Raw genomic sequence first — 95,790 nt, 5'->3', positions numbered from 1 at the left:
GTTGTGGGGCTGGGGTTTTGCGGTGTGGGTGGGCGGGTTTGGGGTTGGCGGTGTGCCCTTCCTCTCGGCCGGGGCGGGGGGCGGGCGGCCGGCGGCCGACCGGGCACGACCACGGACCGGAACACCGTGGACGGCGCGTGCCCCGCCGAGCACAGTGGGGGCATGCAGCGACATGAGCCACTCGGCGGGGCCGAATTCGCGCCCGGGACGACCTATCTGAACTCCGCCTCCAGCGGACTGCTCCCCCGGCGCAGCGCCGACGCCCTGCGCGCGGCCGTCGAGGAGGCCACCTCCTACGGCACGATGGGCCGCGACTACTTCGCCGCGCCCGCCGCCGCCCGGGCCGCCTTCGCCCGACTGCTGGACATCCCCGCCGAGCGGGTCGCCATCGGCAGCTCGGTCGCGGTGCAGTCCGCGGTCGTCGCCGCCTCGCTCCCGCCCGGCAGCGAAGTCCTCGCCCCCGAGGGCGACTTCAGTTCCCTGGTCAACCCGCTCGGCACCCACCCCAACCTCACCCTGCGCACCGTGCCGCTGGAGGCCCTGGCCGACGAGGTGCGCCCCGGCACCGCCCTGGTCGCCTTCAGCGCCGTGCAGTCGCTCGACGGCCGGATCGCCGACCTCGCGGCGGTCCGCGAGGCCGCGGCGGCGCACGGCGCGCTCACCTACCTCGACGCCACCCAGGCCGCCGGCTGGCTGCCGCTGCGCGCCACCGACTACGACTTCCTGGTCTGCGGCGCGTTCAAATGGCTGCTCTGCCCGCGCGGTACGACGTTCATGGCCTTCGGCGGCGACCGCGGCGGACCCGGCACCGGCCCCGGCTGGCCGGCGCCGCACGCCGGCTGGGTGGCCGGGGAGGACATCGGCGAGTCCAACTACGGCCTGATCCGGCCGGCCGCCACCGCCCGCCGCTACGACGAACCGCACGCCCACTTCGCGTACGTCGGCGCCGCGGCGTCCCTCGGCCTCATCGAGGAGCTGGGCGTGGCCGCCGTCCACGCGCACAACACCGCGCTCGCCGACCAGTACCGCGCCGGACTGGCCGACCGCGGCCTGACTCCGCGCGGCGCGCCCGGCTCGGCGATCGTCTCCGCCCCCGGGCCGGCCGACGCCCAGGAGCGGCTGGCCGAGGCCGGCGTACGGATCTCGGTGCGCGGCGGCCTGCTGCGCGCGGCCTTCCACCTCTACAACGGAACGGCCGACGTGGAACGGCTGCTGGAACTGCTGAAGTAGCCGGCCGGTGACGGGAATGCCGGGCGGGCCCGGGACGTTGGAAGGTGTCGAACCGTCATGGGCAATGCCCCTGCTTTCGCACCGTAGTTGAGAGGCCCTCAGTGACCACCGCATTCGAGCCCTTCGAGCTCGCCGGCATCCCGCTCGCCAACCGCATCGTGATGGCGCCCATGACGCGGAACCGCGCCACCGAGGAGGGCGTCCCCACCCCGTCGATGGTCCGCTACTACACCCAGCGGGCCTCGGCCGGCCTCATCATCACCGAGGCCGCCCAGACCGAACCGGTCGGCCGCGGCTACCCGTTGACCCCGGGCCTGCACACCCCCGAGCAGGTCGCCGGATGGCGTGCGGTCACCGACTCCGTGCACGCCGCCGGCGGCAGGATCTTCGCCCAGCTGTGGCACGGCGGCCGCGTCGGCCACCCGGTGCTGCTGCCGGACGGCCTGGTGCCGGTGGGGCCCTCCGCGGTCGCCGCGGCCGGCCAGGGCTTCACCCAGGAGGGCCCGACGGACTTCGTCACCCCGCGCGAGCTGACCGGCGAGGAGATCGAGGCGACGATCGCCGGTTTCGCCGCGGCGGCCCGCAACGCCGTCGAGGCCGGCTTCGACGGCGTGGAGATCCACGGCGCCAACGGCTATCTGATCCACCAGTTCCTGGCGCCCAACGCCAACCTCCGCACCGACGGGTGGGGCGGCTCCGACGAGGCCCGGGCCCGCTTCGCCATCGAGGTCGTCCGGGCCGTCGCAGGCGCCATAGGCGCACACCGCACCGGACTGCGGATCTCGCCCGGCAACCCCTTCAACGACATCGCCGAGCCCGCCCCCGAGACCACCTACACCACGCTGATCGAGGCGATCGCCCCGCTGGGCCTGGCCTATCTGCACACCTGCGACGTCCGTGACCTGGACCTGCTGGCCCGGCTGCGCAAGCGCTTCGGCGGCACGTTCCTGCTCAACCCGGCCACCGACGGCCGGCCCACCGGCCCCGAGGAGCTCGGCCTGATCGAGGAGGGCGGGGCCGATCTGCTCGCCTACGGCGCGCTGTTCCTCGCCAACCCCGACCTGCCCCGCCGGCTCGCCCTCGGAGGCCCCTTCAACACCCCCGACCGGGCGAGCTTCTACGGCGGCGACGACACCGGCTACCTCGACTACCCGGCCCTTGCGGACTGAGGGAGGACCGGACACAGCGCGGCCGCCGCACAGACCCTGCTGTGCGGCGGCCGCGCCACCGGGACTTCCGCCCGTCTGCCTCGTACGGCTACTTCACCGGGGTGAAGTCCCGCGCCCCGATGTAGTCCGGGCGCCGGACCGGGGCCGCGAAGGGCTCCACGGCCGTGTTCTCCACGCTGTTGAAGACGATGAAGACGTTGCTGCGCGGGTACGGCGTGATGTTGTCGCCGGAGCCGTGCATGGCATTGCAGTCGAACCACGTCGCCGAGCCGGCCTTGCCGGTGAAGAGGCGGATGCTGTGCTGGTCCGCCATCTTGGTCAGGACCTCGTCCGAAGGGATACCCGCGTCCTGCATCTGCAGGGACCGCTTGTAGTTGTCCTTCGGCGTCTCGCCCTCGCACCCCACGAAGTACTGGTGCGAACCGGGCATGATCATCAGGCCGCCGTTGGTGTCGTAGTTCTCCGTCAGCGCGATCGAGACCGACACGGTGCGCATGTTCGGCAGCCCGTCCTCGGCGTGCCAGGTCTCGAAGTCCGAGTGCCAGTAGAAGCCGGAGGCACCGAAGCCGGGCTTCACGTTGATCCGCGACTGGTGGACGTAGACGTCCGAGCCGAGGATCTGACGGGCACGGCCGACCACACGCGGGTCGGCGACCAGCTTGGCGAACACCTCGCTGATCTTGTGCACCTCGAACACCGACCGGACGCTCTGCGACTTCGGCTCGACGATGGAGCGCGGGTCGGCGCGCATCGCCGGGTCGAGCACCAGCCGGTCCAGTTCGGCGCGGTACACCGCGACTTCCTCCGCGGTGAGCAGTTCCCCGATGGCGAAGAAGCCGTCGCGTTCGAAGTCGCTCAGCTCGGACGGCGCGAACGGGCCGGCCGCTCCGGGCTGCGACCACACCACCGGGTCCTTCCGCGGAGTGATCACCTCAAAGGTGCCGCGGGTCGGGTACAGGTCGGCGGTGCGCTCGGGTGCGGTGGTCATGGTGTTGCCTTCCTCTCCTCTCGTACGGAATCTGGCATACGGGCGCGCGTTGCGTACCTTCCTGGCTCTGCCGGACGGGGCAGGCGTCAGGTCGCCTCAGACCGTCTCGGGCTCCGGGTCCGGTTCGGTGAGAAGCGGGTAGACCCCGTTCTCGTCGTGGTCCTCGCGGCCGGTGACCGGCGGGTTGAAGACGCACAGGCAGCGGAAGTCCTGCTTGATCCGCATGGTGTGCTTCTCATGCCCGTCGAGCAGGTACATCACGCCGGGCGTGATGAGGTGCTTCTCGCCGGTCTCGTCGTTGGTCAGCTCGGCCTCGCCCTCGACGCAGACGACGGCCTCGATGTGGTTGGCGTACCACATCGACGTCTCGGTGCCGGCGTACAGGACGGTCTCGTGCAGCGAGAACCCGACCCGCTCCTTGGCGAGCACGATGCGCTTGCTCTCCCAGGTGCCGGACTTGGATTTGACGTGGCGGTCGGTGCCTTCGATGTCCTTGAAGGAGCGGACGATCACGGTGCGGGCTGCCTTTCTGTCGTGACGGTGGTGCGGTGCGGTCCGGTACGGCGCGGTCAGGCGCAGTCGCGGACCGCGCGGCCGAGGATGCGCAGACCCTCGTCCAGTTCCTCGGGGGTGGTGGTCAGGGCCGGCAGCAGCTTGACGACCTCGCTCTCCGGGCCGGAGGTCTCGATCAGCAGGCCCAGCTCGAAGGCGCGCTTGGCGATCTTTCCGGCGAGCGGCTTGTCGGTGCACTCCAGGCCCCACACCAGACCGCGGCCGCGGTACTCGGCGAAGGCGCCCGGGTTCTCCTCGACGATCGCCTTCAGGTGCGCTTCGACGATCTCACCGCGGGCCAGGGTCTGCTTCTCCATCTGACCGTCGGCCCAGTAGGTGTCGAGCGCCGCGGCGGCCGTGACGAAGGCCGGGTTGTTGCCGCGGAAGGTGCCGTTGTGCTCGCCCGGCTCCCAGATGTCCAGCTCCGGCTTGAACAGGGTGAGCGCGAGCGGCAGGCCGTAGCCGCTGATGGACTTCGAGACGGTGACGATGTCCGGCACGATGCCCGCCTCCTCGAAGGAGAAGAAGGCACCCGTGCGGCCGCAGCCCATCTGGATGTCGTCGACGATCAGCAGCATGTCCTGGCGCTCGCACAGGGCGGCCAGGGCGCGCAGCCACTCGGTGCGGGCGACGTTGATGCCGCCCTCGCCCTGCACGGTCTCCACGATCACGGCGGCGGGCTTGTTCAGGCCGGAGCCCTGGTCCTCCAGCAGCCGCTCGAACCACAGGAAGTCCGGGGTCTGGCCGTCGAGGTAGTTGTCGAACGGCATCGGGGTGCCGTGCACCAGCGGGATGCCGGCGCCGGCCCGCTTCATGGAGTTGCCGGTCACCGCGAGGGCGCCCAGCGACATGCCGTGGAAGGCGTTGGTGAAGGACACGATCGACTCGCGGCCCTTGACCTTACGGGCCAGCTTCAGCGCGGCCTCGACCGAGTTGGCGCCCGTCGGGCCCGGGAACATGACCTTGTAGGGCAGGTCGCGCGGCCGCAGGATGATGTTCTGGAACGACTCCAGGAACGCCCGCTTGGCCGTGGTGGACATGTCCAGGCCGTGGGTGATGCCGTCCCGGTCGATGTAGTCGATCAGGGCGCGTTTGAGGACCGGGTTGTTGTGCCCGTAGTTGAGCGAACCGGCGCCGGCGAAGAAGTCGAGGTAGGTGTGGCCGTCCTCGTCGGTGATGCGGCTGCCCTGCGCGCGGTCGAAGACGGTGGGCCAGCCACGGCAGTAGCTGCGCACCTCCGACTCCACGGTCTCGAAGACGCTCAGATCGGGCTGGGTGATGGTCACAGCATGCTCCTGGGAGATGAGTGCGAGAGGCGGAAGAAGTCTTTGGGGGGCGGGGCGGCGCCGGCGGGTCGAGGGGGTGCCGGTGCCGCACGGCCGTCGCGGCGACGGTGCCGCGCGGCCCTGGGACTAGGGCGCGGGCCTGGCCGGGGGCCCGAACGGGCCGATGAGGTGCAGCACCTCCGGCTCGTGGCCCTGCTCGGGGAACAGCCCTGCGTCGAAGAGCACCTCGCGCTGGACCGGCACGGAGTGCCGCTCGCCGAAGGACGCGAACAGCCGGTTGGAGGCCGCGTTGTCGGGGGTGATGGTGGTCTCGACGAAACGGATGCCCAGCTCTTCCCGGGCACGGGTGGTCACCCCGTCCAGGAGGGCGGCCGCCAGCCCCCGGCCCCGGTGCGCCGCGTCGACGGCGACCTGCCAGACGACGAGGGTCTCGGGACGCTCGGGACGGATGTAGCCGGTCAGGAAGGCGGCCGGCTCGCCCTCCGCGTCGCGGGCGACGACGGAGGTGGCGGCGAAGTCCCGACACCACAGGAGGTAGCTGTACGAGGAGTTCAGGTCCAGCGCCTTGGAGTCGCGGGCGATGCGCCAGATCGCGGCTCCGTCCTCCACTCGGGGGGTGTCGAGCTTGAAGCCCTCCGGAAATTCTCCGATATCGCTACGGGCACCTGCATGGTCTGCTTGTGCGGCGGTCATGGAAATTAAATTTACCCAGGGAAAAAGGAAATTGCATCGCGGGGAGGGGTTACGTCGGGCCGCCTGATGTGTTATCGCGCGGGGGCGCCCGGGCGCGCGACCTCGCGTCGGGTTGCCCCGATTTGACCGGGAAGTACGGGACGAAACGGGCGAGCTGTGTGGTCGGTCACAGGTCCGTAACGCCCGCGAGATCCGTCCGAATTACGGGCTTCGAGGCTAGCGGAATCTTGGCGTTTGAGCTGCGGAAAAGCGGGCAGAAGAAGACGGGAAGCTGTACTCGGAGGAATTGGGAATTCGCCACCGGAGACCCTGGCGCAAGGCCCGGAAAAAGCTGTGGGACACATCCATGAGAAGCACCGCAAGAACATACGGCGAGAACGCCCGCGGGGCTTTTCCGGAAACATTGTGGCAATAAGCGCCTACGCAGCGTCGGTGCCCCGCGGGCAGCCGTTCCGCCGAGCCCTCCCCACCGCCGTCACCCGCCCGTCGGCCTTCCGTCCCCGGCCGCCCGGCAGCCGCTGTGACCGCCGTCTCCGGCAGGCCCGTCGGCGCCGCCTAGAGTGCGGGTATGACGTCCATGAGTGAAGGTGCGGTGCTGCACCTCAAGGGGAGGGTCCTCGTCGGACCGGACGACGTGCGCGACGAGCTGTGGGTGGTCGGCGGGCGGGTGACCTACGACCGGCCGGCCCTGGCACGCGATGCCACCACCGTGCAGGGCTGGGCGCTGCCCGGCCTGGTCGACGCGCACTGCCACGTGGGCCTGGACGCGCACGGCCCGGTGGACGCCCCCACCAGCGAGAAGCAGGCGCTCACCGACCGTGACGCCGGCACCCTGCTGATCCGGGACGCCGGATCACCCTCCGACACCCGCTGGGTCGACGATCGTGCGGACCTGCCGAAGATCATCCGGGCCGGCCGGCACATCGCCCGCACCAAGCGGTACATCCGCAACTACGCCCATGAGATCGAACCCGAGGACCTGGTCGCCTACGTCGCCCAGGAGGCCCGCCGCGGCGACGGCTGGGTCAAGCTCGTCGGCGACTGGATCGACCGCTCCACGGGCGACCTGGGGGCCTGCTGGCCCAAGGGTGCGGTCGAGGCGGCCATCGCGGAGGCGCACCGCCTGGGCGCCCGGGTGACCGCGCACTGCTTCGCCGAGGAGACCCTCGCCCCGCTCGTCGAGGCCGGCATCGACTGCATCGAGCACGCCACCGGGCTCACCGAGGAGACCATCCCGCTGTTCGCCGAGCGCGGGGTCGCCATCGTGCCCACCCTCGTCAACATCGCCACCTTCCCGCGCCTGGCGGACGCCGGCGCCGGGAAGTTCCCGCGCTGGGCGGACCACATGCGCCGGCTGCACGACCGCCGCTACGACACCGTCCGGGCCGCCTACGACGCCGGGGTGCCCGTCTTCGCCGGCACCGACGCGGGCGGCTCGCTGGCGCACGGCCTGGTCGCCGACGAGGTCGTCGAGCTGACCCGGGCCGGGCTGCCCGCCCGGGCCGCGCTCTCGGCCACCACCTGGGGCGCCCGCGAGTGGCTCGGCCGCCCGGGCCTCACCGAGGGCGCCCCGGCGGACCTGGTGGTCTACGAGAGCGATCCGCGCGAGGACGTCCGGGTGCTGGCGGCGCCGCGCCGGGTCGTGCTGCGCGGCGAGATCGTGGGCTGAGACACCCCTCGGGGCGGGACTACCTCCGGCGGGCCATCCAGGCCGCCACCACCGCGCCCGAGACGTTGTGCCACACCGAGAAGACCGCGGCGGGCAGCGCCGCGGCCGGGCTGAAGTGGGCGGTGGCCAGCGAGGCGGCCAGTCCGGAGTTCTGCATGCCGACCTCGAAGGCCATCGCCCGGCTCGCCGGCCCGCCCAGCCGGGCCAGGCGGCCCGCGGCGTGCCCCAGCGCCAGCCCGAGGCCGTTGTGCAGCACCACGGCCAGCAGCACCGGCACCGCCGCCTGCTTGATCGCCGGCGCGCTGCCGGAGACCACGACCAGGACGATCACCGCCACGGTCGCCGCGGACAGCCAGGGCAGGGCCCGCAGCAGCCGGTCCACGAACCGGCCGGCGACCAGCCGGACCAGCAGGCCCGCCACGACCGGCAGCAGCACCGTCTTCAGGATGTCGGTCACCATGCCCCCGGCGTCCACGGCCAGGAACTGCCCGGCGAGCAGCAGCGTCAGCGCCGGCGTGATCAGCGGCGCGAGCACCGTCGAGACCGTCGCCACCGACACGGACAGCGCGACATCGCCGCGCGCCAGGAACGTCACGACGTTGGATGCGGTCCCGCTGGGCGCGCAGCCGACCAGGACCACCCCGGCCGCGAGCTGCGGCGGCAGGTCCAGTACGGTCGCGATCAGCCAGCCGAGCCCCGGCATGATCACGTAGTGGGCGACCAGGCCCAGCCCCACCGCCCAGGGCCGCCGGGCGACCGCCGTGAAGTCCGGTGGGGTCAGCGTCAGCCCCATCGTGAACATCACCACCCCGAGCAGCCACGGCACCGCGGGCGCCCAGCCGGTGAAGTGCGCCGGCCACAGCAGCCCGACCGCGCCCGCGGCGACCACCAGCAGCGGGAAGATCGTGACCGCACGGCGGGCCGCCCGGTCGGAGGCGGGCAGCTCGCCCGGAGGGGAGGCGGCCGGCTGTTCCCGCTGTGCGTGCGGCTGTTGGCTGTTCTGCTCGATCGACACGGCGGCACCCTATCCAGGGTCTTCGTGTACAGGACAACGAATTCCGGATCCTGGACGCCGGCCCGGATCCGGGCCCGGGACCGGACCGGTCGGTCAACGGGGATCGCCCGCGAGGTGGGGCGGCTGTGACGGGGGAGATGCGGGATGCCGCAGGAATCGAACCCGCGCACGGAAACCACCCTTTGGGATGAACTGACCTCACGTGGCTGCCCGTTCACCCTCGGTGCGGACACGATGTGCGGGTCGATGTCGCCGGCCCGCGTGATGTCCCCCATTGGCGCGGCCGGCGACTCCATTCCTCTCGTGGGGGTTCCACACACGTGTCCACCAGTCCCACCCACTCTTCCGGTGCGCCCCGGCGCCTCGCCGCGGCCGTCGTCGCCACCGCGCTCACGGCCGGTCCCGCCGTGCTGCTCGGCGCCGCACCGGCGCACGCCACCGGAGGGCACGGCCCGGCCCGGGGCAAGGCCGACGCGGTCGTCCTGCGCACCGGCCTGAACGTCGGCCTGCTCGACAAGACGGTCGACGTCCCGCTGAACGCCGTGCTGAACGAGGTGCACGCACCCGCCTCGGCCGGCAGGACCGCGCTCACCGTGCGGCTCGACGGCATCGACCGGGGCCGCCCGTTCACCGTGCTGCGCGCCGAGGCCGCCACCGCCCGCGCCACCACCGCCCACCGGAAGGCCGAGGGTTACGCCAACCTGCTGCACGCCAAGGTGCAGCTGCCCGGTCTGCCGCTGCTGTCCCTGATCGAGGTCCAGCAGGTCACCGCCAAGGCGGTGTGCGAGGCGGGCCACCGGCCCCGGGCCGAGGCCAATGTCCTCGGCCCCGTCCGCGTCCTCGGCAAGAAGGTCACGCTCACCGCGGGCGGCACCACGGACGTCAAGGTGCCGGGCGTGGGCGACGTACGGCTCGACCTGTCGCGGAAGAGCGTCGCCGGGAAGACCGCCGCGGCCACCGCCCTCCAGCTGAACGTCTCGGTCAACCCGCTCAAGCTCAACGTCGCCGAGGTGCACGGCCGGGTCACCCTCGTCCACGCCGGCTGCACCGCCCCGGACGCCACCACCCCGCCCGCACACGGCGGTTCCGGCGGCACGACCGGAGGCAGCACGACCGGAGGCAGCACGAGCGGCGGCGGCACCAACGGCGGCGGGGGCGACAAGCCGGCCGGCGGCGGCACCGAGGTCAGCCGGTCCGGTGCCGGGAAGACCGGCCCCGACCTCGCCGAGACCGGCGGGAGTTCGGCCACGCCGTACCTCGCCGGCGGTGCCGGGCTGCTGGTCGCGGCCGGCGCCGGGGCCCTGGTCCTCACCCGCCGGCGCCGCACCGCCGCCCCGCAGGGCGGCTGACGGCTCCGTACCCCGTGCCGGTGCTGTGGGGGCATCGGCCGCGGGGTACGGCCCGGGGTGTGCCGGACGGACCGGAGGCGGCCCGTACGGCACACCCCACCCCCGCCGGGGCCCGCCGGAAGCGAAGCGTGGTGCGACGGGACCCGGCGGGCCCGCACCCCGGCCCGCCGGCCCGGCTAGCCCAGCACCCCGGCCAGCGCCGTCACGAACCGGTCGGTGGTGGCCCGGTCCCGTACCGCCAGCCGCAGCCAGTCGGGCCCCAGGCCCGGGAAGGTGTCCCCGCGGCGCACCGCGAAACCCCGCGCCCGCAGGCCCTCCCGCACCACGGCCGCGCCCGGCAGCCGCAGCAGGACGAACGGACCCGCCGCCGGCCCGGCCACCCGGATCTCCCCGAACTCGCCCAGCCGGGCCAGCAGATGGGCCCGGTCCCGGGCGATCTCCTCGGCCGCCGCGGCCGCCTCCGCCAGCGCCGCCGGCGCACTGCACGCCTCCGCGGCCGCCAGCGCCGGACTCGACACCGGCCACAGCGGCTGGGCCCGCGCCAGGTCCGCCACCGTTCCGGGACCGGCCAGGACGTAGCCGATCCGCAGCCCCGCCAGCCCCCACGTCTTGGTCAGCGAGCGCAGCACCACCAGCCCCGGCAGATCCGTGCGCCCGGCCAGCGACTCCCGTTCACCGGGCACCGCGTCCATGAACGCCTCGTCCACCACCAGCGTCCGCCCGGGCCGTGCCAGGTGGGCCAGCGCGGCCGCCGGGTGCAGCACCGACGTGGGATTGGTGGGGTTGCCGACCACCACCAGATCGGCGTCCTGCGGCACCGCGTCCGGATCCAGCCGGAACCCGTCCCGTTCGGAGAGGACCACCCTCTCCACGGTGTGCCCGGCGTCCCGCAGCGCCGCCTCCGGTTCGGTGAACTGCGGGTGCACCACCACCGGTCGGCGGGCCCGCACGGTCCGCGCCAGCAGCACGAACGCCTCCGCCGCGCCGGACGTCAGCAGCACCCGCTCCACGGGCAGCCCGTGCCGCCCGGCCACCGCCCGGCGCGCCGCCCGGCCGTCCGGATAGGCGGCCAGCGAGTCCAGTGACGCGGCGAGGTGTGCCTTGAGCCACGCCGGGGGAGTGCCGGCCCGGACGTTGACCGCCAGATCCGTCAACGCGCCGGCGTCACCCCGCACTTCGGCATCGCCGTGGTGCCGCAGATCGGGTTCGTCCGCCACGGCGGGGGAGGGGCCGTCCGGGGCGGGAGCGGGCGCGGCGGGGCCGGAGCCGCGCAGCCGGACCGCGTCGGTGGGCGCCGGCATGCTCACCGCTCCCCGGCGCCCGCCGCCACCCGCTGCGGGCCGTACGGGTCCCCGTCGTCCGCCGCCCGGTCGCCGGCCACCGCCGCGCGGTAGCGCTCCATGACCACCTCGGCCACCTCGGGCCCGGTGCCGAGCACCTGGGCACCGAACACCTCGATGTCCGGGTGCGCCGCGGCCCAGCCCTCGGTCTGCATCCACAGCCGCTCCACCGGACCGTCGGCGAAGAAGGCGTACGGCAGGACCACGACCCGGGCCGGCCCGGCCGCGCCCGGGACCGGCCCGGCCAGCGCCCGGCAGCGGTCCAGCCCGGCCGGTACGTCCGGCGCGGTCTGCCCGACGAACGCGGTCTCCACGCCCGCGAATCCGCGGCCCTCCCAGAGCAGCCGGGCAGCCCGCGCCACCTCGGCGTTGGCATGCGGATCGCTCGCCCCGCGCCCCACCAGCAGCACCGTGGTCCGGGCCCGGTCCTGCGGGGTACGGGCGCCGGCGCCCAGCGCCTCCTCCAGCCGCCGCTCCAGCACGTCCAGCAGCCGCGGGTGCGGGCCGGGTGCGGCGGCGCAGACAGGGCGCAGGCCCGGGTGTCCGGCGGCCGCGCGCTCCAGCGCCGCGGGCAGGGTCTCGGGCCCCGCACCGGTCGGCGCCAGCAGCAGCGGTACCGCGACGAGTTCGGTCACCCCCCGCCCGGCCAGCGCGTCCACGGCATCGGCCAGCGGCACCGGCGAACCCGGGGCGCCGAAGAACCCGCCGGCGACCGGGACCTCGGGGTGCCGCTCGCCGACCGCGCGCACCAGCGCGCGCAGGGCCTCGGCCGCGCCGTCGTCACGGGCGCCGTGACCGGCGATGAGCAGTGCGGGAGGGGTGGTCACGGGGTCTCCTTGCTACCGGTGTCTTCGCCGTCGGGCGCCTTGTCGTCGATGACCGGCCGCCGCCGCTCGGTGCCACGGTGGGGTGGGTCGGGGGAGGTCATGACGATATCGGCACCGGGCGAGGGGGCGGCGGCCGCTCCCTCCCTACCAGCGGTAAGGGCACCGTGCGGCGTTACTGCCGCCCGCGCGAGCGCACAGGTCGCCCGGCCCGCCGGCGACTTCCGCTTGCCGGCGAGCAGTTCGGCACCCGGCCCGGCGGCCAGCAGCGCGGCCGCCTCGGCCACGCTCGCCGTCTCCGCGGCGGCCGCCACCACCGCGGACGGATCCGGCACCGGCACGGCCGCCAGCGCCGCCGCCGGGAACGACCGCAACGGCACCCCCAGCCGCCGCGCCGCCTCCGTCAGCCCGGGCTCGTCCGCCCTCGCCGCCACCGTCGCCAGCGCCAGCACCCGATCCCCGGCACACCCCGCCGCGGTGCGGGCCGCCCCGATCAGCTCCAGGACCTCGGACGCCGGCACCCCGCGGCGCGCCCCCACGCCCACCACCAGAGCCGCCGGCCCGCCCCGGACACCGGCCGTCCGGCGGCTCATACCGCGCCGACTCCCGGCCCGAACTCCACCCGGCCGTACCGCCCTTCCACGACCGCGGTCAGCCGCACGTCCGGCCCGGCGGAGAGTTCCCCCGGCCAACGGACGCCGAGCGCCGCCCACTCGGCCCGGGCCGCCGCCGGGTCGGGATGCACCGCCCGCAGCGCGACCAGCGGCACCACCGGGAGCCCGGCGGACGGATGCGGGGTGCTGCCCCGGTCCAGCAGGAACGGGGCCGGGCCGTCGCCGGCCCCCGGCGGCGTCAACTGCCAGGCGAGCCGGCCGCCGTCCGGTGTCCGCCGGGACATCGCCACCGCCTCGCCCGGGTCGTGGCCGCGTGCCCGTGCCGCGGCCACCCGGGCCGCGATCCCGGTGACCCGGATCGCCCAGGTGACCAGCCGCGGCCCGGTCAGCGCGTCGATGCCGAACCACCGCGGCCCGTCGGGCGCGGGCTGCTCCGGATCGGGCCCGATGATCTCCAGGTACGCCCCGCCGCCCAGCCCCAGCAGATGGTTCCGGGCCCCGCGGCCCGGATGGCTGCCGCCCGGCACCGGCCGTACGCCGGTCAGCGCGGCCACCTCGGCGACGGTCGCCGCCAGATCGGGGGTGGCGAGCACGAGGTGGTCGAGGACGGCCGGCGGCCCGTCCGTACCCGACCCGCCGGTCACGGTGCGGCCACCGGTGCCCACCGCGCCGCGCCCGCCACCAGCCGGGCCGCCAGCGACGGTTCCGCCGCCCAGTGCACATGCAGGTACGAGGCGTGCACCCCGCCCGTCACGAAGCCCTCCACCCGCCGCTCCGGATGCGTCAGCCCCCAGGCCGGCCGGGTGCCCGCACCCGGCTCCAGCACCGTGCGGTGGAACTCGTGACCGCGCACCCGGGTCCCGGCCGCGGCCAGCGCGTTGTCCGCCAGCGCCACCGCCTCCCGGTAGCCCAGCGTGAGGCGTTCGGTCATCCGGGCCTCGGCGGGCAGCACCCCGCACATCGGCTTCCCGTCGATCGCCCGGGACAGGTACAGCAGCCCGGCGCACTCGGCGGACACCGGCGCCCCCGAGGCGGCCAGGTGGGCCACCGCGGCGCGCAGCGGTGCGTTCGCCGACAGGTCCGGCGCGTACACCTCCGGGAAGCCGCCGCCGATCACCAACCCGCGCGTACCGGGCGGCAGTTGCTCGTCCCGCAGCGGATCGAACGGCACCACCTCGGCGCCCGCCGCGGTCAGCAGCTCGGCGTGCTCGGCGTACGAGAACGTGAACGCGGCGCCGCCCGCGACGGCGATCACCGGCCGCTCCCCGGACGCATCCGCCCGGACCTCCGCCGCCGGGTCCCAGGGCGCGTCCGGCAGCTCCGGCACCGTCCGCGCCAGCGCCAGCAGCGCCGTCAGGTCGCAGCCCTCGCGCACCCGCGCGGCCAGCTCCCGCACCGACGCAAGGGCCTCGGCCCGGCGTTCGGCCACCGGCACCAGCCCCAGGTGCCGGGACGGCGTACCGGCCCGGCCGTCCCGCCGCAGCGCACCCAGCACCGGCACGCCGGAGGACTCCATCGCCTCCCGCAGCAGCGCCTCGTGCCGGTCCGAACCGACCTTGTTCAGGATCACCCCGGCCAGCCGCACCTCCGGGTCCCACGACGCGAAGCCGTGCACCAGCGCGGCCACCGACCGGGACTGCGAGGAGGCGTCCACCACCAGCACCACCGGCGCCCGCAGCAGCTTCGCCACCTGGGCCGTCGACGACAGCTCGCCCATGCCGGACGCCCCGTCGAACAGCCCCATCACGCCCTCGACGACCGCCAGGTCCGCGCCCGCCGCACCGTGCAGGAACAGCGACGCGACCCGGTCCGGATCGCACAGGTACGCGTCCAGGTTGCGGCCCGGGCGGCCGGTCGCCAGGGAGTGGTAGCCCGGATCGATGTAGTCCGGGCCCACCTTGTGCGGCGAGACCGCGAGTCCCGCCTCGGCGAACGCCGCCATCAGACCGGTGGCCACGGTGGTCTTCCCGGCCCCGGACGACGGTGCGGCGATCACCAGCCGGGGAACGGCGCCCGCGCCGCTCATGCTGCACCCACCTTGCTCACCACTCGATGCCCCGCTGGCCCTTCTGGCCCGCGTCCATCGGGTGCTTGACCTTCGTCATGTCGGTGACCAGGTCGGCCACGTCGCACAGCGCCTGCGGGGCGTTCCGGCCGGTGATCACCACGTGCTGGGTGCCGGGCCGGTCGCGCAGCACCGAGACCACCTCGTCGGTGTCCACCCAGCCCCAGTGCAGCGGGTAGGCGAACTCGTCGAGGACGTAGAGCTTGTAGGTCTCCGCGGCGAGGTCCCGCTTGACCTGCTCCCAGCCCTCGCGGGCCGCCTCCTCGTTGCTGAACTGCGAGTCGCGCTGCACCCACGACCAGCCCTCGCCCATCTTGTGCCAGGCGACCGTGCCGCCCTCACCGGAGTCGCCGAGCACCCGCAGTGCCCGCTCCTCGCCGACCTTCCACTTCGCCGACTTCACGAACTGGAACACCCCGACCGGCCAGCCCTGGTTCCAGGCCCGCATCGCCAGCCCGAAGGCGGCGGTCGACTTGCCCTTGCCCAGACCCGTGTGGACCAGCACCAGCGGCCGGTTGCGGCGCTGGCGGGTGGTGAGTCCGTCGTTCGGTACGACGGACGGTTGTCCCTGCGGCATTACGCGGCCTTCCTGTTGCCGTGAACGGTCCTTGTGCCCTGAACGGTCCGTACGAGCGCGGAGACGCTGTCCGCGCGCAGTGCGTCGAGGGTGACGGCGGTGCCGGTGAGGTCCCGGGCCAGCTCACCGGCCAGGCCCAGCCGTACCGGCCCGGCCTCGCAGTCCACGACGACGGAGGCGGTGCCGTCGGCGGCCAGCAGCCGCGCCGCGCGGGCGGCCCGGATGCGCGGCTCGGGGCCGGCGGTGGCCCGCCCGTCGGTGACGACGACCAGCAGCGGGCGGCGCGCGGGGTCCCGCATCCGCTCCACCCGCAGCACGTCGTGCGCCGCGAGCAGCCCCTCGGCCAGCGGGGTTCGGCCCCCGGTGGGCAGCGACGCGAGCCGCGCCGCACCGGCCTCGACCGACGACGTCGGGGGCAGCGCGACCTCCGCGCCGGCGCCCCGGAACGTGATCATGCCGATCTTGTCGCGCCGCTGGTAGGCGTCGAGCAGCAGTGAGAGCACGGCGCCCTTGACCGCGCTCATCCGCTTGCGCGCCGCCATCGATCCCGAGGCGTCCACGACGAACAGGACCAGATTGCCCTCCCGCCCCTCGCGCACCGCCTCGCGCAGATCGTCCCGGCGCACCAGCAGCCCGGTGCCGTGCCGCCCGCGCGCCTTCTGGTGGGGCGCCGCGGCCTGCACCGTGGCCGCCAGATGCAGCTTGCCCAGAGTGCCCTGGGGGCGGCGGGCCCCGGTCGTCCGGCCGTGTGCGGTACGGGCCCGGGAGCGGCGGCCGTCGGCGCCCTCGCCCAGCCCCGGCACGTCCAGCCGCCGGGCCTTGAACGGCTCGTCGGCCGCCACCGCCGGCTTCTCCGCGGCCGCACCGCCCTGTGGCTGCGGCCGGGCCCCGGCCTCGTCCCCGGACGCCTCGGGCACGGGTTCGGGCGCCTGCGGGGCCTCCTGCTCACGCTGCTGCGGCAGTCCGTCCCCCGGCGGCACCGACGCCTCCTGGGGGCCGCCGTCCTGGGGGCCGCCCTCCTGCGGCGGCACCCCGCCGCCCGGACCGCCCCCCTCGGGCCCGCCGTCCGGACCGTCCGGCTCCGGATCGTCCCCGCCGTCCGCCGGGTCGTCCTGCCCGGCGAACTCCTCCAGCGTCCGGTCGAGCTTGTCCTCGTCGAGGCCGGGGGCGTCGAAGGGCGCCCGACGCCGGCGGTGCGGCAGCGCGAGCAACGCGGCCTGCCGCACGTCCTCCTCCCGGACCTCCGTCCGCCCGGCCCACGCGGCCAGCGCGGTGGCGGTCCGCGCCATCACGATGTCCGCGCGCATCCCGTCCACCTCGAACGCCGCACAGGTCGCCGCGATCTGCCGCAGCGCCGCGTCCCCCAGCACCACCTCGGGCAGCAACTCCCGGGCCGCGGCGATCCGTTGCCGCAGCGCGTCCTCCTCGGCCGCCCAGCGCGCCACGAACCCGGCCGGATCGGCGTCGTACGCCAGCCGCCGCCGGACCACCTCCACCCGCTGCGCCGGCTCCCGGGAGGCCGCGACCTCGACGGTCAGCCCGAACCGGTCCAGCAACTGCGGCCGCAGCTCGCCCTCTTCGGGGTTCATGGTCCCGACCAGCAGGAAACGGGAGGCGTGCCGCACGGAGACGCCCTCGCGCTCCACGTAGGAGGCGCCCATGGCGGCGGCGTCCAACAGCAGATCGACCAAGTGGTCATGGAGCAAATTGACTTCGTCCACGTACAGGATTCCGCGGTGGGCGTCCGCCAGCAGGCCCGGCTCGAAGGCCTTCACGCCCTCCGACAGGGCCCGTTCGATGTCCAGGGCGCCCACGAGGCGGTCCTCGGAGGCGCCGACCGGCAGCTCCACCATCCGCGTCGGACGGCTCTCGGCGGCACCGGAGCCGTGCGGCCCGTCGGGACAGCCGGGGTCGGGCGCGGCGGGGTCGCAGGCGAAGCGGCAGCCGGCCACCACGTCCACGGCCGGCATCAGCGCCGACAGGGCGCGCACCGCGGTGGACTTCGCGGTGCCCTTCTCGCCGCGGACCAGCACCCCGCCGACCGCCGGGCTCACCGCGTTCAGCAGCAGCGCCAGCCGCAGGTCGTCCATGCCGACGACCGCGGTGAAGGGGTACTGCCAGGTGGTGTTGTGCGCGCTCGTCATGCTGTGTCGTCCTCCACGTCGCCGGCCGGCCCGGATCCCGTCCCTTGCGTACCCCTCATGGCGCCCCCGGAGGCACGAACGGCAGCCCCTCCGGCACCCCCTTCTCGATCAGCCGCAGCAGTGCCCCGGTGTCCGCGTGCTCCTCGATCAGATCGCCCAGCCGGTCGAGCTGCTCCTCGCGCAGCGCGCCGAAGCGGGTGTCCGGGGCCGGGACGAACGCCCGGCCGGCGTCCGCCGCCACCCGCCGCAGGAAGGCCCGGCGGAAGGCGTCGCTCTCCAGCGAACCGTGCCAGTGCGTGCCCCATACGGAGCCGACCCGGCAGCCGTCGAGAGCGTTCCCCCCGCCATCGGTCATGAACGCCTCGTCCCCGCCCGTCACTTCGGCGACGCCGTGGTGGATCTCGTAGCCCTCCACCGGCTCGCCGAGCGCCTCGCCCACCGGCCGGGCGAGCGTCTTCTCCACCGCGAAGCGGACCCGTACGGGCAGCAGCCCCAGGCCCTCGACGGCGCCCGCCTTCGACTCGACCTCGTCGTCGATGTGCTCGCCGAGCATCTGGTAGCCGCCACAGATGCCCAGCACCGGGCGGCCCTCGGCGGCCCGCCGGGCGACCGCGTCCGCCAGCCCGCGCTCGCGCAGCCAGGCCAGCGCGCGGACCGTGCCGCGGGTACCCGGCAGCACCACCAGGTCCGCGTCGGCCAGTTCCTCCGGCCGGTCCACGAACCGCACCACCACGCCCGGTTCGGCGGCCAGCGCGTCCACGTCGGTGAAGTTCGACATCAGCGGAACGGCGCAGACCGCCACCCGCAGCACGTCCGCGCCGTGCGGCGGGGCCACCACGCTCTCCCGCACCGCGCCGCGCAGCGACACCCGGAGGCCGTCCTCCTCGTCGATGCCGAGCCCGTGCGCGTACGGCAGCACGCCCAGCGTCGGCCGCCCGGTCAGCTGCCGCAACATGTCCAGACCGGGCTCCAGCAGTGTCACATCGCCCCGGAACTTGTTGACCAAATACCCCGCGACCAGCGCCTGGTCCTCCTTCGACAGCAGCGCCGTGGTGCCGAAGAAGGACGCGAAGACGCCGCCGCGGTCGATGTCGCCGACCACCACGACCGGTATCCGGGCGGCCCGGGCGATGCCCATGTTCACGATGTCGGTGCGCCGCAGATTGATCTCGGCGGGGCTGCCCGCGCCCTCGCAGATGACCGCGTCGTGCGTACGGCGCAGTTCGGCGAGGCAGTCGGTGACCGTCCCCAGCAACTGCTCCCGCCCGCCCGCGTACGGCGTCTCCCCGGGGGACGACCCCCCGGGCCCCCCGAAGTACCCGCGCGCGCTCAGCTCACCCACCGGCTTGCCCAGCAGCACCACCTGGCTGCTGCGGTCGCCGCCCGGCTTGAGCAGGACCGGGTTCATCAGCGCGGTCGGTTCGACCCGGGCCGCGGCGGCCTGCATCGCCTGCGCCCGGCCGATCTCCGCGCCCTCCCGGGTGACGAACGAATTGAGCGACATGTTCTGCGCCTTGAAGGGCGCCACCTTCACGCCCTGCCGGACCAGCCAGCGGCAGATCCCCGCCGTCACCACGCTCTTGCCCGCGTCCGAGGTCGTACCGGCCACCAGCAGCCCGCCGCCGAGCCCCCCGGCCGTCCCGCCTTGCCCGTTCACCGGCGCTTCCTCCCGCTCGTGCTGCCCCTGCCCCTGCCGCCTGCGATCCCGTGCCGCACCGCGCCCGCCGTCAGCCGTCCCGCCACCGTCGCCACCAGCGCCAGCGCGCTCACCCGCCGCGACAGCCGCACCGCCCGCTCGATGTCCGCCACCGCGGGCGGCCGCGCCGCGCCGTTGAGCACCGGACGGTGCTCCACCCGTCCGCCGTACGCCAGCGTGCCGCCCAGCCGCACGCCCAGCGCACCCGCGAACGACGCCTCCACCGGGCCCGCGTTGGGGCTCGGGTGCGCCCCGCCGTCCGCCCGCCAGGCCGCGAGCGCACCACGCCGGTCGGGGCCCGCGAGCACGGTCAGCGCGGCGGTCAGCCGGGAGCCGGGCCAGCCGGCGACGTCGTCGAGCCGGGCCGCGGCCCAGCCGAACCGCCGGTAGCGCGCGGACTTGTGACCCACCATCGCGTCCAGGGTGTTCACCGCCCGGAACGCCACCAGACCGGGCACCCCGCCGAACGCGCCCCACACCAGGGCGCCCACCACCGCGTCCGAGGTGTTCTCGGCCACCGACTCCACCACCGCGCGGGCCATCTGCGGCCCGTCCAGCGCCTGGGGATCGCGGCCGCACAGATGCGGCAGCCGCTCCCGCGCCACGTCCAGATCGCCCGCTTCCAGCGCACCGCCGACGGCCCGCGCCTCCCGGCCCAGCGAAGTGCCGCCCAGCACCGCCCAGACGGTGGCCGCGGTCAGCGCCACCCGGGCGCCGCGGCGGTGCCGTACGGCCCGCTCCAGCAGCGCCGCGCCGGCCGCCGCACCGCCCGCGCACAGCACGGCGTGGGCCGCGCCGCGGCCCCGGTGGTCGCGCCACAGCCGGCGCTCGACGGCGGCGGCGGCCCGGCCGAACGCGGCCACCGGATGGCCGCGCCGCGGGTCCGCCGCGATCAGGTCGCCGAGGAAGCCGAGAGCCGCGCCGCACGCATATCCCGCGTGTTCGCCGCGCATCGGATCAGGCCGCCGTCGTTCCTCGAAGGGGCCCTGCGGCAGCGGGCAGTGGGGGGCGGGGCGGGCGGCCGGGCATGGCGGTATGTCCTCACTCAGGGTCCTCGCCCTGGCTCGACGTGACGGCGACCAGAGTCTCCTGGCTCCCGGATCGGCGTGTCCCCCGGCCTTCCCGCCCGTACGTCGGTACGGACCGTGGCCCTCGTCGGAGGAACGCTCCCCGGTGACAGTGGCGGGACCGCGCCGGATTCTCACCGGACTTCCTCATCTGTCGCCGATTGGCCCCGGCAGTCCACCACGGTCCGCGAGGCCCGTCAACTCGCCCTTGACCTGCGACGCTGTCCCGCGGCAGGCCCTGTGGCGCACGCCACAGGGTGGCGGTGGCGTCACGGACGGTTGCCCCCGTCCCTGATTCCACGTCACTATCTGGTGCACGGTGGCGAAGGGGCCGCCGGAAGGGGGCTGGGGGATGCCGGAGCACGTCGACCACCACGAGGACCGTCAGGAGATCCGCCTCAGGGTCACCGGGACGGACAATCCGCAGCAGGACCTCGACGACCTCCGGGCCTGGCTGGAGCGCGAACCCTGGCTGGGCCGGCGGGAGCACACCTGGGAACACCGGCCGCAGCCCCCGCACCTCACGGCCGACGGGGACGAACCGGGCCCCGCCGACATGGCCGTGGGCGTGGACGACCTGATCCTGGTCATCGTCGGCGCGATCGCCACCGAGGTCACCAAGGGAATGAGCATCGCCGTGCGGGAATGGCTGCGGCGCCGCAAGGAGGAGCGGGCCGCCGGCGAGGAACCCGCCGTCGAGGTCGTCGGCGACGGCGGTCCCGCGCGCCCCGATCCCGGCAGCCCGGCACACGAGAGTGGCAGCACCGGCGAGGACTGAGCCGGATGTCCGAATACGACGCGCGGGGAAAGATCAACCGGGCGCTGCTGATCGGTGTCCACGACTACGCGACGCTGACGCGCCTGCCCGCGGTGGCGGACAACATCGGCGAGCTGAGCCGCGCGCTGACCGCCACGGACCTGTTCACCGACGACGAGATCACGCCCTGCCGGCCGACCGCACCCGAGGAGCTGAGCCAGGCGCTCAAGACCGCCGCCGACGAGGCCCGCGGCCTGCTGCTGGTGTATTTCTCCGGCCACGGCTGGGTCGGCAGCGACGGCGGCGACCTGCAGCTGATGGTCGGCGGCTCGGTGCCCCGGCAGAGCCACACCACCGTCTCCTGGCAGGACGCGGTGCTCTCCTGCCTCGACAGCGCCCGCGCCGAACGCATCGTCATCGTCCTGGAGTGCTGCTACGCGGGCAACGCGGGCGGCGCCTTCCACTCCCACCGCAAGCCCATGTCGCTGCTGATGGCCGCCCAGCCCAACCGCCGGATCTTCAGCGGCGAGGAACCGGCCGGCGGCACCGTCTTCACCGGGGCCCTGGTGCAGATCCTCGAAAACGGCATCCCCGGCCGCCGGTTCGTCACCTTCGAGGACCTCGTACGGGAGCTGCGGGTCCGGCTCGCCGGGGAGCGGACGCCGATGGGCGACGTGTGGGAGCCCCGGTCGGCGAAGCAGAACACCGTCGACGACGTCGTGCTGTCCTTCGCCACCCCCGAGGCGCGGGTGCCGACGCCACCGCGGGTCCGCTTACGCCGCCGGTTCAACCAGCACGTCCGGCCCCGCCTGAAGCTGCTGCTCGCGCTCGTCACCGCCCTCGTGCTGATCGCCGCCGGACTCGTCGTACGGCAGCTGCTGCAGCCGCTGCCCGACTGCCCGCCCGCCCTCGAACTGCGGCTGCTGACCGCGCCGGAGGCCGAACCGACCCTGCGCCAGGCCGCGTTCGACTACGAGATGTCCGAGGCCAACACCCGCCCGCTGCAGGGCGAGGGCGACCTCCCGGCGGGGTGCCGGCGCGCTCAGATCACCGTCTACTCCGCCGCCAAGGACCAGATCGACCAGGGCTTCGCCGCCGCCGTCCGCTGGCAGGGCGAGGCCCTGGGCACCGGCCCGGGCGAGCCGGACGACAAGGGCACCGATCCGCTCTACCGGCCCGGCCCGCAACCCGACCTGTGGATCCCCGAATCCACCGCCGACTACGAGGAGGCCCGCCGCGGCATGCCCGCCACCGGCTCCCCGGCGACCCTGCACGACACCGGCCCGGTCGCCTACAGCCCGCTGGTCGTCGGCATCCCCGCCGGCAAGCGGCCGGCCGACGTCAAGCGGGTGGGCGCCTCCTGGCAGGACCTGCTCACCGGCACCGACAGCGGCCACCAGGACCTCAAACTGCTGCGCCCCAGCCCGGTGCTGTCCGGCACCGGCCTGCTGCACACCATCGGCCTCTACCTCGCCAACGACGGCTCGCACATCGGCTCCGCCGGCTCCCCGGACCCGGCCCTCGCCGAGGGCGCCGAGCAGCGGCTCTCCGCCCCGGGCAGCCAGTACGCGGACAGCACCGAGCTGCTGTGCTCACTGCGCCCGGCCACCGGCCCCGACACCGTCGCCACCGCCACCGGCCAGGCCCCCGCCGGCGCCGGCCGCGGCGACCGCTCGGCACCGCTGGTCTCCGAGAAGTCCCTGACCGACTACAACCTCGGCCGGGCGGTCGGCAGTTGCCCCGCCCTGGCCGGCCCGCTCGCCCCGGACGACCGCTACGTCGCGTACTACCCCAAGAACGTCCCGGCGCTCGACCACCCGCTGATCCGCGTCGACTGGCGCGGCACCACGGACGCCACCGCGCGGCAGGCCGCGGTCGACCGCTTCGCCGACTGGCTGCGCGCCCCGGACGGCGGCCGGCCGGTGCTCACCGCGCAGGGCTACCGCCCGGTCCCCGGCAAGGACGGCACGGCGCCCGCGCCGACGCCGGACTCCCCGCTGCGCAGCAGCCGCGCCAACGCCGACCTGGACGCCCCCGTCGTCCCCTTCGCGGCCGGCACCGACCAGGTCGCCCGGGTGCTCGACGGCTACGACAAGGCGCAGCGGCCCAGCCGGCTGCTCCTCCTCATGGACACCTCCACCTCGATGGCCGACGACGGCAAGCTCCCGGTCGCCCTCGGCGCCGCGGGCCGCGCCCTGGAGATGGTCGGCGCCCGTCACACCTACGGCCTGTGGACCTTCCCCGACCGCGCCCACCCCGGCGATCCGGACGCGGTGCGCCGGGTCGTCCGTCTGGGCACGGCCGAAGCGGCGCCCGGCAAGGCCGCCCTGGACAAGATCGCCAAGGGCGACCTCGTCGACCACGGCGCCGCGATGGAGGAGGCGCTGACCGCCGCCGTACGGGAGATGAAGAAGTCGTCCGGCGGCAACCAGGCCATCGTGCTGATCATGGACGAGGACGACGGCAGCCTGCGGCGCGCGGCGGGTGTCGAGCAGCGGCTGACCGCGCTGCTGAAGGAGAAGCCCGCGGTGCCGGTGCTGACGCTGGTGCTGGGCAAGGCCGGCTGCGACACCTTCGTCCTCCAGGGACTGGCCGGTGCTTCCCGGGGACAGTGCGTGCCCGGCGGCCCCCAGGCGCCCGATCTGCTCGCCGGCCTGATCGCGTCCATCGGCACCGCGGGCAAGGAGGACCGGTGAGGAACCCCCGTAGGGCCTGGCCGGCCGCCGCGCTCGCCCTGACGCTGACCGCGGCGGTCTCCGGCTGCACCGCCGGCCCCGGACCGGGCCCCGAGAAGGGCCCGATCGTCCTGGCCACCGGCAGCGACCTCAGCAGCACCGGCGTCCGCCAGGCCCTCATCCGGGCCTTCGAGCGGCGCACCGGCCGTTCGGTGCGGATCGTCAAGCTGCCGGACACCGCCGACGGCCAGCGCAGCCAGCTGCTGGCCGCCGGCCAGTCCGGCAGCGGCGCCTACGACGTGCTCAACCTCGACGTGGCCTGGACCGCGGAGTTCGCCGAGGCGGGCGTCATCCGCCCCTGGGGCACGAGCCTGGACGGCGACTTCCTCGACAGCGTGGTCAAGACCGTCGAGTACGACGACAAGATCTGGGCCGTCCCCTTCAACACCGACGCCGGCCTGCTCTACTACCGCAAGGACATCCTCACCAAGTACGGCCATCACCCTCAACCGCCCGACAACTGGGGCGCGTTGAAGGGGCTGGCCACCGCGGTCACCGCCGCGTACAACCGCGAGCTCGCCCGCACGGCCGAGGACGGCAAGGTCCCCGAGGACAAGAAGATGTACGGCATGGTCGCCCAGCTGCGGCCCTACGAGGGCCTGACCGTCAACACCCTGGAGTCCGCGTGGGCCACCGGCGGCGACCCGGACGCCACCAGCTTCACCAAGGGCGAGCAGGTCGGCGCCCTCCAGCTGGGCGTCGCGGACCTCAAGGACCGGCTGGACACGATCATGCCGCACGCGGCCACGACGATGGACGAGACGGAGAGCCGCCGCTGGTTCGCCGACGGCCGGGCGCTGTTCATGCGCAACTGGCCGGTGGAGTACGGCTCGGTCGCCGAGAAGCTCACCCCCGGCGTGAAGTTCGACGTCGCCGAGCTGCCGGCCCGGGCCGCCGACGGCAAGCGGATGTCCGTCCTGGGCGGGCAGAACCTGGCGGTGTCCGCCGGCAGCAAGCGGCCGGAGGGGGCCCGCGCGCTGATCGAGGCGCTCACCGGCCCGGCGAGTGAACGCTGTCTGCTGGAACGGGGGTTCGCGGCCACCCGCGACTCGGCGTACCGGGAGGCGGGCAAGGCGCCGGTCTGCCCGCTGCCGCCCGAGCACGGCGAGCACGGCGCCACCGGGCAGCCCTGGCCCGGCCAGGAGCCGCCGTACACCAAGACGCTGTACGCGGCGCTGCTGGCGGCCGAACCGCGCCCGCGCAGCGCCCACTACCAGACCTTCAGCAAGGTCGTGCAGATCCGGGTCTCGGAGTACCTGGGCAGCCCCGGCGGTACGGCCATCGCCGACGAGCTGGCCCGCGAGGCCGACGAGGCGCTCAGCGGGCGGGGCGCACAACGGACGAGGCGCCCGGCCGAGGACGGCTGATGCCGCCTTCCGCCGGGCGCCTCGCGCCGTCGGTCCGGTCGTCGGGTGCCGGTCAGGCGGCGACGATCAGGTAGATGCCGTAGGCCACGGCCGCCGCGCACAGGGCGAAGGCGACCAGCGCACCGGTCCGCGTGCCCGCCCCGGGTGCGGTCGCGGCAGCTGCCTCGCCCTCCCGGCCCGGCTTGCGGGAGGTGCCGACGATGCCGACGGTGAAGAGGCCCACCAGTCCGACCGTCACCACGAGGGTGACGCCGAAGACCTGGCCGAGAGCTGCCCAGTCGATGGTCATGAGGTTCCTTGGGTGAGAGCCGTCAGCGGGCGGCCGTCGCGGCCTGGGCGCGCGGGGCGGGGGTGGTCGGGGTGTCGGTGGCGGCGGCCAGGTCCGGCACCGCGGCGTCGGCCGGGGCGTCGACCGGCTGGACCGGGTGGCCGGCCGGGGGAGGGGAGACGGCGCGCAGCGCGGCGGTCACCACGCCCACCGGTTCGGCGGCCGGGCCCTCGTTGACGTTGGTGTGGTCGATCGGCTTGCGCCGGGAGGCGGCCCAGATGGCACCGCAGACGCCCAGTGCGAGGACCGCCACCGCGCCCACGCCCCAGGTGCCCTGACCGGCCAGGAACGCGGCGCCCGCGGCGACCGCACCGGCGGCCGGCAGCGTCAGGCCCCAGGCGGCGACCATCCGGCCGGCCGTGGACCAGCGCACCACGCCGCCCTTGCGGCCCAGGCCGGAGCCCATCACGGAGCCGGAGCAGACCTGGGTGGTGGAGAGCGCGAAGCCGAGGTGGGAGGAGGCCAGGATGGTGGCCGCGGCGCCGGTCTGGGCGGCGAAGCCCTGCGGCGGCTGGATGTCGGTGATGCCCTTGCCCATCGTGCGGATGATCCGCCAGCCGCCCAGGTACGTGCCGAGCGCGATGGCCAGGCCGGCCGAGGCGATGACCCACAGCGGCGGGTCGGCGTGCGGGGCGACGACCCCGCCGGTGATCAGCGCGAGGGTGATCACGCCCATCGTCTTCTGGGCGTCGTTGGTGCCGTGGGCGAGGGAGACCAGGGCGGCCGAGGCGATCTGCCCGGCGCGGTAGCCCTTGGCGGTGTCGGCCTCGTCGCGGCCGCGGGTCAGGCGGTAGGTGAGCCGGGTCGCCGCCATCGAGGCCAGGCCCGCGACGAACGGGGCGGCCACCGCCGGGATCAGGACCTTCATCACCACGGCCTCGCCGTGCACGCCGTGGGTGCCGACGGACACCAGGGTGGCGCCGATGAGGCCGCCGAAGAGTGCGTGGGAGGAACTGGAGGGCAGGCCCGCGAGCCAGGTGACCAGGTTCCAGACGATCGCGCCGACCAGGCCGGCGAAGATCACCTCCGGTCTGATGCCGGAGGCTTCGTCGATGATGCCGCCGGAGATGGTCTTGGCCACCTCGACGGAGAGGAACGCGCCGACAAGATTGAGCACTGCCGACATCGCCACCGCGGTCTTGGGTCGCAATGCCCCGGTGGAAATGGTGGTGGCCATTGCGTTGGCCGTGTCGTGGAAGCCGTTCGTAAAGTCGAACACCAAGGCCGTGACGATCACGATCCCGATGAGAAGCGTGATGTGTTCCATTCACCCAGGCAATCAGTTCGAAGGTCAGTGTCGCTCGGAACGTACGGAGGGTGGGTGAACGGAAGGTGAACTGGGCCGGGCGCGATGATGACGCCCCCGCACTGTTCACGCGGAGGCGCCTCCGCTGTCACTTTCGTCTCACCCGTCGGTGAACTTGCTGGGCTACGCCGGTCCGCAGCCGGTCGTGACGTGCATGACAAAGCGAAGGTAACGGATCAGTCGCCCAAGACGGTCGATCCCGGGCCAATCTCCCTCGATCCCGCAGGTATCCCCATATGGCGGATACCGGTCCGGCGGGCCCCCGGCGTACCCTTCCCCGGCCTGCTCGTACGGTGGCGCGCACTGCATCCGCACTCGCCGCACCGCGCCGGAGGACCCCATGAAGGACCGTCCCGACCCGCTCGCCGCCGCCTGGAGCGACCTGGTCGACACCGCCCGCAGAACCGTCGCCGACGGCCTGGTCGTCGGCACCTCGGGCAACGTCTCGTGCCGCCTGAAGGACCTGATCCTGGTCACCCCCAGCGGCGTCCCCTACGACCGGCTCGGCCCCCGCGACACCACCGCCGTCGACCTCGAAGGACGGCAGATCATCGGCAGCCTCCGCCCGACCAGCGAGCTCCCGATGCACCTCGCGGTCTACCGCAGCACCCCGGCCGCCGCCGTCGTCCACACCCACGCCCCGCACGCCACCGCCGTCTCCACCCTCGTCCCCGAACTCCCGCCGGTCCACTACATGGCCGCGGCGCTCGGCGGCCCCGTCCGCGTCGCCCCCTACGCGCTCTACGGCAGTGACGAGCTCGCCGACCACATGCTGGAGGCGCTCCGCGACCGCACCGGCTGCCTGCTGCAGAACCACGGCACCCTCACCTACGGCGACAGCCTCGACCAGGCCCTGGACCGCACCGCCCAGTTGGAGTGGATGTCCCGGGTCTGGCTGCTCGCCCACTCCGTGCCCGGTCGCTCGCCGGCCGTGCTGTCCCCCGGCCAGCTCGACGCGGCCGGCACCCGCCTGCGCGGCTACGGCCAGCCCAACGGCGCCCGCGGCTGACCGCACCCGGAGCCCGGCCGGCGCCCGGCCGCACCCGGGACGGCGGCCCGCACCGCCGGGCGGCCGCCGTCCCGCCCGGTCACCCCGGCGACGTGGCCGAGTGGCCGCACCCGGCGCCGCCGCCCACACTGAGGGGGTGCGTCCGGTTACCGCGGCGGCCCTGGCCGTCCTCACCGTGGCCGGTGCCGGGGCGACCGCCGTGGCGGTCGGCCGGTACGCCGGCGACATTGCCCTGAAACCCTCGCCCGACCACCCCCTCCCGGGGGACTCCCGGCTCACCGTGCACTCCGCCGGCGCGGAGCGGATCGCCCTCACCCGCAGTTTCGCGTCCCTGCGGCCCGGCACCTACGGCCTGACCGGTGCCGGCTGCCACGCGGAGGTCGGCTCCGTCGTCCACGGCGCCCCGCACCCCGCCGACGCCGTCGTCCGCCGCCTGGAGAGGGTCACCCACGGCACCCTGCGGCCCGGCATGCGGATGCGGCTCACCCCGCAGGTGCACAGCGGCAACCCCCGCGACGCCCTCGGCCTGGACTGCGCCGACATCGACGTCCCCGGCGAACTCGGGCCGCTCCCGGCCTGGTTCGTCCCCGGCGTACGCGACACCTGGGTCATCACCGCGCACGGCCTGGGCACCACCCGCGAACACCCCATGGTGGTCATGCCGTTCCTGCACCGCCACCGGCTGCCCGTCCTCGACCTGGCCTACCGCAACGACCCGGGCGCCCCGCGCACCACCGACGGCATCAACCACCTCGGCGACAGCGAATGGCGCGACCTGGACGCGGCGATCCGCTACGCCGTCCGCTACGGCGCCCGCGACGTCGTCCTGCACGGCTGGTCCGTCGGCGCCACCATGGCGCTGCGCGCCGCCACCCACTCCGCGCTGCGCGACCGGATCAGCGGACTGATCCTGGACTCGCCGGTCCTGGACCGGCACACCACCGTCCGCGCGCTGGCCGCCGCCCGGGGGGTCCCGCGCGCCCTGCTGCCGCTCGTCGTCCGGGCCGCCGAGGGCGTCACCGGGATGCCCGTCCACCGGCCCGCCGACGCCGCGGACCCGGCCGCGCTCAACGCGCCCACGCTGATCTTCCACGGCCCCGACGACCGGATCGCCCCCTGGGCGGCCTCCCGCGCCTTCGCCGCCCGCCGCCCCGACCTGGTCACCCTGCACGCCGTCCCGCACGCCCCGCACGCCGCGATGTGGAACGCCGACCCGGCCGGCTACGAGGAGGCGCTGCGCCGCTTCCTCACCCCCCTCATGTGACGCCCCGGCATACGCAAGGACAACTCCCCCCATCCGGGATGGGTCGGCGCCATGACGGCGCCCCACCAGATCGCAAGCCGGGTTCCGATTGGGCTTTCGGGCCGTCAGCGGCAACACTGCTCCTGTGACGTCCCGTACTCCGCGCGACTCCCGGCTCCGACTCGTCCCCCGTCAACCGGTTGCGGCCGCCCGCCGGGCGGTGACAACCCGGGCCAAGCGCCCGGCGCCCCGCCCGCCCGAGGGCACCCCGCCGCCCGCGGAACTGGCCCGCCAGGCCCGCGCCGTGCTGGCCGGCGCGGCCCGGCTCGCCCGCTGGGCCGACGGTTGCGGCGCGGCCGGCGGCACCGGCGGCACTCTGCGGGCCGGCCCGGACGGCGCACTGCCGGCGGCGGCGGTGGAACGCGCCGCGGACGCGCTGGCCCTGACGCCGCGGCAGGTGCGCACCGACTGGGACCTGGCCCGGCTCGCCGGACTCATCGAGCTGCACGACGGCCTGGTCCGCCCCGGCTGGCGGCTGCGCGCCTGGGACCGCGACGACACCGCCGTGCTGCGCGGCTGGGTCGCGCTCTTCGACGCCTGGTCGCTGGCCCGCCCCGCTCCGGCCGGTGCCGCCCCCGCGATCGTCGCCGAGGTCGTCGAGGCACTGCCGCAACTGCTCTCCCTGCTGCACCTGTCCGCCGGCCCGGTACGCCTGCCGGTCCTGCTGGACATGCTCGAACAGCGGGTCACCGAACTCCGCACGGAACGCTGCGAGGTCCCCTACGGCCAGGACGCACCGGCCGCCCCGGGCACCCCACCCGCGACCGGCGCCCCGCACCCGGCACCCGACCCGGCCTACGACTCCGCGGGGGCGTCGCTGGCCGAACTCCTGGGCTGGGCGCTGGACGCCCTGCTGACCGTCGGCGCGCTGGTGCCGCGCCACGGTGCCCGGGACGGCGTCCACCGGGGCGCGCAGGACGCGGCCGAGGCGCAGCTCACCCCGCTGGGCAACTGGTCGGTGTGGGTCAAGCTGGAGCAGATCTGCGTCGCCGCGCAGAGCCCGGCCGGCAACATCGAGCAGTCCGCGGAGGCGATGCTGCGCGGCTGCGCCCGGCTGACCCCGGGACCGGCCCGCGCCGAGTACCGCGCCTGGCTCGCCGCCCGCTCCGTCGGCGCGGCCGTCGAGGAACTGCTGACCGTGGCCCGCGGCGAGGACGCGCTGCTGCGCGGCCTGGCCTTCGAGGCGCTGCGGGCCGTCGGCGCCCCCGCCGAGCAGGCCGTACGCACCGCCGCCGAGGAGCCCGTGCTGCGTCCGTACGCCCTGCTGTGGCTCGTCGAGCACGAGGGCGGCGACCCGGAGACCGCACCGGACGTGCTCACCCGCGAGGAGTCGACCTGGCTGTGGGTGGACACCGCGGCGGCGGTCGCCGACCACGGGGAGACCCAGCTGCTGGTGCGCCACCTCGACTCGGCGGTCCAGGGCTCGGTGCCCCGCCTCCTCGAAGAGGTCCGCGCCGTCGGTCACCCGCGCACCGTCCAGGTGCTGGTCGCGCTGGCCGCGGCCCACCCCGACCCGGCCCTCGCCAAGGCCGTGCGCCGGGCGGCGTTCCAGGTGCACACCGGCGGGGCCTGACCTCCCGGCCGCTGCCGGCCGGGCCGGGCGGTCAGGGCCCGGCACCGGCGGCGGCCACGGCCGGGGTGTAGGTGCCGAAGCTCCAGACGTTGCCCTCGGCGTCCCGGGCGAGGTACTCCCGCGAGCCGTACTCCATGTCGGTGGGCGGCAGCAGGATCTCCACGTCCGACCGCTGGGCCCGGCGGTAGTGGGCGTCGGTGTCCTCGACGCGGACGTAGACGCCGACCGGCCCGGCCTCCTCCATCGCCTCGGCGAAGACCCCGCCGCGCCCTTTCGAACCCAGCATCACCGTGCCGTTGCCGTAGGAGAGTTCGGCATGCAGCACCAGGCCGTCCTCGGTCTCGTACTTCGCGCCGACGGTGAAGCCGAACGCCTTTGTCAGCTGGGCGATGGCGGCCTGGGCGTCCTGGTAGAGCACCGTCGGGTACATCGTCGGGGTCCCTGACATCGTGATCACGGTCCTTTCCTCAGCGGCTTCATGTGTCCCGGATCACAGTCTTTCACCGGGGACCGACAACGCCCGCCCGCGCTCCGCGCACGGTGTCGCAGCGCACGGCGTGGCCTGCGTCCACGGGCCGGCCACCGGCCCCCGCACCCCGCCCGGCGGCCGGGAAAACTACTTGCACCGGCCCGTTAGACTGCCTCCCATGGCAGTTCTCCTCTGGGTTCATTAGACGGCGCAGCCCGCTCTCGGACCGTCCGTCCAATCCGCCGTCTTCCTGCCCTGGAGTTTTCCCGTGATCACCGCTTCCGGCATCGAGCTGCGCGCCGGCGCCCGCGTCCTCATCGAGTCCGCCTCCTTCCGTGTCGCCAAGGGCGACCGGATCGGTCTGGTCGGCCGTAACGGCGCCGGCAAGACCACCCTCACCAAGGTGCTGGCGGGGGAGGGCATCCCCGCCGCCGGCACGGTCACCCGTGCGGGACAGGTCGGCTATCTGCCGCAGGACCCGCGCACCGGCGACCTCGACGTGCTCGCCCGCGACCGCATCCTCTCCGCCCGCGATCTGGACACCGTGCTGCGCAAGATGCGCGAGAACGAGGACCGGATGGCCAACGGCAAGGGCGCCACCCGCGAGAAGGCGATGAAGAAGTACGAGCGCCTGGAGACCGAGTTCCTGACCAAGGGCGGGTACGCCGCCGAGGCGGAGGCCGCGACCATCGCCGCCAGCCTCGGCCTGCCCGACCGCATCCTCGCCCAGCCGCTGCACACCCTCTCCGGCGGCCAGCGGCGCCGCGTGGAGCTGGCCCGGATCCTCTTCTCGGACTCCGACACCCTGCTGCTCGACGAGCCGACCAACCACCTCGACGCCGACTCGATCGTCTGGCTGCGCGACTACCTCAAGACCTACCGCGGCGGCTTCATCGTCATCTCGCACGACGTCGACCTGGTCGAGACCGTCGTGAACAAGGTCTTCTACCTGGACGCCAACCGGTCCCACATCGACATCTACAACATGGGCTGGAAGCTCTACCAGCAGCAGCGCGAGGCCGACGAGAAGCGCCGCAAGCGCGAGCGGGCGAACGCCGAGAAGAAGGCCGCCGCGCTCAACTCCCAGGCCGACAAGATGCGGGCCAAGGCCACCAAGACCGTCGCCGCACAGAACATGGCCCGGCGCGCCGAGAAGCTGCTCTCGGGCCTGGACGAGGTGCGGGTCTCCGACAAGGTCGCCAAGCTGCGCTTCCCGGACCCGGCGCCGTGCGGCAAGACCCCGCTCACCGCCGAGGGCCTGTCGAAGTCCTACGGCTCCCTGGAGATCTTCACCGACGTCGACCTCGCCATCGACAAGGGCTCCCGGGTCGTCATCCTGGGCCTGAACGGCGCGGGCAAGACCACCCTGCTGCGGCTGCTGGCCGGCGTCGAGTCGCCCGACACCGGCGAGGTCCGCCCGGGCCACGGCCTCAAGCTCGGCTACTACGCCCAGGAGCACGAGACCCTGGACCCGGGCCGCACGGTCCTGGAGAACATGCGCTCGGCCGCCCCGGACATGGACCTGGTCGCCATCCGCAAGACGCTGGGCTCCTTCCTCTTCTCCGGCGACGACGTCGACAAGCCCGCCGGGGTGCTCTCCGGCGGTGAGAAGACCCGGCTGGCGCTGGCCACGCTGGTGGTCTCGTCCGCCAACGTGCTGCTGCTCGACGAGCCCACCAACAACCTCGACCCGGCCAGCCGCGAGGAGATCCTCGGCGCGTTGCACACCTACGCGGGCGCGGTGGTCCTGGTGACGCACGACGAGGGCGCGGTGGACGCGCTCCAGCCGGAGCGGATCATCCTGCTGCCCGACGGCGTCGAGGACCTGTGGGGCCAGGACTACGCGGATCTGGTCGCGCTGGCCTGATCCGGGCGCCCGGCCCGGGGGCTCCGGGCCGGGGCGTAGCGGCGTCCCGCGGTGCGCCCACGGGCGGGGGGATCATGCCGTATGGATCATTCGGCCGACGTGTGATCCATCATCTGAGTGAGAACGGCTCGTACACCGGCGTGCCTGCGCGCGGTGTCCCGTCCGCTCCGACCCGGAGCGCCCCTTTTCGGCCGTACGCCATCTGACCTGCCACTTCTCGCCCCGAGCGGCGGCCGCTCGGCCCGCGGGACGAGCGGAATGACGAATTCCGCCCGCTCGGAACGGGCCCGCGCCGGCAAAGGATGTCGGAGAGACCTTGCGGAATGGGTGGCCAGGAAGCCGGGGAGGGGTGATCATGAGAGTCCAGAGCGCACTTCCCACGAGGAGGCACGGGTGGCCGAGACTCTGAAGAAGGGCAGCCGGGTGACCGGCGCCGCGCGCGAGAAGCTCGCGGCAGACCTGAAGAAGAAGTACGACTCCGGTGCGAGCATCCGGGCGCTGGCCGAGGAAACCGGTCGCTCCTACGGATTCGTGCACCGGATGCTCACCGAATCCGGCGTGGTGCTGCGCGGTCGCGGCGGAGCCACAAGGGGCAAGAAGGCCGCCACGGTCTGACAGCCGCGTCTCCGGAACAGCGGTGTCCCCCCGGTCGGCCGAGCAGTCGGCCGGGAGGTTACCGTTCAGTCACTTACGCACGCACGTGCGGCTGGCTGACTCGGAGGCGCTCATGACTCTGCTCGACAAGGACGGTGTGCGGCTCACCGTGGACGGCGACATCGCCACGGTGACCCTCGCCAACGCGGCCAAGCGCAACGCACAGTCGCCGGCCATGTGGCGGGCGCTGGCCGAGGCGGGCTCGCTGCTGCCGGGCAACGTCCGGATCGCCGTGCTGCGCGGCGAAGGCCGGTCCTTCTCCGCGGGCCTGGACCGCCAGGCGTTCACGCCCGAAGGCTTCGACGGCGAGCCGTCGTTCATCGATCTGGCGCGCGGTTCGGACGACGCCCTGGACGACACGATCGCCGAGTACCAGGAAGCGTTCACCTGGTGGCGGCGGAACGACCTGGTGTCCATCGCCGCCGTCCAGGGGCACGCCATCGGCGCCGGCTTCCAGCTGGCGCTCGCCTGCGATCTGCGGGTGGCCGCGCAGGACGCCCAGTTCGCCATGCGGGAGACCAGCCTCGGGCTGGTCCCGGACCTGACCGGTACGCACCCCTTGGTCGGGCTGGTCGGTTACGCCCGGGCGCTGGAGATCTGCGCCACCGGACGGTTCGTGCAGGCCGACGAGGCCGCGCGGATCGGGCTGGCCAACCTCGTCGTGCCCAGCGACGAACTCGACGCCGCCGTGTCCGACCTGGCGGCCGCACTGCTCGCCGCACCGCGCGACGCCGTCGTCGAGACCAAGGCCCTGCTGGCCGGCGCCGCGGGCCGGACCTACGAGGAGCAGCGCCGCGCCGAACGCGCCGCCCAGGCCCGCCGGCTGCGCGACCTCGCCGGCGTCGGCGACTAGCGCACCGAGGCCGATGCGTACCTCCTGACGTGGCCCGGCCGGCCGCCGTACGGCAGCCGGCCGGGTTGCGTGCCTCCGGGCGGCGGGCGTCGCCCGGTCAGTCCCGCTCCACCGCGGTGACCAGCACCGCGACCGTCTCCGGCGGGTCCGGCCGGGCCGCCACCGCCTGCCGTACCGCAACGGCGACGTCCAGCGGGCGGTAGCCGGCGGCCACGGCCAGCTGGACCAGGACATGCCCGTCGGTGCGCCGTACCGCCCGGGTCCGGCCGCCGAGCACCGGTGCCAGCCGGGCCACCCCGGACACCGCCAGCGCCGCGGCGGCGAGGCCCTCCGGACCCTCCGGCACCGCCCCGGCCGGCTCGGCCGTCACGGGTGGCTTCTCCGGACGGACGGTGGTGAGCGCCGGCCCCGCCCGGCCCGCCCCGGCGTCCTCCAGCAGGCCGGTCACCCGCAGGTCCACCGCGGCCACCACCAGCCCCAGCCCCTGTACCGACGCCTCCAGCAGCGCCGCCCGCACCTCGTCGGCGACGGCGGGCAGCGGCCGGTCGGCGACCGCGGTGAACTCGGCGCCGATCCGCAGCGGGCCCGGCGGCAGCGCGCTCGGCGGCGCCGGCACCGCAGGGTCAGGGGCGTGCGCCGGGTCGGCGACGGACAGCCGCAGGGTGCCGAGCCGCACCCCGGCCCGCGTGCCGAGCGCCGTCCGCAGCGCCCCGGCGGCGGCCTGCTCGGTGATCCAGGACCCGTTCGCGGGCCCGCCCAGCGGCAGCACCCGGCCGATCCTCAGCTGCTGCCGTACCGTCTGCGCCACCTGCTCAGCGGTCACCGTGTCACCCCTTTCGTCCCCCGCCCCCAGCCTGCCGCAGACCGGCCCGTACGGCAGGGCGGTGTGCCGTACGGCGTGGGGAGGAGCACTCCGCTGCCGCATCCCCCAAGCGCCCGGGGGCGACCCCACCTACTGTGGGAACGAAAACCTCCGAAAGCGGAGTAAATGCGGACAGAATCCCCTTCTTCCCGGAAAGGGACGTACGGTGATGACCGAGAGCCAGCAAGAGGACGGACCCAGGACGCCGGTCAAGCGCGGCGGCGGTGACCCCGCGACCCGTGGGCGGACCACCATCGCCGACGGCGTGGTGGAGAAGATCGCCGGCCTCGCGGCCCGGGACGTCGTCGGGGTGCACGCCATGGGCAGCGGCCTGGCCCGCACGCTCGGCGCGGTACGCGAGCGGGTGCCCGGCGGCGGCCGGGCGGCGACCGCGAGCCGCGGGGTGAAGGCCGAGGTCGGCGAGGTGCAGACCGCGCTGGACCTGGAGATCGTGGTCGACTACGGCGTCGCCATCGCCGACGTCGCGCGCAGCGTCCGGGAGAACGTCATCGCCGCGGTGGAACGGATGACGGGCCTGGAGGTCGTCGAGGTCAACATCGCGGTCAGCGACGTCAAGCTCCCCGACGAATCGGACGAAGAAGAGGAAGCGGAGCCGCGGCTCCAGTGAGCGGGCCCGTCCGGAGTGGCAGCGAAGGAGCGCACGATGAGCATGGCCATGGCCGGTCTTCTGGCCGGAATGGCGCTGGGCTTCGCCGGATACTTCGGCGGCTTCGGCGCGTTCGTCCTGGTGGCGGCGCTGGGCGCGGTCGGGTTCGTGGCGGGCCGGATCCTCGACGGGGACGTGGAGGCCCGCGAGTTCTTCCGCGCACGCACCGGCGACCGCGACGAACGGCGGCGGTGAGCCGGGGTGGCGACGGCGTCCCCGCCCACCGCTGCCGCTGACGTACCGGCGGGCGAGCGGGGCGCGACACGGATCGCGGACCGGGTGGTGGCGAAGATCGCCGCCCGGGCCGCCCGCGAGGCACTGCGCGCGAAGTCCCCGCACGACCACACGGACGCGCACGCCACGGTGAGCGTCCACCGGCGCGAGGACCTCGCGCATTTCGGCGAGGCGCGGGTACGGATCGCGGTGGAGCTGGGCTACCCCTCGGACATCGGGGCGCAAGTCCGGGTGGTGCGCCGACGGGTGACCGAGCGCGTGGGGGAGTTGGCGAACATGACGGTTCCCGAGGTCGCGGTGGAGGTCGAGCGGCTGCACTCCCCGCTGCTGGAGGGCAGGGGCCGGGAGAGGGTGCGATGAGCGACGACGACGCGGAGCCGGCGGAGACCCGGCGGCTGCCCACCCTGGAGAAACGGTCCGGCGGATCGCCCCGTGCCGCCACCGGTGCCACCGCCACCGGCGCCGCCGGCGACGGCCGCACCGGCCGCTTCTGGTCGTCCCGCCGAGTGCCGGCCGCCCTGGTCGCGGCGGTGCTGCTGGCCGCCGCGGGACTGCTGCTCTACGACGTGGCCGCGGTGCGCGCGCACCGCCCCGCGATGGCCTGGCGCCGGCGGCTGGCCGGCGAACTGGCCACCCGTCACCTCGACAACACCTGGGTGCTGGCCGCCGCGGCGCTGGCCGCGGCGGTGGGCCTCTGGTTGATCGTGCTCGCCGTCACCCCCGGTCTGCGCCGGATGCTGCCGATGCGGCCGGTGGCCCCGGACGTCCGGGCCGGCCTCGACCGGCCGGCCGCCGCGCTGGTGCTGCGCGACCGCGCCATGGAGGTCGCCGGTGTGCAGTCCGTCCGGATGACCGTCGGCCGGCACCGGGCCAAGGCGCGGGCGGTCTCCCACTTCCGCGAGCTCGACGAGGTCCGCGCCGACCTCGACACCGCGCTCGGCGCCGGCCTCGACCAGCTGGGCCTGGCCCACCGGATGCGGCTGACCGTGCACGTCCGCCGTCCGAAGAAGGGGTGAGCGCGATGCGCCGGACCCGCAGAAAGGCCAACCGGGTGCTGCTCGGCCTGACCGGCGTGGTGCTGTTCGGCGCCGGCGCGCTGGTGCTGCTGGGCGGGCTGGACCTGCCCGCGACCTGGCACCTCGGGCTGCCGGCCGGCTGGCCCTGGTCCCGTCCCGGCGATGTCCTGCTGCCCGCGCGGCAGCGCACCCGCTGGACGGACCAGGGCTGGTGGTGGCCGGTGGTGATCGCCGCGCTGGCCGTGCTCGTGCTGCTCCTGCTGTGGTGGCTGCTGGCGCAGTTCCGGCGCCACCGGCTCGGCGAGATCCTCGTCGACAGCGGCGACGGCGAGGGCGCGGAACTGCGCGGGCGGGCGCTGGAGGCGGTGCTCACCGCCGAGACGGAGGCCCTGGACGGCGTCGACCGGGCCGCCGTACGGCTCACCGGCCGCCGCACCGAACCCCGTGTCCGGGCGGTCCTCGCGCTCGCCCCGCACGCCGACCCCGGCCATGTCCTCGGCCGGCTGTCCGGCGAGGCGATGACGCACGCCCGGCGCTCGGCGGGGCTCGACCGGCTGCCGGCCGAGGTCCGGCTGCGCGAGGTCAAGCACCGCCCCGAACGCGTCACTTGAGGGGCGGGGCGGGCCGTCGCCCGCCCCGCGGCCCCCTCAGAAGCCGTGCCGGGCCCCGCCGTCGACCGGCACCATCACTCCGGTCACGTACGACGCGGCCGGCGACAGCAGGAACGCCGCGACCCGGCCGAACTCCGCGGGCGTGCCGTACCGGCCCAGCGGGATCGCCGCGGAGTTACGGGCCCGGCTGCCCTCCGGGTCGCCGGAGAGCGCGTCGAGCTGGGTCATCCGGTCGGTGGCGATCCGGCCGGGCAGCACCCCGAGGACCCGGATGCCGCGCGGCCCCACCTCATTGGCGAGCGACTTCGCGAAACCGGCCAGCCCGGGCCGCAGTCCGTTGGAGACGGTCAGGCCGGTGATCGGCTCGTGCACCGAACCGGACAGCACGAAGCCGATCACGCCGCCCTCGTCCAGCTCGGCGGCGGCCGTCCGGGCCAGCCGCACCGCGCCGAGGAAGACCGATTCGAACGCCGCCTGCCACTGCTCGTCGGTGTTGTCCGCGGCCGTCCCCGGCGGCGGACCGCCCACGCTGATCAGCACGCCGTCCAGCCGGCCGAAGCGCTCGCGGGCGGCCGCCACCAGGCGGGCCGGGGTGCCCGCGGCGGCGTTGTCGGCCGCCACACCCACGGCGCGTTCGCCCAGCGAGGCGGCGGCCTTGGCGGCGCTCTCCTCGGTGCGGCCGCTGATCACGACGTTCGCGCCGTCGTCGACGAGGGCACGGGCGGTGGCGAAACCCAGGCCACGGGTCGCCCCGGTGACGAGGTACGTCCGGTCGGTGAGTCCAAGATCCATGGCCCTAGTCTGCCTCCGACCCGTCCAGCAGCCCGAAGGCGGTCCCCACCAGCCCGATGTGGCTGAACGCCTGCGGGCAGTTCCCCAGCTGGCGGCCGGCCGCCGGGTCGTACTCCTCCGCGAGCAGCCCCACGTCGTTGCGGAGCGACAGCAGCCGCTCGAAGAGCTGCGCCGCCTCGTCCCGCCGGCCGCTCATCCGCAGCGCGTCGGCGAGCCAGAACGAGCAGACCAGGAAGGTGCCCTCAACGCCCGGCAGCCCGTCGACCGAGCCCCCGTCGGTGGTGTACCGGCGCACCAGGCCCTCGTGCGTCAGCTCCCGGCGCACCGCCTCGATGGTGCCCCGGACCCGCGGGTCGTCACCGGGGAGGAAGCCCACCCGGGGGATCAGCAGGGTCGCCGCGTCCAGGTCCCGGGACTCGTAGGACTGGGTGAAGGTGCCGCGCTCGTCGTCGTAACCCCGCTCGCACACCTCCCGGTGGACCTCGTCCCGCATCGCCCGCCAGCGGTCGAGCTCGCCGCCCAGCTTCGGGTTCGCCTCCAGGGCCTTGACCGCCCGGTCGGCCGCCACCCACGCCATGACCTTGGAGTGCACGAAGTGCCGGCGCGGCCCGCGGATCTCCCACAGCCCCTCGTCGGGGTCGCGCCAGTTGGACTCCAGGTACTCCATCAGCGACCGCTGGATGCTCCAGGCGTGCGGTTCGGCCGGCAGTCCGGCGGTGCGGGCGAGGTGGAAGGAGTCCAGCACCTCCCCGTAGACGTCCAGCTGGCGCTGGTCGACGGCGCCGTTGCCGATCCGCACCGGCGCGGAGTCGCAGTATCCGGCCAGCCACGGCACCTCGTACTCCGGCAGCCGCCGCTCCCCGGCCAGCCCGTACATGATCTGCAGGTCGTCCGGGGCGCCGGCCACCGCCCGCAGCAGCCAGTCCCGCCAGGCGCTTGCCTCGTCCAGATACCCGGCGGACAGCAGGGAGTTCAGGGTGAGGCTGGCGTCGCGCAGCCAGCAGTAGCGGTAGTCCCAGTTGCGCACCCCGCCGAGCTCCTCGGGCAGCGAGGTGGTGGGCGCGGCGACGATGCCGCCGGTGGGTGCGTAGGTGAGGGCCTTGAGGGTGATCAGCGAGCGGACCACCGCCTCGCGGTACGGCCCGTCGTAGCGGCACCGCGCCGACCAGGCCTGCCAGTCCTCCAGCGTGTCGTCCAGCGCGCCGAACGGCTCGATCTGGTCCGGCCGCGGCTCGTGCGAGGGGTGCCAGGTCAGGACGAACGCGGTGCGCTCGCCCTCGGCGACGGTGAAGTCCGAGCGGGTGCTGAAGTCCTTGCCGTAGGTGTGGCCCTGCTCCGGGGTGCGCAGCCATACGGAGTCCGGGCCGGCGATCGCGACCCGGCAGCCCTCGGCGGCCCGCACCCAGGGCACCACCCGCCCGTAGTCGAACCGCAGCCGCAGCACCCCGCGCATCTCGACCCGGCCCTGGAGCCCCTCCACGACCCGTACGACATCGGGCTGGACGTCGCGCTGCGGCATGAAGTCGGTGACCTTCACGCGGCCGGTCGGGGTCTCCCAGACGGTGTCGAGGATCAGTGACTCGCCGCGGTACGAGCGGTGGGCGCGGGCCTCGGGTGATCGCGGGGCCAGCCGCCAGTGGCCGTTGTCCTTGCTGCCGAGGAGGGCCGCGAAGCAGGCGGGTGAGTCGAAGCGGGGCAGGCACAGCCAGTCGATCGAACCGTCGCGGCCGACGAGCGCGGCGGTCTGCAGGTCCCCGATGAGCGCGTAGTCCTCGATATGTGGGTGCACGCAGCTCGCCTTCCCGCGGTGCGGGCGCCCTACTCGGTGCTGACGGCCGACCGGGCTACGTCGTCCGAACCGCCGTTCTCCCGCCCCGTTTCAGGGATTTCGGGCGCATTGTCTGCTTCGTCCGCACCCGCTGCGGCCTCCTCGGCCGCCTTCGCGCGGTCGCGGCGCTCCCGGCGCACCAGCACCACCCAGCCGACCGGAACCGCCGCCGCGAACAGCCACCACTGGATGGCGTACGCCATGTGCGGGCCGATGGAGTCGTGGTCCGGCTCGGGGACCATCTCCGGTGTGCCGCCCGGCGCCTTGGGCCCGGTCTGCTCGATGTAGCCGCCGAGCATCGGCCGGCCGGTCCGCTTCGCCTGCTCCTTGCTGTTGATCAGCATGACCTGGCGGGGCGGCAGGCCCTTGGTGTCCTTGATGCCGCTGACCGCGGTGGTCTCGTCGGCCATCATCCGGCCGGTGACGGTGACCGTGCCCTTGGGGGCGGGCGGGACGTCGGGGAACTTGGTGAGGTCGTCGCCCGCCGAGATCCAGCCGCGGTTGACCAGTACGTCGTCGCCGTCGGCGAGGGTCAGCGGGGTGAGGACGTAGTAGCCGATGGACTGTTCGTCGGCGGCGGTGCGCTGCCGGACCACGACCTCGTGGGCGGTGTCGTAGTGGCCGGTGGCGGTCACCGGGCGCCACATGTCGCGGTGCGGCAGGTCCCGTCCGGGGGCGGCCAGGGCGGTCACCGGGACCGGCTTCGCGGCCAGGCTGGACGCGATGAGCTGGTTCTGCGCCACCTTGTGCTCATGGCGGTGCAGCTGCCAGAAGCCCAGCTTGATCATGACGGGGATCAGCACGAGACCCACGAGGGTGAGGATCACCCACTGCCGGGACAACAGGAAGCGGTACACGGCTTCGACGGTACCTGGGGCGGTCCGGCCGCCCGGCGCCGGGTCCGGGGCGCCGGCCGCCGCCCCGCCCTCACACCCGGTCGACGATGCCCACCCGCCCGTCCGACCGGGCGCAGTGTGCCCCGCAGTACCACTTGCCGTCGGCCTCGACGCCCTGGCCGATGATCTGGACCCGGCAGTGCTCACAGATCGGCGCCATGCGGTGGATGGCGCAGGAGAAACAGTCGAAGACATGCACCGCGCCCTGCGCGTGCACCTCGAACGTCATCCCGTAGTCGTTTCCGCAGACCTCACAACGTGCCATGCGCCACAGCGTGCGGGCGGGGCCGGTGCGGGGCGAGGCGCCGGGGGGCGTGTTGGGCGGGCTTCACCCGGACGCAGGCGCGGACCCGGCCGGCGCGACGTCTTGCAGCAGCTGCATGAACGCCGCCTCGTCGATCACGACCGTGCCGTACGCGGCGGCCTTGACGGTCTTGGAGGTGCGGGCGTCCGGGTCGTTGGTGACCAGCAGGCTGGTCACCCGGGACACGCTCGTGGCGACGTGCAGTCCGGCCTCGATCGCCCGGTCCTCCAGCAGCTCCCGGTCCACCGAGGTGTCGCCGGAGAAGGCGACCCGCATCCCCTGGACGAGCCGGCCGCCCTCGACGTAGCGCCCCGGATTGGGGTACGGGCAGGCCGGCCGCTTACGGGACGGCCGCCAGGTGGACGGGCGGTAGGCCGACGCGGCGGCGGTCCGGCGGGGCGCGGGGCTGTCCGACCACTCCGTGAGCGGCTGGCAGCTCAGCAGCGGCAGCCGGAGGTTCTCCCGGGCGGCCCGCCGCAAACTGGGACGAAACGCCTCGGCCAACACCCGGGCGTCATCGAGCGCGTGGTGGGCGCGCTCCTGGACGACGCCGTAATGGGCGGCCAGCGACTCCAGTTTGTGGTTGGGCAGCGGCAGTCCGAGCTCCTTCGACAGCGCGATCGTGCACAGCCGCTGGCTCACCGGGGCGACCGCGGCGGCCCGGGCGTACTCACGGGCGATCATCGACCAGTCGAACATGGCGTTGTGCGCCACCAGCACCCGGCCGTCGAGCCGCCTCGACAGCTCCGGGACGACGTCCGGGAAGAGCGGCGCGTCGGCCAGCACCGCGCTGGTGAGCCCGTGGATCCACACCGGGCCCGGGTCCCGCTGCGGGTTGACGAGGGTGTACCAGCGGTCCTGGACCTCGCCCGTCGCGTCGAGTTGGTACACGGCCGCGGAGATGATCCGGTCGTCCCGCGCCAGGCCGGTCGTCTCCACGTCGACCACCGCATACCCCTCGGGGTACCCGGACGGCCAGGGAGCCGGCGGTGTGGGCGGCGTCGGCGGCGCGGGCGGTCCCGGCTGCTGCCCGATCTTCGGCGCGATCGGGTCGGCTGCTGCCATGCGGTCTTCGAGCATGGTCCCTGAGGATACGGGCCCCCACCGACACCGGCCGAACCCGGACCGCCGCCGCAACCCGCCCGGACGGCCCGCATTCCGGCAAATCCGGCCCGCCGTCACGCGTTTGACACCCTTGCGCGCCGATGCCCCCTCAGTCCGGCAGCAGGGACGCCACCAGTGCCTCCAGCGCGACCGTGAACAGTCGCTCGGGGTCGGCCGGTGCGGCCAGGGCACGGGCCAGCGCCGGATCGTGTCCCGCCGTGGGGGAGTCCCACAGCTCGCCCTCGCTGGGGTGCTGCGCGGGCGACCGCTCGCGGGCCCGCTCGACCAGTACGAAGCCGACGACCTGGAACTGCACCGCGCGCACCGCCTCGGCGGCCGGCCGCCCGCGCAGCCCGGCGGCGTGCAGCTCATGGACCAGCGCCTGCTGGGCGGGCAGGAACATCCGCTCCGTCAGGCCGCGTTCGTGCACCATCGCGATCAGCTGCGGCCGTTCGCGCAGCGCCGCGTACAGCGCCCGGGCCACCGAGACGACACGGGCGCGCGGGGTGCGTCCGGTCGGCCGGATCTCGCCCATCTCCCGGACGGTGCGCTCGACCAGCGCGTCCAGCAGGGACTCGCGGTTGCCGACGTGCCAGTAGATGGAGGTGACGGCGGTGCCCAGCTCCGTGGCGAGCCGGCGCATGGTCAGGGCGGCCGGGCCGTGCTCCCGCACCAGGCGGGCGGCGGCCGCCAGCACCTCTTCCCCGGTCAGCGCGGTACGTGTCATGGCCCCCACCCGTCCCCTCAACTCCCATGCCCGAAAGGCCCTTTACCCTTCGCGGCGCACGGTGTAACAGTGTTACAGGCGCCGATGGAACCCCCGGAAGGTCACGACCTGTGAAGGGCGGTACGACATGGCACGCATACGCTACGGAGCCCGCACCGAGGCGGAGATCGCCGCGGCGCGCGCCACCGGCTCCCGGCTCCCCGACATCTGGTCCACCGGTGTGGTGGCGCTCTGGGAGAGCGATCCGGACGCGGTCGCGGCGGTGCTGCCGCCGCCGCTGAAACCCTCCGGACGGCCGCTGGTCCGGGCCACCGTCAGCACCGTTACGCTGCCCGGCTATCCGCTCGGCGCCGGCTCGGTCGCGGTCGCCGCCGAGCACGACGGCGTGGCGGGCTGGTATCCGCTCGTCATGCCGATGACCCACGAGCGGGCCCTGACCGGCGGCCGGGAGGTCTTCGGGGAGCCGAAGAAGCTCGGCGAGGTGACCGTCGAGCGCGACGGCCTGACCGTACGCGCCGCGCTGGCCCGGCACGGCATCGCCTTCGTGGAGGTGCGCGGCGCGGTGAGCGGCGGCCTGCCGGTCCCCGAGCCGTCGGAGCGGACGGACTTCTACTTCAAGTTCCTGCCCGCGGTGGACGGTTCGGGCTTCGACGGGGACCCGGTACTGGTCCACTGCGTGCGGCGGGAGAAACACCGCACCCTGGAGCGGGTCACCGGCGACGTCGTCCTGCGGGAGTCGATGTACGACCCGGTCGCCGACCTCCCCGTCCGCACACTCGTCGGGATCACCCTCGGCGAGAAGAGCAGCGACCAGCGGGGCAAGGTCGTCGCGCGGGTGGACCCCGAGGCCCTGCTGCCGTACGTCCACCAGCGGTACGACGACCCGCAGCAGATCCTCGACGGGCCGCCCGAGGGGAGCGTCTGATGGAGCTGCGGGCGGGACAGGTCGCGGTCGTCACCGGCGCCGCGAGCGGCATCGGCCTCGCGCTGGCGCGGCGCTTCGCCGCCGAGGGGCTCAAGGTGGTCCTCGCGGACGTCGAGGAGGCGCCGCTGCGCGCCGCCGCGGACGCGCTGACGGCCGACGGCGCGGAGGTCCTCGCCCGCACCGTCGACGTCGGGGTGCGCGACGAGGTGCGGGCCCTCGCCGACGCGGCGTACGACGCCTTCGGCGCGGTCCACGTACTGTGCAACAACGCCGGCGTCGGCTCCGGCGCCGAGGGTCGCATGTGGGAACACGAGGTCAACGACTGGAAGTGGGCCTTCGCGGTCAACGTGTGGGGCGTCTTCCACGGCATCCAGGCGTTCGTGCCCCGCATGCTCGCGGACGGCGCCCCGGGCCGCGTCGTCAACACCTCCTCCACCGACGGCGGTATCGCCCCGCTGCCCACCGCGTCCGTCTACGCCGTCACCAAGGCCGCCGTGGTGACGATGACCGAATCGCTCCACGCCCATCTGAGGGCGGAGGGCGCGCCCGTCGGGGCGTCGGTGCTGTTCCCCGGCCCGCACATGCTGCGCACCGGTCTGTGGGAGTCGCACCGCAACCGGCCCGCGCGGTACGCCAAGGAGAAGCCCCGCCGGACGCCCTACCGCAGCCTCGGCCAGTGGGAGGCCGCGATGAAGGAGGCCGGGCAGGAGATCGCGTTCACCCCGGTCGAGGAGGTCGCCGGGAGCGTGGTGGACGGGATCCGGGCGGACCGGTTCTGGATGCTGCCGCCCGGCGAGCACACCGACCGGCAGATCAGGGCCCGGGCGCGGTCGATGCTGGACCGGTCCGCCCCGTCGTACCTCGAACGCTTCATCCTGGACTGAGGGGTGTGTGATGACCGACCAGGACCCGTACCTGATCATCTCCTCCGACTGCCACGCCGGGCTGCCCACCGAGGAGTACCGGCCCTATCTGGAGCGCCGCTTCCACCGGGCCTTCGAGGAGTTCCTCGGGGAGCGCGGCGCCCGCCGGGAGGAGGCCACCCGGCTCGGCATCCGCAACGACGCGTTCGCCGCCCGGTGGTTCGCCGACAACGAGGAGGGCCTGCGCGGCGGCTGGGACCCCGGGCAGCGCCTCAAGGAGCTCGACGGCGACGGCGTCGCGGCGGAGGTCGTCTTCCCGGACGCGGACGCGGTGGACAGCCGGACCGCCGCGCCCTTCGGCGTGGGGCTCGGGCTCTCCGGCGACCAGGACCCCGAACTCGGCATGGCGGGGGCCCGGGCCCACAACCGCTGGCTCGCCGAGTTCGTCTCCGCGCACCCCGAACGGCACTGCGGCGTCGCCCTGTTGCCCGTGACGGCGGACCCCGGCGAGGTCGTCGCGGAGATCCACCGCGCCAAGGAGTCCGGACTCGGGGCCCTGATGATCCCGTCCATGTGGGCCGACAAGGCGCCCTACCACGACCGGCGTTACGACCCCGTATGGGCGGCCGCCGCCGAATGCGCGATGCCGGTGGTCACCCACTCCGGTGCCGCGCCCCGCCACGAATACGGCGACCACCTGGGCATCTACGTCTCCGAGGTGACCTGGTGGCCGGCCCGGCCGCTGTGGTTCCTGCTCTGGTCCGGCGTCTTCGAACGCCACCCCGGCCTGAAGTTCGGCGTCGCGGAGTCGGGCTGCTGGTGGCTGCCGAACCTGCTGTGGTTCATGGACCGCCTCTACCTGGGCGCGCACGGCGGCAAGAAGCTGTCCCCCTTCGCCGAGTTGAAGCGGGCACCGCACGAATACCTCGACCGCCAGGTGTTCGTCTGCGCCACCAACACCAAGCGCCGCGAACTCGCCCAGCGCTACGAGATCGGCGTCGACAACATCCTCTGGGGCAGCGACTTCCCGCACCCCGAGGGCACCTGGCCGGACACCCGGCGGTGGCTGCGCGACACCTTCCACGACATCCCGGTCGCCGAGACCCGCCGGATGCTCGGCCTGGCCGCGGCCGAGGTCTTCGGCTTCGCCCCGGAGGCGCTCGCCCCGCTGGCCCGCCGTATCGGCCCGACGCCCGCCGAACTCGGCCAGCCCGCCGACCAGTCGGCGGTCGAGGCGGCCTGGGCCCGCTCCCGCGCCGTGGGCCGCCACTGGCTCACCGGCCACGACTTCCCGCTCCTGGGAACGGAGTGCTGACGATGACCGCACCGATGAGGACCCCCATGACGCCGACCGGGACGCCGACCGAGGAGCGCTGCACCGTCATCTCCGCCGACTGCCACGCCGGCGCCGACCTCCTCGACTACAAGCCGTATCTGGAAGCCCGCCACCACGACGCCTTCGACGCCTGGGCGGCGACCTACGTCAATCCGCACGAGGACCTGCTCGCCGACACCGCCGACCGCAACTGGAACTCCGCCCGCCGGCTCGCCGAACTGGAGGCCGACGGCATCGTCGCCGAGGTCGTCTTCCCCAACACCATCCCGCCGTTCTTCCCCAGCGCCTCCCTCATGGCGCCGCCGCCCACCGGTACGGAGTTCGAGCTGCGCTGGGCCGGCCTGCGGGCCCACAACCGCTGGCTGGCCGACTTCTGCGCGGACGCCCCGGGCCGCCGGGCCGGCGTCGCCCAGATCCTCCTGAACGACGTCGAACTGGCCGTACGGGAGGTCCGCCGCACCAAGGAGGCGGGGCTCACCGGCGGCATCATGCTCCCCGGCACCCCGCCCGGCTCCGGCCTTCCCGAACTCCACTCCGCGGCCTACGACCCCCTCTGGGCGGTCTGCGACGAGCTGCAGGTCCCGGTCAACCACCACGGCGGCTCCGCCTCCCCGCCGCTCGGCGACGAACCGGCCGCCCGCGCGGTCTTCATGGTCGAGACGACCTGGTTCTCGCACCGCGCCCTGTGGCACCTGATCTTCGGCGGCGCCTTCCGCCGCCACCCCGGCCTCCGGCTGGTCCTGACGGAACAGGGCTCCGGCTGGATCCCCGGCGTCCTGGACATGCTGGACTACTACCACGGCCGGCTGGTCGCGGCCGCCTCCCGGACCGCCACCACCGCGGAGTCCCGGTTCGGCGCGGGGCTGGCCGCCACCATGGACGACACCCCGGCCGCCGTCTGGCGCGACCACTGCTTCGTCGGCGCCAGCTTCATGCGCCCGCACGAGGTCCCGCTGCGCCACCGCATCGGCCTCGACAAGATCATGTGGGGCAGCGACTACCCGCACGACGAGGGCACCCACCCCTACTCCCGAGAGGCCCTCCGCCTCGCTTTCGCGGACCTGCCCCCCGACGAGACCACCGCCCTGCTCGCCACCAACGCCGCCCACGTCTACGGCTTCGACCTCGCCCACCTGGCCCCCATAGCCGCCCGCGTAGGCCCCACCCGCACCGAACTCACCCACCCCCTGGACAAGATCCCCCCGAACGCCACCAGCCCGGCCTTCGCCCCGGGCGGCTCGGTACGGGTGTGGTGAGGGGCGGGGGCCGGGGGGTCGGGCGATTGCGGGAGGACGAGCTCCCATCCGGCGTCTATACCTGCTAGCATTTCGTATATACGACTCAAGGGAGGCAGTCATGACCAAGATGCTCATCGACATCGATGAGGAGGCCCTGGCTGCCGCCCAGGAGGCCTTCGGTACCCGCACGAAGAAGGACACCGTCAACACCGCGCTGGCCGAGGGAGCAGCTCGCATACGGCGTGCCCGAGCGCTCGCCGAGTCGCGCCGACTGGCGCAGGACGGTGCGATCGATCTCGACCTGCTGATGGACAAGCGCCACTACCGCCCCAGGCCGGAGCAGTGATCGCGGTCAAGTACCTCGCGGACACCTCGGCCATCGTTCGTTTTCTCACCAAGGGGGCGGACCGCTACGGGTGGAACGAGCAACTCGAGTCCGGTGTGGTGGGGTTGTGTGACCTGACCGAGCTGGAGATCGGCTTCAGTGCCCGGTCGGTTGCGGACCGCGAGGCTCTGCTGGAGGCGCTGTCCGGCTACTACGCCTGGTGCCCCGTCCCGGACGGCGCGCACAGCAGGGCCCGTGAGGTCCAGCGTGAGCTCACGCGTAACGGACAGCACCGCAGTGCCGGGCCTGTGGACCTGGTGGTTGCCGCCACTGCGGAGCTCCTCGGGCTGACTCTCGTGCACTGCGACCGGGACTTCGAGGTCATCGCTGCGGTGAGCGGCCAGCCGACCCACATGATCGGGCCCTGAGGCGCCCCGCGCTCGGCAGGCAGCTGACATCACGTCTCACATACTTCTGAGTAACAACCCCTAGCGGCACCCCCGTCCACGCCTTTATGGTGCGGGGCATGCCGCACCTGCCCGATGTCGTGTTGTGGTCCGTACCGGCCTTCGTCCTGCTCACCGTGGTGGAGATGGTGAGCTACCGCCTGCATCCCGACGAGGACGCGGCGGGCTATGAAGTCAAGGACGCGGCCACCAGCGTCGGCATGGGGCTGGGGAGCCTGGTCTTCGACGCGCTGTGGAAGATACCCATCGTGGCGATCTACGCCGCGATCTACGAACTCACCCCGCTCCGCATCCCCGTGCTGTGGTGGACGCTGCTGCTGATGCTGCTCGCCCAGGACTTCTTCTACTACTGGTCGCACCGCGGGCACCACGTCATCCGGGTCCTGTGGGCCTGCCACGTGGTGCACCACTCCAGCAAGAAGTTCAACCTCACCACCGCCCTGCGCCAGCCCTGGACGACCTGGACCGTCTGGCCGTTCTACGTGCCGATGGTCGCGCTCGGCGTGCATCCGGCCGTGGTCGCCTTCACCTCCGGCGCCAACCTCGTCTACCAGTTCTGGGTGCACACCGAACGCGTCGGCAAACTGCCCCGCCCCTTCGAGTTCGTCCTCAACACCCCCTCCCACCACCGCGTCCACCACGCCTCGCAGGGCGGCTATCTGGACCGCAACTACGGCGGGATCCTGATCATCTGGGACCGGATGTTCGGCTCGTTCGTCGCCGAGACCGACCGGCCCGTCTACGGCCTGACCAAGAACATCGAGACCTACAACCCGCTGCGGGTCGCCACCCATGAGTACGCCGCCATCGCACGCGACGTACGGGCCGCGGACAGCTGGTCCGAGCGGGCCGGGCGGATCTTCCGCGGCCCGGGCTGGCAGCCGGCCGCCAAGCGGCTCGGGGCGGATCCCGCCCCGGCCCCGTCGCCCACCTCTGCCGCCACCTCCGTCGAGGAGACCGTCGCGTGACGCCCCGTCGGCCGGGGGCCGTCCGGCCCCTGCTGGCCGCGTTCGCCGTGCTCGCCGTCGTCCACCTCGCAGCGCTGCTCACCGGCGCCACCCTCGTCGACCACCTCACCAAACCCGCCCTGATGCCGGTGCTCGCCGCGTACGTCCTCGCCCGCGGCGGTCCCGTACTGCTCGCCGGGGCGCTGCTGTTCGGCTGCGGCGGCGACACCTTCCTCCAGATCGGGGGGCACGGGGGAGTGGTCTTCCTGGTGGGAATGGGCTCGTTCGCCGCCGGGCACGTCTGCTACCTGCTGCTGTGCGGGCGACACGGCTCCCCGCCGGGCGGCCGGACCCGTACCGGGGCGCTCGCCGGCGGCTACGCCCTCGCGCTGGTCGCCACCGTCGCCCTGCTGTGGCCGGGCCTCCCGGCCGACCTGCGGATCCCGGTCGCCGGATACAGCCTGCTGCTCACCGCGATGGGCTTCGGCGCGCTGCGGGCGGGACCGTGGGCGGCGGCCGGCGGACTGCTCTTCCTGCTCTCCGACACCCTGATCGCGTCCGGTATCGCCCACTGGCCGCAGCTGCCGCTCCCGCAGTTCTGGATCATGCTCACCTATACGGCGGCGCAGTTCGCCCTGGCCGAGGGCGTGCTCCGGGCGGCCGGGGAACGGCAAGGGGCCGGGCGCCGAAGCACCCGGCCCCCGCAGACGGTCACCGCCTGAGCCGCTTCCCGGCCGCGTCTTCCCGGCGGCCGGTCAAGCCGTCCTGGTTACTTCTTCACCGCGTCGAGCGCGTCGACGATCCCGTAACCGAAGTGGCTGTTGATGTGCTGCGTGCCGGTGCAGGTGGTGTCACCCGTGGGGCAGCCGGGGTTGTCCGCCTGCTCCTTGAGGAGCCACTGGATCTCCTGCGGGCCGGACTTCGGGTGGGCGCTCTTCAGGAGCGCCGCGACGCCCGCCACGTGCGGGGTGGCCATGGACGTACCCGCCAGGTAGGCCCAGTCACCGCCCGGCATGGTGGAGAGGATGTTGCCGTTCTTGGCCGGCAGGTCGGGCACCTGCTTCGAGTCGCCGCCCGGCGCGGCCACGTCGATCTGGCCCAGGCCGTAGTTCGAGTAGCCGGACTTGAGCTTGTGCACACCGGTCGCCGCGACCGTCACCGTGCCCGGCAGCTGGGTGGGCACGTCCCAGCAGGTCTTCGGGTTGATGGTGCGCTCCACGGGCGTGGAGTCGTTCGGGCTGGAGGCGTCGGGCAGATTCGGGGCCGCCAGGTCGAGGTCGGAGTTGCCCGCCGCGGCGACGTTGAGCACGCCCTTGCGCTGTGCGTAGCTCGCCGCCCGGCCGACCGCGTCAACGATGGCCGCCTGGTCGGCGTCATCCTTGCAGTTGAACATCCACGGGTCGACGTAGTAGCTGTTGTTGGTGACCGCCACGCCGTGGTCGGCCGCGAAGACGAAGGCGCACACCACGCTCTCGGCGTAGAACAGGCTCGTCTCCGGCTCGCTGACCTTGATGGCGGAGACCTTCACGCCCGGGGCGACACCGGCCACCCCGACGCCGTTGCGGGCCGCGGCGATCGTGCCGGCCACGTGCGTGCCGTGGTAGTCGCTGGCCGGGTCCCAGGGCCGCCAGGCCCCCTTGGACGTATCGGCCACCCCGCCCACGCAGTTGGCGGACTGCTTGGCGGAGAAGTTGGGCTTCAGGTCCGGGTGGGTGTCGTCCACACCGGTGTCGATGACGGCGACGGTGACCTTCCGGCTGCCGGGGTTCACCTTCGCGGCCCGGTCGGCCTTGATGGCGGGGAGGTCCCACTGCAGCGGTTCGAGCGGCTCCTCGCCCTTCGCCTTCGCGGTCCGGCCGGCCGCCGCCAGCTGCGACGCGGGGAGCTTCACCTTCTGCGGCTTGCCGACGTCGGTGGTGCCCGACGCCTTCAGCGGCGCGGTACGCGTCGCACCCGCCGACGCCACGCCCGGCACGGCGCGCATGGAGGCGGCGAACTGCGGGTTCGCCGAGTGGACGACGATCACGCCTATCTTCTCGTGGGCGACGATCAGCTTCCCGCCGGCCCGGGCTATCGCCTTCTCGACCTTGCCGACCGTCGCACGGCCGGGCGTGGTGTTGACGACGTACGACAGCAGCGGGCCGTCGGCCGAAGCGGCGGCGGCCGGGGCGTCCTGCGGCGCGGCGGTGGCCGCGGGGGAGAGGAAGCCGAGGGACGCCGTCAGAGCCAGCCCGAGCGGTACGGCCAGCGCCCGCATGCGTCTGGATCGGGGATGAGCCATGGGTACTCCACATCATCCGTGAGACCGCCCGTGCGCGGGTTTGCGCACGGGCGGGTGCAATGAGACGTGAAGTTATCGGCGATCACTCGGGTGCAGCAATGGAATCGGGAGAAAAAACCGGGCGAATACCGTACGACGGCCGAAGCGGTACGGCCTTGAGGGCCACGGGGGTTGACGTACCGTCACGCCCGCCGGGGGATCAGTCCGTGCGGCGCAGGGTGGTGATGCTCAGCGGCGGCAGTGGAATCCGCCGGCCGTACCAGCGGCGCACGGCGGGGGCCGCACCCGGCCGGGGCTCCGAGGGGGCGGTGACGAGCGGCGCCGGCAGCCGGACGCTGCCGTAAGGGCGCCGACGGGGAGTGGAGGGCTGCGGGGTCTGCTGGGGCGGCGGCGGGTTCACACCGGGCTCAACGAAGCGCCCCGCGCGCGGTGGCGGGCGGTGCGGCCATCCGCCGCATTTTTCCCCGGGGTTTCCCGCAACGGCCCCCTGTCGGATCGGGTGCCACCGCTCTACGATGCGTGATCCACGTCACTTACGTGAGCTTTATCGTCGGCCTGGGCCGACCCCCGCGCCGCCGCCCGACCGGCCCGGAACACCCGCCCCCTCGCGTCAGGAGATTCCGTGAGCGCCGCACCCACCATCGACCCGGGGACGCACGAGCCGCCCGACTACCAACAGGTGCAGTCGAGCGCGGAATTCGACGAACTCCGCCGCGCCCACCGCTCGTTCGCCTTCCCGCTCACCGTCGCCTTCGTCCTCTGGTACCTGGTGTACGTCGTGCTGTCGAGCTACGCCGGCGGCTTCATGGCCACCAAGGTCGCCGGCCACCTCAACGTCGCCTTCGTCCTCGGCCTGGCCCAGTTCGTCACCACCTTCCTCATCGCCTGGTGGTATTCCCGGCACGCCGCCCGCAGGCTCGACCCCAGGGCCGAAGCCATCAAGTCCCGCCTGGAGGCCAGCGCATGAGCCTCCATCAGCACCTGTTCGCCGTACCCCTCGCGGCCGGCGGCGCGGGCGAGCACCGCCCCCTGATCATCGGCCTCTTCACCGTCTTCGTCGCCGCCACCCTCGGCCTCACCGTCTGGGCCGGCCGGCAGACCAAGGGCACGGAGGACTTCTACGCCGGCGGCCGCCAGTTCAGCGGCTTCCAGAACGGCCTGGCCATCTCCGGCGACTACATGTCCGCCGCGTCCTTCCTGGGCATCGCCGGCGCCATCGCCCTCTTCGGCTACGACGGCTTCCTCTACTCCATCGGCTTCCTCGTCGCCTGGCTCGTCGCGCTGCTCCTGGTGGCCGAACCGCTGCGCAACTCCGGCCGGTTCACCATGGGCGACGTCCTCGCCTACCGGATGCGCCAGCGCCCGGTCCGCACCGCCGCGGGCACCTCGACCATCGTCGTCTCGATCTTCTACCTGCTCGCCCAGATGGCGGGCGCCGGGGCGCTGGTCACCCTGCTGCTGGGCATCACCAGCGAGGCCGGCAAGGTCCTGGTCGTCGTCCTCGTCGGCATCGTGATGATCCTCTACGTCACCATCGGCGGCATGAAGGGCACCACCTGGGTCCAGATGATCAAGGCGGTGCTGCTGATCGCCGGCACCCTGCTGATCACGTTCCTGGTGGCGCTGAAGTTCCACTTCAACATCTCGTCGCTGCTCGGCGCCGCGGCGGAGAACAGCCACAAGGGCGCCGCCTTCCTGGAGCCCGGCCTCAAATACGGCGCCACCGCCACCTCGAAGATCGACTTCATCTCGCTGGGCCTGGCGCTCGTCCTGGGCACCGCCGGCCTGCCGCACATCCTCATCCGCTTCTACACCGTGCCCACCGCCAAGGCCGCCCGGAAATCCGTGAACTGGGCGATCGGCATCATCGGCGTCTTCTACCTGATGACCATCGCGCTCGGCTTCGGCGCCGCGGCCCTCATCAAGCCCGCGGACATCGAGAAGCCGGGCAACACCGCCGCCCCACAGCTCGCCGAGGTCATCGGCGGCGGCGCCGGCTCCACCGGCGGCGCCGTCCTGCTCGCCCTCATCTCCGCGGTCGCCTTCGCCACCATCCTCGCCGTGGTCGCCGGCCTCACCCTCGCCTCCTCCTCGTCCTTCGCCCACGACATCTACGTCAACGTCCTCCGCAAGGGCGAGGCCACCGAGAAGGAGGAGGTCGGCGCCGCCCGCTGGGCGACCGTCGGGATCGGCGCGGTCGCCATCGTCCTGGGCGTCTTCGCCCGGGGGCTGAATGTCGCCGGTCTGGTGGCACTGGCCTTCGCGGTCGCCGCCTCCGCCAACCTCCCGACGCTCCTGTACAGCCTGTTCTGGAAGCGCTTCACCACCCAGGGCGCGCTGTGGTCCATCTACGGCGGCCTGGCCTCCTCCGTCCTGCTGGTGCTCTTCTCGCCCGTCGTCTCCGGCAAGGAGACCTCGATGTTCCCCGGCGCGCACTTCGCCGTCTTCCCGCTGGAGAACCCCGGCCTGATCTCCATCCCGCTGGGCTTCCTGCTCGGCTGGCTGGGCTCGCTGCTCTCCAAGGAGGAGCCGGACGCCCGGAAGTACGCCGAACTGGAGGTCCGCGCCCTGACCGGCACCGGAGCGCACTGAGCGTCCCTGAGGCATCCGCACAGGACCCGGGCGGGGCGGCATCGTAGAGATCTACGACGCCGCCCCGTCCACCTCGTGCTTCTCATCTCTGCTCACTGTCGGACCCATCGCGTAGGCTCGAAGACGTACTGATCCACCAATGGACGGCGTGCCGGTCGACGTACCGGTCCGTGACTCTCGGGGAGGGGGCCCTGTGCTCATCGACACCTACGGCCGCGTGGCCACCGACCTGCGGGTCTCGCTCACCGACCGGTGCAATCTGCGATGTACGTACTGCATGCCGGAAGAGGGCCTGCAGTGGCTCGCCAAGCCGGACCTGCTCACCGACGACGAGATCGTCCGGCTGATCACGATCGCCGTGCGCGACCTGGGCATCGAAGAAGTCCGCTTCACCGGCGGTGAGCCCCTGCTCCGCCCCGGCCTGGTCGGCATCGTCGAGCGGGTCGCCGCCCTCACCCCGCGCCCCCAGATGTCGCTGACCACCAACGGCATCGGCCTGCAGCGCACCGCCCGGGCCCTGCGCGACGCCGGCCTCGACCGCGTCAACGTCTCCCTGGACACCCTCCGTCCCGACGTCTTCACGGCCCTCACCCGCCGCAAGCGGCACGACGACGTCCTCCGCGGCCTGGAAGCGGCCCGCGAGGCCGGCCTCACCCCGGTGAAGGTCAACACCGTCCTGATGCCCGGGCTCAACGACGACGAGGCCCCCGACCTGCTCGCCTGGGCCATCGCAAAGGACTACGAGCTCCGCTTCATCGAGCAGATGCCGCTCGACGCCCAGCACGGCTGGAAGCGTGACGGAATGATCACCGCCGGTGACATCCTCGCCTCGCTGCGCACCCGCTTCGAGCTCACCCCCGAGGGCCAGGAGGCCCGCGGCGCCGCACCCGCCGAGCGCTGGCTCGTCGACGGCGGACCGCACCGCGTCGGCGTCATCGCCTCCGTCACCCGCCCGTTCTGCCGCGCCTGCGACCGCACCCGGCTCACCGCCGACGGCCAGGTCCGGACCTGCCTGTTCGCCACCGAGGAGACCGACCTGCGCGGCGCGCTGCGCTCCGGAGCACCGGACGACGAGATCGCCCGCATATGGAAGCTGGCGATGTGGGGCAAGAAGGCGGGCTCCGGCCTGGACGACCCGTCCTTCCTCCAGCCCGACCGCCCGATGTCCGCGATCGGCGGCTGATCCGGCAGCAGCGCCCCGGCCGTCAGCGCCCGCCCGCCGACGCCTCCCACTCCTCAAGCGCCACCACGTCCTTGAGGAACCCGCGCACACCGAGGAACTGCGACAGATGCTCCCGGTGCTCCTCGCACGCCAGCCAGGTCTTGCGGCGGTCCGGAGTGTGCAGCTTCGGGTTGTTCCACGCCAGCACCCACACGGCGTCGGCCCGGCAGCCCTTGGCCGAGCAGATGGTGGGGTTCTCGGCGGAGTTCGGGGAGTTCACGCCTCAACCCTACGTCCGCCCACGGCGGCCGCCCGACCGGCCTGCGGACATGACGACGCCGGGCAGCCACGGGGGGAGCCGCCCGGCGTCGGTCCGTCGCTCCGACGGGGGATGCGGAGCGCGTACGCAGTATGTCACGGGGAATGGTGCGCGGTGCACCGGAACTCCATGATTGATCTGAGCTTTTCTTGAGCTTTGCAGACCGGTAGGCGATCAGCCGAGGTCGGAGTCGGGCGCCGACGCGCCCGCCGCGGGCCGGTCCGGAACGGAATCCGCCGTACCGTCCGTCGGCCCCGGCGTCAGCATCGGCCGGCTCGGCCCCGCCACGAACGTCTTCGGCAGTGAAGGGACGTTCTCCCGGCCCGCGTTGGCGATCACCACCGCGATGTACGGCAGCGCCATGCCCAGCACCAGCGTGGCAATGGCCACCGGCCGCTCGATGTTCCACAGCACGACGGTCAGCAGCACCGCCACGGTCCGCACGCCCATCGAGATCACATACCGGCGCTGCCGACCGCGCACGTCCTCGGTCAGCCCCTGCCGGGCCCCGGTGATCCGGAAGGTCTCGCCGCTGCTCTGCTTCCGCACCACGATGTCCACCACCTGCTCGGTTCCGCCGGAATTCACCCCGGTTTCCGGTCGGATTCCACGGTACGCCCAGGCTGCGCCGCATTCGAGACCGGGTCCCGCCCACCCGGCCGGGTTCCGGCGTGCGCGGTGGCCGGGGCGGGGCGACACTGGCGGGGCGACCCGCACGTGCGACCTCATGTGCACCGCGCCGTCAGAGGAGGCGACATGACGTGGTTGTGGGCCATCATCGTGGGCCTGGTGCTGGGCCTCATCGCCAAGGCCATCATCCCGGGCAAACAGCAGATCCCGCTGTGGCTGACCATCATCTTCGGCATGCTGGGCAGCGTCCTCGGCAACTGGGCGGCCACCGGCCTCGGAGTCAACGAGACCAAGGGCATCGACTGGGTCCGCCACCTGCTGCAACTGGTGGGCGCGGTCATCATCGTCGCCATCGGCGACCGGTTGTGGGTCTCCCTGCGCGGTCATCGCAAACACGCGACCTGAGAGCAACGGCAGAAACACCGGGGCGGCCGGCGCGCACCATGCGCGCACCGGCCGCCCCGTCGTACGGCTTCCTCAGCGACCCTGGAGGTGGGCCAGCTTCCGCCCCGCCTTCAGGTACGCGTCCCCGGCCGCATCCGCCAGCTTCTCGGCGAGCACCTCACCCAGCGGACGGATCGCATCGGCCTCCGCCAGCACCACCGTCTGCTGACCGCCCTCGCCCTCGACGACCAGCCGCAGCGCGTTCTGCTTGGCCAGCCGCCGGGCCGCCGAGGCGCTCGGCGTGAACTCCAGCACCTTGCTCAGCACCGTCGCCACCGTCTCCGCGCCGTGCTCGGCGACCTCGACGACCGGCAGCGACTCCACGTCGGAGAACGACTTCTTGGAGAACTGCGCGACGAATCCGGCCCGCGCCGCCATCGCCGCGTCCAGGCCGTACAGCGCCGCCACGACCTCACCCGCGAGGATCTTCTTCAGGTCCATCGGGTGCAGCGAGCGGTCCGTGACCCGGCCCAGGGCGAGCGTGATCTCCTCGTCCGTCCACTCCGTCCAGGCCTTCAGGTACGGCTCCATCAGCCGGTCCGGCACCGACATGATCTTGCCGAAGACATCGTCGGCGGGCGCGCTCAGCCCGACGTAATTGCCCTTGGACTTGGACATCTTGGCGCCGGTGCCGTCCGTGCCCTCGATCAGCGGCATGGTCACCACCAGCTGCGGCCGCTGCCCGCGCAGCTCCATCAGCTTCCGGCCCATCTGCAGATTGAGCAGCTGGTCCGAACCGCCCAGCTCCACATCGCACTCCAGCGCCACCGAGTCCAGGCCCTGCGCGATCGGGTACAGCAGCTCGGTCATGGTCAGCCCCGAGCCGGCCGCGAGCCGGTTGCGGAAGTCCTCGCGCTGCAGCAGCTGCGAGGCCGGCACCTGCGCGAGCAGCGACAGCAGCTCGGGGAAGGTGTACGGCGCCAGCCACTCGCTGTTCTGCCGGAAGCTGACCTTCTCGAAGTCGAAGAACGGGCGGACCTGTTCGCGGTACGTCGCGAGGTTGTGCGCGATGTCCTCGTCGGTCAGCGGCGGCCGCTCGGCCGTACGGCCCGACGGGTCACCGATCTTGGCGGTGAAGTCACCGATGATCAGCGTCACGTCATGGCCCAGCCGCTGGAACCGGCTCAGCACGATCAGCGGCACCGCATGCCCCAGGTGCACATCGGTCGCCGTCGGGTCGATGCCCAGCTTGATGTGCAGCCCCGTGCCGGCCGCCCGGCGCTCCTCGATCCGCTCGGCCAGCTGCTCCACACCCGGCAGCACCTCGACCGTACGGGACGCGATCAGCTCGGCCTGCTCCTTGGCGGGCAGGTCCGTCAGGTCGAGATAGCGCCGCGCGCCCGTCTCCTGGAGCAGCTCCCGGACCGTGGCGTCCGAGGAGAGGTCGGCGGAGAGCAGCGTACTGGCGCGGGCGACGGATTCGCCGAGGCGTGTCATGGCGTCCCTGATCGATCGTGGTTCCCGAAACGGGAGGACAGGGGCACAGTCTATTCGCCCCCTGTGACAGTCCCGCTGCTGTGCCCGTGCGCCCGCCCGGTCGCCCGCTCCCGCCCCCGGCTCACGGCCGGCGTTCCGGCCCGCCTCACACCCCCCGGCTCACCGAGCTCATGTTGAAGTCGGGGACGCGCAGCGCCGGCATCGCCGCCCGGGTGAAGTAGTCGCTCCACTCCCGCGGCAGCGTCCGCTCCGTACGGCCCGCCTCCACCGCCCGGGACAGCAGGTCCACCGGCGACTCGTTGAACCGGAAGTTGTTCACCTCGCCGGTCACCTCGCCGTTCTCCACCATATAGACACCGTCCCGGGTCAGCCCGGTCAGCAGCAGCGTCGCCGGGTCCACCTCGCGGATGTACCACAGGCAGGTCAGCAGCAGCGCCGGCCCGTCGTGCCCCGCGGACGCCACCATCTCCTCCAGCGAGCGCGAACTGCCGCCCTCCAGAAGGAGGTTGTCGATGCCCGGCGCCACCGGCAGACCGGTCAGCCCGGCGCTGTGCCGGGTGGCGACCAGCCGGTTCAGCACGCCCTCGCGCACCCACTCGGTGCCCGTCAGCGGCAGCCCGTTGTCAAAGACCGACGCGTCGTCCCCGGAGGAGTGCGCCAGCACGAACGGCGCGCACTCCAGACCGGGCGCCCGCGGGTCGCTGCGCAGGGTCAGCGGCAGCTCGCTCAGCCGCTCACCGATCCGGGTACGGTCCGCCGGCCGGTCCGCCGGCCCGCCCTCGCCCTCGGCCGGCCGGGAGAAGACCGTACGGCCCTCCGCGGCGTCCCGGGCCCCGGCGGACCACATCTGGTAGATCAGCAGATCGGCGACGGCGGTCGGCGGCAGCAGCGTCTCGTACCGCCCGGCGGGCAGCTCCACCCGCCGCTCCGCCCAGGCCAGCCGCCGGCCCAGCTCGGCGTCCAGCTCCCGCGGGTCGACGTCGGTGAAGTCGCGGGTCGCCCGCCCGGCCCAGGCCGAACGGGGCGCCGCCGCCGCGCCGGGGGCCGCCGCCTTGGCGTTCAGCTCCAGCGTTCCGGTCGGCTGGTCGTGCCGCAGCCGCAGCCCGGCCGAGGTGCCCAGGTACGACGAGACCACGCCGTGCTGCGCGAAGCCGTACAGCTCGCGCCCGGCCGCCCGGGCCTGCTTGAAGGCCTCGCCCAGCGCCGGCGCGAACGCCGCGAACACCTCCGAGGAGGTCTCGGCCGGCGCGTCGGTGAAGTCCGCGGACGCCTTCTCGCCGCCGACCAGCGGCTGGGCGTCCTCGGCCGGCCCGGCGTCCCGCGCCGCCGCCTCCGCCGCCCGCACCAGCGGCTCCAGCTCGTCCGCGGTCACCGCCGAGCGCGAGACGACCCCGGAGGCGGTGCCCTCCGCACCGTTCACGGTGGCCACGACCGTCAGGGTCCGCCCCCGGGTGACGCCGTTGGTGGTGAGCGCGTTGCGCGCCCAGCGCAGATTGGCGTCGGAGTGCTCGTCGGCGATGACGACGCAGCCGTCGGCGCGGGACAACTCCAGGGCCCGCTCGACGATCTCGTGCGGCGCAGTGGTACGACGGCTCATCGACACGCCTCCTGAATGGTGGTCACGACGCTGACGCCCTCCACGAGGGCCGACGGCCACCCGAGCTTATCGACCGGGCGGCGCGCTGCCAGGGGGCGTGACCGGGGGGAGTCGCGTCACGGACTTCAGCCTGGGGGAGGCACCCGGCTCAGTACGACGCGCCACTCTCAAGACGGCTCAGCATGAGCGAAAGGGCACTGCTCGCGTCATTGCGGTTCTGCTCCTGCGTCCCCGATTCTCCTCTGTCCACGTCGGTGTGCAGGAGGAATTTTCCCTTACGGCCGGTGAGGTACGTGTAGTAATCGTCGACCTTGTTGCCATTTTCATCCGAGACCTGATGGCCTTCCTCGGCCACCACTTCATCAAAACCGTTCAGCCCTGGAATCTTGATCTCGTGGACACCCTCGATCCGTGATTTTCCGGAGCTTTGCGTCGGGCATCGCTGCAGAGCCTCGCGCTGGTCGGAAACGCTGTACTGGGCCGACTCCGGCGTCTTGTACACGGTGGTCCAGGAGACGGCGCTGACCGTCTTGCCGGACGTTTTGGACCAGCGAGTCAGGGTGGCGAACGCGTTTTTGATCGGCTCGCTCGCCCAGTTGCAGTTCTGGTCGACGGTATTTTCGGTCAGATCGCTGTTCTCGTACGGGGTATCCGCCACATACCCATTGCCCCAGTCCGCCGGCTTCAGCGTCACGCGTTTGATCACATCGCTGGCTGCCGCAGGCGAGTCGACGCTCGGAATGCTGGACGGCTCTCCGGAATTCGTGTTGGGGGAGGCAGTGCCGCCCGAAGGATTTCCCTCGCCGTTGCCGGCGGTGGAAGCGAAGGCGATCGCGACTCCGATCGCGACGACGGCGACGCCGGTGCCGATGAGCACCGGCGGAGTGCGCCACCAGGGGCGTCGCGGGGGTGGAGGGCCGGGTTCCGGGGCGCGCCCGGGCAGCGGGCCGCTCGGAGGTCCGGCAGGCGGGCCGGTCGGTGGTGGGGAGCTCACGTGCGTCATCTACCACCGGTGGCGAAGGCGCCCCGGCGCCGGGCGCGAATTCACCTGACTGACCGGCGAAGGGCATGCGAGCAGAGCTGCGCCGGTGGGGTGGCCGCGCCCCCGTCCGGGTCCGGCGCAGGTCCCCGTCAGGCGCGGCCCGCCTCACTTGAGGTGTTGAGGATGTTCACGTTCCGGAACAGCGCGGACGGGCAGCCGTGCGACACCGCCGCCACCTGGCCGGGCTGCGCCTTCCCGCAGTTGAAGGCCCCTCCCAGGACGTAGGTGTCGGGCCCGCCGACGGCCTCCATCGATCCCCAGAACTCCGGAGTGATGCCCTGGTAGGCGACGTCCCGGAGCTGCCCGCCAAGGCGGCCGTCCCGGATCGCGTAGGCCCGCTGCTGGGTGAACTGGAAGTTCACGGGGGGAGCGGAGGGCATACCTCTCTAATGGGCATCTGTGCAGGTCAGGCGGCTTTTCATGGTCTCCCCTCATTCCCTGTTCATACCGGTTCAAACCGGACTGTACGGGGTCTGGTGATGACATGGTGTCGACCTGGGGCAGGGCTTAGAGGTGGCGTCGGCGCCTGTTTGGTGCGCGGCGGCCGTGAGGGCTGCGGCGTTGCTGTTCGGCGCCTCAACGCATAAGCGGGGCCCCGTCGTTCTTATGGAGCGGCGGGGCCTCACGCGAATTGAATGGCCTCTCCTGGGCGCGGTCGGGCTATCGCCGCGAAGGTGTCCCGATCAGCTTCCGCAGCCGCAGCCCGTTGCGGTGGTCGCCGTGGCCGGCTGGCTCTTGCAGCAGGCGTCACCGGTCACGGTGGGGTCGGCGCTCTTGCCCAGCGTGTCGGCGTCAGCCTTGACGACGTAGATCTCCCAAGGCTCCTGGCCGGGGCCGTGTACCCAGACCTTGTCCTGTAGGGCGTAGCAGCACGAGGTGTCGTTCTCCTCGAACGTGGCGAGACCTGCGTCCTTGAGTCGGGAGGTCGCTGCTGTCACCTGCTCCGTGGACTCGACCTCCACCCCAAGGTGGTCGAGACGGGTTTCCTGTCCGGGCTCACCCTCGATCAACACGAGCTTGAGCGGCGGCTCAGTGATGGCGAAGTTGGCGTAGCCCTCGCGACGCTTGGCCGGTTCGGCGCCGAACAGCTTCGAGTAAAAGGTGATCGACGCTTCTAGGTCGCTGACGCGCAGGGCGAGCTGTGCACGGGACATGGCGAGACTCCCATCGGCTTGCATTGATGTCTGTCGATGCAACATTGCGCCTTGGATCGAAGACTGTCAACATAGAGGCATGTCGAATCAAGAGCTTGTGGTGCTCGACCAGACCGGAGAGGCAGACGCATGCTGCCCGGGCCTACTGACAGCACCTCTCGATGAGGGCCAGGCCGTAGAACTCGCGAAGGTCTTCAAGGCACTGGGCGACCCGGTGCGACTCCGTCTGCTGTCCATGATCGCCTCGCGCGCTGGCGGCGAGGTGTGCGTGTGCGACCTGACCCCGGCGTTTGACCTGTCGCAGCCAACGATCTCGCATCACCTCAAGCTGCTTCGGCAGGCAGGACTCATCGACTGCGAGCGGCGCGGCACGTGGGTCTACTACTGGCTGCTTCCCGAGATGACCGATCGCCTTGCAGGCATCCTGACGCGCCCCGCCGGCGAGCCGCTGCCCGCCCCTGCTGAGGCCGCCGGGGCTGCCTCGTGAGCGCCGCGCCCGAGCAAGCCGTCGCCCGCCGTCTGTCGTTCCTCGACCGCTACCTTGCCGTCTGGATTCTCGCCGCGATGGCTGTCGGTCTCGGCCTCGGCCGCGTCGTACCTGGCCTCGGAGACGCTCTCGCCGAAGTCACGGTGACCGGGGTATCGCTGCCCATCGCCCTCGGCCTGCTGGTGATGATGTACCCGGTCCTCGCCAAGGTGCGTTATGACCGGCTCGACACCGTCACCCGTGACCGCCGTCTGCTGCTGCCCTCGCTGCTACTGAACTGGATCGTCGGACCGGCGGTCATGTTCGCGTTGGCGTGGCTGTTCCTGCCCGACCTTCCCGAGTACCGCACGGGCCTGATCATCGTGGGGTTGGCCCGGTGTATCGCCATGGTCATCATCTGGAACGACCTGGCCTGCGGCGACCGGGAGGCCGCGGCCGTACTGGTCGCGCTGAACTCGGTGTTTCAGGTGATCGCGTTCTCGGCCCTCGGATGGTTCTACCTGTCCGTGTTGCCCGGATGGCTCGGGCTTGAGCAGGCCGGCCTTGACGTGTCCGTGTGGGAGATCGCCCGAAGTGTGCTGATCTTCCTCGGAGTCCCCCTCGCCGCCGGGTACCTCACGCGCCGGATCGGCGAGAAGGCCAAGGGGCGCGCGTGGTACGAGACGAAGCTGATTCCGCGGATCGGGCCGTTCGCCCTGTACGGGCTGTTGTTCACGATCGTTGTCCTGTTCGCGCTGCAAGGCGACGCGATCACCTCGCAGCCGCTCGACGTCGCACGCATCGCGCTGCCGCTGCTGGTGTACTTCGCGCTCATGTGGGCCGGCTCCATGGCACTCGGCCGCGCCGCCGGACTCAACTACCCGCGGGCAACGACGCTCGCGTTCACGGCCGCGGGCAACAACTTCGAGCTGGCCATCGCGGTAGCCATTGCCACGTTCGGTGCCACCTCCGGGCAAGCCCTCGCCGGAGTGGTCGGCCCGCTCATCGAGGTACCGGTGCTGATCGGCCTCGTCTATGTCGCGCTCTACGCGCGCCGCTTCTTCACCGCACCCGCACTCGTGACCGAGGAAAGTCCCGCTCATGCCTGACACCGCCGTGCCGTCCGTCCTGTTCGTCTGCATCCACAACGCCGGCCGCTCCCAGATGGCCGCCGCGTTCGTCACCCACCTTGCGGGCGACCGCGTACAGGTGCGCTCTGCCGGGTCCGCCCCCGCCGACAAGGTGAACCCCGCCGTCGTGGCAGCGATGGCCGAGGTGGGCATCGATGTCTCTGCCGAGATCCCTAAGGTGCTCACTGTTGAGGCCGTGCAGGCGTCTGACGTGGTGATCACGATGGGCTGCGGGGACAGCTGCCCCGTGTTCCCCGGTAAGCGGTACTTGGACTGGCAGTTGGCCGATCCGGCCGGACAGGGGATTGAGGCCGTCCGGCCGATCCGCAACGAGATCGAAGAGCGTGTTCGTGGACTGATCAACGAGATCGCGTCCGCCGACGGGGCGTGACTTCCGCTCGACGTCCATGAAGATGAGGGCCCCACCTTGAGGAGGTGGGGCCTTCGCTTTGTCTGCCTCTGCTCGCTATCGGGCCCGTTAGCCTCAAGAGGAGTTGCGGAGTGCTCCACAGACTTCCAGGGCGGTCGGCCGGTCGGCCGGATCACGACTCATCATCTGTTCAATGAGGGGGCCCAGAGGGCTCCGTACCGTGATCGGTCGGTGCGGAGAGTCCACGATGGCTCGCCGCTGTTCCTCTCGGCTGGCGTCGTCCGGGTAGGGCACGTGCCGCCGGCCGGTAGCAGAGATGAAGAACGACGCACCCAGCGCGTACACGTCAGCCCGCGCGGTTGGTGCCGCAATGCCGGTCTCCAAGATGCTCCGGGAGATCTCGGGTGCTTCGTAGTGCACCAGGCAGCCCCTATAGCTGAAGTCATAGTTCTGGGGGACGTCGCCACCCTGTGCCAGGGCCAGATCGATAAGGGCCGTGCGGGTCGGCCCCATGACGAAGTGATTGGGCTGGACATCGCCGTGTACCCAACCCGCGGCATGGAGATCAGCCAGCGCCGTGGCACAGGAAAGCGCTTCGGCGAGGTTAGGCGCGGTGGAGACGCCGCTGCGCCGGTGGGGTTCCCACACTTCGAAGAGAGATTGGCCTTCCCACCAGGGTTGGGCGCTCCATGTGCCCTCTTCCCACTCGCCACAGTGGATGTCGTCGGTGCCGTTGAGCTGACGAAGGATGGCGGCCTCACGCGCCGGAGCCAAGGCTGTCCACGCGTGGCTTTGGCTTCGGTAGCCCAGTTTTACGGCGAAGCGGCCGACAGGGGTGCGAACGTCCCAGACGGTAGAGCCTCGTCTGTTGACCACGAGCCGCTTGCTCAAAGGCTGCACGATATTGCGAACGTGATCGGGAAGATCAAATGGTCCTGGGCCCGGCATCGTTGATCCTCTCAGCGACGAAGAGCCGACCCCCGGAAGGAGGCCGGCCCCAAGGACGGGTGGAGACTATCGACTGTCAGCTGTAGTAGTCGCGTCCGTCGTCAGAGTCCCCGGTTGGCGGGTTGCCGCCCTGCCCGTCGTCCTCGTCCTCACCGCCACGAACGATGGCAGCGCGCTTCAGTGCGTCCTTGAGCGTCAAGGCTGATGCCTCCTCAAGTCACTGACCGAGGACTTTCCCCGGTCCGCCGTGCACTTGCTCACCCGCCCGGCCGTGCGTAACCGAACGGGAATCATTGGGCCCACTTGCCGATTTCCTCCCCCGAATTCCGCGTAAGGCTCAGCGTGGGGGCGCGCATCGTCTGTACGCTCATCCGAGTCGCTAACCGGCGCACCATGAGCGTTGGGTGAGGTGGCAATCACGGCAGCAGGAGCGCCTGCGCCGAGAAGTGCTAGCAAGGCAATTGGGCGCCATACACACAGCTTGATGGACTGCTGGTTGGTTTTCGCGTGTGCGCCGCTCATCGGAAATCGCCGTCCGCGGTTCGCTGCCCCCGCGTCCGCTTTACCTTCAATTCGCTCAGACTCTTGACCGGCCACTCTCGCCCGAAAGACCGGAGGAACGGAACGCCCCTTCGGATGTCTGTCAAGATCGCCAGGCGGCCGGGCTCGTACTCGACTTCATCGCCTACTTGCGGCTGGCGGCTGCTCATGGTGCGGCCTCGATCTGGTCCGGGCCGGTCGTCCACTCCACCCCGCCGCCCACCGGCGAGAGCCACGCCACCGGCGGCGTGTCAGGGATCCAGAGCACGAGTCCCGGGTTGTTGTCCTTCGGATCGGGAGCGAGGGCTCGCAGAATGCCGACTCGATCATCGTGGCCGTGGTCGATGACCCGTCGACCCAGCAGAGGGTGATGAAGGTGGCCGAATTCGAGATGTGTAGTGGTTTGCGTGGTCATCGTGGACGCCTCGCTATCGAGAGATCGGTGCCCTGTCGCTCCTCCCGCGCGGAGGTCCGACGGAGCCGTCAACGAGCCGCTGGACGGGGGCACCCAACGGCCGGTAATCACTCAACTCCCTTACGCAGCCGTGGGTAAGAGAGCACAGTGGAGAGGCGGTTGAACCGGTTGAACGCTCGGGGGTACACGAGATGGCACCACGATCAAGGACGCCGAACCTCGCCCTTACGGGCCTCATGCGGGAAGGCGGCTTCGGAAACGCGCAGCTGGCCCGTGCAGTGAACCGTGCCGGCGCAGAACTCGGCGTGACGCTGCACTATGACAAGACCTCGGTCTCGCACTGGTTGAAGGGGGCACTGCCGCAACAGGCGGCGCGGCCCGCGATCACCGAGGCACTCTCACGTCTTCTCGCACGGCCCGTAACGTCCAGGGAGGCAGGCTTCCCTGGGAGTGCTGAGCTGGACGAATCGCCGGACGTGGTGGCTGGAGTGGTGGACTTGGGCAGGGCCGATATGGACCCCTCGCGGCGCGCTGTACTGGGCGCCGGACTGTACGCAGCAGCACTGGTTGTACCGAGATTCGATGACCTGACCGCCAACGGTGATCTTGCGCCCGCTGCGCCTGCCGCCCGTATCGGGGCGGGGGAAGTGACGACGGTCCGCCAGATGACACAGAAGATCGCAGACATCTTGGATGAACTCGGCGGCGGTCATGCGCGGCCGATGGCTGCTGCATTCCTCGTCAACACCGTGGGCCCCTACTTGAGAGCTGGCGGCAGCGAGGTGGCCCAGAAAGCGATGCGTAGCGCGGCGTCCGATCTGGTGTACCTCACCGGCTGGATGGCCATGTACGAGCGCGAACACGGGCTCGGCCAGAAGTACTACGTCAAAGCTCTCAAGCTTGCGGGTCAGGCCGATGATCACGTCACGTACTGCCGCACATTGCGGGGCATGGCGTTGCAGGCCTCGAATCTTGGCTATGGCAACAGGGCGCTGGAGCTGGCGGACAGTGCTGCCGAAGCGGCGCCTGCGTCTGGGCCGCGCCTGGTGGCGTTCCTGCGCGGTCAACAGGCCCACGGTGCGGCCATGGTGAACGACCGTAGGCAAGCCTTCCGCCGGCTCCGCGAGACTGAAACAGCGCTGAGCAGGGCGGACGGCCGCAATGACCACATCGGAGGGTACGACCGGACGGCGTATGAATTTCACGTGGCCCATGTCCTCTGGGAACTGGGAGATCAAGCAGGTTCGGTTAAGGCTCTGCGTCGGTCGAACCGCTATCGGCCAGCGGCGGAACGGCAAGGGCGCGTCCATGCAACAGGGTTGCTCGCCACGCGTCTGATGCAGATGCGGCACGTTGAGGAAGCCTGCCGCGAGTGGGAGCACTTCTTGGACGACTACATGGGGGTCTCCAGTGCTCGCGGGGATGATCACTTTGCCGCTCTGCAAGCGGGCCTGCGACCTTACCGACAGCTCCCCGCGGTGCGATCCCTGGGTGAAAGGGTGCGGGAGGTCGCCCGGCTCAAGGCTGCCTGAGTTCACGTCGTGGGCCGCCGGGGTGGGGTGCTGCGGCGGCAGAGAAGTCGCGACGCTGGGCTGATGGCAGGTCGGCAATGGTCCGTACCTCGCTCCTTCGAACAGGCGCGATGCGGGGCGGTACACCGCGGTGCTCCGGGAGTTCTCGTGCGGTGAAGGGCCGCGGCTGTCGTGGCGGGTGGCGTGGCGGTCGCAGTACACGCCGAAGAGTTTCCGGCACGTCTTCGTGTCCGAGGCCATCCACGCTGACATCCCGGTCTTCGAGCTCGCGGCCTGGGTGGGGCATCGCACGACCAGGACGACGGAGCCGGCCTACGGACATCTCGTCCGTCGCGCCATGGCCCGAGGTGCCCGCACCATGCACAACCGCTTGGGCCTGAAGTTGGCCCCCTTCCAGGGCCTCATCGGGCCGCCTCAGCTGACCCCCTCAGAGGGAGATGTCGAGGACGGGGACGGCGTGGCCTGCGAGGTTGGCCGGTGATGACGTGTCGACTCGGTGCAGACTTTGGTACCGGAACGTCGCACGGTCAGGTGCGGCCGGCCTCCGCCGAAGCATTCAGGATGTTCACGTTCCGGAACAGCGCGGACGGGCAGCCGTGCGACACCGCCGCCACCTGGCCGGGCTGCGCCTTCCCGCAGTTGAAGGCCCCTCCCAGGACGTAGGTGTCGGGCCCGCCGACGGCCTCCATCGATCCCCAGAACTCCGGAGTGATGCCCTGGTAGGCGACGTCCCGGAGCTGCCCGCCAAGGCGGCCGTCCCGGATCGCGTAGGCCCGCTGCTGGGTGAACTGGAAGTTGTACCGCTGCATGTCGATCGACCACGAGCGGTCGCCCACCACGTAGATGCCGCGCTCCACGCCCGCGATCAGCTCCTCGGTGGACGGTCCGCCGGGCGCCGGCTGGAGGGACACGTTCGCCATCCGCTGCACGGGGACATGGCCCGGAGAGTCCGCGTAGGCACATCCGTTGGAACGTGCGAAACCGGTCAACCTGGCGATTCTGCGGTCGAGTTGGTAGCCGACCAGGACGCCGTCCCGGACCAGGTCCCAGGACTGCGCGGCCACCCCCTCGTCGTCGTAGCCGATCGTGGCGAGACCGTGCTCGGCGGTGCGGTCACCGGTCACGTTCATCAGCGGGGAGCCGTACGTCAGCTTCCCGAGCTGGTCGAAGGTGGCGAAGGAGGTGCCGGCGTACGCCGCCTCGTAGCCCAGCGCCCGGTCCAGCTCGGTCGCGTGCCCGATCGACTCGTGGATCGTCAGCCACAGGTTGGACGGATCCACCACCAGGTCGTAACGGCCGGGCTCGACGCTGGGCGCGCACATCTTCTGGGCGAGGTGCTCCGGCATCCGGGCCAGCTCCGCGTCCCAGTCCCAGTGGCCGCCGGTCAGGTACTCCCAGCCGCGGCCCACCGGCGGGGCGAGGGTGCGCATCGAGTCGAAGTCGCCGCTGTCGGGGTCCACCGCGACCGCGGTCAGCTGCGGGTGCAGCCGGACGCGCTGCTGCGTGGTGCTGGTGCCCGCGGTGTCCGCGTAGAACTTGTTCTCCTGGACGGTCATCAGCGAGGCGTCCGCGTGCGCCACGCCGTCGGCGGCCAGCAGCCGGGAGCTCCACTCCGCCAGCAGCTCCGTCTTGTCCGCGTCCGGCACGTCGAACGGGTTGACCTCGTACGAGGACACCCACGTACGGTCCGGATGCGCGGGCTCCGCCGCCAGCTCCACCCTCTCCTCGGAGCCGGCGGCCTTGAGGACCTTCGCCGACAGCTTCGCCATAGCCACCGCCTGCGCGGCCACCCGCGCCGCGGCGTCCATCGTCAGGTCCACCCCGGACGCGAAGCCCCACGCCCCGTCGTGCACCACCCGCACCGCGTACCCCAGGTCGGTGGTGTCGGAGGTCCCGGACGTCCGGGCGTCGCGGAGCCGCCAGGACGCCTCCCGGATCCGCTCCAGGCGGAAGTCCGCGTGCGTGGCGCCCAGGGCGCGGGCCCGGGCCAGCGCGGCGTCGGCCAGCGCGCGCAGCGGCAGCGCCAGGAACGATGCGTCGAGGGCATGGGGTGCAGCGGCCAAGGCGTCCTCCCGTAGTCGGCGCCTGCATCATGCCTTGTGGCGGCCGCGCGGCCCAGAGGACCGGCGGTGTGGCACGGCGCGTCGGCCACCGCGGGTGGGGGGTTCTGTGGGGACCCGACAGAGCGCGGCGCGCGCGCCTGTCCGTGCTCGATTCCCCGGAAGCGCCCCGTGACCGATAGTTTCGTATCGAACGCAGGACGGACAGGAAACGGAAAGGGTGATCTCTTGAGCCGCTCGGTTCTGGTCACCGGAGGTAACCGCGGCATCGGCCTCGCCATCGCCCGGTCCTTCGCCGAGGCAGGCGACAAGGTCGCCATCACCTACCGCTCGGGCGAGCCGCCCGCGGGATTTTTGGCCGTGAAGTGCGACATCACGGACAGCGAACAGGTCGAGCAGGCGTACAAGGAGATCGAGGAGAAGCACGGTCCGGTCGAGGTGCTGGTGGCGAACGCCGGCGTCACCCGTGACCAGCTCCTGATGCGGATGTCCGAGGAGGACTTCACCTCGGTCCTGGAGACCAACCTCACCGGCACGTTCCGGGTGGTCAAGCGCGCCAACCGCGCCATGCTGCGGGCCCGCAAGGGACGGATCGTGCTGATCTCGTCCGTGGTGGGTCTGATGGGCGGCGCGGGACAGGCGAACTACGCCGCCTCCAAGGCCGGTCTGGTGGGCTTCGCCCGCTCCCTCGCACGCGAGCTGGGCAGCCGCAACATCACCGTCAACGTCGTCGCGCCGGGCTTCGTCGACACCGACATGACCCGGGTGCTCACCGACGAGCAGCGGGAGAACATCGTCAAGCAGGTACCGCTCGCGCGCTACGCGCAGCCCGAGGAGGTCGCTTCCTCGGTCCGCTTCCTGGCCTCCGACGAGGCCGCTTACATCACCGGAGCCGTCATTCCCGTCGACGGCGGATTGGGCATGGGTCACTGATCAGCATGAGTGGAATCCTCGCAGGCAAGCGCATCCTCGTGACGGGCGTTCTGACCGAGTCGTCGATCGCGTTCCAGGCGGCCAAGGTCGCCCAGAACGAGGGCGCCGAGGTCATCCTCACCGGCTTCGGCCGGCTCTCCCTGGTGGAGCGGATCGCCAAGCGCCTCCCCAAGGAGGCCCCGGTCATCGAGCTGGACGTCACCAACCAGGAGCACCTGGACGGCCTGGCCGACAAGATCCGCGAGCACCAGGGCGAGGGCGCCCGCCTCGACGGCATCGTGCACTCCATCGCCTTCGGCCCCCAGGGCGCCTTCAACTTCCTGGAGGCCGGCTGGGAGGACGTCAGCACCGCGGTCCAGGTCTCGGCGTACTCCTACAAGTCGCTGACCATGGCGTGCCTGCCCCTCATGGAGCACGGCGGCGCGGTCGTCGGCCTCACCTTCGACGCGCAGATCGCCTGGCCGAAGTACGACTGGATGGGCGTGGCCAAGGCGGCGCTGGAGAGCACCAACCGCTACCTGGCGCGCGACCTCGGCCCGAAGGGCATCCGCTGCAACCTGGTCTCGGCCGGCCCGATCAAGTCGATGGCCGCCAAGTCCATCCCCGGCTTCGAGGAGCTGGCGGACGTGTGGAACCACCGCGCCCCGATCGGCTGGGACCTGGCCGACCCGGAGCCGGCCGGCCGCGGCGTGGTCGGCCTGCTGTCCGACTTCTTCCCCCGCACCACCGGCGAGATCGTGCACGTCGACGGCGGCGTCCACATGATGGGCGCCTGACGGCCCCTCGCCTCCGTACGCCGTACTTCGTACGTCGCACTCGCACGTCCCGTACGTCGCACTCGCACGTCCCGTACGTCGCACTCCGTACTGCCCGCCCCGGTCACCGGGGCGGGCGGTGCGCGTTGTGGCCTGGGGGCTCTTCGATCGAGCTCCCTTTTGCGGTTCGCTTCGGGAATACCTCCCGCGCCCGCCCGGTTGTGGCCCCGCAGGGGGCCCTCGCGTCCCCTACGGGATCCGTTCGAACGCCCCCTAGGGGTCTTCGTGACCCCGTGCGACCGCCCCGAGGCCAGGGCAAACCAGCCCCCAAGCCCCGGCCCCCGCCCCCAGGCCCCGGCCCCCGCCCCCAGGCCCCGGCCCCCGCCCCCTAACGCTCCCCCGAGCTCTCCAGCACCCCCGCCCGGCAGCCGAACGGATGGGTGCTGGCTTCGGCCGCGGCGCGGTCGCCGTCGCCCGCGCGGATCGCCTCGACCAGGCGGGAGTGGTCCATGTGCGCCTCCGGACGCAGCTCCTCGCCGACGTCCGCCCGGAGGAAGTCGCGCAGCACCCCGCCGAGGTCGGCGTAGATCTCGGCCAGCACCTCGTTGTGCGAGGCGGACACGATGGCCATGTGCAGGGTGGCGTCCGCCTCCACGAACGCCTCCGCGGCACCGGACTCCCAGGCCCGCTCGCGCCGCTCCAGCAGGGTGTCGATCTGCCGCAGGTCCTGCTCGGTGCGGCGGCGCGCGGCCAGCCGGGCGGCGGTCGCCTCCAGGGCGCTGCGCAGCTCGGCGACGTGCCCCGGCTCGGCCGCCGCGAACCGGCGGTTCATCACCCCGGCCAGTTCACTGGTCGCCACCACGTACGTGCCCGAGCCCTGCCGGATGTCCAGCAGCCCGTTGTGCGCCAGTGCGCGCACGGCCTCGCGGACGGTGTTGCGGGCCACCCCGAGCTGCTCGACGAGTTCCGGCTCGGTCGGGATGCGCGAGCCCACCGGCCACTCGCCGGAGGTGATCTGGGCGCGCAGCTGCGCGATCACCTGGTCGGCCAGTGCGGAGCGGCGGGGCGAGGTCAGAGGCGGCATGTCAGCGCTCCGGTGTGCAGGGGCGGACGGACGGCGACGGCGCGGCGCCCGGCGGGTCCTCCCGGCCCCCGGTGCCGGCCGGGACAGCAGAGGCTATCGACATCGGCTGGACACGTATTCATCCCATGATTCTATGATGAGTCCCATGGCAGACGAAGACCTCGCGACCGTCGGCACCGAAGCCGACGCCCGTACGACCACCACCGCCCCGGCGCCCGACGGCACCGGGGCGCAGCCGGACGCCGCGGCGGGCGCCCCGGGGAGCGTCTCGGCCGCCGGGCGCTGGCTGCCGCGGATCGTGATCGCCGGTCTCGTCCTGGCGGCGCTCAACCTCCGCCCGGCCATCACCAGCCTCGGCGCGCTCCTGGAGGAGGTCCGCGACGGCCTCGGCATGAGCGGCACCCTCGCCGGGCTGCTCACCTCCGTACCGCCGCTGTGCTTCGCGGTCTTCGGGTTCGCCGCGCCCCGGCTGGCCCGGCGCTGGGGGCCCGGCGCGATCGTCTGCGCGGGCATGGCGGCGATCGCCGTGGGCGTCGTGGTGCGCCCGTACGCCGGCGGCACCGGCGGGTTCCTCGCCGCCAGCGCGCTCGCCCTGGCCGGCATCGCGGTCAGCAACGTGCTGATGCCGGTCGTGATCAAGAGCTGGTTCCCGGACCGGGTCGGCCCGCTGACCGGGCTGTACTCGATGGCGCTGGCCCTGGGCACCTCGCTCGCCGCGGCGGTCACCGTGCCCATGACCCAGGCGCTGGGCGGCAGTTGGCGCACCGGGCTGGCGGTGTGGGCGGGGCTCGCCGCGGTCGCCGTGCTGCCGTGGCTCGCGGTCGTACGGCGGCGTGCCACGGCCTCCGGGCCGGCCGCGGGCGGCGGCATGCGCACGGGGGAGACCCCGCTGCGGATCACCTCGTCGCCGACCGCCTGGGCGCTCGCCGTCTTCTTCGGCCTCCAGGCCACCGCCGCGTACATCACCATGGGCTGGATGCCGCAGATCTTCCGCGACGCCGGGGTCTCGGCACAGACCGCAGGGGTGCTGCTGGCGGTCACCATGGCGATGGGGGTCCCGCTGTCCTTCGTGCTGCCGCGGCTGGCGTCCCGGATGCGGCATCAGGGTCCGCTCGCGGTGTTCCTGGGGATCTGCGGTCTGGCCGGCTATACGGGGCTGTGGCTGGCGCCGGCCGCCGGGGCGTGGGCCTGGGCGCTGCTGATGGGCATCTCCAACTGCTCGTTCCCGCTCGCCCTGACCATGATCGGCATGCGCTCGACCAGCTCCGCCGGTGTCGTCAAGCTGTCCGCCTTCGCCCAGAGCGTCGGCTATCTGATCTCCATCCCGGGCCCGCTGCTGGTCGGCACGCTCTACCAGCACAGCGGCGGCTGGAGCCTGCCGATCGCCCTGATGGCGGGGCTGATGGTGCCGCAGATCGCGGTCGGCGTGCTGGCCGGCCGGGACCGCCGGATCGAGGACGAGGCCTGAGCGCCGGCCGGGAGCCCCGCCCCGGGCTCACGGCCGGATCCGCGGGTGCGACACTGGGCCCATGCCAGTGCTCGAACCGAATCCGCAGGGCAGCCAGAAGAAGCTGCTCCTCGTGCTGGGCCTCATGCTCGGTGTGACCGTCGTCGTCGCGATCATCGCGAGCATCGCCGCGCCACGGTGAAGACTGCCGCGCCACGGTGACGTCGTCTGCCGCGGCGTGCCGGGTGCGGCGTGCCGGGTGCGGCGTGCGGCGACCGCGGGGGGTACGTACGGTCCGGTCGGCCGCGGCCGGGGGAGACGGGCGGGTGGGGACAACCCCCGATCCCTTAGGGGGCCGGTATCAGGGATAAGTGGGTGGCTTCCCGGATAGGAACGGCCGCCGGTGATCCGTAGCTTCGAAGTACACCGCACAGCGCGGTGGCCGAGCCGCACCCCGCGGCCGTGCAGCCCCTTCGATGCGTTACGGAGGCGGATCCCCATGTCCGCCGCGTTCAGCCGGCCACCCGCGGCCCAGGCCGCCCGCCTGCGGAGGACCAGCGGCCCGCGGACGCACGGCTCCCGGACACACGGCCCGCGGACGCCCGGTCCCCGGACACACGGCCCGCGGATACCCGGCTTGCGGATACCCCGGCTGCGCACGCGCGGTCTGCGGGCGCGGCTGCCGTGGTGGGCGCTGGCGCTTCCGGTGGTCTCCTTCTTGGCCCTGTTGGCGGTCGTGGCGAGCCCCGCCCGGGCGAGTGCGGCGAGCGCCCCGCAGGGGTTCGCGGTGCTGCTCGAGTACCTCGCGGGAATTCTCCGGATAGGTGCCTGAGCGCCCCGGTTGCCTGCTGTCACCCGGCAGGGGGAGCGCTTCAACACCCCGCGCCCCGCGCCGCCTTTCGTGCGAAGCTGGGACGCATGAGCGTCGATACACCCCGCCGGATTGTCCTCCTCCGCCATGCCAAGGCCGAATGGTCGGAGACCAGCGATCATGAGCGTCCGCTCGCCGAGCGCGGCCGCAAGGACGCCCCCGTCGCCGGCCGCTGGCTGGCCGGTTCGGGCGTGACCCCCGACCTGACGTTGTGCTCGACGTCGACGCGCACCCGCGAGACGTGGAAGCTCGCCGTCCATGAACTCCCCCAGCGTCCCAAGACCGTCTACGACGAGCGGATTTACGAGGCTTCCCTGGGCGAGCTGATCGCCCTGCTCAACGAGACCTCGGACGATGTCACCGACCTCGTGCTGGTCGGGCACAACCCGGGCGTGCACGCCCTCGCGGACGCGCTGTCGGGGGAGGCCGACGGCGATCTGCTGCCGCGGATGAACCGCAGCGGCTTTCCGACGGCCGCGATCGCCGTGGTCGCCTTCAACGGCTCGTGGAAGTCGGTGGAGCACGGCGTCGGCCGGCTGATCGCGTACTGGACGCCACAGGGCTGAGTCTCCCGCGCTCGGACGTCGCAGGGCTGAGTCTCCCGCGCTCGGACGTCGCAGGGCTGAGTCTCCCGCGCTCGGACGTCGCAGGGCTTAGTCCCCACCGCCCTCGGACGCCGCAGGGCCGAGCCTCCCGCCCGGATGCGGCAAGACCGAGCGCCCCGCCCGGACGCCGCAGGGCTTGAGCCCCCGCGCCGCGACGGCACCGCCGGGCCGAGGTCCCCGGCCCGGCAGCCGCCGCCGTCCCACGGCGCGAGACGCCCGAGCGGGACAGCAAACGGAAGCGGGGCCCGGCACACCGCCGGGGCCCCGCTCATGCATCGGTCCGCCGCTCAGGGCTCACGTACGGGTGCGGCCCGCAGGCCCGCCCCCGCCCTGCCCGCCCAGCCCTCCGGCCCCGGGGCTCTCCTCACCAAGCCGGCACCAAGCCGGCACCAAGCCGGCCACGCCCACCCTGCGCACGGCGCCCGCCCCACTCACCCCGCGCACGTAATCTGCCCCCGCTCACCCCGCGCACATGCTGCCCCCACTCACCCCGCGCACGTAATCTGCCCCCCGCTCACCCCACGCACGCGTCGCCCCCGCTCACCCCACGTACGAGCTGCCGTCCGCTCACCCCGGACCCGGCGCTCGCCCCACGCACCCCACGCACGCGCCGCCCCCGCTCACCGCGCGTCCGTGCTGCCCCCGCTCACTCCGCGTGTGTGTCCGCCGCCTCGACCTCTTCGCGGGTGATGCCCAGCAGGTACAGCACGGTGTCCAGGAACGGCACGTTCACGGCCGTGTGTGCGGCCTCCCGCACCACCGGCTTGGCGTTGAAGGCGACCCCGAGACCGGCCGCGTTGAGCATGTCCAGATCGTTGGCGCCGTCACCGATCGCCACGGTCTGGTCCAGCGGGACCCCGGCCTGGTGCGCGAAGTCCCGCAGCAGCCGCGCCTTGCCCGCCCGGTCCACGATGGGCCCGGTGACCCGGCCGGTGAGTTTGCCGTCGACGATCTCCAGGGTGTTGGCGTTGGCGAAGTCCAGCCCCAGTTCTTCCTGAAGTGCGTCGGTGACCTGGGTGAAACCGCCCGAGACGACGCCGACTTGATAGCCGAGCCGCTTGAGCGTCCGTACCAGGGTGCGGGCGCCGGGGGTGAGCCGCACCTCCTTGCGCACCGCCTCCACCACCGACTCGTCGAGGCCCGCGAGCAGCTTGACCCGGGCGTGCAGCGACTGCTCGAAGTCCAGCTCACCGCGCATCGCGGCGGTGGTCACCTCGGCCACCTCGGCCTCGCAGCCCGCGTGCGCCGCGAACAGCTCGATGACCTCGTCCTGGATCAGCGTCGAGTCGACGTCCATCACGACCAGCCGCTGGGCCCGGCGCTGCAGCCCGGCCGCCACCACGGCGACGTCCACGCCCAGCTGCGCGGCCTCCAGGGCCAGCGCGGTACGCAGCGCCTCGGTGGCCGCACCGGAGACGGCGAATTCGACGGCGGTCACCGGATATTTGGCGAGCCGGAAAATACGGTCGATGTTGCCGCCGGTGGCCGTTATGGCGGCGGCGATGGCGGCGGTGGACTCCGCAGTGAGCGGGTGGCCGAGCACGGTGACGTGCGAACGCCCGGTGCCGCGCGGACGGTTGTCGCCCCGGCCGGAGATGATCTCCGCCTGGAGGTTCAGTGACTCGGCCCAGCTGTGCACGGTGGCCCGCAGGTCCCCCTCGGAGGAGCCGCTGGTGCCCTCCCCGGGGGAGGGGGTGGTGACCAGTGCGCACAGCGTGATGCGCCCCCGGGTCACGACCTGCTCGATGTCCACGACATCGACGGAGTAGGCGGCGAGGGTGTCGAAGAGACCTGCGGTGATGCCGGGCCGGTCCTTCCCGAAGATCTTCACGAGAAGGGTCGGTACGTCATCGCCCGGTACGGCGGTGGCAGGCGGGATCTGCGATGCGCTCATGGTGCCCTTACGGTAACCGCCGGGCCGTCGCGTCCGTACGGCTGTCCGGGGTTCGGACCGCGGCGGTACGGTCCGCCACCGGCCCGCGCCCCTCGCGGTGGGCCCGCCGGCCGCGGCCCGGCAGGCCCGTCGATCGTTATGGAGTCGTGTCCGGCCCGCCCGGATCCGCAGGTCGGGACAACCCCGGCGGAAAGCCCAACCTCCTTGGCCCGCCGCCGGGTTCGGTACGCCGCGGCCGGCACGTACCGAGGGCGGAGCACACCCGGACCGCGTACGCGGCAGCGCGCGCACGGCGGGCCGGCGCACCGCGCACGCACCGCGGCCATGATCCGGATGATGTCCGCTTCCTCCCATGATGCGGCTTGTGCGGCCGGTCCGCACGGCCTCCCGGGCCGCCCCGCGCGACCTCCCCGGCGCGGGCCGCCGCCCCGTCCGTGCGCCCGCCCGTCCGGTACACCCGTAATCCGGTGATCCCGGCGGATCCATGGGTTCTTCCCGTGCTCCGGGAGTGTTTGGCGGCCCCCGCAGAAACCGTCTGCACCCCGGCCCCGTCCCGGTTTCCGGTCCGCGGGCCGAGCCTGAAATAGTTCCTCACGATGTTCGCCATCCCTAGACTTCCCGCACAGGGCGTCACTCGGGGGACTATGTAATGGGGCATGGAGTGCCTGAACTCGTACTCGAATTGAACGGAAGGACCTGGACGCTCGATCCGTCCCGGTCCTACAACGTGGGCCGCGATCCGCAGGGCGACATGGTGCTCGACGACGCCAGGGTCTCCTGGCGCCACGCCACCGTGCGATGGGGAGGCCGCAGCTGGATCATCGAAGACCACGGCAGCACCAACGGCACCTACGTCCAGGGCCAGCGGATCCACCAGACGGAGATCGGCCCCGGTTCGGCCGTGCATCTGGGCAACGCCACCGACGGCCCCCGGCTGACCCTGTCCGCCGCCGCCGCGCCGGCCGCCGACGCCTTCAGCGCGCAGCCCGCGATGACGCCGCAGCAGCAGCCGGCCGCCCAGGCGTGGCAGGCGCCCCCCGCGCACCAGGCGCCGGGCCGGCAGTCGCCCGTTCACCCGCAGCCGCCCGCCCAGCAGGGCTGGCAGGCGCCGCCGCAGGGCCAGCAGCCGCCGTACGTCCCGCCCCAGCAGGCCGTACCCCAGCAGCCCCAGCAGGGCGTCCCCCCGCAGCAGGCCCGCCGGCCCCAGGAGCACCCGGCGCCGCACGCCGGCGGCGCACCGTCCGGGGACCGCAGCCCGACCACCTTCCACCGCCTCGACATGGACCGGGTGATGCGGATCGGTCGTGCGCTGGAGAACGAGCTGGTCGTCTCCGACCTCCAGGTCTCCCGCCACCACGCCGAATTCCACGCCACCCCCGACGGCCGCTTCGAGATCCGCGACCTCGGCAGCCACAACGGCACCTACGTCAACGGCCAGCCGGTCCCCAAGTCCGGCAGGGCCCCGGTCGGTCCGAACGACATCATCGGCGTCGGCCACTCCACGTTCCGGCTGGTCGGCGACCGCCTGGAGGAGTTCGTCGACACCGGCGAGGTCTCCTTCTCGGCCCGCCACCTCACGGTCACCGTCGACGGCGGCAAGCAGATCCTCAAGGACGTCTCCTTCGGCGTCCCGGAGAAGTCGCTGATCGCGGTCATCGGCCCGTCCGGCTCCGGCAAGTCGACGCTGCTCAAGGCGCTCACCGGCTACCGCCCCGCCGACCAGGGCGACGTCCTCTACGACAACCGCAACCTCTACAAGCAGTTCGCCGAGCTGCGCCAGCGCATCGGCCTGGTCCCGCAGGACGACATCCTGCACAAGGAACTGACGGTCCAGAAGGCACTGCGCTACGCCGCCAAGCTCCGCTTCCCCGGCGACACCGCGGAGTCCGAGCGCGAGGCCCGGATCGACGAGGTGCTGCACGAGCTCAAGCTCCACGTGCACAAGGACAAGAAGGTCACCTCGCTCTCCGGCGGCCAGCGCAAGCGCGTCTCGGTGGCCCTGGAGCTGCTGACCAAGCCGTCGCTGATCTTCCTGGACGAGCCCACGTCGGGCCTCGACCCGGGCATGGACCGCGATGTGATGCAGCTGCTGCGCGGCCTCGCCGACGACGGCCGTACGGTCCTGGTCGTCACTCACTCCGTGGCCGAACTCGGCCTCTGCGACAAGCTGCTGGTGATGGCGCCGGGCGGCGGCGTGGCCTACTTCGGCCCGCCCGAGGAGGCGCTGAACTTCTTCCAGTACGACACCTGGGCGGACGTCTTCTCGGCCTTCGAGAACTACCGCGACTACGACTGGATGGGCCGCTGGCGCGGCTCCCCGCACTTCCAGATGTACGCCGCGGACATCGACGCCACCGCCCCGCAGTCGGTGGCCATCCAGCCGCCGCCGGCCCGCATGCAGAAGTCCCAGAGCTGGGGCTCGCAGCTGTGGACGCTGATGCGGCGGTACGTCTCGGTGCTCGCCTCCGACCGCGGTTTCCTGGGGCTGATGCTGATCCTGCCGGCGGTGCTCGGCGTGGTCTCGATGCTGATCCCCAGCGACTACGGCCTCGGCTACGGACCGCTGAACCGGCACCGCACCAACCGCGACGCCAGCACGATCATGCTGATCCTCGCGGTCGGCATGTGCTTCTCCGGCGCGGCCAACTCGGTCCGTGAGCTGATCAAGGAACGGGTCATCTACGAGCGTGAACGGGCCACCGGCCTGTCGCGGTCGGCGTACCTGATGTCCAAGGTGATCGTGCTGGGCGTGGTGACCGCCGTCCAGGGCGTGATCATCGCGGCGATCGGCTTCTCCACCCGGAACATGCCCACCGAGGGCCTGATCCTCCCCAAGGCCCCGGCGGTCGAGATGGCGCTGGCGATCATCGCGCTGGGCTTCACCTCGATGATGTTCGGCCTGATCATCTCCGCGCTGGTCAAGACCGCCGAGAAGACCATGCCGCTGCTGGTCATGTTCGCCATCGTCCAGGTGGTCTTCACCGGCGTGCTCTTCCAGCTCTTCGACACCCTCGGCGTCGCCCAGGTCGCCTGGCTGATGCCGTCCCGCTGGGCGGTCGCCGCGATGGGCGCGACGGCCGACATGAACACCCTGCTGCCGTGGGAGCTGGGCAACCCCGACCCGCTGTGGAAGCACCAGACCGGCGTCTACGTGATGGACATGATCATCCTGATCAGCCTCGGCGTCGGGCTGGCCTTCGTCGTCGCGCGGCTGCTGCGCCGCCACGAGCCGGAGGTCATGCGCAAGTAGCGCCCGGTCCGTACGCATGCGCCGAGGGGCGGCACCCGACTGCGGGTGCCGCCCCTCGGCGGTGTGTGCGCGTCCCCCTGCGCCACGTCAACCGGTGGCTCAGTACGCGGAGTTGACGTTGTCCATCGAGCCGTACTTGTCGGCCGCGTAGTTGCAGGCGGCGGTGATGTTGGCGACCGGGTCGTAGATGTTCCAGGAGGTGCCCGAGACGTGGTACGCCTTGAAGGTCGGGTCGATCACCTGCAGCAGGCCCTTGGACGGGATGCCGTTCTGGGCGTTGATGTCCCAGAGGTTGATCGCCATCGGGTTGCCGGAGGACTCCCGGATGATGTTCCGGTAGATGCCGTTGTACGAGCCGGGGATGCCCTTCTTGGCCATGACGTCCAGCGACTCGCGGATCCAGCCGTCGAGGTTGTTCGGGTAGGTCTTCACGGCCGGCTTCGGCGCGGCGGCCGGGATCGCGGTGCGGACCGCGGAGCGGCTCGCGGCCTGCTTCGCCTTGCGCTCCTTCTCGGCCTGGGCCTTGGCCTTCGCCGCGGCGGCGGCCTTGGCCTTGGCGGCCTTCTCGGCGGCGGCCTTCTGCGCAGCGGCCTTCTTCACGGCGGCCGCGGCCTCGGCCTTGCCCTTGGCGGCGGAGGCGTCGGCCTGCTTGGCGATGGTGGCCTGCTGGGCCCTGGCGGCCGTACCGACGGCGCTGAAGGCGACCGGCTTGACGTTCTCGACGGCGGTGGCCTGGGTCTTGCCCTGGTCGGCGTCCGCACCCGGAACGGCGGCGAAGATCAGAGCTGCGGCACCGGCTGCGGCGACACCGGCGACACCGAGCTTGTGCGTCCGGTTGAAGCGGGAAAGAGCGTGCTTGGGCATGGCGGGACAGACCTTCCAAATGGGGGGACGTCGCACGGGCCATGAGCGGCGGCCAACGCCGAGTTCCAACCACGGCGCCGAGCGACGGGGCCATTCTTAGCGGCCGAAAATTGCCCCGGCAAAGGTGTGACGTACGATCCGGGTTAGTGGAACCAGTGGTGGGAATATTGCATCCGGAATAGAAAAATCCCTGGTCAGGTGGGATTTCTCAAGCCACTAACCCGGGTCGTAAGTGATTTACGCCCTATTGGCGGCGTCACAGCCCGGAGGGGAAGGTCTCGCCAGGAGTAATTGCAAACGCACAGCCTGTATGCGCTAGATCTCGACCAGTACCTGATCCAGGCTCTTCCGTGCCAAATCGGGCACTTCGCACTCCGGTGCCGGGTAGCCCACGGGGATCACCGCGAACGCCTTCTCGTTCGCCGGTCGCCCCAGCACCTCCTGCAGGAACCGCATCGGACTGGGCGTGTGCACCAGCGCCGCCAGCCCCGACAGATGCAGCGCGGACAGCAGCATGCCGACCGCGATCCCCACCGACTCGTCGACGTAGTAGTGCTTGCGCCTGCTGCCATCGGGACCCAGCCAGTGGCGCTGCCGGAAGACGACGATCAGGTACGGGGCATCGGTCAGATGCGGCTTGACCTCGTCGGTGCCCAGCGGCCGCAGGGCAGCCAGCCACTCCTCGCCCAGCCGCCCCTGGTAGGACCGGCGCTCCTCGGCCTCCGCCGCCGCCCTGATCCGCCGCCGTACCTCGGGGTCCTTGACCAGGACGAACGTCCAGGGCTGCTGATGAGCCCCGGACGGGGCGGTCGCCGCACAGGCGATCGCGTCCTTCACCACCTGCTCCGGCACCGGATCGGCGGCGAACTGCCGGACCGTGCGCCGCCGGCCCATCCGCTCCCGCAGCGCGGCGGCCCGGGCCAGCGACTCGGCCGCGGGCATCCGCGCGGGCCGGTACGGGACCGGCCGGTAGGGCTCACCGCGGTTCGGCGTCCAGTTCCTCGTTACCTGCGTCATGCACCGAGTCTCGGACTCGGCCCGGCAGCAGCAGATGCAGATCGCCGAATTCGTGCCACAGATAGCGCCGCTCCACCGCCGCCTCGTACGCCCGCTCCAGCGCGGCCCGGTCCGCGGTCACCGACGCCACCGCCCGGAGCATCAGCAGATGGGAGGCGGTCGGCTCGTGCAGCCCGGTGAGCAGCCCGTCCACCGCCCGCACCCCGCGCTCCGGCGTCACCACCAGGTCCGTCCACCCGGCCGCGGCCCGCACCCGCCCGTCCGCACCGGTCGCCGACTCCAGCGCCCGTACGGCCGTCGTGCCCACCGCCACGATCCGGCCGCCGGCGGCCCTCGGCGCCGCCCTGCGGCGGGCCCGTACGGCGTTCACCAGCCACGCCGTCGCCGCCGGCACCGCGAAACGCTCCGGGTACGGCGGTTCGAACGCCTCCGCCGACGCCACCCCCGTGTGCAGCGAGATCGGCGCGAACTGCACCCCCCGGCTCACCAGCCGCGCCACCAGCTCCGCCGTGAACGGCCGGGCCGCACTCGGCATCTCCGCGCTGCCGGCGCCGGGGGAGTCCACCGCGAACACCGTGCGGTACGCGCCCAGCGGCTGGTCCCGGTCGGTGTAGCCGTACCGGATCGGCCGCCCGTGCCGCCGCAGCAGCTCCGGCACCCGCAGCCCGGACGGCCGCGCCCACCACAGCCGTACGCCTCCCGGGTCCACCGGCGCCTCCAGGGTCAGCCGCGCGCCGCCGGGCAGCCGCACCACCGTGCCGGCCGGGCCGCCGGCCCGCGGCAGGGTGCTGCCCCGGCCGTCCGGGCTGCGCAGCTCCACCGCCCAGCACCCGGCCACCGCCCGGCCCGCCGGATGCCACCGGTCGGCCCGGGTCGAGAAGTGCACCACCACCGGCTCGCCGCGCCCCCGGCCGTCCCCGGTCCGGCCGTCCACCGCCGCCGGCAGCGTCCGTGAGGTGTTCACCACCAGCACGTCCCCGGCCCCGAGCAGCTCCGGCAGCTCCCGGAAGACGTGATGGGCGGGCTCCCGCGTCCCCCGGCTCACCAGCAGCCGTACGTCGTCCCGGCCGAGACCCGGGCCGCGCTGCTCGGCCGGCACCCGCGCCGACAGCTCCGCCGGGACCCGCAGCGCCTCGGCGATCACCGGGACACCGCCCCGCCGGACGTACCGGTGCCGGCCGGACGGAGCAGCTCCGCCGCCGTGTAGCGGCCGCTGGGAGCCGGGCCGTCCAGCAGCCGCAGCAGCGCCGGTACGACCGTCTCCGGCAGCGGCCGGTCCGCGTCGTCGTCCGGGACCGCGGCCGCGTACAGATCGGTCCGCATGTCCCCGGGGTCGACCCACCAGACCCGCAGCTCCGGCTCCTCCACGGCGAGCACCGCCGACTGCTGGTCCAGCGCCGCCTTGGCCGCTCCGTAGCCGCCCCACGTCGGGTACGCCTCGACGGCCGCGTCCGAGCTGATGCTGAGGACCGCACCGCCCGGCTGCCTTTCCGGGGCGACATCCGACCCGCCATAATAGGGCGAATCGGACATATCTCTACCTTCTGTTTCCCCTATATAAGGGGCAGGATCCCTATAAAGGGAATCAGTCTCATACGATTCCCAATAGGAGGAGCAACGCAAAAGCGGCAAAGCAGCCTGAATCATGCCCAGCGGTGCCACCACATTCACCTCCAGCGCCCGCCGCAGCCCCTCCAGCGGCAGGTCCGCCAGCCGCACCAGCGGCTCGGCCCCCAGCGCGCTCGCATTGTTGACCAGCAGATCCAGCCCGCCCAGCTCCCCGGCCGCGGCCACCAGCGCCGCCCGGTGCCCGGCCTCCGCCACATCCCCCGGCAGCGCCATCACCCGGGTCCCCGCCCCGGCCAGCGCCCGCGCCGCCTCCTCCAGCGGCCCGGCGGACCGCGCATCCACCACCAGATCCCAGCCCCGAACGGCCAGCGCCCCGGCGAGCGCCCGGCCCAGCCCCTTCGACGCCCCCGTGATGATCGCCACCGGCATGATCGCGTCCCCTTCCGCCCGGACCGGCCGTCCCGGCCCGCGCCCTCACCGTAGGAACGCCACCACCCGCCGGGCGTCGGCCGCCGGACCGGCCCCGGCCAGGGCATTCGGCCTAGGCCGGTGGTCCTGGTCGCCGGACGGCGCAGGACCGATACGGGCCGTCCAACCCGCCGGTACGGTGAAGCCATGACCAACGGACCGGGAGCCGGGATCCCCGCGGTGAGCACCGCGATCCTGGCCATGAGCAGGCATCTTGAGGTGCGCGACGTCCTCAAGACGATCGTGGCCTCGGCCCGCGAACTGCTGGACGCCGAGTACGCCGCCCTGGGAGTGCCCGACGACCACGGCGGCTTCGCCCAGTTCGTCGTCGACGGCGTCAGCGCCGAGCAGTGGAAGGCCATCGGCCCGCTGCCCCGCCAGCACGGCATCCTCGCCGCGATGCTGCACAACGCCACCCCCGAACGGCTCGCCGACGTCCGCCAGGACCCCCGCTTCGGCGGCTGGCCCTCGGCCCACCCGGACATGCGGGACTTCCTCGGTCTGCCGGTCGCCGACGGCGACGAGATCCTCGGCGCCCTCTTCCTGGCCAACAAGCGCTGCCCCGAGCCCCCTCTCTCCCGCCGGGATGGCTGCGGCTTCACCGAGGACGACGAGCACCTGTTGGGCATACTCGCCCAGCACGCCGCCATCGCCCTGACCAACGCCCGCCTCTACGAGCGCAGCCGCGAGCTGACCATCGCGGGGGAGCGGGCCCGGCTCGCCCACGAACTGCACGACGCGGTCTCCCAGAAGCTGTTCTCGCTCCGGCTCACCGCCCAGGCCGCCACCGCCCTCGTCGACCGCGACCCGGTCCGCGCCAAGGACGAACTCCACCAGGTCGCCGCGCTCGCCGCCGAGGCCGCCGACGAACTCCGCGCCGCCGTCGTCGAGTTGCGGCCCGCCGCCCTGGACGAGGACGGCCTGGTCGCCACCCTGCGCTCACAGGCCCAGGTCCTCGACCGCGCCCACTCCGCCCACGTCACCTTCGCCGCCCACGGCGTCCGCGCACTGCCCGCCGCCCAGGAGGAGGCCATGCTCCGAGTCGCCCAGGAGGCGCTGCACAACGCCCTGCGGCACTCGGGCGCCGAGCACGTCGAGGTCTCCCTCTCCCGCGCCGGCCAGGGCGCACTGCTGCGGATCGCCGACGACGGCTGCGGCTTCGACCCCGGCACGGTCCGCCGGGCCGGCCGCCACCTCGGACTGGTCTCGATGCACGACCGCGCCGGCGGCGTCGGCGGAACGCTCACCGTGCAGTCGGAGCCCGGCAAGGGCACCGCTGTCGAGATGGAGGTGCCCGGTGGCTGACACCCGACCGATCCACGTCCTGCTCGTCGACGACCACCAGGTCGTCCGCCGCGGCCTGCGCACGTTCCTGGAGGTCCAGGACGACATCGAGGTGGTGGGCGAGGCCGCCGACGGAGCCGGAGGCATCGCCGCCGCCGAGCAACTCCGCCCGGACGTCGTTCTGATGGACATCAAGATGCCCGGCATGGACGGCATCGAGGCACTCCGCAAGCTCCGCGAACTGGACAACCCCGCCCGGGTGCTGGTCGTCACCAGCTTCACCGAACAGCGCACCGTCGTCCCGGCCCTGCGCGCCGGAGCGGCCGGCTACGTCTACAAGGACATCGACCCCGAGGCGCTGGCCGCCGCCATCCGCTCCGTGCACGCCGGCCACGTCCTGCTGCAGCCCGAGGTGGCCGGCGCACTGCTCTCCCAGGAGGACGGCAACGGCGGCCAGGGCCGCGGGACCTCCCTCACCGACCGCGAGAGCGAGGTCCTCGGCCTGATCGCGGACGGCCGCTCCAACCGCGAGATCGCCCGCGCCCTGGTGCTCTCCGAGAAGACCGTCAAGACCCATGTCTCCAACATCCTCATGAAGCTCGACCTCGCCGACCGGACCCAGGCGGCGCTCTGGGCCGTACGGCACGGAATCGGGGCCTGACCAGGCGCGGAAGCAGCCACGACCGGGCCGGCGGCGGTGCCGGCGCGGGGTCGGACGGTCCTTCGGTACGACAATGCGTCAACCCGAACGTCGCCTGCCGGTCCGAGATTCATACTGTCGTGTAGCCGTAGCCCGTTCGGCGTATCCCTCCTCGTGCCGGGCCGTTGTCCAGAGCAGCCGTGACGGCTGGTCACGGCAACGGCAATGAGGAGCAAGAGAAGTGAAGAACATCAAGCGGGCAGCGGCCGTCACGATGATGGCGAGCGGTCTCGCCCTCGCCGGCGCCGGCATCGCCTCCGCCCACACCCCGCAGGCGCAGGGTGCCGCGGTGCAGTCCCCGGGCATCGGCTCGGGAAACCTCGTCCAGGCGCCGGTCCACATCCCCGTGAACGCCTGCGGCAACACCATCTCCGTCGTCGGACTGCTCAACCCCAGCTTCGGCAACCCCTGCCTCAACGTCTGAGCGCAGCAAGCGCTGTGCGCGCGGCCCGCGTGACGATCCCGTCCGCGCGGGCCCGCACCGGACCGGCCCCCTCGCCGCCGTGAGCGCGCGGCCGGTCCCCCCTCCCCACCCCGCCGTCCCCATCAGTGCTGTTCACCGGCCCTGTGCCCCCCTCACCGGAGGAATCCCCCGCATGAACACCGCCAAGAAGGCCGCCCTCGTCCTCGCCGGTACCGCCCTCGGCCTGGGCGCCGCCGCCGGCTCCGCGTTCGCCCACGACGCGCACGCGAACGGCGAGGCCAAGAACTCCCCGGGCATCGTCTCCGGCAACCTCGTCCAGGCCCCGGTGCACGTCCCCGTGAACGCCTGCGGCAACACCGTCTCCGTCGTCGGCGTCCTCAACCCGACCTTCGGCAACGTCTGCGAGAACGTCTGACCGTCGCCGCGCCGGCCCCCGCCGGCCGCGCGGAAGCCGTCCTCACCCCTCTGTTTCTGTTCTTCTTCCCACCACGCAAGGACCACATTTCATGAACACCGCCAAGAAGGCCGCCCTCGTCGTCGCCGGTACCGCCCTCGGCCTGGGTGCCGCCGCCGGTTCCGCCTTCGCCACCGATGGCGCGCAGGCCAACGGTCAGGCCGTGAACTCCCCGGGCGTCCTCTCGGGCAACAACGTTCAGGCGCCGGTGCACGTCCCGGTGAACGTCAGCGGCAACAGCGTCAACGTCGTCGGCGTGCTCAACTCCGCCTTCGGCAACCCCGCCACCAACGTCTGAGCCGCCCCGCCCGCGACCGTCCTCGCGGTCCCGTGCCACCACGCAAGGAACTCACCTCACCATGAACAGCGCCAAGAAGGCCGCCCTCGTCCTCGCCGCCACCGGCCTCACCCTGACCGCCGCGGCCGGCTCCGCCTTCGCCGCCGGCGGCGCCCAGGCCGACGGCAGGGCGATGGTCTCCCCGGGCATCGGCTCGGGCAACCTCGCCCAGGTGCCCGTGCACGTCCCGGTGAACGCCACCGGCAACAGCGCCAACGTCATCGGCGCCCTCAACCCCACGTTCGACAACGAGAGCTCGAACAGCTGAGGTTGTCCGGTCCGGGGTGAACGGCCCACCCTGCCCGGGCTGTTCGGTCCAGCCCAGCAACGGCCCCGTCGTCGACCACACAACGGTCCGGCGGGGCCCGCCCCGTTTCCTGCCCTCGTCAGCCGCCGCGCCGCTCCCGCTCCTCCACGGCGGAGTTGTACGCCGCGACCTGCGCCCGGCGGGCCGTACGCTCCACCGGACGCAGCGCCTCCGCGCGCGCCGCCATCTCCGACGCGCTCACCGCCGCGCCGTGCTCCGCACCGTCCCCGCCGGCCGCCCGCGCGATGTCGATCAGCGCCCCGACCCGCTGCGCCAGCTCCAACACGCGCACCGCCCGCGGCGGATACCCCGGGGCCAGCACCTGACGACCCGCCTCCGCCCGCGCCCGATAGGCCGCCAGCGCCGCCTGCGCCACCGGACCCGCCCCGGCCACGTCCAGCTTCGAGAGCACCTCGGTCGCCTCCCGCAGCGCCTCCGCCAGCTCCCGCTCCGCCTCGCCCAGCGACGGCACGTCCGCCGGCGGCCCCTCCCGCACCGGCAGGCACCGCCAGACCACCTCGACGTGTACATCGGGCGCCGCCCCGCCCTCCGGACCGGCCTCGTACGTCTCCGGGACCAGGCCCAGCCCGGCGCCGGTGACGATCACCGCCTCCTCGGCCTCCAGCGCGCGGGCGTTGAATTCCGGCGGCCCGCACAGCCCCAGCGGATGGCCGGGCACCGGCAGCGCCACCCGCAGCCCGACCGCACCGAGCGCGCGCAGCCGCCCCAACGCGAGCGTCAGCCCGACCGGCGCCTCCTCCCCGGGCAGGCCGGCCACGCGGTGCACCGCGTCGTCCTCCGCGATACGGTGCACCGCTTCATCAGGTGAGACAAGTCCGGCCAAAAGGGCATTTCCCCATGCCGCCAGCCGTCCTGAGCGAGGTTCCTTGAGCATGGCCCCCAGCCTAGGGAACGGCACTGACAACGAGTGGCGTAGGTTTGCAGGGGGGCTGCGCCTACAGGTGCACGCGACGACCGAGATGCAATGGGAGACAACGCGCTCATGAGCGATGTGCTGGAGCTGGTGGACGTATCCGTGGTCCGCGAAGGACGGGCTCTGGTGGACCAGGTCTCCTGGTCGGTCAAGGAGGGGGAGCGCTGGGTGATCCTCGGCCCCAACGGCGCCGGCAAGACCACCCTGCTGAACGTCGCCTCCAGCTACCTCTTCCCGACCGAGGGCACCGCGTCCGTCCTCGGCGAGCAGCTCGGCAAGGTCGACGTCTTCGACCTCCGCCCGCGCATCGGCATCGCCGGCATCGCGCTCGCCGACAAGCTGCCGCGCAGCCAGACCGTGCTCCAGACCGTCCTCACCGCCGCCTACGGCATGACCGCCCACTGGCAGGAGGACTACGAGGACGTCGACGAGCAGCGCGCCCGCGCGTTCCTCGACCGCCTCGGGATGAACGACTACCTCGACCGGAAGTTCGGCACCCTCTCCGAGGGCGAGCGCAAGCGCACCCTGATCGCCCGCGCCATGATGACCGACCCCGAGCTGCTGCTGCTCGACGAGCCGGCCGCCGGCCTCGACCTCGGCGGCCGCGAGGACCTTGTTCGCCGCCTCGGCCGCCTCGCCCGCGACCCCTACGCGCCGTCCATGCTGATGGTCACCCACCACGTCGAGGAGATCGCCCCCGGCTTCACCCACGTCCTGATGATCCGTCAGGGCAAGGTGCTGGCCGCCGGCCCGCTCGACCTGGAGCTGACCTCCCGCAACCTCTCCCACTGCTTCGGCGTCCCCCTGGTCGTCGAGCGGGTCGGCGACCGCTGGACCGCCCAGGGCCTGCCGCTGGCCTGAACCCCCGTCCGCCCGGCCGCCGCTGACCGATCGCGCCCTGTCCCCGGGCCGCCGTACGGATCTACCATGAGCCCGTGGATCCATGGGTGTGGTGGCTGATCGCCGCCGTAGGACTGGGTATTCCGCTCGTCGTGACCGCGATGCCCGAATTCGGGATGCTCGCGGTCGGTGCCGTCGCCGGTGCCGTCACCGCAGCGCTCGGTGGCGGCACCGTGGCGCAATTCCTGGTGTTCGCCGCCGTCTCCGTCGGGCTGATCGCCGTCGTACGCCCCCTCGCCAACCGCAACCGCCGCCAGAGCCCCCGGCTCGCCTCCGGCATCGACGCCCTCAAGGGGAAGAGCGCCACGGTCCTGGAGCGGGTCGACGGCGGCGCCGGCGGCCGCATCAAGCTCGCCGGCGAGATCTGGTCCGCCCGCGCCCTCGACGGCGAACGGATCTACGAGCCGGGCCAGCAGGTCGACGTCGTCGAGATCGACGGCGCCACCGCCGTCGTCATCTGACCCGAACACGCTGCGCGACGAGCCACGTCTCTGAAAGACTGATCAACGGCAAGCCGGTCACCGACCGGCATGGACCAGCAACGAAGGGCACGGGAGCCAGCTGTGGAAGGGTTCGTCATCGTCCTGATCATCCTGGTGGTGCTCGTGTTCATCGCACTCATCAAAACGATCCAGGTCATCCCCCAGGCCAGCGCCGCCATCGTCGAACGCTTCGGCCGCTACACCCGCACCCTCAACGCCGGCCTGAACATCGTCGTCCCGTTCATCGACTCGATCCGCAACCGCATCGACCTCCGCGAGCAGGTCGTGCCGTTCCCGCCGCAGCCGGTGATCACCCAGGACAACCTCGTAGTGAACATCGACACCGTCATCTACTACCAGGTGACGGACGCCCGCGCGGCCACCTACGAGGTCGCCAGCTACATCCAGGCCATCGAGCAGCTCACCGTCACCACCCTCCGCAACATCATCGGCGGCATGGACCTGGAACGGACCCTGACCTCCCGTGAGGAGATCAACGCGGCCCTGCGCGGCGTCCTCGACGAGGCCACCGGCAAGTGGGGCATCCGCGTCAACCGCGTCGAGCTGAAGGCCATCGAGCCGCCGACCTCCATCCAGGACTCGATGGAGAAGCAGATGCGCGCCGACCGTGACAAGCGCGCCGCGATCCTCCAGGCCGAGGGTGTCCGGCAGTCCCAGATCCTCACCGCAGAAGGTGAGAAGCAGTCCTCGATCCTGCGCGCCGAAGGTGAGGCCAAGGCCGCCGCGCTCCGCGCCGAGGGCGAGGCCCAGGCCATCCGGGTGGTCTTCGAGTCCATCCACGCCGGCGACCCGGACCAGAAGCTGCTCTCCTACCAGTACCTCCAGATGCTGCCGAAGATCGCCGAGGGCGACGCCAACAAGCTCTGGATCGTGCCCAGCGAGATCGGCGACGCCCTCAAGGGCCTCGGCGGCGCCATCGGCAACTTCGCCCCGCCAACCGGCGGCGGCTCCATCCCCAAGCCCAGCAGCCCGAAGCACGAAACGCCCCCCATCGACGACTGATCGACCGACCCCGCCATCGCCACCGGCCCCGCCCTGCTGCATGATCGGACAGGACCGAACCGATCATGCACGGGGGAGCCAGCATGACCCTTTGGGAAGCCGCCGCCGTCCTCGCCGCCGGTGTCGGCGCCGGCACGATCAACGTCATCGTCGGCTCCGGGACCCTGATCACCTTCCCGGTGCTGCTCGCCCTCGGACTGCCGCCCGTCACGGCCAACGTCTCCAACACCCTGGGCCTGGTGCCCGGCTCGCTCAGCGGCGCCTTCGGCTACCGCCGTGAACTCGCCGGCCAGCGCCGCCGGCTGCTCCGCTTCGGCACCACCGCCCTCATCGGCGGTCTCGGTGGCGCGATCCTGCTGCTGGCGCTGCCCTCCAAGGCGTTCGACGCGATCGTCCCCGTACTGATCGCCGTGGCCCTCGTCCTCGTCGTCGTCCAGCCCCGGCTCGCCGCCCTGCTCCGCGCCCGCCGCGAACGCAACGGGACCACCGTCCACCCCGATGGCGGGCCGGTCCTGCTCGCCGGCCTCCTGCTCGCCAGCGCCTACGGCGGCTACTTCGGCGCCGCCCAGGGCGTGCTGTACCTCTCGCTGATGGGCCTGCTCCTCCACGACGACCTGCAGCGCCTCAACGCCCTCAAGAACGTCCTCGCGGCCGTCGTCAACGGCGTAGCAGCGGTCTTCTTCCTCTTCGTCGCCACCTTCGACTGGACCGCCGTCGCCCTGATCGCCGTCGGCTCCACGCTCGGCGGCCTGCTCGGCGCGAAGATCGGCCGCCGGCTTCCACCGACCGCCCTGCGCGCCGTCATCGTCGTGGTCGGCAGCCTGGCCATCGTCCAACTCCTCCTCAAGTGAGGGGAGTCGGGCGACGGCCAGGGACCGCGACGGTCACGCCGGCAGCGCCAGCCACTCCGGCAGACCGTCCCGCACCGACACCCCCAGCGTCGACAGCAGCGCATCCGCCGGCGTCGGCTCGAACGGCCGCCGCAGCAGCTGCATCCCCGCCTGCTCGGGCGTACGGTCCGCTTTGCGGTGATTGTCCTCCGCGCACGAGGCGACGGTATTCAGCCAGGTGTCCCCACCACCGTGCGACCGCGGCACGACGTGGTCCACGGTTGTCGCCCGCCGCCCGCAGTACGCACACCGGTGCTGGTCCCGCACCAGCACCCCGCGCCGCGACCACGGCGCCCGTCTTCGGAACGGCACCCGTACGTACCTGCTCAGCCGGATCACCTGCGGCACCGGTACGTCCACCGAGGCCGCCCGGACGCGCAACCCGGGGTGGGCGTGCTCGACGACCGCCTTGTCCTGCATGACCAGCACCACCGCACGCCGCAGCGACACCGTCGCCAGCGGCTCGAAGCTCGCATTCAGCACCAGCGTCTCGCGCATCCCGTCCACCTCCCGGACCCGCTCCGCCCCCGCGGCGAAGTTGCTCCACTGTGCAGCGGCAGGTATTCCCCGAACAACGCAATTTCCGCATGCCACAAGGGAAATGGCGGACGAGCACGAGATGAAGACCGGGTGATCCGGCGACGGCACACAGAAGGTCACACGGGCCGCGACCGGCCGAAAAGAGTGCGCCCCGGGTCCCGCCCCCGTTAGACACGCGGGACCCGGAGCGAACGGCAGCCGACGAGGACGCCCGGAATGGGTCCGGGCTCCGACAAGCAGCTGGCGACACACCTGCGCCCCGCCGCTCCCGCCACTGCGGTACCGACTGCCCGACGCCCTGATGAGGGGCGGCGGCACAGGCACCACTCTGCGTGCCGGAAGCGCCGGGGCGCAACGGAATTACGGCGCTCAGCCCCGGGCCGGCGCCTCGTACTCGCCGATCAGCTGGGCCCGCCCGATCGCGTGGAACCGCAGGTTGAAGCCCACCACCGCGGGCGAGGCGTCCGCATCGGGCCCGAGCTTCTCCTGGTCCACCGCGTAGACCGTGAACACATAACGGTGCGGACCGTCCCCCGGCGGGGGCGCCGCCCCGCCGAAGTCCCGCGTCCCGTAGTCGTTACGCGCGTGCACGACGCCCTCGGGCAGCCCCTTCATGTCCCCCGAGCCGGCACCGGACGGCAGCTCCGTCACCGACGCCGGGATGTCGAACAGCACCCAGTGCCAGAAACCGCTGCCCGTCGGCGCGTCCGGGTCGTAGCAGGTGACCGCGTAGCTCTTGGTCCCCGAGGGTGCCCCTTCCCACCGCAGGTGCGGCGAGCGGTTCCCGCCCGAGTGGACCTGCTCCGGACGCAGCGTCCCGCCCGGCTCCACCTCGTCGCTCACCACGGTGAACTCCGCCACCGGCGGATGGAAATCGTGCGGAAGCGGCCGCCGCTTCAGCTCGGACACATGAACCTCCTGGTCGCTCGCTGACACTCTGTCGGGCCAGGTTGGAGCCAGTTCCGCTTACCGCCGACCTCCGCCAGCCACTGGTGGAGATAAGCCGCCCAGTCGGTCCCCTCGAAGTCGTGCAGCCCCACGGTGAACGACCGGTAGGTGTCCGACCCCTCGGAGAACAGCCCCGGCTTCTTGTCCATCTCCAGTACGACGTCCATCTCCCGGTCGTCCGCCACGAAGGACAGCTCGACCTGGTTCAGCCCGCGGTACTGCTGCGGCGCGTAGAACTCGATCTCCTGGTAGAAGGGCAGCTGCTGCCGCGTGCCCCGGATGTGCCCCTGCTCCAGATCCGCCGCCTTGAAACGGAACCCGAGCCGCCCGAACGCGTCCAGGATCGCCTGCTGCGCCGGCACCGGATGCACATTGACCGGGTCCAGATCACCGGAGTCCACCGCCCGCGCGATCGCCAGCTCCGTCGTCACCCCGACGCTCATCCCGCGCAGATGCGTGCCCAGGAACGTGGTGATCGGCGTCTCCCAAGGAATCTCCAGACCGAACGGCACGGTGTGCGCCGCCCCCGCCTGGACCTCGAAGGCCCCACCCAGCTGCACCTTCGTGAACTGGATGTCCCTCTTGTACTCCTCGTCGCCGCTCTCCACCTCGACCCGCGCCTGCAGACCGACCGACAGCCCCTGGATCTCCTGGGCCACCGATCCGCCCTGGATCCGCACCTCGCCCTGCACGACTCCGCCCGGGACGACGTTCTCCTCGAAGAGCACCGTTTCCACCGACGCACCCCCGGCCCCCAGGCTCGCCAGCAGCTTCTTGAATCCCATGCTCGTCCTCCCCAGGCACAGCGCCTGTGCTCCATTACGACCCGCGGGTCGCTGCCTACGAACGCGAACCGGCACGGGCCGGTTCCACGGCCCACACCTTCCCAACCCCGCCGCCCCCCTGGCCAGCCGGCACCCCTGATGCCTCCACTACCCTCGATCCGCATGACCGACGTACCGGAACGAATGCCGCTCAACCGCGACTTCTTCGACCGCCCCGTTGTGGACGTGGCCCCCGACCTGCTGGGCCGCACCCTCGTACGCCACACCCCCGACGGCCCGATCGAACTCCGGCTGACCGAGGTGGAGGCGTACGACGGCGAGGGCGACCCCGGCTCCCACGCCTACCGAGGCCGCACCGAACGCAACGCCGCGATGTTCGGCCCGCCCGGCCATGCGTACGTCTACTTCATCTACGGCATGTGGTTCAGCCTCAACGCGGTCTGCGGCCCCGAGGGCCGGGCGAGCGGTGTCCTGCTGCGTGCCGGCGAGATCCTCAGCGGCGCGCACCTGGCCGCCGCCCGCCGCCCCAAGGCCCGCAGCGCCCACGAGCTGGCCAAGGGCCCGGCCCGACTGGCCACCGCCCTCGACATCGACCGCACCCTCGACGGCACCGACCTCTGCCGCGGCGGCGACGCCCCCCTGACCCTGCTCCACGGCACCCCGCCCGCCCCCGACCGGGTGTGCAACGGCCCCCGCACCGGAGTGGGCGGAGACGGCGCCCACCACCCCTGGCGCTACTGGATCGACGGCGACCCGACGGTCAGTCCCTACCGCCGTCATGTGCCCCGCCGCCGCGCCACCTCGGCTACTTGACTCTGCTTGCGCCACCGCCTAACGTAGCCCGAGCCGTTGGAGACGGACAGCGCCTTCTGCGCCCTCCGCCAGGCGGCACAACCCAACTACTTCCGCACGATTCCCTGACGGGATCGGCTTTCGCGTTGTCGAAAATCGATCCGACCGACTCGATTATGAGTCGGCAAGGAAATTAGCTAAAGTGGTGACACGCCGAGGGGCCGCCGGAAAGGCACCCCGAAGCACTCCGACGAAATCGGAAGCCGGAATCGAAAGAGAACCGGATCTGATAAAGTCGGAACCGCGAAGAAGCCGAAAGGCCGAATCGCACCGGCGAAAATCGGAGCCGCGAGGATCTGATAGAGTCGGAAACGCAAGACCGAAGGGAAGCGCCCGGAGGAAGCCCGAGAGGGAGTCCAAAGGAAGCGTCCGTTCCTTGAGAACTCAACAGCGTGCCAAAAGTCAACGCCAGA

At 72.6% G+C, this 95,790-nt stretch carries 97 protein-coding genes, 2 pseudogenes and 1 riboswitch; of the genes and pseudogenes, 52 read left to right on the top strand and 47 right to left on the bottom strand.

The features are described from left to right. The first annotated feature begins 162 nt into the window (after positions 1–162). Together AB0E02_RS26075 and AB0E02_RS26070 are read left to right on the top strand one after the other, a co-directional pair. A complete protein-coding gene (locus tag AB0E02_RS26075) occupies positions 163–1,230 on the top strand; it encodes an aminotransferase class V-fold PLP-dependent enzyme (protein ID WP_362143077.1) in 1,068 nt (355 codons plus the stop codon). Positions 1,231–1,331: 101 nt separating this feature from the next. Beyond that, positions 1,332–2,399 carry an alkene reductase gene (locus AB0E02_RS26070; RefSeq protein WP_362143076.1) on the top strand — a complete coding sequence of 356 codons (1,068 nt, stop codon included), beginning with the start codon at positions 1,332–1,334 and terminating at the stop codon, positions 2,397–2,399. An 88-nt stretch (positions 2,400–2,487) separates the two neighbouring features. On the opposite strand, the gene thpD is transcribed toward AB0E02_RS26070, so the two are convergent. From thpD to ectA, 4 genes are all read right to left on the bottom strand, one after another. Next, positions 2,488–3,387 carry an ectoine hydroxylase gene (gene thpD / locus AB0E02_RS26065; protein WP_362143074.1) on the bottom strand — a complete coding sequence of 300 codons (900 nt, stop codon included), beginning with the start codon at positions 3,385–3,387 and terminating at the stop codon, positions 2,488–2,490. Between the two features lie 96 nt (positions 3,388–3,483). Continuing rightward, positions 3,484–3,900, bottom strand: a complete 417-nt coding sequence (locus AB0E02_RS26060; protein WP_261952178.1) for an ectoine synthase — start codon at positions 3,898–3,900, stop codon at positions 3,484–3,486. A gap of 56 nt (positions 3,901–3,956) precedes the next feature. Next, the gene (gene ectB, locus AB0E02_RS26055; RefSeq protein ID WP_362143071.1) at positions 3,957–5,225 is read right to left on the bottom strand and encodes a diaminobutyrate--2-oxoglutarate transaminase; all 1,269 of its coding nucleotides are present in this window, start codon (positions 5,223–5,225) and stop codon (positions 3,957–3,959) included. 126 nt (positions 5,226–5,351) lie between these two features. Beyond that, on the bottom strand, positions 5,352–5,918 hold the full coding sequence (ectA, locus tag AB0E02_RS26050) for a diaminobutyrate acetyltransferase (RefSeq protein WP_362143069.1): 567 nt from the start codon (positions 5,916–5,918) through the stop codon (positions 5,352–5,354). Positions 5,919–6,495: 577 nt separating this feature from the next. On the opposite strand from ectA, the gene AB0E02_RS26045 reads away from it, so the two are divergent. Continuing rightward, positions 6,496–7,587 carry an amidohydrolase family protein gene (locus tag AB0E02_RS26045; protein ID WP_030411732.1) on the top strand — a complete coding sequence of 364 codons (1,092 nt, stop codon included), beginning with the start codon at positions 6,496–6,498 and terminating at the stop codon, positions 7,585–7,587. Positions 7,588–7,606: 19 nt separating this feature from the next. Here AB0E02_RS26045 and AB0E02_RS26040 read toward each other — a convergent pair whose 3' ends face one another. Continuing rightward, complete coding sequence (locus tag AB0E02_RS26040; RefSeq protein WP_362143084.1) at positions 7,607–8,530, bottom strand: bile acid:sodium symporter family protein; 924 nt, start codon at positions 8,528–8,530, stop codon at positions 7,607–7,609. Positions 8,531–8,922: 392 nt separating this feature from the next. Here AB0E02_RS26040 and AB0E02_RS26035 point away from each other — a divergent pair, with 392 nt between their 5' ends. After that, positions 8,923–9,951, top strand: a complete 1,029-nt coding sequence (locus AB0E02_RS26035) for an SCO1860 family LAETG-anchored protein (protein ID WP_362143068.1) — start codon at positions 8,923–8,925, stop codon at positions 9,949–9,951. Positions 9,952–10,127: 176 nt separating this feature from the next. Here the strand turns inward: AB0E02_RS26035 and cobC are convergent, their stop codons facing one another. The 9 genes and pseudogenes from cobC to AB0E02_RS25990 all read right to left on the bottom strand — a co-directional run bounded on the left by cobC (position 10,128) and on the right by AB0E02_RS25990 (position 20,164). Next, on the bottom strand, positions 10,128–11,252 hold the full coding sequence (gene cobC, locus AB0E02_RS26030; RefSeq protein WP_362143066.1) for an Rv2231c family pyridoxal phosphate-dependent protein CobC: 1,125 nt from the start codon (positions 11,250–11,252) through the stop codon (positions 10,128–10,130). A 2-nt stretch (positions 11,253–11,254) separates the two neighbouring features. Next, positions 11,255–12,118, bottom strand: coding sequence for a sirohydrochlorin chelatase (locus AB0E02_RS26025; RefSeq protein ID WP_362143064.1), 864 nt, complete (start codon positions 12,116–12,118; stop codon positions 11,255–11,257). 182 nt (positions 12,119–12,300) lie between these two features. Beyond that, a pseudogene (locus tag AB0E02_RS26020) lies at positions 12,301–12,708 on the bottom strand (cobalamin biosynthesis protein); the annotation flags it as partial. Then, entirely contained in the window at positions 12,705–13,373 is a 669-nt protein-coding gene (locus AB0E02_RS26015) for a VOC family protein (protein WP_362143062.1), read from the bottom strand. The gene AB0E02_RS26015 and the pseudogene AB0E02_RS26020, both read right to left, overlap by 4 nt. Then, entirely contained in the window at positions 13,370–14,755 is a 1,386-nt protein-coding gene (locus AB0E02_RS26010; RefSeq protein WP_362143060.1) for a cobyrinate a,c-diamide synthase, read from the bottom strand. The genes AB0E02_RS26015 and AB0E02_RS26010 overlap by 4 nt, the downstream gene beginning before the upstream one ends. Positions 14,756–14,771: 16 nt before the next feature. Beyond that, positions 14,772–15,371: a cob(I)yrinic acid a,c-diamide adenosyltransferase gene (gene cobO, locus AB0E02_RS26005; RefSeq protein ID WP_030411724.1), complete on the bottom strand. Its 600-nt coding sequence runs from the start codon at positions 15,369–15,371 to the stop codon at positions 14,772–14,774. After that, the gene (locus tag AB0E02_RS26000; RefSeq protein WP_362143058.1) at positions 15,371–17,515 is read right to left on the bottom strand and encodes a putative cobaltochelatase; all 2,145 of its coding nucleotides are present in this window, start codon (positions 17,513–17,515) and stop codon (positions 15,371–15,373) included. Before AB0E02_RS26000 ends, cobO begins: the two co-directional genes overlap by 1 nt. Before the next feature lie 55 nt (positions 17,516–17,570). Beyond that, entirely contained in the window at positions 17,571–19,172 is a 1,602-nt protein-coding gene (locus tag AB0E02_RS25995) for a cobyric acid synthase (RefSeq protein WP_362143056.1), read from the bottom strand. Then, positions 19,169–20,164, bottom strand: coding sequence for a cobalamin biosynthesis protein (locus AB0E02_RS25990; RefSeq protein ID WP_362143054.1), 996 nt, complete (start codon positions 20,162–20,164; stop codon positions 19,169–19,171). Before AB0E02_RS25990 ends, AB0E02_RS25995 begins: the two co-directional genes overlap by 4 nt. Positions 20,165–20,293: 129 nt before the next feature. Then, positions 20,294–20,429, bottom strand: a riboswitch (cobalamin riboswitch). 201 nt (positions 20,430–20,630) lie between these two features. Here AB0E02_RS25990 and AB0E02_RS25985 point away from each other — a divergent pair. From AB0E02_RS25985 to AB0E02_RS25975, 3 genes are read left to right on the top strand one after another with little or no spacing between them, the layout of a single operon-like run. Then, positions 20,631–21,056, top strand: coding sequence for a hypothetical protein (locus AB0E02_RS25985; protein WP_362143052.1), 426 nt, complete (start codon positions 20,631–20,633; stop codon positions 21,054–21,056). A 5-nt stretch (positions 21,057–21,061) separates the two neighbouring features. Continuing rightward, complete coding sequence (locus tag AB0E02_RS25980; RefSeq protein WP_362143050.1) at positions 21,062–23,731, top strand: caspase family protein; 2,670 nt, start codon at positions 21,062–21,064, stop codon at positions 23,729–23,731. Continuing rightward, the gene (locus AB0E02_RS25975) at positions 23,728–25,137 is read left to right on the top strand and encodes an extracellular solute-binding protein (protein ID WP_362143049.1); all 1,410 of its coding nucleotides are present in this window, start codon (positions 23,728–23,730) and stop codon (positions 25,135–25,137) included. Before AB0E02_RS25980 ends, AB0E02_RS25975 begins: the two co-directional genes overlap by 4 nt. A gap of 52 nt (positions 25,138–25,189) precedes the next feature. On the opposite strand, the gene AB0E02_RS25970 is transcribed toward AB0E02_RS25975, so the two are convergent. Both AB0E02_RS25970 and AB0E02_RS25965 read right to left on the bottom strand, forming a co-directional pair. Beyond that, positions 25,190–25,426, bottom strand: coding sequence for a hypothetical protein (locus tag AB0E02_RS25970; protein WP_362143047.1), 237 nt, complete (start codon positions 25,424–25,426; stop codon positions 25,190–25,192). 22 nt (positions 25,427–25,448) lie between these two features. Beyond that, positions 25,449–26,732, bottom strand: a complete 1,284-nt coding sequence (locus tag AB0E02_RS25965) for an inorganic phosphate transporter (protein ID WP_362143045.1) — start codon at positions 26,730–26,732, stop codon at positions 25,449–25,451. A 379-nt stretch (positions 26,733–27,111) separates the two neighbouring features. On the opposite strand from AB0E02_RS25965, the gene AB0E02_RS25960 reads away from it, so the two are divergent. The 3 genes from AB0E02_RS25960 (at position 27,112) to AB0E02_RS25950 (ending at position 30,656) form a co-directional block, all read left to right on the top strand. Continuing rightward, complete coding sequence (locus AB0E02_RS25960; protein WP_362143043.1) at positions 27,112–27,780, top strand: class II aldolase/adducin family protein; 669 nt, start codon at positions 27,112–27,114, stop codon at positions 27,778–27,780. A 136-nt stretch (positions 27,781–27,916) separates the two neighbouring features. Further along, positions 27,917–29,044 carry a hypothetical protein gene (locus AB0E02_RS25955; RefSeq protein ID WP_362143041.1) on the top strand — a complete coding sequence of 376 codons (1,128 nt, stop codon included), beginning with the start codon at positions 27,917–27,919 and terminating at the stop codon, positions 29,042–29,044. Between the two features lie 124 nt (positions 29,045–29,168). After that, complete coding sequence (locus AB0E02_RS25950) at positions 29,169–30,656, top strand: hypothetical protein (protein ID WP_362143039.1); 1,488 nt, start codon at positions 29,169–29,171, stop codon at positions 30,654–30,656. A gap of 31 nt (positions 30,657–30,687) precedes the next feature. Here the strand turns inward: AB0E02_RS25950 and AB0E02_RS25945 are convergent, their stop codons facing one another. Next, positions 30,688–31,104 carry a VOC family protein gene (locus tag AB0E02_RS25945; RefSeq protein WP_362143083.1) on the bottom strand — a complete coding sequence of 139 codons (417 nt, stop codon included), beginning with the start codon at positions 31,102–31,104 and terminating at the stop codon, positions 30,688–30,690. 289 nt (positions 31,105–31,393) lie between these two features. Between AB0E02_RS25945 and AB0E02_RS25940 the strand changes: the two genes are divergently transcribed. The 3 genes from AB0E02_RS25940 to AB0E02_RS25930 all read left to right on the top strand — a co-directional run bounded on the left by AB0E02_RS25940 (position 31,394) and on the right by AB0E02_RS25930 (position 34,499). Beyond that, positions 31,394–32,992 (top strand): ABC-F family ATP-binding cassette domain-containing protein, encoded by a 1,599-nt coding sequence (locus AB0E02_RS25940; RefSeq protein ID WP_362143037.1) that lies wholly within the window; start codon positions 31,394–31,396, stop codon positions 32,990–32,992. 393 nt (positions 32,993–33,385) lie between these two features. Next, positions 33,386–33,607, top strand: a complete 222-nt coding sequence (locus tag AB0E02_RS25935; protein ID WP_030411710.1) for a helix-turn-helix domain-containing protein — start codon at positions 33,386–33,388, stop codon at positions 33,605–33,607. A 112-nt stretch (positions 33,608–33,719) separates the two neighbouring features. Then, positions 33,720–34,499, top strand: coding sequence for an enoyl-CoA hydratase/isomerase family protein (locus AB0E02_RS25930; RefSeq protein ID WP_362143036.1), 780 nt, complete (start codon positions 33,720–33,722; stop codon positions 34,497–34,499). 97 nt (positions 34,500–34,596) lie between these two features. Here AB0E02_RS25930 and AB0E02_RS25925 read toward each other — a convergent pair whose 3' ends face one another. After that, the gene (locus tag AB0E02_RS25925) at positions 34,597–35,322 is read right to left on the bottom strand and encodes a hypothetical protein (protein WP_362143034.1); all 726 of its coding nucleotides are present in this window, start codon (positions 35,320–35,322) and stop codon (positions 34,597–34,599) included. A gap of 208 nt (positions 35,323–35,530) precedes the next feature. Here AB0E02_RS25925 and AB0E02_RS25920 point away from each other — a divergent pair, with 208 nt between their 5' ends. From AB0E02_RS25920 to amaP, 5 genes are read left to right on the top strand one after another with little or no spacing between them, the layout of a single operon-like run. After that, a complete protein-coding gene (locus AB0E02_RS25920; RefSeq protein ID WP_030411707.1) occupies positions 35,531–35,989 on the top strand; it encodes an Asp23/Gls24 family envelope stress response protein in 459 nt (152 codons plus the stop codon). Positions 35,990–36,025: 36 nt separating this feature from the next. Next, the gene (locus tag AB0E02_RS25915) at positions 36,026–36,223 is read left to right on the top strand and encodes a hypothetical protein (RefSeq protein WP_265363249.1); all 198 of its coding nucleotides are present in this window, start codon (positions 36,026–36,028) and stop codon (positions 36,221–36,223) included. A gap of 6 nt (positions 36,224–36,229) precedes the next feature. After that, entirely contained in the window at positions 36,230–36,622 is a 393-nt protein-coding gene (locus AB0E02_RS25910) for a hypothetical protein (RefSeq protein ID WP_362143031.1), read from the top strand. Beyond that, the gene (locus tag AB0E02_RS25905; RefSeq protein WP_362143029.1) at positions 36,619–37,278 is read left to right on the top strand and encodes a DUF6286 domain-containing protein; all 660 of its coding nucleotides are present in this window, start codon (positions 36,619–36,621) and stop codon (positions 37,276–37,278) included. Before AB0E02_RS25910 ends, AB0E02_RS25905 begins: the two co-directional genes overlap by 4 nt. 5 nt (positions 37,279–37,283) lie before the next feature. Next, positions 37,284–37,889 carry an alkaline shock response membrane anchor protein AmaP gene (gene amaP, locus AB0E02_RS25900; RefSeq protein ID WP_362143082.1) on the top strand — a complete coding sequence of 202 codons (606 nt, stop codon included), beginning with the start codon at positions 37,284–37,286 and terminating at the stop codon, positions 37,887–37,889. Between the two features lie 36 nt (positions 37,890–37,925). On the opposite strand, the gene AB0E02_RS25895 is transcribed toward amaP, so the two are convergent. From AB0E02_RS25895 to AB0E02_RS25870, 6 genes are all read right to left on the bottom strand, one after another. Next, positions 37,926–38,681: an SDR family oxidoreductase gene (locus AB0E02_RS25895; RefSeq protein WP_362143027.1), complete on the bottom strand. Its 756-nt coding sequence runs from the start codon at positions 38,679–38,681 to the stop codon at positions 37,926–37,928. A 4-nt stretch (positions 38,682–38,685) separates the two neighbouring features. After that, complete coding sequence (locus tag AB0E02_RS25890) at positions 38,686–40,470, bottom strand: glycoside hydrolase family 15 protein (protein WP_362143025.1); 1,785 nt, start codon at positions 40,468–40,470, stop codon at positions 38,686–38,688. Between the two features lie 29 nt (positions 40,471–40,499). Beyond that, positions 40,500–41,366, bottom strand: a complete 867-nt coding sequence (locus AB0E02_RS25885) for an SURF1 family protein (protein WP_362143024.1) — start codon at positions 41,364–41,366, stop codon at positions 40,500–40,502. Positions 41,367–41,436: 70 nt separating this feature from the next. Beyond that, a complete protein-coding gene (locus AB0E02_RS25880) occupies positions 41,437–41,670 on the bottom strand; it encodes a hypothetical protein (RefSeq protein ID WP_077192103.1) in 234 nt (77 codons plus the stop codon). A gap of 63 nt (positions 41,671–41,733) precedes the next feature. Continuing rightward, positions 41,734–42,789 (bottom strand): DEDDh family exonuclease, encoded by a 1,056-nt coding sequence (locus tag AB0E02_RS25875; protein ID WP_362143022.1) that lies wholly within the window; start codon positions 42,787–42,789, stop codon positions 41,734–41,736. 133 nt (positions 42,790–42,922) lie between these two features. Continuing rightward, positions 42,923–43,540, bottom strand: coding sequence for a helix-turn-helix domain-containing protein (locus AB0E02_RS25870; protein ID WP_362143020.1), 618 nt, complete (start codon positions 43,538–43,540; stop codon positions 42,923–42,925). Between the two features lie 127 nt (positions 43,541–43,667). Between AB0E02_RS25870 and AB0E02_RS25865 the strand changes: the two genes are divergently transcribed. From AB0E02_RS25865 to AB0E02_RS25830, 8 genes are all read left to right on the top strand, one after another. After that, a complete protein-coding gene (locus tag AB0E02_RS25865; protein WP_030411696.1) occupies positions 43,668–44,465 on the top strand; it encodes an acetoacetate decarboxylase family protein in 798 nt (265 codons plus the stop codon). Further along, positions 44,465–45,349: an SDR family NAD(P)-dependent oxidoreductase gene (locus AB0E02_RS25860; protein WP_362143018.1), complete on the top strand. Its 885-nt coding sequence runs from the start codon at positions 44,465–44,467 to the stop codon at positions 45,347–45,349. The genes AB0E02_RS25865 and AB0E02_RS25860 overlap by 1 nt, the downstream gene beginning before the upstream one ends. A 10-nt stretch (positions 45,350–45,359) precedes the next feature. After that, complete coding sequence (locus AB0E02_RS25855; RefSeq protein WP_362143016.1) at positions 45,360–46,643, top strand: amidohydrolase family protein; 1,284 nt, start codon at positions 45,360–45,362, stop codon at positions 46,641–46,643. A 2-nt stretch (positions 46,644–46,645) separates the two neighbouring features. Continuing rightward, the gene (locus tag AB0E02_RS25850) at positions 46,646–47,920 is read left to right on the top strand and encodes an amidohydrolase family protein (RefSeq protein ID WP_362143015.1); all 1,275 of its coding nucleotides are present in this window, start codon (positions 46,646–46,648) and stop codon (positions 47,918–47,920) included. Between the two features lie 100 nt (positions 47,921–48,020). Continuing rightward, positions 48,021–48,248, top strand: a complete 228-nt coding sequence (locus tag AB0E02_RS25845) for a type II toxin-antitoxin system VapB family antitoxin (protein ID WP_362143014.1) — start codon at positions 48,021–48,023, stop codon at positions 48,246–48,248. Next, positions 48,245–48,655: a PIN domain nuclease gene (locus AB0E02_RS25840; RefSeq protein WP_362143012.1), complete on the top strand. Its 411-nt coding sequence runs from the start codon at positions 48,245–48,247 to the stop codon at positions 48,653–48,655. The genes AB0E02_RS25845 and AB0E02_RS25840 overlap by 4 nt, the downstream gene beginning before the upstream one ends. A 98-nt stretch (positions 48,656–48,753) precedes the next feature. Continuing rightward, positions 48,754–49,662, top strand: a complete 909-nt coding sequence (locus tag AB0E02_RS25835; protein ID WP_362143011.1) for a sterol desaturase family protein — start codon at positions 48,754–48,756, stop codon at positions 49,660–49,662. Continuing rightward, the gene (locus AB0E02_RS25830; protein ID WP_362143010.1) at positions 49,659–50,363 is read left to right on the top strand and encodes a lysoplasmalogenase; all 705 of its coding nucleotides are present in this window, start codon (positions 49,659–49,661) and stop codon (positions 50,361–50,363) included. Before AB0E02_RS25835 ends, AB0E02_RS25830 begins: the two co-directional genes overlap by 4 nt. Before the next feature lie 47 nt (positions 50,364–50,410). Here AB0E02_RS25830 and AB0E02_RS25825 read toward each other — a convergent pair whose 3' ends face one another. Together AB0E02_RS25825 and AB0E02_RS25820 are read right to left on the bottom strand one after the other, a co-directional pair. Then, entirely contained in the window at positions 50,411–51,922 is a 1,512-nt protein-coding gene (locus AB0E02_RS25825; protein ID WP_362143009.1) for a S8 family serine peptidase, read from the bottom strand. Between the two features lie 199 nt (positions 51,923–52,121). Continuing rightward, entirely contained in the window at positions 52,122–52,322 is a 201-nt protein-coding gene (locus tag AB0E02_RS25820; protein WP_362143007.1) for a hypothetical protein, read from the bottom strand. Between the two features lie 222 nt (positions 52,323–52,544). Between AB0E02_RS25820 and AB0E02_RS25815 the strand changes: the two genes are divergently transcribed. The 3 genes from AB0E02_RS25815 to moaA all read left to right on the top strand — a co-directional run bounded on the left by AB0E02_RS25815 (position 52,545) and on the right by moaA (position 55,697). Next, positions 52,545–52,889: a DUF485 domain-containing protein gene (locus AB0E02_RS25815; RefSeq protein WP_362143005.1), complete on the top strand. Its 345-nt coding sequence runs from the start codon at positions 52,545–52,547 to the stop codon at positions 52,887–52,889. Further along, on the top strand, positions 52,886–54,514 hold the full coding sequence (locus AB0E02_RS25810; RefSeq protein ID WP_362143003.1) for a cation acetate symporter: 1,629 nt from the start codon (positions 52,886–52,888) through the stop codon (positions 54,512–54,514). The genes AB0E02_RS25815 and AB0E02_RS25810 overlap by 4 nt, the downstream gene beginning before the upstream one ends. 193 nt (positions 54,515–54,707) lie before the next feature. Further along, positions 54,708–55,697 (top strand): GTP 3',8-cyclase MoaA, encoded by a 990-nt coding sequence (moaA, locus tag AB0E02_RS25805; RefSeq protein ID WP_362143001.1) that lies wholly within the window; start codon positions 54,708–54,710, stop codon positions 55,695–55,697. Between the two features lie 22 nt (positions 55,698–55,719). Here moaA and AB0E02_RS25800 read toward each other — a convergent pair whose 3' ends face one another. Then, positions 55,720–55,956 (bottom strand): hypothetical protein, encoded by a 237-nt coding sequence (locus AB0E02_RS25800; RefSeq protein ID WP_030411684.1) that lies wholly within the window; start codon positions 55,954–55,956, stop codon positions 55,720–55,722. Between the two features lie 213 nt (positions 55,957–56,169). Then, positions 56,170–56,544, bottom strand: coding sequence for a DUF3099 domain-containing protein (locus AB0E02_RS25795; protein ID WP_362143081.1), 375 nt, complete (start codon positions 56,542–56,544; stop codon positions 56,170–56,172). 207 nt (positions 56,545–56,751) lie between these two features. Between AB0E02_RS25795 and AB0E02_RS25790 the strand changes: the two genes are divergently transcribed. Beyond that, positions 56,752–57,030 carry a GlsB/YeaQ/YmgE family stress response membrane protein gene (locus tag AB0E02_RS25790; RefSeq protein ID WP_362142999.1) on the top strand — a complete coding sequence of 93 codons (279 nt, stop codon included), beginning with the start codon at positions 56,752–56,754 and terminating at the stop codon, positions 57,028–57,030. 72 nt (positions 57,031–57,102) lie between these two features. Here the strand turns inward: AB0E02_RS25790 and tyrS are convergent, their stop codons facing one another. The 5 genes and pseudogenes from tyrS to AB0E02_RS25765 form a co-directional block, all read right to left on the bottom strand. Further along, positions 57,103–58,506, bottom strand: coding sequence for a tyrosine--tRNA ligase (tyrS, locus tag AB0E02_RS25785; RefSeq protein WP_362142997.1), 1,404 nt, complete (start codon positions 58,504–58,506; stop codon positions 57,103–57,105). A gap of 145 nt (positions 58,507–58,651) precedes the next feature. Continuing rightward, complete coding sequence (locus AB0E02_RS25780) at positions 58,652–60,103, bottom strand: metallopeptidase TldD-related protein (protein WP_362142995.1); 1,452 nt, start codon at positions 60,101–60,103, stop codon at positions 58,652–58,654. Between the two features lie 148 nt (positions 60,104–60,251). Further along, positions 60,252–60,980: a hypothetical protein gene (locus AB0E02_RS25775; RefSeq protein WP_362142993.1), complete on the bottom strand. Its 729-nt coding sequence runs from the start codon at positions 60,978–60,980 to the stop codon at positions 60,252–60,254. 254 nt (positions 60,981–61,234) lie between these two features. Next, positions 61,235–61,504, bottom strand: a pseudogene (locus AB0E02_RS25770) (metallopeptidase TldD-related protein); the annotation flags it as partial. 324 nt (positions 61,505–61,828) lie between these two features. Further along, a complete protein-coding gene (locus tag AB0E02_RS25765) occupies positions 61,829–62,299 on the bottom strand; it encodes an ArsI/CadI family heavy metal resistance metalloenzyme (protein WP_362142991.1) in 471 nt (156 codons plus the stop codon). Positions 62,300–62,378: 79 nt separating this feature from the next. Between AB0E02_RS25765 and AB0E02_RS25760 the strand changes: the two genes are divergently transcribed. The 3 genes from AB0E02_RS25760 to AB0E02_RS25750 are packed head-to-tail and all read left to right on the top strand — an operon-like array spanning position 62,379 to position 64,286. Beyond that, on the top strand, positions 62,379–62,786 hold the full coding sequence (locus AB0E02_RS25760) for a metalloregulator ArsR/SmtB family transcription factor (protein ID WP_362142989.1): 408 nt from the start codon (positions 62,379–62,381) through the stop codon (positions 62,784–62,786). Next, positions 62,783–63,874, top strand: coding sequence for an ACR3 family arsenite efflux transporter (gene arsB / locus AB0E02_RS25755; protein ID WP_362142987.1), 1,092 nt, complete (start codon positions 62,783–62,785; stop codon positions 63,872–63,874). The genes AB0E02_RS25760 and arsB overlap by 4 nt, the downstream gene beginning before the upstream one ends. Beyond that, positions 63,867–64,286 (top strand): arsenate reductase ArsC, encoded by a 420-nt coding sequence (locus AB0E02_RS25750; protein WP_362142985.1) that lies wholly within the window; start codon positions 63,867–63,869, stop codon positions 64,284–64,286. Before arsB ends, AB0E02_RS25750 begins: the two co-directional genes overlap by 8 nt. Before the next feature lie 93 nt (positions 64,287–64,379). Here AB0E02_RS25750 and AB0E02_RS25745 read toward each other — a convergent pair whose 3' ends face one another. The 3 genes from AB0E02_RS25745 to AB0E02_RS25735 form a co-directional block, all read right to left on the bottom strand. Then, a complete protein-coding gene (locus AB0E02_RS25745) occupies positions 64,380–65,165 on the bottom strand; it encodes a protein kinase (RefSeq protein ID WP_362143080.1) in 786 nt (261 codons plus the stop codon). Positions 65,166–65,289: 124 nt separating this feature from the next. After that, the gene (locus AB0E02_RS25740; RefSeq protein ID WP_362142983.1) at positions 65,290–65,412 is read right to left on the bottom strand and encodes a hypothetical protein; all 123 of its coding nucleotides are present in this window, start codon (positions 65,410–65,412) and stop codon (positions 65,290–65,292) included. 507 nt (positions 65,413–65,919) lie between these two features. Next, positions 65,920–66,168 carry a hypothetical protein gene (locus tag AB0E02_RS25735; protein WP_362142981.1) on the bottom strand — a complete coding sequence of 83 codons (249 nt, stop codon included), beginning with the start codon at positions 66,166–66,168 and terminating at the stop codon, positions 65,920–65,922. Positions 66,169–66,359: 191 nt separating this feature from the next. On the opposite strand from AB0E02_RS25735, the gene AB0E02_RS25730 reads away from it, so the two are divergent. Next, on the top strand, positions 66,360–67,700 hold the full coding sequence (locus tag AB0E02_RS25730) for a hypothetical protein (RefSeq protein WP_362142979.1): 1,341 nt from the start codon (positions 66,360–66,362) through the stop codon (positions 67,698–67,700). A gap of 527 nt (positions 67,701–68,227) precedes the next feature. Here the strand turns inward: AB0E02_RS25730 and AB0E02_RS25725 are convergent. Next, complete coding sequence (locus tag AB0E02_RS25725; protein WP_362142977.1) at positions 68,228–69,763, bottom strand: TldD/PmbA family protein; 1,536 nt, start codon at positions 69,761–69,763, stop codon at positions 68,228–68,230. Between the two features lie 225 nt (positions 69,764–69,988). Here AB0E02_RS25725 and fabG point away from each other — a divergent pair, with 225 nt between their 5' ends. Further along, on the top strand, positions 69,989–70,693 hold the full coding sequence (gene fabG, locus AB0E02_RS25720; protein ID WP_030411678.1) for a 3-oxoacyl-[acyl-carrier-protein] reductase: 705 nt from the start codon (positions 69,989–69,991) through the stop codon (positions 70,691–70,693). Positions 70,694–70,698: 5 nt separating this feature from the next. After that, entirely contained in the window at positions 70,699–71,469 is a 771-nt protein-coding gene (fabI, locus tag AB0E02_RS25715) for an enoyl-ACP reductase FabI (protein WP_030411677.1), read from the top strand. A gap of 367 nt (positions 71,470–71,836) precedes the next feature. Here fabI and AB0E02_RS25710 read toward each other — a convergent pair whose 3' ends face one another. Next, positions 71,837–72,532 carry an FCD domain-containing protein gene (locus AB0E02_RS25710; RefSeq protein ID WP_362142974.1) on the bottom strand — a complete coding sequence of 232 codons (696 nt, stop codon included), beginning with the start codon at positions 72,530–72,532 and terminating at the stop codon, positions 71,837–71,839. Between the two features lie 145 nt (positions 72,533–72,677). Between AB0E02_RS25710 and AB0E02_RS25705 the strand changes: the two genes are divergently transcribed. From AB0E02_RS25705 to AB0E02_RS25690, 4 genes are all read left to right on the top strand, one after another. Continuing rightward, a complete protein-coding gene (locus AB0E02_RS25705) occupies positions 72,678–74,000 on the top strand; it encodes an MFS transporter (protein WP_362142973.1) in 1,323 nt (440 codons plus the stop codon). Positions 74,001–74,061: 61 nt separating this feature from the next. Then, the gene (locus AB0E02_RS25700; RefSeq protein ID WP_261952231.1) at positions 74,062–74,181 is read left to right on the top strand and encodes an SGM_5486 family transporter-associated protein; all 120 of its coding nucleotides are present in this window, start codon (positions 74,062–74,064) and stop codon (positions 74,179–74,181) included. 435 nt (positions 74,182–74,616) lie between these two features. Then, positions 74,617–74,811 carry a hypothetical protein gene (locus tag AB0E02_RS25695; RefSeq protein ID WP_362142972.1) on the top strand — a complete coding sequence of 65 codons (195 nt, stop codon included), beginning with the start codon at positions 74,617–74,619 and terminating at the stop codon, positions 74,809–74,811. Between the two features lie 86 nt (positions 74,812–74,897). After that, complete coding sequence (locus AB0E02_RS25690; RefSeq protein WP_030411673.1) at positions 74,898–75,416, top strand: histidine phosphatase family protein; 519 nt, start codon at positions 74,898–74,900, stop codon at positions 75,414–75,416. Between the two features lie 685 nt (positions 75,417–76,101). Here the strand turns inward: AB0E02_RS25690 and serB are convergent. Further along, positions 76,102–77,349: a phosphoserine phosphatase SerB gene (serB, locus tag AB0E02_RS25685; RefSeq protein WP_030411672.1), complete on the bottom strand. Its 1,248-nt coding sequence runs from the start codon at positions 77,347–77,349 to the stop codon at positions 76,102–76,104. Between the two features lie 649 nt (positions 77,350–77,998). On the opposite strand from serB, the gene AB0E02_RS25680 reads away from it, so the two are divergent. Next, entirely contained in the window at positions 77,999–80,599 is a 2,601-nt protein-coding gene (locus AB0E02_RS25680; protein ID WP_362142969.1) for an FHA domain-containing protein, read from the top strand. Between the two features lie 99 nt (positions 80,600–80,698). Here the strand turns inward: AB0E02_RS25680 and AB0E02_RS25675 are convergent, their stop codons facing one another. The 4 genes from AB0E02_RS25675 to AB0E02_RS25660 form a co-directional block, all read right to left on the bottom strand. After that, a complete protein-coding gene (locus AB0E02_RS25675; RefSeq protein ID WP_362142967.1) occupies positions 80,699–81,463 on the bottom strand; it encodes a transglycosylase SLT domain-containing protein in 765 nt (254 codons plus the stop codon). Positions 81,464–81,778: 315 nt separating this feature from the next. Then, entirely contained in the window at positions 81,779–82,480 is a 702-nt protein-coding gene (locus AB0E02_RS25670) for a nitroreductase family protein (RefSeq protein ID WP_362142965.1), read from the bottom strand. Next, positions 82,440–83,624 carry an S-adenosylmethionine:tRNA ribosyltransferase-isomerase gene (locus AB0E02_RS25665; RefSeq protein WP_362142963.1) on the bottom strand — a complete coding sequence of 395 codons (1,185 nt, stop codon included), beginning with the start codon at positions 83,622–83,624 and terminating at the stop codon, positions 82,440–82,442. The genes AB0E02_RS25670 and AB0E02_RS25665 overlap by 41 nt, the downstream gene beginning before the upstream one ends. Continuing rightward, the gene (locus tag AB0E02_RS25660; RefSeq protein WP_362142961.1) at positions 83,621–84,478 is read right to left on the bottom strand and encodes an SDR family oxidoreductase; all 858 of its coding nucleotides are present in this window, start codon (positions 84,476–84,478) and stop codon (positions 83,621–83,623) included. Before AB0E02_RS25660 ends, AB0E02_RS25665 begins: the two co-directional genes overlap by 4 nt. A 186-nt stretch (positions 84,479–84,664) precedes the next feature. Here AB0E02_RS25660 and AB0E02_RS25655 point away from each other — a divergent pair, with 186 nt between their 5' ends. The 6 genes from AB0E02_RS25655 to AB0E02_RS25630 all read left to right on the top strand — a co-directional run bounded on the left by AB0E02_RS25655 (position 84,665) and on the right by AB0E02_RS25630 (position 87,984). Further along, positions 84,665–85,822, top strand: coding sequence for a GAF domain-containing sensor histidine kinase (locus AB0E02_RS25655; RefSeq protein WP_362142959.1), 1,158 nt, complete (start codon positions 84,665–84,667; stop codon positions 85,820–85,822). Next, positions 85,815–86,462: a response regulator transcription factor gene (locus AB0E02_RS25650; RefSeq protein WP_351533860.1), complete on the top strand. Its 648-nt coding sequence runs from the start codon at positions 85,815–85,817 to the stop codon at positions 86,460–86,462. Before AB0E02_RS25655 ends, AB0E02_RS25650 begins: the two co-directional genes overlap by 8 nt. A gap of 220 nt (positions 86,463–86,682) precedes the next feature. Then, positions 86,683–86,925, top strand: a complete 243-nt coding sequence (locus tag AB0E02_RS25645; protein ID WP_362142957.1) for a chaplin — start codon at positions 86,683–86,685, stop codon at positions 86,923–86,925. 172 nt (positions 86,926–87,097) lie between these two features. Further along, positions 87,098–87,340: a chaplin gene (locus AB0E02_RS25640; RefSeq protein WP_362142955.1), complete on the top strand. Its 243-nt coding sequence runs from the start codon at positions 87,098–87,100 to the stop codon at positions 87,338–87,340. A gap of 91 nt (positions 87,341–87,431) precedes the next feature. Then, positions 87,432–87,677 carry a chaplin gene (locus tag AB0E02_RS25635; protein ID WP_362142954.1) on the top strand — a complete coding sequence of 82 codons (246 nt, stop codon included), beginning with the start codon at positions 87,432–87,434 and terminating at the stop codon, positions 87,675–87,677. A 61-nt stretch (positions 87,678–87,738) separates the two neighbouring features. Continuing rightward, positions 87,739–87,984, top strand: coding sequence for a chaplin (locus tag AB0E02_RS25630; protein WP_362142952.1), 246 nt, complete (start codon positions 87,739–87,741; stop codon positions 87,982–87,984). Between the two features lie 118 nt (positions 87,985–88,102). On the opposite strand, the gene AB0E02_RS25625 is transcribed toward AB0E02_RS25630, so the two are convergent. Beyond that, the gene (locus AB0E02_RS25625) at positions 88,103–88,918 is read right to left on the bottom strand and encodes a hypothetical protein (protein WP_362142950.1); all 816 of its coding nucleotides are present in this window, start codon (positions 88,916–88,918) and stop codon (positions 88,103–88,105) included. Between the two features lie 90 nt (positions 88,919–89,008). Here AB0E02_RS25625 and AB0E02_RS25620 point away from each other — a divergent pair, with 90 nt between their 5' ends. From AB0E02_RS25620 to AB0E02_RS25605, 4 genes are all read left to right on the top strand, one after another. Continuing rightward, the gene (locus AB0E02_RS25620; RefSeq protein ID WP_362142948.1) at positions 89,009–89,818 is read left to right on the top strand and encodes an ABC transporter ATP-binding protein; all 810 of its coding nucleotides are present in this window, start codon (positions 89,009–89,011) and stop codon (positions 89,816–89,818) included. 86 nt (positions 89,819–89,904) lie between these two features. After that, the gene (locus tag AB0E02_RS25615; RefSeq protein WP_362143078.1) at positions 89,905–90,318 is read left to right on the top strand and encodes an NfeD family protein; all 414 of its coding nucleotides are present in this window, start codon (positions 89,905–89,907) and stop codon (positions 90,316–90,318) included. A 102-nt stretch (positions 90,319–90,420) separates the two neighbouring features. Then, positions 90,421–91,362: an SPFH domain-containing protein gene (locus AB0E02_RS25610; protein WP_362142946.1), complete on the top strand. Its 942-nt coding sequence runs from the start codon at positions 90,421–90,423 to the stop codon at positions 91,360–91,362. A gap of 83 nt (positions 91,363–91,445) precedes the next feature. Continuing rightward, positions 91,446–92,213, top strand: coding sequence for a sulfite exporter TauE/SafE family protein (locus AB0E02_RS25605; protein ID WP_362142944.1), 768 nt, complete (start codon positions 91,446–91,448; stop codon positions 92,211–92,213). A 33-nt stretch (positions 92,214–92,246) separates the two neighbouring features. Here AB0E02_RS25605 and AB0E02_RS25600 read toward each other — a convergent pair whose 3' ends face one another. The 3 genes from AB0E02_RS25600 to AB0E02_RS25590 all read right to left on the bottom strand — a co-directional run bounded on the left by AB0E02_RS25600 (position 92,247) and on the right by AB0E02_RS25590 (position 94,525). Next, positions 92,247–92,750, bottom strand: coding sequence for an HNH endonuclease (locus AB0E02_RS25600; RefSeq protein ID WP_362142942.1), 504 nt, complete (start codon positions 92,748–92,750; stop codon positions 92,247–92,249). A 411-nt stretch (positions 92,751–93,161) separates the two neighbouring features. After that, positions 93,162–93,701: a YbhB/YbcL family Raf kinase inhibitor-like protein gene (locus AB0E02_RS25595; RefSeq protein ID WP_362142940.1), complete on the bottom strand. Its 540-nt coding sequence runs from the start codon at positions 93,699–93,701 to the stop codon at positions 93,162–93,164. Then, positions 93,689–94,525: a sporulation protein gene (locus AB0E02_RS25590; protein ID WP_362142938.1), complete on the bottom strand. Its 837-nt coding sequence runs from the start codon at positions 94,523–94,525 to the stop codon at positions 93,689–93,691. The genes AB0E02_RS25595 and AB0E02_RS25590 overlap by 13 nt, the downstream gene beginning before the upstream one ends. Positions 94,526–94,687: 162 nt before the next feature. Here AB0E02_RS25590 and AB0E02_RS25585 point away from each other — a divergent pair, with 162 nt between their 5' ends. Continuing rightward, a complete protein-coding gene (locus AB0E02_RS25585; protein WP_362142936.1) occupies positions 94,688–95,338 on the top strand; it encodes a DNA-3-methyladenine glycosylase in 651 nt (216 codons plus the stop codon). Positions 95,339–95,790 lie beyond the last annotated feature (452 nt).

This window comes from Streptomyces sp. NPDC048196 (assembly GCF_040652715.1).
GTDB lineage: Bacteria > Actinomycetota > Actinomycetes > Streptomycetales > Streptomycetaceae > Streptomyces > Streptomyces siderophoricus.
The sequence above is the reverse complement of the archived record's forward strand: the minus strand, read 5'-3'. Positions and strand labels throughout refer to the sequence as shown.

Excerpts from the sequence above, each read along its gene's own strand:
- AB0E02_RS26075 (WP_362143077.1), top strand. The coding sequence starts at position 163 with ATGCAGCGACATGAGCCACTCGGCGGGGCCGAATTCGCGCCCGGGACG.
- thpD (WP_362143074.1), bottom strand. The coding sequence starts at position 3,387 with ATGACCACCGCACCCGAGCGCACCGCCGACCTGTACCCGACCCGCGGC.
- ectA (WP_362143069.1), bottom strand. The coding sequence starts at position 5,918 with ATGACCGCCGCACAAGCAGACCATGCAGGTGCCCGTAGCGATATCGGA.
- AB0E02_RS26045 (WP_030411732.1), top strand. The coding sequence starts at position 6,496 with ATGAGTGAAGGTGCGGTGCTGCACCTCAAGGGGAGGGTCCTCGTCGGA.
- cobC (WP_362143066.1), bottom strand. The coding sequence starts at position 11,252 with ATGCCGGCGCCCACCGACGCGGTCCGGCTGCGCGGCTCCGGCCCCGCC.
- AB0E02_RS26010 (WP_362143060.1), bottom strand. The coding sequence starts at position 14,755 with ATGAGCGGCGCGGGCGCCGTTCCCCGGCTGGTGATCGCCGCACCGTCG.
- cobO (WP_030411724.1), bottom strand. The coding sequence starts at position 15,371 with ATGCCGCAGGGACAACCGTCCGTCGTACCGAACGACGGACTCACCACC.
- AB0E02_RS26000 (WP_362143058.1), bottom strand. The coding sequence starts at position 17,515 with ATGACGAGCGCGCACAACACCACCTGGCAGTACCCCTTCACCGCGGTC.
- AB0E02_RS25990 (WP_362143054.1), bottom strand. The coding sequence starts at position 20,164 with ATGCGCGGCGAACACGCGGGATATGCGTGCGGCGCGGCTCTCGGCTTC.
- AB0E02_RS25985 (WP_362143052.1), top strand. The coding sequence starts at position 20,631 with ATGCCGGAGCACGTCGACCACCACGAGGACCGTCAGGAGATCCGCCTC.
- AB0E02_RS25980 (WP_362143050.1), top strand. The coding sequence starts at position 21,062 with ATGTCCGAATACGACGCGCGGGGAAAGATCAACCGGGCGCTGCTGATC.
- AB0E02_RS25970 (WP_362143047.1), bottom strand. The coding sequence starts at position 25,426 with ATGACCATCGACTGGGCAGCTCTCGGCCAGGTCTTCGGCGTCACCCTC.
- AB0E02_RS25965 (WP_362143045.1), bottom strand. The coding sequence starts at position 26,732 with ATGGAACACATCACGCTTCTCATCGGGATCGTGATCGTCACGGCCTTG.
- AB0E02_RS25960 (WP_362143043.1), top strand. The coding sequence starts at position 27,112 with ATGAAGGACCGTCCCGACCCGCTCGCCGCCGCCTGGAGCGACCTGGTC.
- AB0E02_RS25945 (WP_362143083.1), bottom strand. The coding sequence starts at position 31,104 with ATGTCAGGGACCCCGACGATGTACCCGACGGTGCTCTACCAGGACGCC.
- AB0E02_RS25930 (WP_362143036.1), top strand. The coding sequence starts at position 33,720 with ATGACTCTGCTCGACAAGGACGGTGTGCGGCTCACCGTGGACGGCGAC.
- AB0E02_RS25920 (WP_030411707.1), top strand. The coding sequence starts at position 35,531 with ATGACCGAGAGCCAGCAAGAGGACGGACCCAGGACGCCGGTCAAGCGC.
- AB0E02_RS25915 (WP_265363249.1), top strand. The coding sequence starts at position 36,026 with ATGAGCATGGCCATGGCCGGTCTTCTGGCCGGAATGGCGCTGGGCTTC.
- AB0E02_RS25905 (WP_362143029.1), top strand. The coding sequence starts at position 36,619 with ATGAGCGACGACGACGCGGAGCCGGCGGAGACCCGGCGGCTGCCCACC.
- amaP (WP_362143082.1), top strand. The coding sequence starts at position 37,284 with ATGCGCCGGACCCGCAGAAAGGCCAACCGGGTGCTGCTCGGCCTGACC.
- AB0E02_RS25895 (WP_362143027.1), bottom strand. The coding sequence starts at position 38,681 with ATGGATCTTGGACTCACCGACCGGACGTACCTCGTCACCGGGGCGACC.
- AB0E02_RS25880 (WP_077192103.1), bottom strand. The coding sequence starts at position 41,670 with ATGGCACGTTGTGAGGTCTGCGGAAACGACTACGGGATGACGTTCGAG.
- AB0E02_RS25875 (WP_362143022.1), bottom strand. The coding sequence starts at position 42,789 with ATGCTCGAAGACCGCATGGCAGCAGCCGACCCGATCGCGCCGAAGATC.
- AB0E02_RS25870 (WP_362143020.1), bottom strand. The coding sequence starts at position 43,540 with ATGACACGTACCGCGCTGACCGGGGAAGAGGTGCTGGCGGCCGCCGCC.
- AB0E02_RS25865 (WP_030411696.1), top strand. The coding sequence starts at position 43,668 with ATGGCACGCATACGCTACGGAGCCCGCACCGAGGCGGAGATCGCCGCG.
- AB0E02_RS25860 (WP_362143018.1), top strand. The coding sequence starts at position 44,465 with ATGGAGCTGCGGGCGGGACAGGTCGCGGTCGTCACCGGCGCCGCGAGC.
- AB0E02_RS25855 (WP_362143016.1), top strand. The coding sequence starts at position 45,360 with ATGACCGACCAGGACCCGTACCTGATCATCTCCTCCGACTGCCACGCC.
- AB0E02_RS25850 (WP_362143015.1), top strand. The coding sequence starts at position 46,646 with ATGACCGCACCGATGAGGACCCCCATGACGCCGACCGGGACGCCGACC.
- AB0E02_RS25845 (WP_362143014.1), top strand. The coding sequence starts at position 48,021 with ATGACCAAGATGCTCATCGACATCGATGAGGAGGCCCTGGCTGCCGCC.
- AB0E02_RS25835 (WP_362143011.1), top strand. The coding sequence starts at position 48,754 with ATGCCGCACCTGCCCGATGTCGTGTTGTGGTCCGTACCGGCCTTCGTC.
- AB0E02_RS25825 (WP_362143009.1), bottom strand. The coding sequence starts at position 51,922 with ATGGCTCATCCCCGATCCAGACGCATGCGGGCGCTGGCCGTACCGCTC.
- AB0E02_RS25810 (WP_362143003.1), top strand. The coding sequence starts at position 52,886 with ATGAGCCTCCATCAGCACCTGTTCGCCGTACCCCTCGCGGCCGGCGGC.
- AB0E02_RS25790 (WP_362142999.1), top strand. The coding sequence starts at position 56,752 with ATGACGTGGTTGTGGGCCATCATCGTGGGCCTGGTGCTGGGCCTCATC.
- tyrS (WP_362142997.1), bottom strand. The coding sequence starts at position 58,506 with ATGACACGCCTCGGCGAATCCGTCGCCCGCGCCAGTACGCTGCTCTCC.
- AB0E02_RS25780 (WP_362142995.1), bottom strand. The coding sequence starts at position 60,103 with ATGAGCCGTCGTACCACTGCGCCGCACGAGATCGTCGAGCGGGCCCTG.
- AB0E02_RS25765 (WP_362142991.1), bottom strand. The coding sequence starts at position 62,299 with ATGTCCCGTGCACAGCTCGCCCTGCGCGTCAGCGACCTAGAAGCGTCG.
- AB0E02_RS25760 (WP_362142989.1), top strand. The coding sequence starts at position 62,379 with ATGTCGAATCAAGAGCTTGTGGTGCTCGACCAGACCGGAGAGGCAGAC.
- AB0E02_RS25750 (WP_362142985.1), top strand. The coding sequence starts at position 63,867 with ATGCCTGACACCGCCGTGCCGTCCGTCCTGTTCGTCTGCATCCACAAC.
- AB0E02_RS25735 (WP_362142981.1), bottom strand. The coding sequence starts at position 66,168 with ATGACCACGCAAACCACTACACATCTCGAATTCGGCCACCTTCATCAC.
- AB0E02_RS25730 (WP_362142979.1), top strand. The coding sequence starts at position 66,360 with ATGGCACCACGATCAAGGACGCCGAACCTCGCCCTTACGGGCCTCATG.
- fabI (WP_030411677.1), top strand. The coding sequence starts at position 70,699 with ATGAGTGGAATCCTCGCAGGCAAGCGCATCCTCGTGACGGGCGTTCTG.
- AB0E02_RS25710 (WP_362142974.1), bottom strand. The coding sequence starts at position 72,532 with ATGCCGCCTCTGACCTCGCCCCGCCGCTCCGCACTGGCCGACCAGGTG.
- AB0E02_RS25705 (WP_362142973.1), top strand. The coding sequence starts at position 72,678 with ATGGCAGACGAAGACCTCGCGACCGTCGGCACCGAAGCCGACGCCCGT.
- AB0E02_RS25700 (WP_261952231.1), top strand. The coding sequence starts at position 74,062 with ATGCCAGTGCTCGAACCGAATCCGCAGGGCAGCCAGAAGAAGCTGCTC.
- AB0E02_RS25690 (WP_030411673.1), top strand. The coding sequence starts at position 74,898 with ATGAGCGTCGATACACCCCGCCGGATTGTCCTCCTCCGCCATGCCAAG.
- serB (WP_030411672.1), bottom strand. The coding sequence starts at position 77,349 with ATGAGCGCATCGCAGATCCCGCCTGCCACCGCCGTACCGGGCGATGAC.
- AB0E02_RS25680 (WP_362142969.1), top strand. The coding sequence starts at position 77,999 with ATGGGGCATGGAGTGCCTGAACTCGTACTCGAATTGAACGGAAGGACC.
- AB0E02_RS25675 (WP_362142967.1), bottom strand. The coding sequence starts at position 81,463 with ATGCCCAAGCACGCTCTTTCCCGCTTCAACCGGACGCACAAGCTCGGT.
- AB0E02_RS25670 (WP_362142965.1), bottom strand. The coding sequence starts at position 82,480 with ATGACGCAGGTAACGAGGAACTGGACGCCGAACCGCGGTGAGCCCTAC.
- AB0E02_RS25660 (WP_362142961.1), bottom strand. The coding sequence starts at position 84,478 with ATGCCGGTGGCGATCATCACGGGGGCGTCGAAGGGGCTGGGCCGGGCG.
- AB0E02_RS25655 (WP_362142959.1), top strand. The coding sequence starts at position 84,665 with ATGACCAACGGACCGGGAGCCGGGATCCCCGCGGTGAGCACCGCGATC.
- AB0E02_RS25640 (WP_362142955.1), top strand. The coding sequence starts at position 87,098 with ATGAACACCGCCAAGAAGGCCGCCCTCGTCCTCGCCGGTACCGCCCTC.
- AB0E02_RS25635 (WP_362142954.1), top strand. The coding sequence starts at position 87,432 with ATGAACACCGCCAAGAAGGCCGCCCTCGTCGTCGCCGGTACCGCCCTC.
- AB0E02_RS25630 (WP_362142952.1), top strand. The coding sequence starts at position 87,739 with ATGAACAGCGCCAAGAAGGCCGCCCTCGTCCTCGCCGCCACCGGCCTC.
- AB0E02_RS25625 (WP_362142950.1), bottom strand. The coding sequence starts at position 88,918 with ATGCTCAAGGAACCTCGCTCAGGACGGCTGGCGGCATGGGGAAATGCC.
- AB0E02_RS25620 (WP_362142948.1), top strand. The coding sequence starts at position 89,009 with ATGGGAGACAACGCGCTCATGAGCGATGTGCTGGAGCTGGTGGACGTA.
- AB0E02_RS25605 (WP_362142944.1), top strand. The coding sequence starts at position 91,446 with ATGACCCTTTGGGAAGCCGCCGCCGTCCTCGCCGCCGGTGTCGGCGCC.
- AB0E02_RS25600 (WP_362142942.1), bottom strand. The coding sequence starts at position 92,750 with ATGCGCGAGACGCTGGTGCTGAATGCGAGCTTCGAGCCGCTGGCGACG.
- AB0E02_RS25590 (WP_362142938.1), bottom strand. The coding sequence starts at position 94,525 with ATGGGATTCAAGAAGCTGCTGGCGAGCCTGGGGGCCGGGGGTGCGTCG.
- AB0E02_RS25585 (WP_362142936.1), top strand. The coding sequence starts at position 94,688 with ATGACCGACGTACCGGAACGAATGCCGCTCAACCGCGACTTCTTCGAC.